Raw genomic sequence first — 115,343 nt, 5'->3', positions numbered from 1 at the left:
TTATACTCAATTGACTTTGCAATCAGGGAAGTTGGAGGAGAAAATGCTTAAGGAAAACACTGGTTCCGATAAAGGAAAATTAGTTCCTACGGATATTGGTACGATCGTTACTGATTTCCTGGTGAAGAATTTCGGGAATATTTTGGATTATAATTTTACTGCAAAAGTAGAACACGATTTTGATGAAATTGCTGAAGGTAATATCGAGTGGACTAAGATGATGCAGGAGTTCTACAACACTTTTCACCCAACGGTAAAAGATGTAGAAGCCAATGCTGACAGGGAAAGTGGGGAAAGAATATTGGGGATTGACCCTGATTCCGGAAAACCGGTTTCTGTTCGTTTAGGTAAGTTTGGACCAATGGCACAGATTGGTGATTCCGAAGATGAGGACAAAAAATTCGCAAGTCTTAGAAACGAACAAAATATTGGAAATATTACTTTGGAGGAAGCGCTGAATTTATTTTTGCTTCCAAAAAATCTTGGTATATATAAAGGAGAAGAAGTAGAAGTGAGCAATGGTCGTTATGGGCCTTATGTGCGTCACGGAAGTCTTTTTATTTCTTTGCCAAGAGGAGAGGATCCTTTGGATGTTTCGATGGTTAGAGCTCAGGAATTAATTGATGAAAAAGCTGCTGCCGATGCACCTATCGCCGTTTATAAAGGAGAAGGTGTTCAAAGAGGAGTTGGGCGTTTTGGTTCTTTTATTAAATGGAATGGAATTTTCATTAATGTAAGCAAGAAATATAATTTTGATAATTTATCACAAGCTGATATCGAAGAATTGATTGAAGATAAATTGCAGAAGAATATTGATAAAGTGCTTCATAATTGGGAAGAAGAGGGAATATTGGTTGAAAAAGCCCGTTGGGGTCGTTCGGTGATAACAAAAGGAAAAATCAAAATTGAATTGAGCAAAGATGTTGATGCCACTAAATTGACATTGGCTGAAGTTCAGGAAATGATTGCCAAGAAAGCACCTGCCAAAAAAGTTGCTGCTAAGAAAACTACAGCAACAAAGAAACCTGCCGCTAAAAAAGCGGTTGCTAAGAAGAAATAAAAAATTGAATTCAATTAATACTGTTTTTTTTCGTTAGTTAAATAGCCAATACTAGAAAGTAATAAAGTAAACAAAAGAATGGAGTTTGATTTTTTAGAACCATTAGATCAGGAATTTATTAACTATGTTTTTGGGTTGTCTGCTCAGCACTTGGGTAGTAAGATAGTTATGCATACTAATGAGGTGCTACCGGATTTAGATAAAATTGATATTGCAATAATTGGTGTTCTTGAAAATCGTGGAAATAAAAAAGCTAGTTCTGAGGTGAACTTAAGTGCAATTCGGAAAGAATTATACGGAATGTTTCCTGGTAATTGGAATCTTTCAATTGCTGATTTTGGTGATATTCTTCCTGGAAATTCAAAAGAGGATTCCTTTTTTGCACTAAAAAAAATAGCTTCAAGTCTGATAAAAAGAAGAATCATACCTATTATTATTGGAGGTTCCCAGGATTTGACTTATGCTTTGTATAGAGCTTATGATGATTTGGAGCAAATGGTGAACCTTGTTTCTATTGATAGTAAGTTCGATTTTGGTAAGGAAAATGAGGCAATAAGTGCAGATTCTTTTTTAACTAAAATTATTATTGACGAACCTAATAACTTGTTTAATTTTTGTAATATTGGCTACCAAACTTATTATAATTCGCAGGAGGAGATTGACTTGATAGATAAGTTGTTTTTTGATGCGTATCGTTTGGGTGAAGTTTCGAATAATATTTCAATTTCTGAACCTGTTTTTAGAGATGCAGATGTTGTGAGTGTGGATTTGAATTCTGTGAAATCGTCGGATTCTGGAAATTTTACTGTTTTCAACCCGAATGGTTTTAATGGAAAAGAAATATGTTCTTTGGCTCGATATGCAGGAATAAGTGATAAAGTTAGTTCATTCGGTGTCTTTAATCATAATAATTCCAGTCAGGAAGCAGTGATTATTGCACAGATAGTTTGGTACTTTGTAGAAGGTTATCATTATAGGTCTAATGAGTATCCTTTTGGGAGTCGTGATAATTATTTAAAATATATTGTTCCGCTTGAAGAAGAGGATTTAGTATTCTATAAAAGTGATAAAACTGACCGTTGGTGGATAGAAATACCATTTACATCGAGTACTTATAATAAACTGAAAAAAAATTCGTTGTTACCGTGTTCATACGACGAATATTTGGCAGCCTGTAATCAAGAAATGCCTGAAAGATGGTGGAAAGCTCAGAGAAAAAACGTTCTTTAGACTTTAAGAAAAAATTAAGTTAATGATTTTATATTAAAATTGTTAATTTTATATGAATATTAGAAATATTTACGATATACTTACAAAATTTTAAAAATGATGTTTTTTGTCGGACTTTTTTAGCACTTAGGCGATAAAATGTTTTTTTTTAAGAAATTTTAATATACATTTGAACAAATAATAAGTGGTCGTAAAGAATTGTTTTTTAGATAAAAAATAAATACGTTTGCGATACTATTAATAATAAATTGATAATCCCCCGATTTTTATGAAGAAAATTATTGCATTTTCAGCAATTTTAACAGTGTTGATTAGCTGTGGTAGATCAAGCGACAAAGGAGAGTTGGTCGGTGTGAAAGGATCTAAGTGGCATCCGGAAAAACCATATGGTATGACTTTAGTTCCTGGTGGATCGTATATCATGGGTAAATCTGATGATGATGTAGCTAATGTTGCTGATGCACCAACAAAGACAGTAACTGTTAGAGCATTTTACATGGACGAAACAGAGATTACAAATAGCGAATATCGTCAGTTTGTAGAATGGGTAAAAGATTCTACAATTCGTTTACGTTTGGCTATCTTAGCTGAAGATAGTGGGCAAAGCGCTCCTGCTAATGGTAAAGGCGGTAAAAATTCTGGTAGTATAGCTGATTATGCTTTCAGTAATAACAACTCGAATCCTGAAAAAATGACTGCCTACGATAAGTACATGTATGATAATTACTACAGCATAGGTACTGAAAAAGATCCAAACGCTTATAAGAGACTGAATAGAAAGGTTAAATTAGTAAAAGATGTAAAAAAATACCCGGATGAATATTACGCAGAAGTAATGGATTCTATGTATTTGCCTTTGGAAGCTTCTTATAATGGATTGAGAACAATCGATGTTAATAAGTTGAAATTCCGTTATACTTGGATGGATATTCAGGCTGCTGCTAAAGCAAAAGTGGGTAAAAGACAAGATTTCTTAAAAACAGAGGAAGTGAAGGTGTATCCTGATACTACAGTTTGGATAAAAGACTTCTCGTATTCATATAACGAGCCAATGCACAATGATTATTTTTGGCACAAAGCTTATGGAGAGTATCCTGTAGTTGGTGTGACATGGGTTCAAGCAAAAGCTTTTTGTGAGTGGAGAACTTTGAATAAAAACAGTTACTTGAAATCTAAGAAAAACCATGTTGATAACGTAAACTCATTTAGATTGCCTACTGAAGCAGAATGGGAATACGCGGCCAGAGGAGGTCTTGAATCAGCTACTTTTCCATGGGGAGGTCCTTATGCAAAAAGCGATAGAGGATGTTTCATGGCTAATTTTAAACCTAACAGAGGTGATTATGCTGCAGATCAGGCGTTGTATACAGTAGAGGCAAAATCTTATGAGCCAAATGGATATAATTTGTATAACATGGCTGGTAACGTATCTGAATGGACAGATTCTGCTTACGATGCTAATGCTTATGAATTTGTGTCTACAATGAACCCTGCAGTTATTGATAACTCTAACAAACGTAAAGTTGTAAGAGGAGGATCGTGGAAAGACGTTGCTTATTTCCTTCAAGTAAGTACCCGTGCATTTGAGTATGCAGATTCGTCTAGAAGTTACATCGGATTTAGAACAGTTCAAGATTATATGGGAACTAAAACAACCGGTAACAGTAAAAAATAACCTAATCTTTAAATAAATATAACCTATTAAATTAACTTTAAAAATTTTTGAAAAATGGCATTATTGAGCAAAAAAGCAATGAATTTTACCTATGGTATGGGAGCGGCAGTAGTAATTATCGGAGCCCTATTTAAAATTCAACATTATCCGGGCGCTAGTGCATTATTAATAATTGGTCTTTGTACAGAAGCTTTCATTTTTGCTCTATCGGCATTTGAGCCAGTTGAACATGAATTAGATTGGTCTTTAGTGTATCCTGAATTGGCAGGTGGGGAGAAATCTGATAAAAAACCAGCTTCTGATGAAGTTGATGGAATGTTGTCATCAAAATTGGATGCAATGTTGAAAGAAGCTAAAATTGACGGTGCATTAATGAGTAGTCTTGGAAACAGTATTAGAAATTTTGAAGATGCTTCAAAAAACATTTCTCCTACTGTAGATTCAATTGCAGCAACAAAAAAATACAGCGAAGAATTGTCTATGGCTGCTGCTCAAATGGAGTCTTTAAATAGCTTGTATAAAGTACAATTGGAAAGTGCTTCAAGAAATGCTGAGGCTAACAAAGAAATTGCTGAAAATGCAAGTAAATTAAAAGAGCAAATGCAATCAATGACAGCAAATATTGCATCTTTGAACAATGTATATGGCGGTATGCTTTCTGCTATGAGTAATAAAGGATAATTAGTTTTTTAACTATATATTATAATATTAAATAATAAACTAATTAGAAAAAATGGCAGGAGGAAAATTAACCCCTAGACAGAAGATGATTAACCTGATGTATTTGGTTTTCATTGCAATGTTAGCATTAAACATGTCCAAAGAAGTATTATCTGCCTTTGGATTAATCAACGAAAGATTCGAAACTGCAAATAATTTAGCGTTATCTACGAATGAAGCTATTTTGGCAGATTTGGATGTTAAAGCTCAAGATAAACCTGAGCAATATAAAGCTCCTAATGAAATAGGGAAAAAAGTTGACGTAGCAACTACTACTTTTTATAAATATGTTGAAACTTTAAAAACAGGTTTCACTAAAGATATTAAAAGAGAAGAAAATGGTAAATTGCCTTATGAAACTATGGATAATTCATCAAAATTAGATGAATCATGGTTTAGTGGAGATGGTTTATCTGCAAAAGGAAAAGAAGTTGTTGCAGCTGTAGAGACTTACAAAGCTGCTATTAAATCTGCAATTGGTAATGATCCTAAATTTAAAGATATTGCTACTGAATTTAATACAAAATTCAATACTGGTGATGTAGTAGATAGAGAAGGTGTGAAAAAAAATAATTTAGATTATAATTTTAAACATTTCCCTCTTATCGCTTCTGTTGCTAAATTAACTGCAATTCAAAATGATGTTAATACAATTGAAAATCAAATTTTGAGTAGATTGACTGGATCAACAGCAGTTGCTGCAGCTTCTATGAAAAACTATACTGCAATTGTAATTCCTGAAAAATCTGCTTTCTTCGCTGGAGAGGCTGTAAAAGGAAAGATTGTTTTGGGACGTTTTGATAAATCAACAGTTCCTACAAAAGTTGTAGTTAACGGAGGTAATTTGAATCTGGGTTCAGCTTTACACGATGGTCAAGTTGATTTTAGTTTTGGAGCTGGTAATGTTGGAGAACATGACATTAATGGTAACTTTACTTTTATGGAAGATGGTAAACCGGTAGCTATTCCAATTAAAGGAAATTACGTTGTAGTTCCAAAACCGAATTCTGCAACTATTTCTGCTGATAAAATGAATGTGGTTTATAGAGGGGTTATTAACCCGATGACAATTTCATTTGCTGGAATTTCTCCTGATAAAGTATCTGCATCAGCTCCAGGTTTAAGTTCAGCAGGCAAGGCAGGAGCTTATAACATGAATCCAGGTCAAGGTTCTGAAGTTGTAATTAATGTGACAGGTACTTTACCTGATGGTTCTAAAGTGTCTGACAGAAGAGCATTCAGAATTAAAGGTATTCCTGCTCCAGTCGGTGCAATTGCTGGTGATGTGGGAACTGTTAAAGGAGCTAAATCTCGTTTAGAAGTTTCTCAAGTTTCTGCTAAATTACTTGATTTTGATTTCAATGTTCAATTGAACGTAGTAGGATTTACATTTAAAGTACCCGGACAAGCTGCGGTAATTGTTTCAGGAGACAGAGTAAATGCTCAATGTAAAGCTGCAATGGCTAGAGCTACAAGAGGTGATATGGTTACGATTTCAGATATTAAAACTAAATTGGTTGGATCTGATATCATGCTTTCAAGAACAGCTCCTGTAATTTTCGAAATACAATAATGTTTAAGTTGCCTTTAGATCTACTTAAATAACTTAATAATTAATAAAGATGAAGACTAAAAATTTAGTTGCAGTTATAGCATTTGTTGTGGGAGGTTTTTCTTCATTTGCGCAGTCAAATTTGTTGAATGCAAAAACTCCTGATCAAATTGGAAAGAAAACTCAATCTCAAGTATCTCTTGATAATGATAAGCCTTTAGCCTACGGTTATGTAGATGACAGGGATATTTTGATGGGGAAGACAGTATGGGAAATTGTCGATTTGAGTGAGCGTTTTAATTTCCCTCTTTATTTCCCAATCGATTCTACGAATATTGGAAAAGACAGAAGGTCATTGTTTGATGTTTTGATTAAAGGTATTAAGACTAATAAAATAACTGAAGTGTATGCTGATGATTATTTTAATACCAAAAAAACGTTTAAAGATATGAGTAGTTCATTTACTTATATTGATACAACCAATGCCGGTAGAGAGGAAGTAAATGCAAATAGAGACTTATATTTTCCAAAAGAAAAAGTTGGCTATAAAACTGTAAAAGGTAAAAAGGTAAAAGTAATGTTGCCTGCAGGACCAGCTAAAGTTTTAGATCCTCAGTTTATTGATAAAAGAGAACTTACTGCTCAAGATATTACAGGATATAGATTAAAAGGATATTGGTATTTTGATAAACGTCAAAGTGAATTGAAATATCGTTTGCTAGGTATTTGTCCTGTAGCTCCTGAGGCTAGAGAAGTTGGTAATGATAATGCTGATTATATCGATTTGTTTTGGATATTTTATCCTTCGGTTCGTGATTATTTGCATGGTTACTTGGCATTCAATGAGAAAAATTCAGCTATGCCTGTCTCTTTTGATAGAATACTTGATTCACGTCAGTTTAGCGGAGTTATCTACAAAGAAGAAAATGTGTATGGTGACCGTTTGATTACCGAATACATTAACGAAAATGCATTGAATCAGTTATTGGAATCGGATAGAATAAAAGATAAAATCCGTGATTTTGAACACGATATGTGGAATTACTAATTTCCTAATGAATAACAATGAAAACTCTTACTTTGAAAAAGTAAGAGTTTTTCTTTTTTATAATTATTGTTTTATTTATGGTTGATTATATAATTGTTGGCTCCGGATTGGCCGGTATCTCTTTTGCAGATTTTGCCTTGATGAATAATAAGGATATTATAGTCTTTAATGATGATTCTCAAAATTCATCTAAAATTGCTGGTGGATTATACAATCCTGTAATTCTAAAGCGCTTTAGTGAAGTTTGGCAGGCTCAAGAGCAATTGCAGCTGATGGAAAATTTTTATTCAAATCTTGGTGGTAAAATTAAGTCGGAAGTTAATTTTAAAATACCTATTTTGAGGAAGTTTTTCTCTGTAGAAGAGCAGAATAATTGGTTTACAGCTTCAGATAAACCAACTTTAGCCCCTTTTTTATCGACCTCTTTAATTTTTAAAACTTTTGAAGGTATTGATTCTCCGTTCGGTTATGGTGAAGTATTAAAGACCGGATATGTTGATACTGCTTTGTTGGTTTTAGAATATCATAATTTTCTTTTGTCTAAAAAACTTTTACGAAATGAAACCTTTGATTATAATGCTTTAGTTTTTACTGAAGATGGTTTGTCGTATAAAGGTATAGATGCAAAACATATCATATTTGCCGAAGGTTTTGGAATGCATGCCAATCCTTTCTTTAATGATTTACCTTTAGATGGAACAAAGGGAGAATTGTTTATTATTAAAGCACCTGATTTGAAACTTGATGTTATTGTCAATACTAGTGTTTTTATTTTGCCTTTGGGACATGATTTGTTTAAAGTTGGTGCAACTTATAATTGGAAAGATAAAACTAATTTACCTACTGATGAAGGTAGAACAGAATTGATAGAAAGAATTCAAGAAATAATCAATTGTGATTTTGAAATTATTAGACACTATGCTGGTGTCCGGCCAACAGTTAGTGACCGAAGACCTTTAGTGGGGACGCATGCTGAACGCAAAAATGTACATATATTGAATGGATTGGGAACCCGAGGGGTAATGATTGGTCCTGCGATGGCAAAAGCTCTGTACGATAATATCGAAAATCATATCGCTTTGGATAAAGAAATTGATATTACCAGATTTGCTAAAAGAAGGGAAAGAAAGTCCTAATCTTTTTTTGTGGTTGGGTCATAGGAAACAAACATATTGATATAGATATTTCTGGACCATCTTAAGACTAATGGGTAAAGAACAATCATTGTGGCAATTATTGCTATAAAAGAAGTTTGTATGCTGGCCTTCAACATTAGATAGGAAACGATAAAAGTTCCAATTCCAATTGCTACATTGACGCCATAACTTACATACATTGCTCCATAAAAAAAGGAAGGTTCGATTTGATACTTCAGTCCGCAATGGCTACAATTTTCATGCATCTTAAGTACTGAGCCTAAATGATAAGGGTTTTTGTCTACATACATGCTCTCATTCATGCATTTTGGACAAGTTCCTGTTAAAATGCTATATAATTTGGATCCTTTTTTTAACATTTGCAAAAAATTTAATTTTTCTGTTTTTAGAAAGAACAAATTTACTAATTCATATAGGAATAAAATAATAATACATGCTTAATATACATAATTTATCGGTTTCGTTTGGTGGGACTTATTTGTTCGAAGAAGTGACTTTTCGTTTAGGTGCGGGTGACCGAGTGGGACTTGTTGGAAAGAATGGAGCGGGAAAATCGACAATGCTCAAAATACTTGCAAAGGATGTTGCTCCTGATTCTGGGGTGATTTCTCAGGAAAAGGAAATTAAATTGGGTTTTTTACGTCAGGATATTGATTTTGAAAAAGGAAGAACGGTACTTGAAGAAGCCTATGAAGCCTTTACCGAAATTAAATTTGTAGAAAAAAAGTTGGCTGAAATCAATCATCAATTGGTAACAAGAACCGATTATGAAAGTGAAGAATACAGTCAAATCATTGAAGATTTATCTGATTATACACATCGTTTTGAATTGTTGGGCGGATATAATTATGTTGGTGATACTGAGAAGATACTTTTAGGATTAGGTTTTAAACGTGAGGTTTTTGATAATCAAACTGAAACTTTTTCGGGAGGTTGGAGAATGCGTATTGAGTTGGCCAAATTGCTGTTACAGTCCAATGATGTTTTATTGCTGGATGAGCCTACGAACCACTTGGATATAGAAAGTATCATTTGGTTAGAAAACTTCTTGCGAAATTATCCTGGTGTTGTCGTTATTGTTTCGCACGATAAGATGTTTTTGGATAATGTAACCAATAGAACAATCGAAATTTCTTTGGGTAAGGCTTATGATTTCAATAAACCATATACCCAATATTTGGAATTGCGTGAAGAGCTTCGAGAAAAACAATTGGCTACACAAAAGAACCAAGCTAAGAAAATTGAAGAAACACAGAAACTGATTGAGAGATTTCGATATAGCGCTACCAAATCTTCAATGGCACAATCTTTAATCAAAAAGTTAGATAAAGTTGAGCGTATTGAAGTAGATGAGGATGATAACTCGGTGATGAATATTTCGTTCCCGGTTTCCAAAGAACCTGGTAAGGTTGTAATTGAAGCCGAAAATGTGGGTAAAAGTTATGGTGATAAAATCATTCTTAAGGACATTGATTTATTGGTGGAACGTGGTAGCAAAATTGCTTTTGTTGGTCAAAATGGACAAGGAAAATCAACTTTTATTAAAGCGATTGTCAATGAATTTGAATTTCAGGGCTCAATAAAATTAGGGCACAATGTGCAATTGGGATATTTTGCCCAAAATCAAGCAGAGTATCTTGACGGTGAACTTACTTTGTTGCAAACGATGGAAGACGCTGCGTTGGACTCGAACCGAATGAAAGTTCGTGATATGTTGGGTTCATTCCTGTTCCGTGGAGATGATGTAGAGAAAAAGGTGAAAGTGCTTTCCGGGGGCGAAAGAAACCGTTTGGCATTATGTAAATTATTGTTGCAACCTATCAATGTTTTGTTGATGGATGAGCCTACCAACCACTTGGACATTAAGTCTAAAAATGTATTGAAAGCGGCTTTGCAGAAGTTTGGTGGTACGTTACTTTTGGTTTCTCACGATAGGGATTTTCTTCAGGGAATGTCCAATATCGTTTATGAGTTTAAGGATCAAAGAATCAAAGAATATTTAGGGGATATCAATTATTTCTTGGAGCAACGCAACTTGGAAAATATGCGTGAGGTTGAGAAAAAGGATGTTGCAAAAGCTGCCGTTGCAAAAGAAAGCAATAAAGCCTCTTATGAAGACCAAAAGAAAAACAAGACTTTACAAAACCGTTTGAGTAAAATAGAAAGTCAAATTAGTCAGCTGGAAAAGGATATTCAGCACGATGATAAAATGTTGGCTTCTAATTATGATAAACATATAGAAGATGCTTCCTTTTTTATGGCATACAATAAAAAGAAAGAGGAATTGGAAAAATTGCTCGCTGAATGGGAAATTGTTCAGGAAGAAATTGATGCGTTGTAGATAGAGGTTAGAACATAGAAAAAAGAAGCGAAATCTTGTCATATTGATTTGATTTCGCTTTCTGTTTTTAATCGAATTATATTATATCTTCTATTTTCTTCCCTCTAAAATTACTCCTTAAAAGGATTTCGTTCCTTCCAAATAATTTCAGGTTCCAATTTTGGGAATATTTTAGAAACATGTTTGTTTATCCTTGAATTACTGTGTTCCATAAAACCGTACATTTCTATAGGTTTTGCCCCAACAGAACTTTTAATTTCCAAAGCGGTTCTGGCAAAAATAATTTCTTTGAATCCTTTATTAATAGAATAAGCAATCATGTCGTAAAGCATGTTTAAATACAGCATTTTTTCCCTTTGGACCGTATCGTCGTAGCCTAAAAAATAGGTGTCAATTGTGTCGCCGTTTTTAATCAATGTGTTGAAACCAATCAGATTTCCATCCAAAAAATAACCATAGAATAAGAACTTGTCTTTTAATATTTCTTTAAAAACCCTAAAATGGTTTTTGCTCAGGAAAAAAGTATTGAAAGGCGCATTTTGGGCAACATGATGATAGAGGTCGTAAATGATTTCTTCATGCCTGATAATGTCTTCCAAATGCAATTTCCTCTTTTCGATTCCTTCTGCTTTTTTTCGTGCTCTTTTGTATTGATCACGGTATTTTTTGGTTAGAGAATTGATATAGTCCTGTTCTGATTTCCATTCATCCCGAATGTCAAAAGTCATATTAGGCTGAATACAGTATTTATAATTTTTTTTAAAAACCTCCGTAGTGAATTCTTCTACATCCTTTTGGGTGTAATCTTTAAAAGTAGTAATGTGTACTTTTTTGCCCATAGATTTAAATTTAGATTTCAAATCGTTGGTTGCTTTTTTTAAGGTTTTTATGCCTTCGGCAGTTGAGATGGAATCGGAAAAAATAAATGAATTTTGTCCTGTGAGCATGTTATTGCCGATAAGTAATACATGTGAAGAAAAGTTTTTCAAAATGAATTTTCGAACAGATGATTTTACACATCGATCTCTGTCTCCAAATGATTCCAATTTGTTTAAATCCAAAAATTGTGAGATAGCTATGCCTACCAAGTTTTGATCTTTAAAAAGGCTTATATAGTGGCAAATCATATTAGTTGGAGCCGACTTTTCTAAAATTTCAAAATATTCTTTGGATAAAAAGATATTTTTAGAAGCTAGAGTATTCCAGTTTTCAGGAAGTTGAATTGTTGACTCGTATATTTGGTATGAAAGTGCTGTTTTCAAATGAGGTAAGAATTTATTCAAATTTAGCCAATAAAGTTAATTTTATCTAGAATTGTTATTAAGTTTCTTTGGCGCGATATTTTTTAAAGAAATTGCATTTGATCAATAATCCGATGGAATGAGTTGTATAGAAACTTTGAATCTCAGTATCTTTTGTCTAACTTTATAGAAAAGAAATGATTATGCAAACTTATAATGAAGAAACAGCAGGCCCATTTTTAGAAAATTTAAGCGAATGGCGTTTTAAAGAGAATGCGATAGAAAAGGATTTTAAGTTCAAGAATTTTTCGCAGGCGTTAGCGTTTATTGTTCAGGTTGGTGTTTTTGCTGAAAAAATGAATCACCATCCAGAGCTTTTTAATGTGTATAATAAGGTAAACATACGGTTGAATACTCACGATTCAGGAGGGGTAACTACAAAAGATTTCGATTTGGCCGGTCAAATAGAAAGTTTGTTCCAATAAAAAAGCCTTATTTCAATATTTTACTGAAATAAGGCTTATTCTATTTTATTGTTGATTTACAGCCAAGCGCAGATTATTGCACCAATAATAGTTAAGTTAACTATCCAAAAACCGGCATGAACCCAAATATATTTCCAAGATTTTCTTTCGAATAAAGCATTTATTGCAATTACAGGAAAAGCAAAAAATAAACCGGAAATGAATCCATGAAAAGCTCCATGTTTGAATGTTCGGAATGCAGTACCATAATCGGCCATAAAGGCTTTGAAAGAAGGAAGCGCTTCATTTACTTTTGCAAATCCCCCAACCATACTCACGGCTCCTGATTGATGTATTGTCAATGTCATTTCAACTATGACAATGAGAAGTGAGAAAAAATAAGTTAATCCAAAAATTTTCAACATATTCCCTTTTTGGAGTTCCTCACGGGTAAGGCCTGTTTCATTCATCCATACTGTACCAAATACTTTGGGATTATACCAAATAAATCCAACTACTAATGTTGCTAATGCACTGACAAAAACTGCGATCCAATTCATTTCCATAATTTTAGGTTTTAAGGTTATCAATCAAATGTAAGTATTTTTTTGGAAACTATTATTTTTGTAAAATTCAAAATTAAGTAAGAAAAATATCTTAATAAATTAAAATAAATGTAATTCATCGATTATTTTGCTATTTTATGGAATTTTGGTATTATTTTTAATATGCTAATTGTAAAAATATTGATGATGAAAAATATAGTTACATTACTTCTTATTTTTGCCTTTTCAACTTCATTATTGGCAAATATTCCAAATTCTGAAAAAAATTGTTTGATAAAATTGTACCAAGCCACAAATGGCAACAATTGGGATAACAAATGGGATTTAAAAGCTCCGATTTCTACTTGGTATGGCGTTACAATTAAAAATGATCATGTAGTGGGAATCAATCTTTCTAATAATAATTTGGTGGGAACTTTGCCTGTCGAAATTACGAATTTAAAAAATTTGGAAGAATTGAATTTATTCAAAAATCAAATATCGGGGAAAATACCCGAAAATATTGGAAACTTGAAGAATTTAAAAGAGCTAAATCTTTCGTTTAATAAATTGACAGGTGCAATTCCAAATTCAATTTGTGAATTAACACATTTAAATTCTTTGATCCTGTTCATGAATCAGCTTTCTGGTGAATTGCCAAAACAAATTGGGAATTTAAAGGAATTGGAGGTTGTCTCTTTATTTAATAATGGATTGTCTGGAGAACTTCCAACAACTTTATATGAATTGAAGAATTTAAAAGAGTTGATGTTGAGTAGTAATAACTTCTCCGGCCACATAAGTTGGAATGTGCAAAATTTGAAAGAATTGCAAAATCTAAGTTTGTTTGATAATAAAATGGATGGACAAATACCATTAGCTCTTGCTAAATTGGATAATCTGAGAAATATTAATTTATCTTATAATTCATTTTCAGGTACGGTGCCCAAAGTTTTGGCTGAGAAAGATGACTTTGATCTTACGATGAAAAGTGAATCTGGAATTGCTTACCAACTGCAAGTGACCAATAATGCAAAAGGTATTTTGGCTGCTGATGAATAAATTTAAAAATAAGTTTAGTTAGTTAGGATTTATTTGGGGGATGTTTGCGAGTGCAATGGTTTAGTTCTTAAATCATTGCACTTTCTTTATGTTTCATTGGTTTGTAGTCGATTTATTGGCTAAATAAGTAACTATCGTGACCATATTGGGCATTTGTTTTGGCTCAAATTGATGTTTGGAAATTAAATTCAGCCAATAGCCTATTTTATTTAAATTTAGAAAAAGAGTATCTGATGTTTTTTTAAAATACTCATTATCAGTTTTTTATATTTATTTTGGTTCTTCATTAAGGATTTTAATTTTATACCGATTAACAATTTTTTAGCAAATAATTGCAAATTTTTTTGGCAGTTAGTTTTTTTAACTTAAATTTGTCTATAGAAATAGTAGAGTTTAAAAAACGATAGAAACACTAAAACTAAAATTTTGAAGACAATCAAAACCACCTTTTTTTTGATCATGCAAGGATCTTTCTCATTCGACATTCTTCGTCGAATGTGTTGCTGTTAATATCTTCAATACATACCATTCACTATTTTTAATGATTAGTTTTAAAATAATTCATTCACTTCGAATAAATTATTTAGCCAGTCTGGTATGTGATTTTTTCAAAATAATATCAATTTTAAATATTAATACTAATTAAAAAGTAATAGAAATGAAAAAGCGAATGCGTTGTTGTAAATAAAAAAAAAGCCATTTCTGCGGCAACAGAAATGGCAGGCTTAAAAAAATGTTATCGTTAAACGGAAAGAGAAAATTGATTTTCATCAGTTTTCAAGCTCCTTATTTATTAAACCAAAACAAAGTAATGAAAAAAATATTATATAATCTTTTATGGCTCGGCATTTTTCTAATTTCAATTGGAATTTACGCCCAAAATACAAAACCGCTCATTCAATCGAAACTTGACGGAACAGTGGTTAATAAAATAACGAATTTGCCTGTTGCCGGCGCTACAGTAACTATTAAAGGAACTACCCACGCAGTGGTGACTGATTCAGAAGGTAAATTTTATTTTCAAACAGGTCAAAAATTTCCTTATACCTTAGTCGTAACCTATGTTGGCTATAAAAAAATCGAATATATTGCTGACGGAAGTCCGGTTATTATCAATTTAGAAGAAGACCTTCAAGAACTTAATGGGTTAGTTGTTGTAGGATATGGTTCTCAAAAAAGAAAAGATATTACCGGAGCAATAGCTTCTGTTCCCAAAGGAAATTTAAATCAAGTAACTTCATCAGCAGATAACTTATTGAGAGGGGCTGTGCCTGGTGTTGTGGTTACTCAAAGTTCAGGACGACCGGGAGCAACTTCCAGTGTTCGAATTAGAGGAGGGAATTCAATTACTGCGGGTAATGAACCACTTTATGTTGTAGATGGAGTATTAATTTACAATGACAATAATAATGGCACTGCAGGTGTTACCAACGCTGGGGCAGGAGTTAACGTACTGTCAACGATCAGTCCGGGAGATATTGAGTCGATAGAAGTGTTGAAAGACGCATCGGCAACAGCAATTTATGGATCTCGTGGAGCTAATGGAGTAGTGTTAATTACGACCAAAAAAGGGACCAAAGGCTTGGATACCATTTCATATCAAGGATATTTTGGAGTACAGTCTGTTTCTAAAAAACTTGATTTGCTTAATGCTTCACAATGGGCAAGTTTGCGTAATGACGTTCAGGCGAGTATAGGTCAGGCTCCTTCTTTTTCAGCCGCACAAATAGAAGCTTTAAAAACTTCGGGAGATTACGATTGGCAGTCAGCTGCTTTTAGAACTGCTCCGGTTCAAAATCATCAACTAACATTTTCCGGTGGTGATGATCGTTCCAGATATGCAGTTTCTGCTGGTTATTTTGATCAGGACGGAGTTGTAATTGCAACAGATTTCAAAAGAATTTCGCTTCGTGCCAATTACGAGAGAAACTATTCCCAAAAATTCAAATTTGGTGTAAATGCCAATTACAGTAATTCTATTTCAAACGGTATTGGGAATAATAGCGGAGGAAGAAACCCTAATCCATTAGTTGCTGTTGTGTATCAACCTCTGGTGGTTCCTATTTATAATACTGACGGTTCTTATAACCTAAGCAATAATCCTTATGCAACAGCGGTTAACGGAATAATTGCTAATCCAATTAATGATTTGGAAAACACCACAAATGAAACTAAAATCAATAGAATTCTGACCAGTTTGTTTGGTGAATACAAAATAAACAAAGAAATCACTGCTAAGGTTTCCGTGAGCGGGGATGTGATTAATACCAAACAAAATTACTACGCTCCATCTACTACAGGAACTGGGGCAGGAACCAAAGGTTTAGCTTCAGTTGGTGATCGATTAGTAAGTTCAGTTTTGAATGAAAATACCATAAATTACAATACCCACTTTGGAGAAAACCACAAGTTTTCGGCTTTGGCGGGATACACGCTTCAATATACACAAGGCGAAGTGGTTAATGCAGGAGCTAATTATTTTGTAAATGATGCTGTTACTTACAATGCTTTGCAGGACGGAACAGCTGTAAAACCGTATAGTGATGCATTCGAAAGTGTATTGAAATCGTGGTTGGCCAGAGTGAATTATTCTTATGATGGAAAATACAATCTTACTGTATCGGCACGTGCAGACGGTTCTTCAAGATTTGGCTCGGAGTCGCTTTGGGGTTATTTCCCTTCAGCAGGTTTTTCCTGGAATATTACCGAAGAAGATTTTGCCAAAGATCTTAAAGGAGTTGATGAAGCAAAACTTAGATTGAGTGTTGGAACAACCGGAAATCAGGAAATTGGAAATTACCTTTCTTTGGCTTCTATCGGTTCGGTAAATTATTCTTTTGGTGGTGCTATACAAACGGGATTGGCACCAACACGTTTGGCAAATCCAGATTTGAAATGGGAAAAAACAACGCAATACAATGTTGGTTTGGACTTATCGCTTTTGGACAGAAAAATCAATTTTGTTTTTGACGCTTATTACAAAAGAACAAATGATTTGCTTATAAATGTGCCTATTCTGTTGACTTCGGGATATTCCACAGTTCTTCAGAATATTGGAGGAGTTGAAAATAAGGGTATCGAAATTGGTTTAAATACCGAAAACCTAAAAACTGAAAACTTTTCATGGAATTCAAATTTTGTGTTTTCGTTAAATAGAAACAAAGTAGTCGAAATTGGAAATGGGGTTGACCAATTCTTTCCAGTAGTTCCAAATGGTTCTTTGCTACAGCAACAACCTGTAACGGTAAAAGTAGGATTGCCTTTGGGAACTTTCTGGGGATACCAAACCAATGGTATTTTCCAAACTCAGGAAGAAGTGAATACGCAACCTAAAATAAACAGTCTTACCAATACAAAAGTAGGTGACAGAAAATATGTGGATACTAATGGAGATGGAGTTATTACATCTCTTGACAAAGGTAATCTTGGAAGCTCTCAACCAAAATTTGTTGGAAGTTTTAGCAACACCCTTATTTATAAAAACTTCGATTTGCAATTTTCTTTCCAAGGGTCTTATGGAGGAAAAATATTCAATGCTTTGAATCAGCAGTTGGAAATCTCTACTCTTGGAACAAATGCCGCTACAACATTATTGGATCGTTGGACACCTACAAACCCAAGTAATGAAATCCCTAGAGCATCAAGTTCTCCGTTGGGAATTGTTTCAGAACGTTATGTGGAAGATGCTTCTTTCCTGAGACTGAAACTAATCACTTTTGGATACACATTACCTAAGAGTGTTTCCAAAAAACTGGGAACCCAAAGCGTTAAATTTTATGTATCTGCCGAAAATCTGGTGACCTGGACAAAATACACAGGTTATGATCCAGAGGTAAGTTCTTATGAACAAAATAATTTATACCCCGGAATTGATTTTGGGTCTTATCCAAATTCCAAAACATTCATCTCGGGCGTGAACGTAACTTTTTAAGTAAAAATATATTAAGCGATGAAGAAGATAATAACAATATTATTAAGTGCTACGATATTGGTGTCGTGCACTGATCTGGAGGTAACACCTACCTCCTTTATAACCGAAGAAAATTTCTTTCAGACACAAGATGATGCTGTTGCAAGTGTAACCGCAGTTTACGCCTCATTGAGCATCGATCCGGGAGAGCAAAGCCTTTTTGGAAGAAACCTATATTTTCTCACTGACATGGCTTCCGATTATGCAGCGGCTGGAGTATCGGCTACGAATCCTCAGGTAAGGGCTTTGAGTAGTTTGACTCATGATGCCACATCTGATCGTGTGCAAGTGGCTTGGCGCCAAATATACAACGGTATTAACAGAGCCAACGTGGCTATTGATAATATTCCAAGAGCAAGTGGTTCAGAAGTTATAAAAACGAGATTGATTAATGAAGCCAAATTCATCAGAGGTTTGCTATACTTTCAGGCGGTTCGCCTTTGGGGAGGAGTTCCAATCGTTTTGCATGAACCAACTTCTATTCAATTGGAGAGTTTAAAATCAAGAAGAGCAACTGTTGAAGAGGTTTACGCGCAGATTATTTCGGATTTAACAGCAGCAGAAAGTTTGCCTTCTACTTATGCTTCGTCAGATGCCGGACGTGCTACTTCGGGCGCTGCAAAAGCGATTTTGGCAAAAGTATATTTGACCAGAAAAGATTGGCCAAATACGATCCTTAAAGCCAAAGAAGTAATTAACGGAGGTTATGGATATGCACTTTTCGAAAATTTTGCCGACATATTTAATAAAGCCAAAAAGAACGGAAAAGAACATATTTTTTCTGTTCAGTTTGAACCAAATCAAGCAGGTAATGGTTCCAGCGGAAGTACTTTTCAAGCGACTTCTTTTACCGGATTTACTGCAACAGAACCTGCAGACATTATATCGGATGTGGCTTTGTTCTATGATATTTATGCTGCTGGAGATACGAGAAGGGATGTGAGTTACAAAAAACAATTATTGAATCCGGCAACCGGAACGCTTTATACTTTTCCAAAGCCAATTTTCAGTAAATATCTTGATGAAACCAATTTAGCAAATCCTTCTAATGTAGCTATTAATTTCCCATTGATTCGTTATGCGGATATCCTTTTGTCATTTGCGGAAGCGACCAATGAACAAAGCGGACCAACTGCAGAAGCTTTTGAATACGTAAATCAAGTAAGAAGAAGGGCTTTTGGAAAACCAATTACGACTCCTGATGTGACTGTAGATTTAGTAGGACTTACAACTGCACAGTTAAGAGATGCCATACGCGAAGAACGAAAAAAAGAATTTGTTCAGGAAGGGCAAAGATGGTTTGATTTGGTTCGTTGGGGAACTTTGGTAACCGAAGTGAAAAAAGTAACTGCCAAAAACTCAGTTTCAGAGCGAAACAATTTGTATCCAATTCCGCAAAGTGAACGAAACATAGACCCTGTTGGGTTACCACAAAATCCAGGTTATTAATCGATAAAATTATAAAAAAATGAAAAATTTAAAAATCAATTTAAAGTTGAAAACCCCACAAAAAGGGCTGTTGGCTATTGCCTTGCTTGTAGCACAATTTGGCTTTGCCCAAAACAAACCGGACGCAAATTACAAAGGCGTTATCGGTAAAACATTGGCTGATTCAAAAGAATATTGGCCGGAACCTGTAAAAGCGCCAGCTGGTGCTCCTAATATCGTTTGGATTTTATTGGACGATGTAGGATTTGGAGCTTCAAGTGCTTTTGGAGGTTTGATACAAACACCAACTTTTGATGCTTTGGCAAATAATGGGCTTCGATATACTAATTTTCACACCACAGCAATTTGCGCGCCAACCCGTGCGGCACTTTTAACAGGAAGAAATTCAGGGAAAGTTCATGTTAGCGGTTTCTCTCACACGGTTCTTTCGGCTGGTTTTCCGGGTTGGGATGGAAAAATTCCGTCAGATAAAGGAACAGTTGCAGAGATTTTGAGAGAGAATGGGTATAACACTTTTGCTGTTGGTAAATACGGTGTAGCTCCTGATGAGGACGCTACAGATGCTGGTCCATTTGACCGTTGGCCAACCGGTAAAGGTTTTGATCATTTCTTTGGTTTCTTAGGTTCTCAAACCGATCAATACAATCCTGATTTGGTGGAAGATCAAGCACACGTAAAACCAGACGGACGACATTTAACGGATCAAATTACAGACAAAGCCATTAGTTATATCCAAAAACAACAAAAAGCAGCTCCTGGAAAACCTTTCTTTTTATACTATGCACCGGGAGCCGTTCATGCTCCGCATCAAGTGGCACAAGAATGGAGTGATCAATACAGAGGGAAATTTGACGAAGGTTGGGATGTTTATCGTGAAAAAGTTTTGGCAAACCAAAAGAAATTGGGTGTGATTCCTGCCAATGCGGTATTGCCTGAACGTAATCCGCTCATTGCCGATTGGAAAAAATTGACTCCAGATCAAAAGAAAGTGTATGCCCGATTCATGGAAGTCTATGCCGGATATCTTACTTACACCGACCACGAAATAGGAAGAGTTGTTAATTATCTAAAAGAAAGCAATCAACTGGATAATACCTTGATTTTTTTAGCCATCGGGGATAATGGCGCAAGTAAAGAAGGGACTACTCAGGGTACAATTAGTCAAAATCTTTTTGCCAAAGGGACATCAGACGAAGAAAATCTTCAGGCTAATTTAGCGAACATTGGAGAAATTGGTACACCAAAAGGATTAAATACAAATTATCCATTAGGTTGGGCACAAGCGACCAATGCACCCTTTAAAAATTGGAAACAAGATGCTCAGTCCGAAGGAGGAACCCGTAATCCGTTGATTATTCATTATCCAAAAGGAATTAAAGAAAAAGGAGGAATCAGAAACCAATACAGCCATGTAACAGACATTCTTCCTACTACTTTGGATATTGTGGGGATCAAAGCGCCTGAAACTATCAAAGAAATTAAGCAGGATAAAATTCAAGGGTCTTCTTTGTATGCTTCGTTGAATGATCCTAAAGCCGAATCGTTACACAAAGTACAGTACTATTATATTTTTGGAAACAGAGCGATTTACAAAGATGGCTGGAAAGCGGGTGCAGCTCATCTTCCGGATTCATTTGCTTTGAAAAGTTCGATAGGTAAAGGTGAAGCTCCAAAACAAACCAATTTTGATACCGATGTTTGGGAATTGTACAACTTAAACGAAGATTTTAACGAGCGTGTTAATTTGGCTCAAAAGTATCCTGAAAAATTGGCTGAGCTTAAAAAGTTATTTGATGAGCAAGCCAAAGAGAACAATTTGTATCCACTAATTGATTGGCAAGATGTGTTGGGTAGAAAAATACATAATGCTAGTGGGGATAAAAACCAAAATCTTCAGGAGTTGATTCATAAAGGAGCACAATCCGGAAGTAGCAATTAATCAAAGAATCTGGAATTCAGGTCTTTTTTGTAAAAGTTTAAAAGACCTGATTCTTTACTAAATTTTAAAAATGATAGAGTTATGAAGTTGATAGATTTTCAAACAATAGGGAAAAAGATTGTCGTTGGGGCAATAGTTTTTTTAGTTCCGCTGGCTATTTTGGGCGGAGGGTTAACATTGGTAAGTTATATTTTAAAATAAAAAATCATGGCATTAGATCAAAATTTAAAAAGAAAACTAACAAAAGACTTGAGCATTAGTCTTTTGATATACAGTTTGCCGGTACTGGCAATCTACCTTTATTTTAAGATAAGCAATGGGGATGTGACAGAATCACATTTGGTTTTGCCATCGTTTTTGGAATTTGTGAAACCTGCATTCCAAAATATCCGAACTTGGGGATTAATCGTTTTTATGCTTGTTTTAGGAGCAATCGAATTTGCTGCTGGTTTATATGATGACCAATGGACAGGAACAGAACGCAAAATTGATATCATTTGTTTTTTGGCTCCAAAATTGCTTTTGCCTCCCGTAATTGCTTTTTTTAGCTTGACTGCATTACCTTATTTAATTCCAAGTTTGGAAAATACGCTTTCGTGGGTTCCGTTTTGGGGAGGCTTTTTCCTGATTGCCATTGCCGATGATTTAACGCAGTATTGGTACCATCGCTTGCATCATCAAGTACCTTTTCTGTGGCGTTTTCATAGAACGCATCACTCAGCTCCATATATGGGAATGGCTATGGCTTCGAGACAAAACTTTATTTATACCGTGTTTTTCTCCCAAATTTATTTGACCGCTACATTGACTTATTTAGGCTTAGGATTGCCTGCTTTGTTTGTTACTGTTATAAAGAGTTTTATCACTTTGGGCGCACATTCCAGTATCGCTTGGGACAAACCTTTTTATAAATACAAAGTATTACATCCAATTGCATGGGTTTTGGAACGTTTGATTTCGACTCCGGCCACGCATCATGCACACCATGCGGATACAAGTGGTGATGGTGTTGGATACTTTAAAGGAAACTTCGGGAATATGTTTTTTATATGGGATGTGATTTTTGGCACTGGCTTGATTACACGCAAATTCCCTAAGTCATACGGAACAAAATCATATAAAAGTGAAGAATGGTACGCACAATTTCTTTGGCCGATATTCAAATCTAAAAAAGAGGGAAGCCCTTTAGCAGATGGAGTTTTAGCATTGCCAATTTCTCCGAAGAAAGAAACTACTTCAGTAAATCAAAATATATACGAGCCAGTTCAATCTTAAAGACTTATGAGAAGAAAAATATTCAAAAACAGTATCACGGCAATAGTCATATTTTTTGGAATGGTTGGTTTTGCTCAAAATCAGAACTTATTTACATTGCAAATAGATTCCTTTTATGCAAAAATTAAAGAGCAGAAAAAGCCACAGATAATTGATGCCAGAAGTTCTGAAGAGTTTGCAAATAATCATATCAATGATGCGGTTAATTTTAATTTGGAAACAAAGAATTATGCTCAATATGTCGCAAAATTAGATAAATCACAACCTGTATTTATTTATTCGATAGGAGCTTACAGAAGCGGGCTGTTAGCAAAAGAATTATTGAAAAATGGTTTTACTGAAGTCCATGATTTAGAAGGAGGAATAGCAGCTTGGATAGGAGTGGGAAAGCCGTTTTATTCGAATTCAAAAAGTAAATTATCGTTAGGAGAATACAAAAAAGTGATTGCTGACAACAATAATGTTTTGGTTGATATTGGATCCAGATATTGTGCAGCCTGTAAGAAAGTAAAGCCTATTTTGGAAGCCATCAAGACACAATATGGTGAAACAATAAAAATTGTTGAGATCGATTTGGAAGAAAATCCTCAAGTTATTGCCGATTTGAAAACAGTTAAGGTTTTTCCAACATTGATTTTATATAGAAACGGTAAAATCGTTTTTAAAAAAGACGGTTTAAGCGATTTGAAAAAAGATGTTGATTTGGTTTTGGCTTCAAATTAGCATTTGAAAATAACTTTGATAATTGCAAAAATGACTCTGGGAAAATAAAACTCACTGAGTTTACAGGAAATTAATTTTTGTTTGAAATATAAAAGATAGTTTGGTTTTTTAGTTAGTCCATTACTTGGTTTTTTTTTTTGTTCGCGCAATAGTTTAGTCTCTAAACTATTGCGCTTTTTTTTTGTAAGATATATATTCATTAAGTTGTGTTTTTAGTTAATTTGTCGATTTTTTGTTGTTTATTAACGGAGTTTTTAATTATTTTTGGAATGATAAATTTTAAACAAAGTAAATGAGGAAAAAAATTACGCTACTTTTTTTTATTGTTACTGTCTTCTTTTCGATTTCTGCTTTTGCCGCAATATCTCAGGCCGAAAAAGATGTTTTGATAAAATTAAACCAGGTTACCAATGGCCAAAAATGGATCAATAAATGGGATATTTCCCAGCCAATGGAGAAATGGTATGGAGTCAAAATCGTAGACGACAAAGTTGTTTCCATAAACTTGAGAAACAATAATTTGACAGGGCGCATTCCTGTTGAGATTACTACTTTGCTTAATTTGCAAGAACTGAATTTAGGGACTAATTTACTGAACGGCGAAATTCCTTTAAATATTGGAAATTTGAAATCGTTGCAGGTTTTGGATCTTTCGTTCAATAAATTGACAGGATTTATTCCGGTTTCTGTTTGTTCGTTGCCAAATTTAAAAGCATTAGTATTGGACCGAAATATTTTATCGGGTGAGTTACCTCAGCAAATAGGGAAACTTTCGATGTTGGAGAATTTGTCATTGTATGAAAATTCATTTCAAGGGCAGTTGCCTGCATCTTTTTATGAGTTAAAATCTTTAAAATCAGTATCTTTGTATACAAATAGATTTACCGGTAAGTTAAATTCTGCAATAGGTAATTTGATTATGCTGGAGAATTTAAATCTTTTTGACAATGATTTCAAGGGACAAGTTCCAATAGAATTGGAGAAATTGACCCGTTTAAAAAAAATGAATATATCCTATAATTTGTTTACTGGACAAGTTTCCAACAAATTATCATTATTGGATAAACTGAATATGACTATGCGAAATGAAGTTGGAAATGTTGTTTCATTGCCCGTTATAAAAGGATGATAATTTCTTTTCAATGTCAAAATATTGAAAATTGTTTGTTTTAATACATTTAGTTAGAAAAACCCTGTAAAGTCATGCTTACAGGGTTTTTCGTTTTCTTAAAATCTTTTTTAGTCTTCCGTTTTTTATTTAAATAATTAATATTGTGGTAGTTATATAATTGTGCTAAATTAGTAGAAAAATATAATGTGTTTTTTAAACAATCTTTATCGTAAATAGTTGCTTTTTTGAGGGGTGCTGTCCATGAATTTATTTCTGATTAATGGCTAATGTTACTCCTTTTTAGAATTTGTTCTTTTCTTTTTTGATTTGGTTTAAAGGAATTTGGTCTTTCGAATTCATGTGCGTTGTTTCTTTAAATCAACCTTGTTTGTGATTAATAGTATTAGATATAACTTAATAGATAAAACAATGGCAGAATTAAAAAAACAGCAAACTGCGTTAGGAGACGTAGCCGCAAGACAGTTAGCAATTGCAACCCGTTCAGTTCCACAAATGGTTGCCATTACCCCAAGATGGCTCACACATCTTTTGCATTGGGTTCCGGTTGAAGGAGGAGTGTATCGTTTGAATAAAGTAAAGGATGCAAAACAAATAGAAGTTGATTGTTCCAGAAGAGATGAACATGAACTCCCAAATACTTTTGTCGATTATATAGATAATCCCCGAGAATATAATTTGGCTGCCGTGCAAACGATAGTCGATGTGCACACCCGTGTATCGGACTTGTATAGTAAACCGTATAATCAAATTACAGAACAATTGCGCCTTGCAATTGAGACTATAAAAGAAAGACAAGAACGGGAATTGATTATTAATAAAGATTACGGTTTGTTGAGCAATGTAGCTCCTTCGCAAGTTATCAAGACGAGAACTGGTGCGCCTACTCCAGATGATATGGACGAATTGTTGACCAAAGTATGGAAAGAACCAGGTTTTTTCTTGTTACATCCTTTGGCCATTGCTGCTTTTGGGCGTGAATGTACCCGCCGAGGAGTGCCGCCTCCCACCACTTCTTTGTTTGGTTCGCAGTTCCTTACCTGGAGAGGTATTCCGCTTATACCTTCGGATAAATTGCCAATAGAAAATGGGAAAACCAAAATCATTTTGATGCGTACCGGCGAAAGCCGTCAGGGTGTAATTGGGCTTATTTTGCCCGGATTGCAAGGGGAACAGTCTCCTGGTTTATCTGTCCGTTTTATGGGGATAAATGAGAAAGCCATTGCTTCTTATTTAGTATCGTTGTATTGTTCATTGGTAATTACTGTTGATGATGCAATTGCGGTACTAGAGGATGTACAAATAGACAAGTATCATGAATACAAATAATAGTAATCCCGGTTTACCGAATATTGAGGATTTACAGCGCATAGCCAATGAGTTGTTCAGTGCTTTGCCCAATGAATTTCCAAAAGAAATTTCCTTGAGCCCAGACCCTAATGAACATCCTCGCGCTACTAAAATTGCTGAAACACTCCTTTCTGCCGGTAATTTGGGTCAGGTTGAAACTGTTTTTCCGGTAAGTAACCATGATACTTTGGTGAATCAAGCAGATCATGGAATGTCAGGAATTCCAAATTTGCCTGAGAGTCCGTTGGGTTTTCCTAAATCGCCGCAATCTATGGGAGGTTTTGGGGTTTCTCCATCGGTTGGGTCTTATGGTAATTTGGGAGATTTCGGTAAAACGCCTCATTCATTTTCGAATAGTTCAAATTCTAATTTTTTGGAACAAAACCTTTACGGAATCGATACTTCGCAATATACCTTGGGAAGTGGTGAAGTGCCTTTTGCAGTAGGAACCGGCAATAATGTTGATATGGGTAATCCGCAAACAAGTTTTGAAGATTTGAATTTACAGCATAAAGAAGAGCCCTCTTACTTACCATTTGAACACGAAGGAGCTTCTTTTGAAGCCGAATTAAAAGCCGCTTTAAATTTGATAAATAAAGATTTTGGGATTCCATTGAAAACAAATACTGTTGGATTGGATAATAAGAACAGTTATTATTTTCTTGATGAAAATCCGTTTGCTTTTGATTCCAAAAAACCTGTAATTTCATCTGTTAATTCGATTCCTAATCAAACAGAAAAAGGATGGGTTGGATCAAATTTTGATGCCAATTTAATTAAGAAAGACTTTCCGATTTTGAGTGAAACTGTAAATGGAAAACCTTTAATTTGGTTTGATAATGCTGCGACTACCCAAAAACCAAAGACAGTGATTGACCGTGTTGCCTATTTTTACGAACATGAAAATTCAAATATTCACCGCGCAGCGCATGAATTGGCTGCGAGAGCTTCAGATGCTTACGAGGCCGCCCGTGAAAAAGTAAGAGCCTTTTTGAATGCCGGTTCTGTAAACGAAATTGTATTTGTGCGCGGAGCAACCGAGGGAGTCAATTTGGTGGCTGAAAGTTGGGGAAACCATAAATTGAATGCAGGGGATGAAATAATTGTCAGTCATTTGGAGCATCACGCAAATATTGTTCCCTGGAAACGTTTAGCCGATAAAAAAGGACTTGTTTTGCGAGTGATTCCAGTAGATGACAATGGACAGATTTTACTTGATGAATATGCTAAATTATTGAATCCAAAGACAAAATTGGTTGCAGTTACCCAAGTTTCAAATGCGTTGGGAACCATTACACCTGCTAAACAAATGGTAGATATGGCACACGCAGTTGGTGCCAAAGTATTGTTGGATGGAGCGCAGTCTGTTTCGCACATGAAAGTCGATGTGCGCTATCTTAATGCCGATTGGCTTGTTTTTTCGGGACATAAATTGTTCGGGCCAACAGGTATTGGAGTTGTATATGGAAAAGAAGATTTATTAAATGAAATGGAACCTTATCAATCTGGTGGGAATATGATTCAGGATGTGACTTTTGAGGAAATCAAATACCACAAAGCACCTAGCCGTTTCGAAGCGGGAACAGGAAACATTGCCGATGCAATTGGTCTTGGTGCAGCCATTGATTATATTTTGAAAATTGGGATAGAAGCAATCGGGCAGTATGAGCATTATTTGTTGGAATATGCTACCCATCAACTCAAACAGATACCTGGAGTCCGATTGATAGGTACAGCGGCCAATAAAGCGAGCGTACTTTCGTTTACACTGGACGGTTTTACAAATGATGAGGTAGGAAAAGCGTTGAACAAGGAAGGAATTGCTGTGCGTACCGGACACCATTGTGCGCAGCCTATTTTAAGGAGAATGGGTGTAGAAACCACAGTTCGTCCTTCATTGGCTTTTTATAATACTTGCCAGGATGTAGATGTGTTTATAGAAACGCTTTGGCGGTTGAAAAAGGATAAATAGTAAAAATAAAAACCTCAGACTTGTCCTGAGGTTTTTGCTTAGATTAATAATTCTATGCTATTAGTACCGTTTAAATAAAATTACTCTCAATCCGTCATAATTATTGTCCAAAATATCCAGTTTGTTTGCATGGGAAACCATTTTTCTTCCTTAGAATTTATGAAAATTTTAGATTCTTAAAAGTCGTTTGAAACAATTTTATTAAGTAGCTTTGTTGTAGAGCTGATAATTTAAAGGTCGTAATTATATCAAATTACTATTTTTAAAGGCATCTACTAAGAATGAACGAAAGTCAGTCTATAATTTTTTAATTCACATTTAAACCTCAAATAATATGATCGTACAGTATCAAGGGAAACAATTTGGAATCCCAACAACATTCACTTTAAGAATCATCGGCAATAATTTATCGAAAAGTAGTTCGAATTATCAAATTGATTTATTGGTTGGTGACAAACAACTACCGACTTTTACGACATTAATTCACCAGAGTTTATCAAATTGTCTAAAAGAGATTTATTTGTTCAGAAAATACAACGGTATCACGTTTGATGCTTCTTCAGAGAAAGTAGCGCCTAAATTAGTTCCTTACGATTTAGTTTTATTCAATACTCATAAACAAGGATTGTTTAGATCTTAAAAACAATTTTTTCAATCTATTATAAGGAGCCTGTTCAGAATTTGAGCAGGCTTTTTTGTTATTAATCTGGTAAGATTGATTTTATTTTTTTTCTTTTTTTAGGTTCTTTCAAGAGAATAGTACAATCTCACCTTTAATTTTTTTAATTACCTATTTTATTTGGGTAATCTGTCTATAGTTTTGAATAATGTGTCCATTATTTGAGAATCCATTATTTATAATTTTACCTTATTCAGTATTAGATATGTTTATGAATGCTGGTAACGAAATAGTAAAAGAAAATATAAGAGTGTTTTATTATAAAATATTGATTTTGGTTTATCAATTGATTTTGTTTGATTTTGTTTGGTTTTCGGGGAGATTAAAAATAGTCTCCCCTTTTTTTATTGGAGTTTTGACTAAATATGTGTAAATAATTTAATTAATATATGAACGATATGGGAAGAAAGTGTTTGGAAATTAAAAGATGCAATTCTTTGTTGGGTATTATGTCTTTTTTTATGATGCTAATTTTTTTAGCACCTAATGCATATTGTAAAAATGATGAAAAAACAAAAAGCTCATTAGCTGTAATTGAAAGGCTTATCGGTAAACGGGCCAATGAATTTGAATTGGAAATTGTTGAAAACAAAGGAGCAACCAATTCGGATTGGTTTGAAGTGGAAACAACAACCAATAAAGTAAAAATTAAGGCGACGTCAAATACCGCAATATGTTATGCAGCTTATAATTTTCTTAAAGATATAGGAGCTGTTTTAGTTAGTTGGGAAGGAAACAGAGTTGTTTTGCCTAAATCATGGCCAAAGTATTCTAAAAAGCAATCGACACCTTTTAAATATAGAGAGTATTTGAATGCCTGTACTTTTGGGTACACTACTCCTTGGTGGGACTGGAAACGCTGGGAACAAGAAATAGATTGGATGGCATTTCACGGAATTAATTTGCCAACAGCACTTGAAGGGCAAGAAGCTGCTTGGCAATTATTATGGAAAGAATATGGGTTGACGGATACTCAATTGCAAGCACATTTTGCGGGACCGGCATTTTTGCCTTGGCAAAGAATGGGGAATATAAATAGTCTGGAAGGACCGTTACCGCAAGAGTGGATAAATAAAAAAGAAGACATTCAAAAGAAAATATTACAACGGATGAGAGATTTAGGAATGCATCCTGTTGTCCCCGCTTTTAGTGGTTATGTGCCAAAAGCATTTGCTGAGAAACATCCCGAATCAAAAATCAAGGAATTGAAATCATGGTCTGGTGGAGGTTTTGAAAGCACTTATTTGTTAGATCCTAAAGACCCTTTGTTTAAAGAAATCGGAAAACGTTTTATCGCCATTTATGTCAAATTATATGGTCAGTCAGACTTTTATTTAGCCGATTCTTTTAACGAAATAACACCGCCAGTTTCAGAAGAACACAAATATGACGAACTATCGGATTATGGGAAAGCAATATATGAGGCTATTAACGAAGCTTCTCCCGGTTCTACTTGGGTGATGCAAGGTTGGCTTTTTGGAGACAATAAAGAATTTTGGACCAAAGAAGCCACGAAAGCTTTTCTTAGTAAAGTGCCAAACGACAAAACGATGATTCAGGATTATGCCAATGACCGATATAAAGTTTGGGAAAACCAAGAAGCTTTTTACGGAAAACAATGGACTTATGGTTATGTACATAATTATGGAGGATCCAATCCTGTTTATGGAGATTTGAATTTTTACAAAAATGAGCTTACAAGCTTATTGAAAAATTCTAACAAAGGAAATATTGTTGGTTATGGTGCAATGCCTGAAGGGCTAAATAACAACTCAGTTGTTTATGAATTCATTTATAATCTTCCTTGGAACCAAGGAAAGGAATCTGTAAATGATTGGTTGCATCAATATTTGACGGCCCGATATGGTAAAAAAACTCCAGCTTCAGTTTTTCAAGCCTGGCAATTATTAGTAGAATCAGTATATAATGTTAAGTATTGGGAAACGCGCTGGTGGAAAGAAAAAGCAGGAGCTTATTTGTTTTTTAAAGGGCCAACTGCAACAATAACTGACTTTAAAGGAAATCCAGGTGACAAAGAAAAACTAAAACACGCTTTGGATATTTTGAAAAAGGAAGCCAAAAACTTCGATAAAAACAGTCTGTATAATTATGACTTAATAGATTTTTCAAGACATTATAACTCGCTTTGTCTTGATGACCTTTTGATAGAATGTGTTTCTGCTTATAAATCGAAGAATATAGAAAAAGGAGATGAACTGTTTAAAAAAATAGAAAAGTTGGCTTTGGATACTGACACTATGATTTCGGGACAGCCTTATAATACGTTGAATTATTGGTTGAAATCGGCTTGGAATTACGGAAGCTCAGAAACCGAATCAAAATTGTATTTAAAAAATGCAAAAGCATTAATAACGGTGTGGGGAGGAGAAGGTCATCTGAATGATTATGCTTCTAAATCATGGAAAGGTATGTATAAAGAATTTTATTGGCCAAGATGGAAGATGTTTTTAGAGGCGCAACGAGATTCGGCAATCAACAATAAGCCATTTGATGAATTGAAAGTTAAAGAATCAATCAAAAAATGGGAGCTCAAATGGTGTGAAAGCACCGAAATGTTTTAGAGGAATTATTCAGTATGTAATTTTAGAATAAAATAAAAATCAATATCAAAATTTTTAGTTTGTTTTTATGTAAAAGTGATAATGATTTTAAGGAAAATGGTCTTAATTATTCAATATTGGAGCTTTTGTAGATGGATAATTCATCTTTTTTATTGAAAAATATTGAATAAAAAAGGCTTGTAAGTCCCGCCATTACTGGGGTAGTTAAAAAGTCCATGTTTATGAATAATCTGTCCATTCCTTTAACAAATCATTAATATTAATTTCGCTTAAAGAATTAACCAATAACTAATTTAATATAATATGGAAAAACTTAAAATTTTATTATTAGTCCTTTTTGCCGGCTTCTCATTTAATTGTTGGGCGCAAAAAGCAGAAGTGTCCGGCGTGATTTTGGACGAGAAGGGGATGCCGTTGCCTGGTGCCAATGTAGTCGAAACGGGAACAAATAATAGCGCTACTACAGACTTTGATGGAAAGTTTAAAATTAATGTTTCAAATAAAAATGCAGCGTTATTAATTTCGTTTGTGGGGTTTGTTGACCAACGAATTAAATTAGATGGTTCAAGATCTAATTATACAATTAAATTGGTTTCTACTGCTACAAGCTTAGAACAAGTGGTTGTAGTTGGGTACGGTAAAGGATCTCGTAAAAACTTGACAACAGCTGTTTCTTCTGTAAAAGCAGATCAATTGAATAATGGGGTAATTGCAGATGTTGGTCAATTGTTACAAGGTAAGGTTGCAGGTTTGAACGTTTCGGCTAGTGGGGACCCTACAAAACAGTCTTCGGTAGTTTTGCGTGGAGCTTCAACATTGAATAGTTCTCAAGGACCTTTTTATGTGGTTGATGGAATTCCTGGTGTAGATATTTCGATCATTGCTCCAGAAGACATTGTTACTGTTGACGTATTGAAGGATGCTGCAGCAACAGCTATCTACGGTAACCGTGCTGCAAATGGGGTTATCATGGTTACTACAAAAAGAGGAGCCAAAGACAAAACTACAATTAATTATAGCAATTACTTTGGTTTTGAAAAAGTTTCCAACTCACTTGACATGATGGATTCAAATCAGTTAAGATCATTCTTGGCTAAAAATAATTTGAATTTTACTCCTGAAAATGACAAAGGTGCTAATACAGATTGGCAAGATGAAATTCTAAGACCTAAATATGCCAATTCAATGAGCCATAACCTTTCGATGAGTGGAGGTGGTGACCATGGAAATTATTTTGGAAGTATTACCTATATCGATAAAGAAGGGGTTTTGCAAGGAAATAACTTTTCACGTGTAATTGCACACTTAGCAGTTGAGCAAATGGCTTTTGATGATAACCTTAAAATTGGGTTGAACGTTACAAACTCAAATAGTGTTTATAACAATGTGCCTCAACGTAACGTGGTGCTTCAACAAGCTATTAACCACCTTCCGGTTTCTCCTGTTACAAACCCTGATGGATCGTACTTTGAAAACTTTATTCAAACCGGATATTTCAACCCAGTTGCTTTGATGAATCATGCAGATGATGATACAAAAACAAATAACTTAGTTGCAAGTTTGACTACAGAACTAAAACTTCCTTGGGGATTTACTTACAACTTAAATCTTTCTTACCAACAATTGAATTCAATGCACGGTGAGTTTTATGATAGCTACTATCAAAAATACAACAGTGCTAACTTCTACAATAACCCAGATCCACCACAAGTACACTCTTTAATGAATTTTGGTGTGAACGGATCGGCTTTAAGAAATTCGTATCAAACAAATAACACGATTGCTGAAAGTTTCTTAAACTGGGATAGATCTTTTGGTGAGCACAAAATTAAGGCTGTTGTCGGTTATTCTTGGCAAGAAGATGTTTTGGGAGATGGATTCCAAGCAACAAACACTAACTTCCCTGTAGACAACGTTAGTTATAATAACCTTGCTTTAGGAAATTATGGTGCAGTTTCTGGTTACAAAGTAGATTTTGGAGATAGTAGAGCGTATCAGAAAAAGCGTTTGATTTCAGAATTTGCCCGTTTGAACTATAATTACAAAGACAAATACCTTTTGCAAGGATCTATCAGAAGAGACGGTGGATCAGTATTTGGATCAAACAATCAATGGGGATACTTCCCTTCAGTAGGTGGTGCCTGGAGAATTGACAAAGAAGGTTTTATGCAAAACCAAAAGATTTTCACAGATTTAAAACTTCGTGGAAGCTGGGGAGAAACAGGAAACTCATCGGGATTCAACGCTTATACAGCGCAATTTATCTCAGGAAGTCTTGGAACATTCTACTATAACGGACAACAAGTGGGTGCATACGGACCTGTTCAGGCTGCAAATCCTGATTTGAACTGGGAAAAAACAGCTACTGCAAATATTGGTGTTGATTTTACAATCTTAAAAGGAGCAGTATCTGGATCTGTTGATGTGTATAACAAGAAAACAACAGACATGATTTACAATTATGCTGTAAACCCTGTTCTTGTACCAGTAGGAACAATTGTTGCCAATGGTGGTGATATGACAAATAAAGGTATCGAGGTTACTTTGAACAGTACGCCGATTAAAACTAAAAACTTTAGCTGGTCAACTACTTTGAATTATTCGCATAACGAAAATGAGATTACTAAATTGAAAAACCCATATTTTATTGGAGGGGATTCAATACGTAGAGTTCAACCAGAAGGAGGCGGACAAACAGGAAGTACGTTACAAATTTTTAAAGAAGGAAAACCTCTTGGACAATTCTTTACACTTCAGTATGCTGGTAAAAATGCAGCGGGTGTTTCTCAATATGTTGCAAAAGATGGTAGCTTGACAACAACCCCAGCAATTGGTGTTGATTATCACTATGCAGGTAGTGCACAACCTAAATTCTTAATGGGATGGGATAATAATTTCACATACAAAAAATTTGATTTGAATATCTTCTTCCGTGGAGTATTTGGAAATAAAATTTTCAATGCAACACGAGCAGATTTATTCAGACCTGGTACAGCAATGTCTTCGAATATTCTCGTAGATGCAGCAAATGAATCTCCAAATGACCTTAACGCCTATAAATATTCAACGCGTTTTATAGAGGACGGTAGCTATATCCGTTTAGATAATATGACTTTTGGTTATAATTTTGGAGCAGTTGGTAAATACATCAAAAAGATTCGTCTTTATGAGACTGTAAATAATTTGTTTGTGATTACCAAATATACCGGAATTGACCCTGAAGTAGAACAAGGTGGAACTGCACCTGGTGTAGATTCGGGTAACTTTTATCCAAAAACAAGAACTTTCTTGTTTGGTTTGAACGTGATATTCTAAAAATTAAATCGAAAAATTATGAAATGAGCACTAATACAAATTTGGTATAAAAACCAACAATTGTGTGCGAATTACATATGACCGAAAAAAAACAATAAAACATGAACATATGAAAAAAATATTCAAATATATAGGACTTCCAGTACTTGCAGCCGGTTTATTATGGTCTTGCGAAAATCTTGATGTGCCAATTACGACACAACTTACCCCAGATGTATTCCCTCAGAATTCATCACAGTATATTCAGACCGCAGGTCCTGTTTATGCGGCTTTCCGTGGAGAATTTTCATTTGCTTGGTGGTGGGCGCAATCATTGAGTACAGATGAGTCAATTATGCCGGCAAGAGGTGGTAACTGGTTTGATAATAGAAATTATATTGCAATGCATTATCATGATTGGACAGCAGATAATGGTATCATAGGAAGTCTTTGGGATTGGACTTCAAAAGTTATAGGGACAAGTAATCAGGCAATTTCAATTTTGGACAAAGCAATGCCTGAAGGTTCGGAGAAAGCGACTATGATCTCTGAGTTGAAAACAATGCGTGCGATTTCTTATTATATGATGATGGATAGCTACGGAAACGTTCCGTTGGATACCGTTTATGGAGATTTTACTTCGCATCCTAAGTCTGATAGAAAAGTGGTTTTCAACTTTATTGAAAGAGAATTGAAAAAAGCGCTTCCTAACTTAAGTGCTGCATCTGGAGTGACAACTTATGGAAGACCAAATAAACAAACAGCAAATGCGTTACTTGCTAAATTGTATTTGAATGCTGAGGTTTATACTGGGACACAACGTTACAATGATTGTATTGCAGCTTGTGATGCTGTAATTAATTCCGGATTGTATGCTATCGAGCCAAGAGCTTCATACCTTCAAATGTTTTATCCTAATAATGGTCCGCAAATGAAAGAATTCATTTTTGCAGTTCCTTATGATCCAACTGCCGTTAGTGTAGGTTTCAATGGTCAAATGTACCATGCACGTTACGATGTACCACGTTCTGAAAGAGCAAAATTTGGTATTCCTTTTACACCTAGTGCGCCTAGAAGTACTCTGCCTGAATTTTATGCTTATTTCAATGATGCTAATGATATTCGTAACAAACAATGGTTAACTGGATTACAATACATGAATGATGGTGTTACTCCTGTAATGGTTACAACAACTAAAAAAGGATACGATCAGTTTTATACCGGGGCAGATGGTGGAGCGTCATATACTTACCAAGTAAACTTGACTCCAGACATAGTTCTTCGTCAGAGTGTTGCTTTGTTTGATTGTGGAAATGATGAAATTGCTTGGAATATGGGTTACAGAAATATTAAATTTTATCCAGATGCAACCTCAACAAGCCGTAATCAAAATAATGATGTACCCTTTTTACGTTACTCAGATGTTATCTTGATGAAAGCCGAAGCAATCTTACGTGGTGGTAATCCAACTTTAGGGCAAACAGCCATTTCATTGGTAAATATGGTTCGTTCAAACCGTTCAACTTCTGCAGCATGGTCAGCAGTAACTTTAGATGATCTTTATAAAGAAAGAAGCCGCGAATTTGCACAGGAGGCATGGCATAGAAATGATATGATTCGTTTTGGTAAATATGAAGGTAAATGGGGATTCAAAACAAATACTGATACCTATCGTCGTATTTTCCCAATTCCAACCAATGCTTTGGTTTTAAATACCGCTCTGACTCAAAATCCTGGATATTAGGATAAAAATTAATCTAAAAAGCAAATTGCGTATAGATATTTTAATTTGATAAAAAGGAGAGGAAGATTAAAAAATTCTTCTCCTTTTTTATTAAAAATTTTGATTTGGCTTGTTTAGAAAGTCCAATTCATCAAAAAACAAGTATGTTAGCTTGTCAATACAATTTAAACGAATGAAATTAGATAAAATTTATAAAATAGGACGCATAGGAATAAGTTTAGGCCTTATTTTTCTAGTGTCATGTAAAGCAGGAAAAACAGCTTCTCTTCCAAATAACCAATTGGTGGATAAGGTGTACCCTTTGCTAGATACTGAAAATTCGCGCTGGTTTTACTTTTCTTCCGCCAGTCGTCCGTTTGGAATGGTAAATTTAAGTCCGGACACATCAATTAAAGGAGATTGGGGTTGCGGATACAAGTATAATATTGATACAATAAAAGGTTTCAGCCATGTTCATGAATGGCAACTATCCGGGGTTTCGGTAATGCCGGTGGTAATTTCCAAAGAAAATAAGACAACTATTTTCACTGATTTTTATTCTAAATTCAGTCATGCAACAGAGAAAATTACTCCAGGCTATCATTCTGTATTACTTGACAGATACAAAATAACAGCCGAATTAACTAGCGCCAAAAGGGTAGGTTTTCATAGATATACGTTTCCGACGAATGCACAAAAAGCGGTTCTTTTCAATCTAAATACTGTTTTAGGGCCGTGTGATAACACAAATGGAATTTTAGAAAAAAATAACGATTATGAACTTTCGGGTTCATTGGTATTGAGTACTAATTTCAGACGCCCAAAACCATTGACGGTATATTTTAAAATTAATACTAATGCTCCAATTTCTTCTGTTGAGAAAGATGCTAAAACAGGTAATTATCTGATTCATTTTGGTGATTTTGATAAAAAAATATTAATGAAAGTGGGTGTTTCTTACACCTCTGTTGAAAATGCCAACATTAATATTCAAGAAGAATTACCTCATTGGGATTTTGATAAAATAGTTGCAGAATCAAGAGACGAATGGAATAATTTATTGGGAAGAATTAAAGTTGAAGGTGGAACTGAAAAAGACCAAAGAAGATTTTATACAGATCTTTGGCACGCATTGCAGGGACGAAAAATGATTAGCGATGCTAATGGTGCTTATCCTGATAATACAGGAGATAAATACAGAATTGGACAAATTCCGCTTAACGATAAAGGAAAACCAAAGTTCAACCAATATAATTCAGATTCGTTTTGGGGTGCCCAATGGACGATAAGTACACTTTGGGGACTTGCTTATCCTGAAATTATGGAAGACTTTGTGCATTCGCTAATGCAATATTACAATGATGGCGGAATGATTCCGCGTGGGCCTGCAGGCGGAAATGATACCTATGTGATGACAGGAGCTTCTACAACACCATTTATTGTTACCGCTATTCAAAATGGAATCGTAAAAGAAGATCTGGAAGATATTTATATCGCTTTGAAGAAAAACCATATGCTAAATGGAATTATGGGAAAAGCGGGTTACGAACACAATACCAATAGCGGTGGAGGTTTGAAATATTATATGGAGAAAGGCTTTGTTCCTTACCCTAATCCAGAAGGTGAATTTGGAAGCCATCAAGACGGTGCCAGCCTAACATTGGAATATGCTTATGAAGATTGGACTTTGGCACAATTGGCAAAAAAGCTGAATCATACCGAGGATTATAACTATTTTATGGCAAGGGCCAAAAATTACCAAAACGTTTTTGATGCAACAACAGGTTGGATGCGTCCTAAAAATGTTAATGGGAAATGGCTCGAAAATTTTGACCCTTATAAATATGAAAATGGTTTTATAGAATCCAATGGAGCACAGGCAACTTGGTTTGTGCCGCAAGACATTGAAGGTTTGGCAAAGCTGATGGGAGGGAATGATAAGGCTGCAGAAAAATTGAACAAGCAATTTGAATCGGCAAAAAAATTAAAGTTCACATCAGGAACATCACATGAAGCAGAATTGCATCCAGAGTACAGTCGTATTCCAATAAATTTTGGTAATCAGCCTTCGATTCAGACACCTTATGTGTTTAATTTTTTAGGAAGACCTGATTTAACTCAGTATTGGGGACGCGAAGTGATAAAAGAAACTTTCAGCGGTTTAGCCCCGGATACCGGTTACAATGGCGATGAAGATCAAGGTTTAATGGGAAGTTTGAATGTGTTGTTTAAAATTGGTTTGTTCCAAATGAATGGGGGGACTGATGAAAACCCGGAATACCAAATAGGAAGCCCTATCTTTAACAAAGTTTCGATTCAATTGAATCCAAATTATTATTCTGGCAAAGAATTTGTAATTGAAGCCGCTAATAACAGCCCTAAAAATATTTATATAAACAATGTTAAACTCAATAATAAAGCTGTAGAAAAGTTTATGATTTCCCACAGCGATATTACAAAAGGAGGGGAATTGAATTTAGAAATGTCGGATAAGTCAAAGCATTAAACTTTAAAATATCCAACTCGGAAAAAAAACATATTAAGCAAATGAGAATATACACTAAGGTCATACTTTTTTTAGGAATATCGTCATTCTTTACAATTAGCGCCCAAAATCAGGTTCACAATTATGTGGATCCAATGATTGGGTCAGAAGGTGTGGGCCGCGTTTTTATAGGGCCGTCATGTCCCTACGGAATGGTAAAACCAAGTCCTGATTGTACGGTAAATTCAAATAGTGGGTGGTTGCCTTTACCAAAAGAAGTAACTGGATTTAGTCAAATTCATGTTAGCGGAACCGGTGGCGGTCCAAAATACGGAAACATCCAGATTATGCCTTTTTCGGGAGCTTTGGATAAGTTGGATCAAACTTCTTTCAGGGCAGAAGAAAACGTAAAACTTGGTTATTACGAGACTGTTTTCAAAGAAAATCAGATTAAAACAGAAATAACAACTTCTGATCGAGCTTCTTTTTATCGAATTACCTATCCTAAAAATGCGTCCAAAGATTTAAAGATTGATCCCGGATTTTTCCTTGGCGAATCTCCTGAGCCGGAAGGTAGGGAAGCACAGCAATTTGTGGGTTCTCAAATAGAAATTGTTTCAGATCATGAAGTAAGAGGTTATAGCAGAATTAGAGGTGGTTGGAACAACGGTCGCGCTTACACGGTTTATTTCTGGGCGACTTTTGATCAGCCAATTGCAAAATATGTTACTTGGAAAGACGGTAAATTTTATGCCAATCAATCCTCTCAATTTGATTCAGGGAAAAAAACTGCCGCATTGCTTTCTTTTGGAAAAGAAGGGAAACAGGAGCTGAATGTGAAAATCGGAATCTCCTTTTTGAGTGAATTAAAAGCAAAAAATAATATTGAGGTCGAAATCCCGAATTGGGATTTTAGTACGGTTTTGTCGAATTTAGAAAATAAATGGGAACAGTTATTAAGCCGCGTTAAACTTTCGCCGGATACTTCCGATGAGTATAAAAAAATGTTTTACACCGGTTTGTATCACACCATGATAATGCCTGTGGACAGAACGGGAGAAAATCCGTTATGGACGAATGACGAACCGTATTACGATGATTTTTATTGTATTTGGGATACTTTCAGAAGTTCGAGTCCGCTTATTACTTTGTTAGATCCAAAGCGCGAAGTAGAAATTGTAAATGCAATGCTGAACATTTACAAAAGAGATGGTTATATGCCCGAAGGCCGAAGCGGAAATGACAACGGCCGCACACAAGGCGGTTCAAATGCTGAAACGGTTGTAGCCGATGCATTTGTTAAAAATCTAAAAGGAATCGATTACGAAGTGGCTTTGAAAGCAATGCTAAAAGATGCTACAGTTCCTCCCGGAGGAAATGAAGAAAAAGAAGGAAGAGGTGGTTTGATGGAATATTTGCGTTTAGGTTATGTGCCTTATAATGTTCCCCGTGCCGGAAATATGACAATCGATTTTTCATACAATGATTATAATATCGCTACAGTAGCTAAAGGATTAGGCTACACCGATTTGTACAATCAATACATGAAACAGGCGGATAGCTGGCAAAATCTTTGGCGTTCTGATTATGAAAATAATGGAGCAAAAGGATTTATTATGCCAAAAGACGCAGCAGGAAATTGGCTGGATGATATTGTTTTTGGTGAATCCAAAATTCAAAAACCAACATTCAAATATACTCCGGTCATAATTGAATCTCCTTGGTATGTTTGCCATTGGTGCGTGTTTTTCTATGAAGCAACTTCTTGGGAGTATTCGTTCAGTATTCCTCATGATGTTCCTGAACTTATTCGTAAATCCGGAGGAGATGATGCTTTCAAAAAGAGATTGGATATTTTCTTCGATTCAAAATTGTATAATGTGGCTAACGAACCATCATTTTTGACACCGTGTTTGTACCATTGGATTGGGAAACCGTATTTGAGCAGTGATAGAGTTCATGACATTATCAAAGATAATTTCAATGCGTCTCACACAGGAATACCTGGGAATGATGATTCGGGGGCAATGTCTTCATGGCTTGCTTTTCACATGATGGGATTGTACCCAAATGCCGGACAACCTTATTATTTATTGAATGCACCTTTAATTAAAGAAACGACTATCCAGCTAGAAAATGGAAAGAGCTTTAAAATTACTGCCAAAAACAGCAGCGATAAAAATAAGTATATAAAAGCCGCTTTTTTAAACGGAAAGCCATACAACAAAGCATGGATTTTGCACGATGATATTATGAATGGAGGCGAATTGATTTTCGAAATGGATTCAAAACCTTCAGCTTGGGGAACTACTATTTTACCTCCAAAAAAATAAAAATTTAACTATAGCGAATGCTTAATCAATAAAAGTAAACACAGATTGGACAAATTTTTACAGATTTATTTTGTTATGTTCATTCGTTTAAAATAAAAGATGAACCACATAGAAAAATCTATGTTTCTGTGTGGTTAAAAGTAATTTCGCGTAGCGGGTTAAGACTTAAAAATTTGTGGAAATCAGTGTAATTTGTGGTAAAAAAAATGTTAGGATGCTTTGTTACAAAAAAAAATAAAAATATTCAGAAGATGAAAAATACAATTTTAGCGATCATTTTTTGCACTTTAGGTCAAATAGCATTTTCACAAAACTACGTTCCGTCAATCAAAAACAATACAGAATTAAGTTATGTGTGTAAGTTGCATGGACAAACAAGACCTTTAACACTTACGACCAAAATGGACAAGGATACGCTTGTGTTAAATTTGGAGACAAGAGGTGTAAAAAGTAGTATCGTAATTACCCAAAAAGCATTAAAAAACGGAAATGCATTAAGTTTCAATCAAGGTGAGTATTCGAATGTTTTGGTTTTGAAACCTACCGAAACCTATTTCATGATTTCACAATCGGCTTATCAGGATTTGGTAAAAAACAAGAAGTTCGTTTATAACAATACAACTTATGTTTTGGACGAAAAAGAAGAGAAAAATAGTGTAGTTGTAGATGGAAAATCAGTTGATGCATTTCATGTGAAGGCACAAATAGATAAAACCGAAATGTGGATTATTAAGAACTCCGATTTCCCTTTAATCTGTAAAGTAACCGAAAACCCTTTGGGGATAAATTTTACGCTTGTAAAAATTGTAGATAAGTAATTTATCAGCTTAAAAATAACTAATTGACCACTAGTTTTTTAAACCAATTTATTTAACCAAAACCAAAAAGTATGATGAATCAAATGAGCCGAGGGGAATTTCTTAGACTTAGCGGTCTAACATTGGCAGGAGCTTTAGTAAGTGATTTAGCTTTTGCAAATGATTTTATTTCAAACAATAATGCTGGAAAAGAAGATATTCAGCTAATGAAGAAGCTCATTTTGAGTAATGATGGAAAAGTAAAAACGATATTGAGTAAACCGTTGACCGAACCGGGAATCAGAATCAGTAATTTTCGCCCTTTAGCGAATGCGATAACTGTGATGTCAGCCTCGATCTCCAATTCAAAATCGGAATTTTATAAGTCAAAACCTGTAGCGGATAAACTGAATGAAGCTATAGATGTTATGTTGAGAGAACAGTATAGTGACGGAACTTTGGACGCTGGCGGAAACCGACAATCACCGCCCGATACTGCTTTTGTTTTGGAATATATTTGCCCGGCCTTGGTTGTTTTAAATTTGGATAAACAAAAAGATTTAGCCGAGTTAAGAGATAAATTGAAAAAGTTTATTTTGAATGCGGGCGAAGCAATGATAACCGGAGGCGTTCATACTCCAAATCACAGATGGGTTATTAGTGCCGCTTTGGCAAATATAAATTCGCTGTTTCCAGATCCAAGATATGTTCAAAGAATTGACCAGTGGCTTGCCGAAGGAATTTATATGAACGATGACGGGCATTATTCGGAACGAAGCGGGATATATTCTGCGGTTATTGACAAGGCATTAATTACAATGTCCCAACTTTTGAACAGACCTCAATTGTTGGATATTGTAAATAAAAATTTGACGACCTATTTTTATTATACCGAACCAAATGGCGATTTGGTTACTGTTGATTCGAAAAGACAGGATCAATTCATGAACATAAAAGTGAATAAATTCTATTTGCAGTACCGTTATATGGCGATTCGTACCAAGAATCCAATGTATGCTTATATGGTTAGTCTTATTGAAGGCCTGCCGGAATTTACGACTGACATTTTACCGGATTCATTATGCTTTTTTATGGAAAATGAAGAGCTTCGAAAAGAGATTCCTGTTGAAGGAAAGGTTGCTAACGATTTTGAAAAGTTCTTTGCATTTTCAAATTTGGCGAGAATCAGACGGGGAAAAGCTTCTATAACTTTATTTGGAGGCAATGATAAACCCCTGCAAATTGTTTCGGGACGATCTTCCAATCCTAATTTTTTGATGTATCGAAAAGGAGATTCAGTATTAAAATATATGCGCCTTTCTACTTCGTTTTTTAGAATGGGATATTTCAGTAGTGACGGAATCGTGAAAGAAGGGAATAAGTACATTTTGAAAGAAACAAAAGAAGGGGATTATTACCAACCTCTTGCAGCTGAGTTTCGCAAAGCTGATGGAGATTATAAATTGTCACCTTCACCAGATGGAAGATTTTGGAATAAAATGGACTTTGAATCCCGCACAATAAGCAATGTCAAAAAACAAATTACGGTGATTGAAGTTGTGGAGAATAATGGAGCTTTGGATATCGATTTTAAAGTAGATGGCCCCCCAAATGTAGAGGTAACAATCGAAATGTGTTTCAAAGAAGGAAGCAATATTACAGGAGCGACAGCGGATGATAAAAAGAACTATTTCCTGAAATCAGGAATAGGACAGGTTTCTGCAGGAGCTGAAAGCATACAATTTGGTCCTGGAAAGTGCGAGCATTTAAACGTTGATAATTTGGATAGCGAGGAATATACTTACCATCAAGGGACTTTGCGTACCAGTGGTGAGCATGTTTATATCACTGGATTTACACCATTTAGACATAAAATGACAATTTCGTAATTATATCGCGTAATTATTCGTGTATTATGTACAGTTATTTTAATTTTACGGAATTAAGTTTAATTTATAAATAATTGAAATCATGAAATTATCATTTTTAGCTGCTTTGCTGTTTGGTTGTACTTGTTTTGGACAAAATAAAACAGACGCAAGTTTGTATATGAAAGCCGAAAAAATAAGTTATCTGACTGACATAGGCTCAGAATCAGGTGATTTGTACTCGACAATTGGACATCATGGGCCTGCAGTCGAAAATCAATGGATGGCATTGAGAATTTATTTTAGCGAAAAAGCAGCTATCGATGTTTATAATAAAGCAAAGGCTGGTTTGGAATTGAAAGAGGCGCATTGGTATCCAACTCCGGAACAACAAAAACAAGGTTGGGGTGCTGATTATTATAAAGTTGGAAATACAGTAGGTTTAGGAGGAATTCGCCTTTGGGACGGAGAAAAAGTAGTTCCGTTGAACCCAGTGACTAATCGTTTGGCTCATGTAGGGAAAACAGATACGACTTCTTTTATGGAAATGATTTCGAAAGGAGTTCCTTATAAAGGGAAAAAAGTAGATATTAAAGTTCGTGTTACTGTTTATTCAGATAGGAGAGATGCCAAAGTTGAAGCTTTTAGCTTGACAGGAGAAAAAGTACAATTTGTTACCGGAATCAATTATTTCAAAGATTTCGAAACTAAAAAAGGAGCAAATTATATCGCTGTTTGGGGAAAACATCCTGAAGACGTAGCTGCTGAAATTATACCAGTTGGTGCGGCGATTATGTATGATCCGAAAGATTATGTGAAAAACACAGATGACGGAACTCAATATTTGTTGATTTCAAAACCAAGTACTTATTTAACAACAAGAATTATTTCTTCTAGTGCCAAAGAACAAGAATTAAATACTTTGGATAAATTAGAAGCTTTTATAAAAAAATAATGTAGCTTTCGCCCAATGGGTGTAGCTATTTTGTGTTACAAATAATTATACCTAAAGGGTTAAAAAGGTTCTGAGATTCTAAGTTTCTGAGATTTGTTATCTTTAAAATCGAATGTTTTATCCATATTGAAGTAATTAGATTTTTAGAAACTTAGTTGCTTAGAGTCTTAGAATCTTTAAAAAAAGAAAGTTATATGTTAAGAATATCAGGTTTATTACTGTTATTGTTTTCTTTCAATGTTTGCAAATCACAGCAGATTGAAAAAAAGACACCTGTAAAAATTGCTTTTATTGCTGATGTCCATTTGAATGACATTTTTGGAAAATTTCAAGACAATGATTACCACGGAATCAAGAATCCGATAACGGGTGAATATGCCAATATTCGAACCATGGGGTCGCAATTGCGTTCTACCAGAATTTTTAATGAAAATTATTTTGCCTTTTTAGCAGCATTAAATGATATTGCGAAAAGAGGTATCAAACAAGTTGCACTTCCAGGTGATTTTAGCGATGACGGGCAACCTATTCATGTGAGGGGTTTGAGAAAAATACTGGACGAGTATTCCAAAAAATACGGAATGTCATTTTTCGTAACTACAGGAAATCATGACGCGGTAAAACCTTTCGCTCAAGATGCCGCAAAAACCGATTTTTTAAGCAAAGATGGTAAAGAACAAATCATAAGTAGTTCTAAAGACATCTTAAAAAAACAGGAAAATCAATTAGAACCCATTATCACTTCCGATATTAAAGACGGAGGTTACAAAGAGACTTTGGACGAAATGGCTGCTTTTGGCTTTTATCCAAAAAAAGAATATTTGTATTGGGAAACTCCTTTTTCGACTTATAAATATCAAGACTATAATTTTGACAAAGCATTAAAAGAATCCGCTTTAGAAAAAAGAATTTACGCAGTTAAAGACACTAATTTATTCCTTCCCGATGCAAGTTATTTGGTCGAACCAATCAAAGGAGTTTGGCTTTTGGCAATAGACGGCAATGCTTATGTCCCGAATCAAAAGTTGTCCGGTTTGCCTAATAATCCGAATGATTTTTCGAATGCCACGACTGGCTACAACAATGTAATTATTTATAAAAGACATTTAATAGATTGGGTAAAAAAGGTTTCGGCGGAAGCCAAAAAAAATGGAAAAATCCTGATTGCTTTCAGTCATTATCCAATGGTCGATTTTAATGATAATGCAACGCCAGAAATAAAGCAACTTTTTGGCTCTGATAAAATGCAAATGCCAAGAGTTCCCAGTGAAGAAGTAGCTCAATTATTTGCGGATGCGGGAATTCAGGTTCATTTTGGCGGACACATGCACATTAACGACACAGGCGTGTACATAAGCCCCAAAGGCAACACTTTGTTTAATATCCAGGCACCTTCTATAGCTGGATATATGCCAGGGTATAAAATACTGACTATAAAATCTAATTCTGATCTTGAGGTTGAAACGGTAGTGGTTCGTTCGGTTCCAAAGTTCAATAGTTTATTCCCTTTTTACAATGAAGAATATGCTCATTTGCAGGAAATAAAAAGTCCGACGATTTGGAATAAAGACATTCTGAAAGCCAAAGATTATGAAGATTTTACGCGATGGCATTTGAAAGAATTAGTCCGACTTCGTTTTTTGCCCGAAGATTTCCCGGCAGATTTTTTAGCATCAATAGTAAAACTTTCAGGCAAGGATTTATTAGAAATCAATAAAAACACCGCGGGAATTGAAAAACAATTGAAAATAAACAACCTTACACTTAACGATTTCGAATCATGGACAGGTTCGGATATGATTTTCGATTTTTACAGGCTAAAAAATGCTGATGAATTGGCCATTCCTGAAATAGGTAATAACCGATTAAAACAGTATCAATTGGTCTGCGAACAGCTAGCAAAATCAAGCGATGAGAAGATGGTTTTATGGTCAAAAATAGTATCGAAAACCATGAACGGAAATCCGTCCAATCATTTTAAAATCAATTTGAATACGAATAAAATTTCTAAGATTCTAAGCCACTAAGTCGCTAAGCTTTTAAAAATCTAAAATTCTCAGTAACTTAGTAACTCAGAAACTTTTTATGCGAAATAAATACTTCATATTATTCCTTTGTTTAATCAGCTTTTATTATTCTCATTCGCAGAATATAAAATTTGATCATTATAACGACAATAATGGTTTGTCTCATAATTCGGTGCGCCATATTGTTCAGGATAAAAAAGGTTTTTTGTGGTTTGGTACATTCTCCGGACTGAATCGTTTTGATGGCTATCAATTCAAAAAATACATGAGTTCTTCTCCAAGTGAGAACCGATTGCATAATGATGATATAACGGCTCTAGAACTTGATAAAACATCCAATGATTTATGGATTGGTACAAGAAAGGGCTTGACGCTATATAAATTAGATACCAACGAATTCACTACTTTTTTACCTCAGGCAAACGATCCAAAAAGTTTACCGGACGAAGAAATTAGAGCAGTACATGTAGATAAATTCAAAAGGATTTGGGTAGGAACCAAAACCAAAGGGGTTTTTATGTTTTTTCAAAATGAAAACCGATTTGAAAAGGTTTCTATTCCCGGTTTTGAATATGTAAATGAAATTTTTGAAGATAAAAATGGCGGAATTTGGGTTGGTAGTTATGAAAAAGGATCGGTTGCAAAAATCACTTTGGACAATAAAGGCGAGATTGTTCGTATCAATAATTATGGCTTGACTGTTCCTAATTCAAACAGTAAAAACCCTTACATTAATTTTATTTACGAAGACGCGAAACTGGATATTTTTATTGGAACCCGTGAAGGACTTTACAAATTAGATAAAACAGCCAATAAATTTGTAAATCTCTATATCGAAGACAAGGAAATCAGAAACAATTTGGGGCCTTATTTCTTGTCCGTTGCACAGGCACCAGACGGGAAATACTGGGTGGGTACACTTGGAGGCTTATTGGTTTGCAATCAATTGGAAGACATACAAAAAGGCAATTACAAATGGTATTATTCGGTATTATCTGACGATACTTCTATAGTTGACAATTTAGTTTCGGCATTGTATTTTGATGCTTCGGGCGTATTGTGGATTGGAACCGAGGACGGATTAGACAAATACGATCCTTACGAAAACCAGTTTGTTCTCAATAAAGACATATCACATTTTATTGGAAACCAAGCGCCCCGCATTCGTGGTTTTTCTAAAACGTATGACAATAAATTAATCGTCGAGACAAGACACAATGGGCTTTTTATTTCCAATGCTAAAGGTTTTGCTCCCTTATATAATCCGAAGAAAGACATGGCAAGTATTTATTCTGAGGACGGAAAAATATTTTACTGTGGTCTTTGGAATGGAAATGTGCTGATTTATAATTATGCGACCAATAGTTCAAAAGAAGTTACTTTAGGATTTGGTATAACTCCTGTATTCGCGTTCAGCAAAATTAGCGATCAGGCTCTTATGATAGGTTCTTTTGGTGAAGGGGCGATTATTTTAAATACCAATACGTTGCAAGTACAATCAACGACGGGTAAATTGCTTCCCGGCTATCAAATCAATGCAATAGAAAAGGATAACGCCAATAATGTTTGGTTTGCAACAGAAACCGGTGTGGCAAAATACAATACTAAATCTGGCCAAGTCAAAATATATAAATCACTTTATGCACAGGAGAAAGGGATACCACACGATGATAATATTAGTGATATTTTGGTTGATTCCAAAGAAAGGATTTGGGCTTCGACACGTTTAGGTTTATGTCTATATGATCACTCAAAAGATAATTTTAAACCAGTTACAAATCCAAAGGAACTTTCCGGAAACTGGATTACAGATATGCTTTCGGACAAGAAGGGGAATTTGTGGCTAAACATTAATAACAACACGGTAGCAAGACTTAATGCTAATCTGAAAGATGTAAATGTCTATCATGTAAAAAGTGGAAATAGACTGGACGTTTTTAGCTCCAGTAGTTTTTTTAACCTGAATAGTTCAAACATTTATTTGGGGAGTAAAAATGGTATTATTTATTTTTCTTTGGATAAAATCATAAATAACAAATGGTCTCCAATGCCTGTTATAACGGAATTTAAAATTCAAAATGAAGAGGTTGTTCCAGGGACTGAAATTAACGGACAAGTGCCTTTTCTGTCTGATTTGAATTACAGTAAAAAGGTTGAGCTTAGTTATAAAAACAGGGATTTTTCGCTTCAGTTTTCGACTCCGTCTTTTACAAACGAAAAGCTGAACAAATTTGAATACATGCTCGAAGGTTTTGATAAAGAATGGATTACGACCAATAGTAATTCAAGAACGGTTCAATATACCAACCTTTATCCGGGGAAATATGTTTTTAAAATAAGATCCAGTAATAGTGATGGACGTTGGAGCAAGGTGGTTTCTTATGAAATAGAAATTTTGCCGCCTTTTTGGCTTACTCCTTTTGCATTGTTTTTATTCCTTATTTTGCTTGGTGTTATTTTTTATTTTGTTCGAAAAGAGATTAAAAACCGCATTCTATTAAAACAGGAATTATTAACTGAAAAAATTAAACGCGAGCAAGACATTAAACTGAATAATGAAAAGCTTCGTTTTTTTACCAATATCTCACATGAGTTAAGAACTCCGTTGACCCTGATTCTTGGTCCTGCCAAACAATTAATGGAGGAAGGAAATGCAAGCGAATACCAAAAAAGCAGGTATAATTTGATTCATCAAAACGCGAGCAGAATGCTGAATCTGGTAAATCAGGTTTTGGATTTTAGAAAAGCACAGGCTGGAGAATTAAAACTTAAAGTTTCAAAAACTGATATTATTGCCTATTCTAAAAATATTTTTGAATCGTTTAAAGAATTGGCTTTCAATAAAAACATCACTTTAAATTTTATTACCGAAAACGAAAATATAGTTGGCTGGATAGATAACGATAAATACGATAAGATCCTATACAATCTGTTGTCCAATGCCTTAAAATTTACAAATAATCACGGGAATGTAGATTTGTTTATTAGGCTGAAAGATGGCGATGAGGGATTGTTAGTTTTTGAAGTAAGTGACAATGGGGTTGGGATTCCTGTAAAAAGCCAGGAGAAAATTTTCAAACGTTTTTATCAGGTAAGCACCAATAAAACACATCAAAATACGGGATCCGGGATTGGCTTGTCATTGGTAAAATCATTGGTAAGTCTCCATAAAGGAACAATTAAATTACAAAGTACCGTGGGTGAAGGAAGTGTATTTACAGTTGAATTACCGATAGCCCGCGAATTTTATAACGAGAAAGAAGTATTTGAGTATGTTTTGAAAAATGACAATCAAAGTATGCCCGTTCCTGAAAAAACGGTGAAGAAAATAATTCAAAATACCGAGGTAAAACAGAAGATATTAGTTGTTGAAGATAATGTTGAACTCAGAAAATATTTAGTTGATTATCTATCCGATTATTACAAAGTTTATGATGCCGAAAATGGAGAGGAGGGACTAAAGATTTGCAGACAAATTAAGCCAATCCTTTGTGTTGCCGATGTTATGATGCCAGTCATGGACGGGCTCGAATTTTGTGAACAACTAAAAAAGGATGAGTTTATTAGTCATATTCCGGTCATTTTATTGACCGCACTTTCTGAAAATGATGATAAGGTAAGAGGTTACGGTATTGGTGCTGATAGTTATATCGTAAAACCATTTGAGCCTTCGTTGCTAAAAACCGTTATTGAAAATATTATTAAATCAAGATTAGAGCTAAAAGCAAAATTCTCAGGCGAAGTTGAAAGTAAAGTTGGTTTGCTTACACATTCTCCAATTGATGAAGAGTTTATGACAAAAGTTACCGGTTTGATAAATGACAATATAAGTGAATTGGAGTTGTCCACAGAATTTTTGTGTGACAAATTAGGAGTAAGCTCTTCAAAATTATATCGAAAAATTAAGGAGCTTACCGATTTGGCTCCTAACGAATTTATCAGGACCATCCGTTTGAAAAAAGCGGCCGAACTTCTCAAATCCAAAAGATATAATGTTTCTGAAGTAACCGAATTAGTCGGTTTTAATGATCCATTATATTTTAGCAGATGTTTTAAAAAGCAGTTTGGTTTTCCACCAAGTAAGTTAATTGGAGGGTGATTTTTTATAAAGATTAGTTATTATTTATAAGTTACAAATTGAAATCATAGCGCAAATTAATTTGTGAAAATTTGTGCAATTTGTGGTAAAAAATAGAAGCTTTAATTTCATTTGATTCGATAGAATTACATAATGTTTCGAAGGAATTTTAAAAAATGCGTAAATGTCTTTTGACTTTACGCATTTTCATTTTAGTCGGAACAATAGATATTTATGATACTTTTTATGGATAAAACATCTAAATTTTTAAAACTTTGAAAATCATTTATCTAAATTAAAATCTATCCATGTTTTTGATGAATTAGTCCATTCCGTTTTTTAATTCAAGGGCTATTTTTGTCTTGTAACTTTTTAATTATTTAACATGAAAAAGATAATAGATACGGATAAGCCTTTAAAGAATTTAGACGAGTGGGAAGATGATTTGTTGACACGTTATCCAGACCCGGCAGAGACCAAAAAAGAGAAAGAAGAGTTTAGAAATTATGTTGACTCAGAAAGGGTAGAAACAGTTAAAGAGTTTTACAGAATGAATCATACCTATCAAACGTATGATTTTGTATGTAGCAAAGAAGAGGAGTTTTTACAATTCAATAAAAAAAGTATGTCGATTTGGGAAGCAGTAGAGTTCTTGAATACCCTTGTTGACGATAGCGACCCGGATATCGATTTAGATCAAACCCAACACCTTTTACAAACTTCTGAAGCAATTAGGGCTGATGGACACGAAGACTGGTTTGTTCTTACTGGATTTTTACATGACCTGGGAAAAGTTCTATGTTTGTTTGGAGAGCCGCAATGGGCTGTAGTTGGAGATACTTTTCCTGTAGGTTGTGCGTATTCGGATAAAATTGTTTACCCTGAATTTTTTAAGGAAAATCCGGATTATACAGATGAGAGATTTAATACCAAATTTGGTGTTTATTCTGAAAACTGTGGTCTTGATAAAGTAAAAATGAGTTGGGGACATGATGAGTATTTGTACCAAATCATGAAAGACTACTTGCCAGATCCTGCACTTTACATGATCAGATATCATTCATTTTATTCGCAACACAGGGAAAATGCCTATGCACATTTAATGAATGAAAGAGATGTAGAGATGTTCGAATGGGTTAAAAAGTTCAATCCTTACGATTTATACACAAAGGCGCCTGTTAAACCAGATGTAAAAGCCTTGCTTCCTTACTACAAAGAATTAGTAGCTAAGTATTTGCCTGAGAAGCTTAATTTTTAGGAACAAATCACATTATTTCGATTAAGAAGTTCTTCCTGCAAGGTTTTTAAAACCTTGTAGGTCTAACTCTTTATGGATTATGAAAAAGAATATTAAATGAAGAAAATTAGAACTGGAATACTATTATTTTGCCTGGCTGCAATCTCTGCGACGACTGTTTTAGGACAAGAGAAAGCAGGAAGAAATGATTGGGAAAATCCGGAAGTGTTTCAGATTAACCGAGAGCCTGCCCGCGCAACATTTCTTCCTTATGCAGATGAAACATCGGCACTAAAAGATAATTATACTAGTTCGCCTTGGTATTTTTCATTGAATGGTAAATGGAAATTTTCATGGTCACCAACACCGGACCAGCGCCCGAAAGATTTTTATAAAACAGATTTCAGCACTGTAAATTGGAAAGAAATTTCAGTGCCTGCCAATTGGGAATTGAACGGTTACGGTATTCCGATTTATACCAATATCACCTATCCTTTTGAAAGAAATCCACCTTTTATCAATCATTCGGATAATCCCGTTGGTTCGTATAAAAGAGATTTTGTTTTGCCTGATAATTGGAACAACAGACACGTATTTCTTCATTTTGAAGCAGGAACGTCGGCGATGTATATTTGGGTGAATGGGGAAAAAGTAGGTTATACAGAGAATACAAAAAGTCCCGCTGAATTTGACATTTCCAAATACGTGAAATCGGGAAAAAACAGTTTGGCAGTTGAGGTGTATAGATGGAGTGATGGTTCTTACCTTGAAGATCAGGATTTTTGGAGACTTTCAGGAATTGACAGAAATGTGTATTTGTATAGTACTAATGACATTCGTATTTCAGATTTTTTTGCAAAACCTGATTTAGATTCAAATTACAAAAACGGTAGTTTGAGCGTAGATGTGAATTTGAAAAATTTGTCTTCGACTTCGATAAACAATCAAAAATTGGAGGCCAAATTAGTTGATACTTCAGGAAAGAATGTTTTTGTAAAAGAGCTAAAAGTAAATTTTGATGCGAATAAAATCAATACAATCAATTTCTCTCAAAATGTAGCCAGTCCAAAATTATGGAGCTCCGAAGCGCCAAATTTATACACTTTGTTACTTACGCTAAAGAATGAGAAAGGAACTATAATTGAATCGGTTTCTACTGAAATTGGTTTCAGAAAAGTGGAGTTGAAAGGTGGGCAAGTATTAGTGAACGGAGTTAGAATTATGTTTCATGGTGTAAATATCCATGAGCATAACCCTGTTACCGGGCATTATCAGGATGAAGCTACGATGATGAAGGATATTAAATTGATGAAACAGCTTAATATCAATGCGGTGCGCCTCAGCCATTATCCTAACAACGTTGTTTGGATGAAACTTTGCAATAAATACGGATTGTATTTGGTTGATGAAGCTAATATCGAAAGTCACGGAATGGGAGTAGAGGGACAGCCTTTAATTTGGATGAATCCAAAAACTAATCCTGGTCATCTTCCGGAGTGGCATGCAGCTCACATGGACAGAATTTACAGTTTGGTTGAAAGGGATAAAAATCAGCCTGCGGTACTATTTTGGTCATTAGGAAATGAAAGTGCGAACGGACCTGTATTTCATGATGCTTATAAATGGATAAAAAACAGAGACAAAACCCGATTGGTTCAGTTTGAGCAAGCTAAAGAAAATGAGAATACTGATATTGTTTGCCCAATGTATCCAAAAATTGAATACATGAAAGAATATGCGGAGCGCAAAGAAGTGAAACGTCCTTTCATCATGTGTGAGTATTCGCATTCGATGGGGAACAGCAACGGAAACTTTCAGGAATATTGGGATATTATTCGCGGAAGCAAAAATATGCAGGGCGGATTTATCTGGGATTGGGTAGATCAGGGTTTTGAAGTAAAAGATGAAGCAGGGCGTAAATACTGGGCTTACGGCGGTGATTTGGGAAGTCAAAATTATACCAATGACGAAAATTTTTGTCATAACGGATTGGTTTGGCCAGACAGAGTTCCGCATCCGGGAGCGTTTGAAGTAAAAAAAGTATATCAGGATATTTTGTTTACAGCTGTTGATGTTAAAAATGGAGTAATTGAAATAATAAATGATTTCGGATTTACAAATTTGAATAAATACCACTTTAAATATCAAATTTTAGAAAACGGAAAAAGTATCAAAGAGGGTACTATTGAAGTTGTTCTGAATCCGAAATCTAAAAAACAGTTTAAAATTGATTTGCCAAAGTTAGAATCAAAAGCAGGTACAGAATATTTATTGAATGTTTTTGTCTATACCAAAACAGGTTCTGAAATAGTACCGCAAAATTTTGAAATCGCCAGAGAACAATTTGTTATCGATAATGGAAATTATTTTGCAAAAACGGCTGAGACAAAATCTTGTAAAATAAAGGAGGATCAAAATGAATTTGTACTGAGCGCAGCCGATGTAGTTGTTAAAATTAAGAAAGCTACCGGATTGATTTCCTATTACAGTTTGAAAGGGCAAGAGTATTTTAAACAATATCCGGAACCTAATTTTTGGAGAGCTCCGACTGATAATGATTTTGGAAACAAAATGCCGATAAAAGCGAATGTTTGGCGAACAGCAGGTGAAAACAGCACTTTGGAAACCATTCAAATTGTTGAGGAAAATGGAAAAGAATATGTTGTTGCCAAACTAAAGCTTAACGATGTCGTATCCGATTATACAATCAAATATGCATTGAGTAATGATGGAGCTTTGGAAGTACAATCGGCATTTAAAAGGGGGAATAACCCATTGCCGGATATGCCGCGTTTTGGGATGATTTTTTCTCTTAAAAAGGATTTTGAAAACCTCGATTATTACGGAAGAGGACCATGGGAAAATTATTCGGACAGAAATGAATCTTCTCTCAAAGGGATTTATCAAAGTAAAGTAGCCGACCAATATGTGCCTTATACGCGTCCTCAGGAGAATGGTTATAAAACAGATGTTCGTTGGTTTAAACTTTCAGACAATAAAGGAAAAGGATTTGAAATACAAGGATTGCAACCTTTGGGGATGAGTACTTTGAATAATTATCCAAGTGATTTTGACCCGGGATTGACGAAGAAAAATCAGCACATAAGTGATATCACTCCTAGAAATGAGGTTGTGGTTTGTGTCGATTTGACCCAAAGAGGATTGGGAGGAGACACCAGTTGGGGAATGTTGCCACATGAGCAATATTTGTTGAAAGGAAATGAATACAGTTATGGTTTTGTGATAAAACCAATTGAGTAAAAAGGGTGAGTGAGGAAAGACCTAACAGGTTTTTAAAATATAAGCATTTGGAAGAGTAGAGAAAGTAAGGGGCGTCCGATTTTACACAATATTGTCATTCCGACGAAGGAGGAATCACACTAGTTGATTACGTTATGTGATTTCTCCCGCTGGTCGAAATGACAAATCTTTACGGATACTATGCTTGCTGAAGTCTTAAGCTCCAAAAGCAATAATTAAAACCCGAGTCAAAAAAAATATTAAAAATGTATTGATGCTTTTAAAGCAATCAATACTTTAACCTACTTATAAAACAGTACTATATGAGCGATACTACTACAAATGGGAGATTAATTTCTCTGGATGCTTTGCGAGGGTTTGTGATGTTTTGGATTATGAGCGGAGAACACATCATTCATGCTTTGGCAAAGGCTGCTCCGATTCCGGTTTTTATATGGATGTCGTCACAATTACACCATACAGAGTGGGATGGGATTACGTTTTATGACATGATTTTCCCTGTATTTCTTTTTGTTGCAGGAGTTTCCATGCCTTTTTCTTTTGATAAAAAGATGAAAATAGCAGGCGTGAATACTCCTAGCGAATTACCATCTAAGGAAAAGCGAAAAATATATTTATCGATGTTAAAAAGAACCTGCATTCTATTGGTGTTGGGATTTGTGGTAAACGGATTGTTGAAATTTGATGGCTATGAGCAGACGCGTTTTGCCAGCGTATTGGGACGTATCGGTCTTGCTTGGTTTTTTGCGGGGATTATCTATTTGAATTTTGATATAAAAGGACAAGTGCTTTGGTTTGTGGGCATTTTGGTTGGTTATTATGTAGTTATGAAGTGGATACCGGTTCCTGATTTTGGAGCTGGTATTTTAACCAAAGAAGGCTCTCTGGAAGGATATATTGACCGAATGCTTTTGCCAGGAAGACTACACAGCAAAGTATATGACCCCGAAGGATTATTGTCAACAATACCTGCCATTGCAACAGCTTTGTTGGGAATGTTTTTAGGGACATTTTTAAAAGTGAAAAGTAGTTTTTCAGCAAATAAAAAACTATTAATAATGTTCATTTCAGCACTTACTTTGATGTTGATAGGGCTCATTTGGGATTATGATTTCCCTATTAATAAGCATTTGTGGACAAGCTCTTTTGTGTTTTTTGTGGGCGGATTTAGTGTTTTATTTTTCACTTTTTTTTACCTGACGATTGATGTATGGGGCTTTCATAAATGGGCTTTCCCTTTGATACTAATAGGTTCCAATTCTATTCTGATTTACATGGCGTCTGAAGGGATGGTCAATTTTGGTCATACTGCCAATTATGTGTTTGGAGGAGCAATTAAGATGGCTCCGCTTATTTGGCAGCCCGTGTTTACTACCTTATCGGTAACGCTTGTGCAACTCGCGTTACTTTATTTTCTGTACAAAAGAAAATGGTTCCTAAGAATTTAAAGAGAATATTATAGAATTCAACGGAGCTGAATAATTACGAAAAAAGTAACCAATTTTAAGTTTTATTCGGCTTCAAAAAATATAGACAAAAAGACAAAAAGACAAAAAGACAAAAAATACACTATTAACATTTTAACCACAGACAACTACCAATTATGAATAATTCATTACAAATTGCAGATTATATAGTCTTCCTCATTTATTTTATTCTAGTCACGTCCTATGGACTGTACATTTATAGAAGTAAAAAAAATGTATCGACTAGTTCCAACGAATATTTCTTAGCAGAAGGATCACTTACCTGGTGGGCAATTGGGGCGTCATTAATAGCTTCCAATATTTCAGCGGAGCATTTTATAGGGATGAGCGGTTCGGGTTTTGCGCTTGGATTGGCCATTGCTTCCTACGAATGGATGGCGGCTGCTACATTGATTGTTGTAGCCATATTTATTTTGCCGGTATATCTAAAGAACAAAATATTTACAATGCCACAATTTTTGGCAAAAAGATATAACGAAACGGTTAGTGCCATTATGGCGATCATTTGGTTATTGATTTATGTATTCGTAAACCTTACTTCAATTATCTATTTGGGGGCTTTGGCAATTTCGTCTATAGCACCGGTGAGCTTTGAATTTTGTATTATTGGATTGAGTTTGTTCTCAGTTATAGTTACTTTGGGCGGAATGAAAGTAATCGGTTATACTGATATTTTTCAGGTAGTTGTATTGATTTTGGGAGGATTGGTTACGACTTATTTGTCTCTGACTTTACTTTCGGAGCATTTTGGATTTGGAAAAGATATTCTTAAAGGACTTTCGGTTTTGGCAGAAAAAGCACCGGATCATTTGCATATGATATTCGATAAATCAAACCCGCATTATGCTGAATTGCCGGGAATGTCTGTGCTGATAGGTGGTATGCTTATCAATAATCTGGCGTATTGGGGTTGTAACCAGTACATTGTTCAAAGAGCTTTGGGTGCCGATTTGAAAACTGCCCGAAAAGGGATTTTGTTTGCAGCCTTTTTGAAATTATTAGTTCCTGTAATTGCAGTTCTACCAGGTATTGCGATGTATGTGATGCACCAAAACGGAATGTTTCAGCACGAAATGCTTGATGCCACAGGAGTTTTGAAACCAGATCGCGCTTATCCGACTTTGATGAATTTATTGCCTGCCGGATTAAAAGGAATCGCTTTGGCTGCTTTAACTGCTGCAATTGTCGCTTCTTTGGCTGGAAAAGCGAATAGTATTTCTACGATTTTTTCATTGGATATTTATAAAAAGCATTTCAATAAAAATGCAAGCGAAAGAAAATTGGTACTTATAGGAAGATGGTGTGTCGTGGTTGCTATGATTATCGCTGCTATTGTTGCTCCATCATTAAAATCACTCGACCAAGCTTATCAGTTCATACAAGAATATGTAGGTTTCTTTTCACCGGGAGTTCTTGCCATTTTCTTATTGGGAATGTTTTGGAAAAAAACAACTGCCAAAGCTGGTCTTGCCGGGGCTTTGCTTACAGTGCCAATCGCTACAGTATTGAAGTTCCTGCCTATGTGGACGAATGGAGCTTTCCCAGATTATCCATTTTTGGACAGAATGGAAATTACTTTTGTTGCGATAGTGCTTATCATGGTAGCAATTAGTCTTTTAAATCCAGAACCAAAACAACTTCACGCGGCTCACAAGATTGAAGTTGATAAGTCAATGTTTAAAGTATCTTCAGAATTTATCATCGGATCATTCATTATTAGCGGAATCCTGATAGCATTATATACTGTTTTTTGGTAGCATATTTTTTAAATTAAAAATGTAATGAGTTATAAAAGAATTTTAAACTGTTTTGTCATTTTGTTTTTTCTTTTTCAAATAAGTTTCGGTGCAGAAATTTATGCGAATAAAGGAAAAGATTATTTGGTTACGGCTTTTGGAGCTGTGGCTGATGGCAAAACTGTAAACACCAAAGCAATACAAAAAGCAATTGATGCCGCTAATAAAAACAAGGGAGGAAGAGTTGTTTTTTCAAAAGGGAAATTTCTTTCGGGAAGTATTGTTTTGAAAAGCGGGGTAGAATTGTTTTTTGAGGGAGGAGCAGTTCTCTTGGGAAGTACTGATGTTAATGATTACCCGAAATATGAAGGAAGAAGAGCTTTGGTTGTTGCAACGGCTTCAAAAAATATTTCGATAAGCGGAAAAGGAATTATTGACGGACAAGGAAGAGAATTGGCACTAGCTATAGATAGCTTGCATCATACCGGAGTACGAATTGACCCCGAATATAATTATCGAAGATTGCGCCCAGGTGATGGAAGAGGAAAATTGGTTTCTTTTGTCAAATGTGATTCTATAAAAGTGACTGGCATTACAGTGAAAAACAGCTCTGGTTGGGTGACGTGTTTTGAGCAAAGTTCCAATATTGTTGTTGATTATGTGACGGTTGAAAGCAGAGCCTATTGGAACAATGACGGAATCGACATCAATGGATGCGAAAATGTGAGGGTAACCAATTGCAACGTAAACTCGGCTGACGATGGTATTTGTTTAAAATCGGATTCTGCGGGATTGCAGAATAACAATATTTATATAGCAAATTGTTCCATCAGATCAAGCGCAAGCGCGGTTAAGTTTGGTACCGGTTCGTATGGGAGTTTCAAAAATGTAACTATAGAAAACATTAAGGTGTATGATACTTTCAGATCAGCTATTGCGATTGAATCGGTTGATGGTGCCGAAATAGAAAATATTAAGGTTTCGAACATAGTGGCAGTCAATACAGGAAATGCCATTTTGATTCGGTTAGGTCATAGAAATGGGGTGAAGCCCGGTTATATCAAAAATGTTTCTATCAAAAATGTAAAAGTACAGGTTCCTTTTGGACGCCCTGATATAGATTATGATTTGCGTGGACCGGAGGTAGATTATTTTCATAACCCTTTCCCGGCTTCGATTGCGGGAATTCCGGGGCATGCTATAGAAAATGTTACTTTAGAAAATATTGAAATCATTTATCCGGGAAGAGCTTCCAAAGGAATGGCGTATTTGCCTTTGAGCCGATTAAAAGATGTTCTTGAAAATGAAAAAGGCTATCCTGAATTTACGATGTTTGGCGAGTTGCCTTCTTGGGGATTTTATGTTCGTCATGTCGATGGAATAGAAATGAAGAATATAAAATTGGTCTTGAAAAAAGAAGATTTCCGTCCTGCCTTTGTTTTTGATGATGTAAAAGGACTTCAGATGGAAAAAATCGACGTTCCTTCAGATAAGGTAAACCAAATTATTTTTAAAGATGTTCCTTCAAGTAACCTTGATGCAGAAGCTTTAAAAAGAAAGAGAGAACCGGTACAAAACACTTTTGTTTTGCCGACCAAATAATTTAGATTCAACAATTTTAAATAAGATTTGAAAATAATCTTTTATGACTATCCGTTAATAATACCAACCCAAAATTTTGTTGGCTTATTAAAAAACAAAAGTTTTTTTCTCTTAAAACCATTAAGTAATTAAGCTTCATTAAGCCTAAAAACTTAATTTTCTTAATATCTTAATGGTTAAAAATATTTTTTTTTTGGTCATCTTAGCGGACAGTCATATAATCTTTTAATATATAAACAAATGACAAAGAAACTTGTATTAACTGTAATCGTCTTTTGTATTTCATTGACTGCTATAAGCCAAAAGATCTATGATGTCAAGAAATACGGTGCCAAAGGAGATGGTAAAACCAATGATGCTGTTGCGATTCAAAAGGCAATAGACGCTTGTAGTATAACGGGAGGACGAGTATTAATTCCTGCTCCGTTTACGTTTTTGACAGGGCCTTTCAATGTGAAATCGAATGTGGATTTATATATTGAGGGAGGCGCAAAGATTTTGGCAAGTCCTGACGAAAAATTATATACAGAAAGTGCTTTTCGTGATAATAAAGGCGAAGGTACTATTTGGATTGGCGGAAAAAATATCGAAAACTTTAGCATTAGCGGAAGCGGTAAAATTGACGGAAATGGAATCTCGTTTATGGGAGCTGAAGAAGACGATGCTTATGTGTTAAAGCCTTTCAACGTATTGGATCCGAGACCTCATGTTCTGACGATTATTGGCGGAAAAAATATCAGGATAAAAGATGTTCATATTGGGAATTCGGCTTATTGGACGGTACATCTTATCGGTTGCAACGATGTGGTTGTTAGCGGAATTACGTTGTTAAACAGTTTGAAAGTCCGCAACAGTGACGGAATTGACGTTGATCATTCAAAAAATGTTCGTATTAGTGATTGTTATATAGAAAGCGGGGACGATTGCATTTGCTTAAAAAACAGAAGGGAATTTGAAGAATTTGGAGCTTGTGAAAATATTACGGTTACCAATTGTACGATGACCAGCAGCAGTTGCGCTATCAAAATCGGCTCTGAAAATATGGATGCCATCAGACAGGTGGTGTTCAATAATTGCATTATTAAAAAGAGTAATCGCGGGGTAGGAATTCAAAACAGAGATGAAGGAACGGTGAGCGACGTTATTTTTTCAAATATGATTATCGAAGGCCGCTTGACTACAGATACCTGGTGGGGAAAAGCAGAACCTATTTATATCACGGCTTATCGTCGTGCAAAAGGCAATCATAAAGATGCCAACTGGCGTTTTCCAAAAGGTGCTACAGAAGGGAAAGTGGGAGAAATTCGAAACATTTATTTCACCAATATTCAATGTACGGGTGAAAACGGAGCTTATGTAAGTGCCGAATCCAAAGACAAAATTAAAAATATTGTTTTTGACAATGTGAGTGTTTTTATTGATAAAACAACCACTAACCCAGGTGGGCTTTACGATCGTCGCCCTTGTGAAGCTGATGGTTTTATAAAAGGCAGTACTTCCGGTTTTTATTTTGATGCAGCCGAAAGTGTAAAATTGCAAAACTGCTCTGTGCAATGGGGGAAAAACAAACCCGACTATTTTAAATACGCAGTTGAAAGTAAAAATGTAGATTCTTTGGTAATTAATAATTTAGAAGGACAATCAGCTTTTCCTGAGAAACTGGAAACTGTGAAAAAGCAATAAACAGGGAAGGAAAGGATAGTCTGAATAACTGAAGTTTTTAAATTAGCAGATATAAAATGTAAAGATGCACTGTAGAGATGCACTGCAGTGCATCTTTCTACGTGACGTGTTTAAAAGTAATATAGTATTTCAAAGTAAAAAACAAACAATGAAAAACAATATAATCGCAAAAATAGTCCTGGGAGGTTTATTAGTCAGTGGAATTCATGGCTTTGCGCAAAAGACAACTTTAGAAGTAAACATTGATAAAACCGTTACAAAAATTAAACCGACAATGTTCGGTTTGTTTTTTGAGGATATCAATTTTGCCGCCGATGGAGGATTGTATGCCGAGATGGTTAAAAACCGATCTTTCGAGTTTGATAAACCGTTGATGGGATGGGATCAGCCTAATACCAAAAGAAGTTCTTTGAATAAGCAGTCGGGTGTTGCGACGCCGATCAAAGAATTGAAAAATAAAACCAATACTAATTTTTGCAGAATTCTTATAAATGATCCTCAAGGGTATGCGATCATTAATGAAGGATTTAGAGGAATGGGCGTTAAAAAAGATGCGAAGTACAATCTTTCTTTGAAAGCAGCCAATCATGATGGAGCAATCAAAAAAATAATTATTCAGTTTATTGATAAAGACAAAAATGTAATTGGAGAGACCAATATTGTACCAACATCAGACGAATGGAAAAACTATTCTGCACAATTTGTAGCAACACAAACTGAAGCCAAGGCAAAATTGAAAATCACTTTTGAAGGAACTGGGACTATTGATTTGGACATGATTTCGGTATTTCCGGAAGACACTTGGAAGAACCGAAAAAACGGATTGAGAAAAGACATCGTACAGCTTTTGTACGATATGAAACCTGGATTTTTGCGTTTCCCTGGCGGTTGCATTGTTGAGGGAAGAACGTTGGCAGACCGCTATCAATGGAAAAATTCGGTTGGAAATGTTGAGGACAGAAAAACGATGATGAACCGTTGGAACGTGGAGTTCCCCAGTAAACAGACTCCAGATTATTTTCAAAGTTTCGGACTTGGATTTTACGAATATTTTCAGCTTTCAGAAGATATTGGCGCAACGCCATTGCCTATTTTAAGTTGCGGAATGGCTTGCCAGTATAATACAGGGGAATTGGCGCCAATTGCAGAACTGGATCCTTATGTTCAAGATGCGTTGGACTTAATCGAATTTGCCAACGGCGGAGTTGATACACCTTGGGGCAAAGTGCGTTCGGATATGGGGCACCCAAAACCGTTTAATTTAAAACTAATAGGTGTTGGTAACGAGCAATGGGGGCCGGATTATATTGAAAGATATAAAGTTTTTGAAAAAGCGATTAAATCAAAATATCCAAACATAACTATCGTGTCGGGTAGTGGTCCCTCGCCAGATGGGGAGTTTTTTGACTATGGTATGCAGGAACTCAAAAAACTGAATGCCGAACTCGTAGATGAACATTATTATAAAAGTCCGCAATGGTTCAGGGAAAATGCGACCCGTTATGATAACTACGACCGCAAAGGACCGAAAATATTTGCAGGGGAATATGCTGCCCAAAGCGGTTCCTCCGGACCAAATCCAAGAAACAAAAATAATTGGGAATGCGCGTTCTCTGAAGCGGCTTTCATGACCGGATTGGAGCGCAATGCCGAAGTGGTTAATTTGTGTTCCTATGCGCCACTGATGGCTCATGAAGAAGCTTGGCAATGGGCACCGGACATGCTTTGGTTCAATAATTTGCAGGTAATAGGGACAGCCAATTATTATGTGCAAAAGTTGTTTTCAGCCAATAAGGGAACCGATTTATTAACGATCACCAAAGACGGAAAAGCGTTAACAGGGCAAAACAATCTCTATGCTTCTGCCGTGAAAGATATGAATACCAAAGAAGTGATTGTAAAATTAGTCAATACAGCAACAACAGCTCAAGAAGTTACGATTGATTTAAAAGGAAGTAAATTGGCCTCAAAGGGAACTTTAATTACACTAACCAGCCCGGATTTACAAGATGAAAATACTTTTACCGAACCCACAAAAATAAGCCCGATAGAAAGCGAGTATAAATTGAAAGGGGAGAAAGCACAATTGAGTTTGCCTGCATATTCAGTAAATATTTTGAAATTGAAAATGGAGTAATAGAAGTCTGAATCAAGAAGAGTAAAGGAAAATACTTTTATAAGAAACAGCGCAATCTGGAAGACATTCGGATTGCGCTGTTTCTTATTTGTCTTAATAGAATATTTTGAAGCTATTTTATTGATCTTTTAAAGGGAAATAATGATTTACAAATGATTTTGAATTAATTTAAATTTAAATCTATTTTGTAAAAATTTAATCACTTAAATTAATTATTTTTATAAGAAAATAGTTATATATTAGTCTGTGTAAAAAAATGCAACTTAAAGTAATTCAGAATATATTTAAAATTGACTCATAATGATCTTGAATAACAATAAAATTAATTTTATAAAATCGCATTTTGCCATAACTTGTTTTTTAATCTTTTTTGGATGTAAAGCAATTGGGCAGGATATTAGTAAACATAATTATTTCGTTAAGCAAAGAAATTATGGTGATTTGTGTTACAATGATTTAGCAAATGTTTCTGTTGATATTTTAGGGAATGTAACTTATTATAATGATGTTTCTGAAATTGAAAAAAATAAATTGAAAAAAGTACTAAATGCTAATAAAGATGTTTCCATAAACGATTTGATTTTAAGTTATAAAACAGATCAAAATTTTGAAGTGTTTTATTTTTTTAAAAATTTAAGGAATACTACAGATACAATTACGCATGAGAAATTAATGAGGAATGATAGCATCAATGGGATTGTTGTGTCTGAAAAACAAAAAGGTTCCAATAAAATTGTCTGCATTACGCATAAATTGAAAGAAGGAGTAACTAATTTAAAAATGATTTCGGATAATATAAAAAGAGTTTATTTGGATGATAGGAACTTGAATAAACTGTCTTACATAAAAATCTTTAATTATTATACGTTTGAACCAAATAAAAATTATTTGAAGGGGAGGAATAAATTAAAGTCGGTTCCAATAAAAGATCCGAAAGAGCTTCAATTCAAAGAATCCTTATACTATACTTTAAATTCTTTTATGAGTAACAACAAAGAGAATGATTCGCTAATAAGAGATTATGAAAATAAACAAGATCGATTTGATAAAACTGTTGCAAATGCTTTATCTGAAGATATAGTTAAAAAGGATGAAAATGTTTTTGCTGAAATTTCTCGACTTGCAAAGAATAATAAGATAATTATTCTTAATGAAGGTCATTATTATCCTAAGCATCGATTGTTTGCCATGCAGCTATTGGATGTTTTAAAACAAAATGATTTTAAATATGTTTCACTCGAAACATTCAATGGAAATGAGGGTGATAATATCGGCGTATTCCCAAATGCTAAAAATGGATTTTATATCAAAGATCCCTATTTTGGCCATTTTGTTAGAAAAGCATATACAATGGGATTTACTATTTTAGGTCATGAAAATACTGATCGAAATATAGATAGAGAAGCAGGTCAGGCAAAGAATATCATGAAAATAATAGAGAAAGATCCGAACGCAAAAATCTTTATTTATGTGGGGCATGGTCATTTGGAAGAAGAAGGGGAAAGGCGTGCTATGGCTAGTTATTTAAAAGAATATTCTAAGATTGATCCAATTACAATTAATCAGGAGTCACTTATAACCAAAACGAACGAAAAATTGGTGTTGCTTCCTAGGTCTGTATTTGCAAAGGATACTTTAATGAAATCAAGTGCTGATTATTTTTTAATAAATAATCTTGAAGCAAATCTAAAATCGATTTATCCGAATGAGGTTTTTAAAAAAGTATTTTTGAAAAACAAAAAATTTAGATTTTTTAAAAATGAAGAATTATTGGTTGAAGTTTTTTCGTTGGAAGAATATAATAAAACTAGAAAAGCAGATTTATTAATCCCTATTGAATCGATTCTTGCCGTTCCAAAAAGAGACGAGATTGCTCTTGATTTACCTCTAGGGAATTATTATATATCTGTAAAATCAAGCAATGGACAAGTGTTTAACTTTGAAAATTTGAGAAGTAAATAATCATAGAATAATCTTTTATTCGCTCTACAAAGTCTTCTTTTGAAAAGCTGTGCGAATGTCTCCCGACTTCGCACCCGCTATCTAAATTAGATAGTCTATAAACAAAAAAAAGCTCTAGATTTTTCTGAAGCTTTTCTTAGTAGTTCGCCGCGTCGAAGACTCGAACTTGTGTCCGCCGCGGCGGATATGAATCCGACGAGCTACAAATTATGAATAAGATTTTTAATAAATTCTCTTCCTGTACCTGTTTTTAAATATTTTTCTCTTCGCATTGCTTCTGATTTAGAATTGAAAAATTCAACATGAATAACTTTCCATGGTCTAAATTTTAAGGTGTGTCCTTTGGTGCCAAGATGATTGTGAGATTTGAACCGTTCAATTAAATTGGAGGTGAAGCCAGTGTAATTCTTATCAAATTTTTCAGAATATAATATGTAAACAACAAATTCATTCATAAAAAAGTCTTGTAAATGAAAAAAGCTCCACAATGTGAAGCTTTTCTAGTAGCGGGAACAGGACTCGAACCTGTGTCCGCCGCGGCGGATATGAGTCTGACGAGTTACAAATTATGAATAAGATTTGTGATAAATCCCTAACTTTTTTGAGATGTAGTACTACAACCCCTAATTTTAGGGCATAAAAAAAGAGAACTTAAATTAGTTCTCTTTCTTAGTAGCGGGAACAGGACTCGAACCTGTGACCTTCGGGTTATGAGCCCGACGAGCTGCCTACTGCTCTATCCCGCGATGTGCGTTTATGTTATATTGAGATTCTTATTAGTAGCACAGGACTTGAGTCTGTGTCCGCCGTGGCGGATATGAGCCCGACGAGCTGCCTACTGCTCTATCCCGCGATGTGCGTTTTGTAATCTCAATAAGGCTACCTTAGTAGCGGGAACAGGACTCGAACCTGTGACCTTCGGGTTATGAGCCCGACGAGCTGCCTACTGCTCTATCCCGCGATGTTTCGGGTGCAAATATACGACGAAAAACAACACTTTCGACAAAAATTAAAAAAAAAGTTTTGTTTTATCTATTGGCTTGATATAACTACCTTTGCGCAATAAATTTTTAGAAAGAATGTCACATAAAGCAGGTTTTGTAAACATCATAGGGAATCCAAACGTTGGGAAATCAACACTAATGAACGCTTTTGTTGGTGAAAGATTGTCGATTATCACGTCAAAAGCACAAACAACACGTCACAGGATTCTTGGAATCGTGAATGGGGAGGATTTTCAAATGGTACTGTCGGATACTCCCGGAATTATCAAACCGGCTTATGAAATGCAGGAGGCAATGATGGATTTTGTGAAATCCGCTTTTGAGGATGCCGATGTTTTGATTTACATGGTCGAAATTGGTGAACAAGATTTGAAAGACGAGGCTTTTTTCAATAAAATCATCCATTCGAAAATCCCTGTTTTGCTGTTGCTGAATAAAATTGATAATTCCAATCAAGAGCAGTTGGAAGCTCAAGTGGCTTTTTGGACGGAGAAAGTGCCAAATGCAGAGATTTATCCGATATCGGCGTTGCAGAATTTTAACGTGCCGGAAGTGTTTCAAAGAATCATTTCGTTATTGCCGGAATCACCAGCCTATTATCCAAAAGACCAATTGACGGACAAACCGGAACGTTTTTTTGTGAACGAAACCATCCGTGAAAAAATATTATTGAACTACAGTAAAGAGATTCCTTACGCAGTAGAAATCGTAACCGAAGAATTCTTCGAAGATGAAAATATCATCCGAATCCGTTCGATAATTATGGTGGAGCGTGATACCCAAAAAGGAATCATCATAGGTCACAAAGGTGCCGCCCTGAAAAAAGTAGGAATGGATGCTCGCGTGGATTTGGAGAAATTCTTTGGCAAACAAATCCATATTGAATTGTATGTGAAAGTGAACAAAAACTGGAGAAGCAACGCGAATATGCTGAAACGTTTTGGGTATAATTCGTAGGGACAGGTCGCGACCTGTCCGTACTTTGATGTTAATTCGTGTTATGGTTTGCGACCTGTCCGTACTTTGATGTTAATTCGTGTTATGGTTTGTGACCTGTCCGTACTTTGATGTTAATTCGTGTTATGGTTTGCGACCTGTCCGTACTTTGATGTTAATTCGTGTTATGGTTTGCGACCTGTCCGTACTTTGATGTTAATTCGTGTTACGGTTCGCGACCTGTCCGTACAGGTACAGGATGAAAATAATAATTTAAAAATCAGTGTTGGAATTTATTCTAATGCTGATTTTTTTTAGCCCAGATCGAAATGGAAACCCCGCAGTGAAAAAAGGTTGTTGTTCCTGTGGTTGCTGAGCGACCGGAGGAAGCTCCTGCAAGTGCATTGGAACAACTCTTTTTTGAACGAGGAGTTGCAATGTAGAGCTGGATTGGCTCCTTATCATTGGGATTGTTTGATTTAGCTTTTGTCAAAAGTCTATTCACTAAGTACTAATGACTAATTACTCTGAAGAAATAATTTCCAAAAACACTTTTTCGATATCGTTCATTTGTTTTTCACCGTTGTGTCTGATTTGTTTAGCTATGACGTAGAGCAGAAACCAAGCGAAAACCATGAGGGACATCACCACAAAATCACCCGCCGTGGATCTTTTGAGGACATAATCGGAGTAAGCGATACCACAAAAAATGATGAATGTTCCCGCGATCATGAAATGCAGAAACATGAAAAAAGTCCATAAACCGGGGTCGGGGCCAAATAAACCGCGAATGTGGGTTTGGTTTTCGCCTTTGGACTGCATTTCGATATGAAGGTGCGGTGACCAATAGGCTTTTTTGATGCCTTTTATGTTGATCCAAATGTGGTATTCTTTTATTTTCAGAATAAAATCCGGAGAATTCGTGGTGGTGAAATGAATGAATTTTTGACGCAGTGAATCAATGTCCTGGTTGACTTCTTTGTAGAATCGCAAGCGCAAACGGATCTCGTTATTGGCATCCATAAAATTATAAATGAAGTGGTTAAGGGAGTCTAATCTGGCGAATATACCAAAAAAATTGATATTCATGCTTTTATACACTACCTTTGCAGGCCGAAACTGGAAAGCAGTGTTCGGAAAAATTAATATCTAATTTAGATTATGAACAATATTGTTGCGATAGTAGGAAGACCTAATGTAGGGAAATCAACCCTTTTTAATAGGCTGATACAAAGAAGAGAAGCTATTGTAGATTCAGTGTCTGGGGTGACCCGCGATAGAAACTATGGTAAAAGCGAGTGGAACGGAAAAGAGTTTTCTGTGATTGATACGGGTGGATATGTGCGCGGATCGGATGATGTTTTTGAAGGAGAGATCCGTAAACAGGTAGAATTGGCCATCGATGAGGCTGATGTTATCATTTTTGTTGTAGATGTTGAAGAGGGGATTACCCCAATGGACGAAACGGTTGCCAAATTATTACGCAAAGTGACCAAACCGGTTTTACTAGCCGTGAATAAGGTGGACAATGCGATGCGTGAGAAAGATGCCGTGGAGTTTTATAACCTGGGATTGGGCGAGTATTTTACTTTTGCGAGTATTTCAGGAAGTGGAACGGGAGATTTGTTGGACGCTTTGATCGATGCTTTTCCTGTTAAACCAGAGCCTGTAAAGGAAGAAGTAGTTTTGCCTCGTTTTGCGGTGGTAGGACGACCAAACGCCGGAAAATCGAGTTTTATAAACGCGCTTATCGGTAAAGATCGTTTTATGGTTACCGATATTGCTGGGACAACCCGTGATGCGATCGATACTAAATTTGACCGTTTTGGTTTCGAATTCAACTTGGTCGATACAGCGGGAATCCGACGTAAAGCCAAAGTAAAAGAAGATTTGGAATTTTACTCGGTGATGCGTTCGGTGCGTGCGATTGAACATGCCGATATCTGTATCTTGGTGATTGATGCAACCCGCGGATTTGAAGGTCAGGACCAAAGTATTTTTTGGTTGGCCGAAAAAAACCGCAAAGGTCTTGTGATTTTGGTGAACAAATGGGATTTGGTCGAAAAAGATACTATGTCAACCCGTGATTATGCGGATAGAATCAAAAAGGAACTAATGCCATTTACCGATGTGCCTATTCTTTTTGTTTCGGCATTGACCAAACAACGTTTGTTGAAAGCTTTGGAAACAAGTGTTCAAGTGTTTGAAAACAGACAGAGACGTATTCCTACTTCAAAGTTCAACGAATTCATGTTGAAAGTGATTGAATCTTATCCGCCACCGGCAATGAAAGGGAAGTATGTAAAAATCAAATATTGTATGCAGTTGCCAACGCCAACACCTCAGTTTGTGTTTTTTGCCAATTTGCCTCAATATGTAAAAGAGCCTTACAAGCGTTATCTTGAAAATAAGATTAGGGAAAATTGGGACTTCGCAGGAGTGCCGATAGATATCTATATCAGAGAAAAATAAATTGAATCCCGGGTAACCGGGATTTTTTTATTGCTTTTATCGTTTTTATGCTATTTTTGTTTTTAAGTTAAATGTTATACTGTTTTATTGGTATAAATGGTATTATTATGTGTTCTTTATGAGAAAATAATAGATTTAATATTAAATACATTAGGATTATGAAATTTGAAAAATGTTTTGTCGCCTTTTTTGCTGTATTGGCTTTGGTTTCCTGTAAAAAAAATCAGGAGAAAAATGATTCGGTTTTAGAAAAACCCAACGTTCTTTTGATCGTTGCAGATGATTTAGGATTTAGTGACATAGGTTGTTATGGAGGCAATATTAATACGCCAGTTATAGATAACCTTTCGAAGGGAAGTCAGCTTTTTTCAAATTTTTATGTGCAACCTACATGTTCGCCTACACGATCTTCGCTTTTAACGGGTTGTGATAATCATGTCGCGGGTCTCGGTATTATGCACGAAATGGATTATCCGGAATTACATAAATTAAATCTTCCGGAATATGCCGGGAGTTTGAATAAGTCGATTATTACATTGCCTGAAATTCTGCGTGAAAATGGATACCATACTTATATGGTTGGAAAATGGCATTTGGGTGAAGATGCTGGTCAGAATCCGTTTGAACGAGGATTTGAAGAAACCTTTATTCTTGGCACCGGAGGAGGAAGTCACGCAAACGATCAAAGACCGTTGTCTCCATTACAATCCATGACATACACCCGAAATGGGAAAGTGGTTGAATTGCCTGAAGATTTTTACTCAACTCGAAATTATACCGATTCGATTATAAAGTTTATTGACCGTAATAAGAACGATCAGAAACCTTTCTTTGCATACCAATCTTTTACCGCAGTGCACGATCCCTTGCAGGCTCCTAAAGAATATATCGACAAATACAAAGGTAAATTCGATTCCGGGTGGGATGTATTGAACTTAATGCGCTTCAATAATTTAAAGAAATTAGGGATAATCCCTAAAGATTTAAAAGAGGCTTATGTTAATCCGAGTATTCCCAAGTGGGATAAATTACCAAAAGAAAAGAAAGAAGAATTTGCCAGAGATATGGAGGTGTATGCCGCCATGCTTGATTATATGGACATGAGTATCGGACGAATTTTTGACTATTTGAAAAAAGAAGGCAAATATGACAATACGATGATTGTTTTTATGTCGGACAATGGTGCCAATGGTGCCGTGGCAGCTACATATCCAGGTAATGCAGATGGCAAATATTTAAGCACATTTGATAATTCGATGAAAAACAAAGGCTTGAAAGGATCTTTTGTTGAAATGGGACCCGCTTGGGCTAAAGCATCTTCTTCTCCTTTTAGATTTTTCAAAGGATTTACGTCCGAAGGAGGAATTAAAGCGCCTTTGATTGTCAAAATGCCTGCTCAATCAGTAAATAACAACGGTAAATGGAATGCTGCTTTCGCACACGTTACCGATATTTTGCCAACCATTTTGGATTTGACGGGAGCAAAACTTCCTAAACAATACAAAGGAAAGAAAATAGCCAACAAATTCATTGGTAAATCAATGTTGCCTCTTTTGAACGGTACTTCGACCGTTTTGCATGAAGAAGGCATGGGTTGGGAACTTTTTGAAATGAAAGCATATAGAAAAGGAAAATACAAAATTTTGAGGCTTCCTGTTCCTTTCGGTACCGGAGAATGGGAATTGTATGATCTAGATAAAGACCCTATAGAATCTAACGATTTGTCCAAAATCTATCCTGATATTAAAGCAAATTTGATAAAGTCCTGGGAAGAGTATGCCAAAAATAATGGAGTGCACGATCATAAAGGTTTTTATGATAATTTTTACAAAACCAATTTAGGTCCAGGAAATGGTAAAGAGCGCGATTAATTTTTTATACTGATGAAAATCCCGGGTAACCGGGATTTTTTTTATGGTATAAATGGCTGTTATTGAAGTGTTTTTTTATTTTTTTTATTTTTTAATGTTAAAAAACAGGTGCGCTGTTAAACCATTCTTTTGTTTGTGTGTCTTACAGGCTGATCGTAACAAAGTTTTTCATGACCAGATTTTTTTCTTTTTTATTTCTACTTCAGTTTTTTTCTGTTGTTAATGCACAAAATGCCATTATTGTAAAAGGAGGAGTGTATGATGCTGAGACCAAAGCTCCATTGTCTGGTGCTACGGTTTATTTTTCAACTGTAAAAGACTCGGCCGTTATAGAGTACACGACTACCGATAAAAATGGTCTTTTTAAATTCAACATTAAAAAATACGATAAGCCTGTTAATTTGAAAGTCAATTTCATGGGGTACAAAAACTTTGTGGCTAAACAAACCGGAATTTTGGCAAGTAAAGATTTTGGAAAAGTATATCTGACTCAAAATCCAAATGAATTAGAAACTGTTGTGATAAAAAGCGATGCTCCGCCAATCCGTGTAAAAAAAGATACGCTGGAGTATAATGCCGCTTCTTATAAAGTGCGCCCGGATGCCAATGTCGAAACTTTGTTGAAGCAATTACCAGGAGTAGAGGTTGATAATGATGGAAATGTTACAGTAAATGGGCGAAATGTAAGCCAGTTTTTGGTAAACGGAAAAACATTTTTTGACAAGAATGGAGCGATAATCCTTAAAAATTTACCGGCCGAAGTAATCAGTAAAGTTCAGGTATCGGATTATAAAACCAAAAAGCAGGAATTATCAAAAGAAGCATCAACTTCTGACGATTCAAGTATCAATTTTACTATTGATGAAAAGAAAAATAAAGGATACTTTGGGAAATTCCTTGGAGGATATGGATCAGATGACCGTTATGAATCCAGCTTTTTATTGAATTATTTTAATAACAAACGAAAAATAAGTTTGTTGGCTTCTTCTAATAATATCAATTCAACGGGTTTTACAATGGACGATGTATTTGATAATATGGGAGGAGGAAGAAATAACAGAGGGAATAATCGAGGAAGCAGTGGTGTGACTAACGGAAAAGGGATAACGACATCAAACTTGGTAGGATTGAATTATAATGATGAATGGGCTAAGAACTTTCAAGCGATGGGAAGTTACAATTTTGCAAATACGGTAACTAAAAACGAAACCAAAGCTAATTATGCCGAATTAAAATCGGATGGTAATAATTATACGGAATCTGACGCAAAATCCAGAAATGAAAATACAGGAAACAAAGCCAACTTTGAGTTTGAATACAAAGTAAACCCGGATACCCGAATTGTATTTCAACCAAAAATTGAGCAAAACCGTTCAAACAGTAATTCGGAATCTTTCAGTAATACTGTAGATGACAATCAGGTAGCTTTAAATGAAAGTAAATCCAAATCCTATAAAGAGAGTACCTCTACAAGTTTTGGAAATACGATAAACTTTAATAAGGCATTCAAAAAGAAATCGCAAAACCTGAGTTTTGTTTTCTCTAATAGTAATTCAAAAAGTGATTCAGACGGTATAAATACGTCCGAAACTGTTTTTCATCAAGGTAATCGCCCTGATGATTTGAGAAATCAAAACGGAAAAACTGAGAGCAGTTCAGATTCGTATTCGGCTGAATTGGAATATACACAGCCAATAACCGATTCGTTGAGAATCCGTTTAGGTTCTGATTTTGGTTGGTCAAACAATGTGAATGATGTTAAAACGTATGATTATGATGTGGCGACAGGTACTTATTCGTCATTGAACAATGCATTTACTAATTATACTACTTCGACGCAAAACTCTATTGCTCCAAAAGCGGGACTTACTTTTGAGAAAAACAAATTCACTTTTAACCTGAACTCAAGCACATCGATAGTTGATTTTGATAATCATTCCTTATATCTAAATAAAAACACCGATTTGGATCAGAAATATATTTTACCGTATGGTAGTGCCCAAATCAGATATTCAGTTGATAGAACAAAAGGGGTGACGATAAGATATGAGTATTCCAATAGTCTTCCTTCATCCGGACAATTATTGCCGGTGGCGAACTTGACAAATCCGTTGAATACCGTGATAGGAAATCCTGATTTGAATCCAACGGAGAAAAACAGTCTGAATATTTTTTATAGAAATTTTGACATGCGTACTCGTTCTGGATACGGTTTGTTTGCAAGGGCAGATTTCTTTGACAATGATATTGTTAGTTTCTCAAACTTTGATTCCAGTGGTAAAAAGAATACAACTTACAAAAATGTTTCAGGGACCTACACTACTTCTGTGGGAGGAAACTGGGGACAAACTATTAAAAGTGAGGCAAGCACTTTCAGATATGGTCTAGGCTTGAACGGTTCTTATTCTTTGGATAAAGGATACACAAATGGTATTTTGTACGATGCAAAATCATTAGGGATTTCGCCAAGAGTTTACTTTAGTTATGATTATGGAGAATTGCTTACGATTGCGCCTTCATACAATTTGTCTTATAACGAATCCAGATATGTGAATTCTTCATTGAGTGCAACTTCGGCTGTTGTACACCGAATCAATTTACAGACAACCAGTTATTGGCCTACAAATTGGATTTGGGGTAATGATTTCGGTTATACTTACAACTCTAATTTGTCTGGAGATTTCAATAAAGATTTCTATTTATGGAACACGAGTTTGTCATACGCCTTTTTGAAAAAAACAATGGCTTTGAAAGTAAAAGTTTATGATATTTTGAATCAAAATCAAAGTGCTACAAGAACTATATCAGCTACGACCATTCGTGATGAAGAAAATACAGTTTTGAAAAGATACGTGATGTTTTCCCTGTCATACAAATTGGGTAGTTTTGGAGGAAGAAGTATGGATCGCCCAAGAGAAGGAGGAGGACGAATGATGATGGGGGATGGGCCACCGAGACCTTTTTAGGTCTAAGAGAAAGTAAATATTAGATTTTTGTTTTGAGTCCCAAACACGCTATTTTGTGTTTGGGACTTTTTTTGTGTTTCTAAAGATTTCTATCTAGGATGGTCGCCATACCAATCTTTAAATCTCTTATTTGTTTTGTATCCCTCATCGTGCAAAACAGTATAAACTAAATACAAATATAGACACACACCAATAAGGTACAGACCCATTACAACCGGAAAAAGTAGTTTTGTTTGGCACAGTGCCGCAAAAACTACAACATAAATGGTGGTCAACCATGTCAGTTTAATTGCGAAATTTTTCATGGCCTCAACTTTTCTATTAAAGTTACGACTAGTTTTAACAAATTTTAGTTAATTCAGAACTAATCAATTCTTAAAAAAGAGGGGAAAACTAGCCTAATTTAGGACTACTTTTTTTACTTGATCATTCTTTTTTGGAGCAGAACATTTGGTGTTTTAATCAACATTGTTCCCGCTATCCATTTCAATCTTGTATGCCGAACCCCGGCATACAAGGATTTTCATTTCTATCGGGGCTAAAGAGAAACATTCTGCTTTTTTACAATCAGAAAAAAGAATCTGCATAAGTCTGCGTGAAAAAATTAGCACGCAGATTTACGCAGCCTAACGGTTTAATATTTTGTTTTAAATATTATTATAACATCTTCAATAGAATACCCAAAAGCGCTGCAATCCCAATAATATGAGGTTCCTGCAGCTTTTTCACATAAATCAAAACCAAAACCGTTCCTATCGCTATCAGCGCTGTCGGAATATCCACAATCGAACGGGTAGCAATCACAATTACGGCACCGACCAAAGCACCAATTACACCGGCTGTTATTCCGTCAACAAAAGCTTTTATACTTTTGTTTTGGGATATCTTTTTGAAATAAGGAGCCGGAATAACGGTAAACAAATAACAGGGTAGAAAGACTCCAAGTGCCGCAATACTCGCCCCCGTAAATCCAGAAACCAAATAACCTATGAATCCTACCGTAATTACCACAGGGCCCGGAGTAATCATGGCTACCGCTACAGAATCAAGAAATTGATTTTCGGTAAGCCAATGATGTTCTACCACAACACCGGAGTGCAGAAATGGAACAATGGCAAGTCCGCTCCCAAAGACAAAGGCTCCGGCTTTGATAAAAAACCAGGCAAGGTCTCCTAATTTTCCTAAATCAATAGTTGAAAATCCAACCGTTGAGAGTAAAAAGAAAGATGCTGCCTTTGGTCGTTTTATCCATTGCGGAGGCGCTTTTGCAATCATGTAGATAAAACCAAAAGCAACAAACAATAGCAGTTCTTCATTTTGGGTAACAGCAGTAATTATGATAGCTGTAATATAAAATAACCAAAGAAACCAATTGCTTTTTATGGCAGGGATTTCAAATTTGCTGATGGATTTAATGGTCAGTTTGTAGGAACTCAAAACAATGATGCCAATTACTGCTGCGCTTATGCCGTAAAAAATTGCTTGCATCCACGGCAAACCACCATAGACTTGGTAGGCAATTCCCAATAAAACCACCATTAAGAAAGAGGAAGGACAAAAGCCAATCCGGAAAGGGTTGCTCCCAAAATACCAAAGTGCACAAAACCCATATAAATTCCCAATTGGGCGGCCAAAGGACCGGGGGCTAATTGTGACAACGCCAATCCTTCCTTAAAATCGGATTCGTTAATCCATTTTTTATTCTCAACCAAGTCACGATGCATATAGCCAACCAATGCTACCGGACCGCCAAAACCTGTCGTGCCTAACTTGAGAAAATATTTTATGAGATCAATTAAGGTATAATTCGGTTTTTCCGTACTCATTTGGTTTGGTTTTTCGATGCAGTTTTTGTCATTAAACAAACCAAAAAGCTTAGACCTTAATTGGTTTGTGTTTTTTGTCTTTCTTTCAATTTTATTTTATGGAAAAGGGTAAATCGGATAATATCACGATCAAAATAATCAACACCGCTCGCACGCTGTTGGAAACTATTCAAATAACCTAATTCCACTGCAAAATTTTTGTTGATTCCGTATTGCAAAGCGGCGTAAATTCGGTTTTGATCAAAAGTGTTTTTTACAATGCTTTCTCCTGCATTAATCATCAATTCGTCATAAACAATCCCTTTTAGGTATTGACTATCCTTTTTCCAACAAGAATATTCTCCCTGAAGACGGTATCTGAATCTCCATGAAAAAGTTGTTCCTGGAAGCAATTCTACTTTATTGGCATTGTGAATGAATCGTTCTTCTACTTGTAAGCGTTGATTCAATGTGAAATTGCCAAATTCCTGCTTCAAAGTGACGTCTTGCTGTCCTCTGTGTTCCGGTATTCTAAAATCATAAGTGACTTCGGGGTCTTGTGTAGCTACCGAGAAATAGGCATAACCTGCCCCGAAATCTACATTATTGTTGATTTTGTATCGTCCATGTATGCGAAAAACGTATAGATTTTCTTCTACAGGATTTATAAAAATTCGATTATCAAATTCAGTATGAATGGCCCATTTATTATTTATTGTCAATTGGTTGTAATAACGTGTCCAGAGTAAACTTTGATGGTCTATGTTCTTTTCGGTCTGTGCTTTGGATGCGAAACATATCAGCAAAAGGCAAAATAATCTAATGGTCTTCATGAAGGTTTTTTAAATTTTTGGCAAATATATATAAACTCTATCATATAAATAGAATTTATTTTTTCGCTTAAACCAAAAAGCCTTTTACGTAATCTTTGGTCAGTTTTTCTTTTGGATTCAAAAGCACTTCTTCAGTTGGGCCAAATTCAATGATTTCCCCCATATAAACAAAACCAATATAATCTGAAACTCTTCGTGCCTGACGCAAAATGTGAGTCACCAAAACAATCGTGTATTTGTCTTTCAACTGCATAAATAATTCTTCAATCGCTTGGGTTGAAATAGGGTCTAAAGCCGATGTTGGCTCGTCTCCCAAGATAATTTCCGGTTCAATCGCCAATCCTCTAGCCAAGCACAATCTTTGTTGTTGTCCAATCGAAAGTCGGGTGGCAGGCGATTTCAATCGGTCTTTTACTTCGTCCCAAAGATTTACTCCACGGAGGTATTTTTCTACGATTTCGTCAAGCTCTTTTTTATTGTGATTACCGTGAATACGTTGCCCGTAAGCGATATTGTCATAAATATTCATTGGCAGAGGAAAAGGCCTTTGCGAAAGCAATCCCATTTTTTTTCTGATGTGGGTAACTTCAGCTTTTGGGTCGTAAATGTTTTCGCCATCTACTAAAACTTTACCTTCTACACGAACATCATTTTGCCGATCGAGTAATCGGTTCATGGTTTTTAGCAAAGTAGTTTTTCCGCAACCGGACGGACCGATTAAGGAAGTTACTTTTTTGTCCGGAATATCAAGATTGATATTTTTTAGAATGTGGTTTTCACCAATATGGACATTTAAATCTTGAATACTTATGTGAGGTTGAATGATCATATTTTATTTTTTGAAAGGTTTTTGCTAGCTATTTTAGCCACAATATTGATAATTAAAACGATAATGGTAAGAATTACTGCCGCCGCATACGCTCGGTTTTGAACTTCTTGAATAGGGCTGCTTAACTGAAAAAATATAGACAGCGGTAATGTTGCTGCGGGTTGGTCTAAGGAAGTCGGGATACTGTCGGTAAATCCTGCCGTAAAAAGCACACAGGCAGCGTCTCCAATGGCTCTTCCGAAAGACAATAAAATAGCGGTTACAATTCCAGGAATAGATTGACGCAATATGATTTTAGCCGACTCATAACGCGTTCCTCCCAAGGAAAAAACCGCATTGCTCATATCTTCCGGAACGACTCTTACAACTTCGTCTATGGCTCTTACGAGGATAGGGATTATCATTAATGTTACGGTGATAATACCTGCCAACAATGAAGTTTTTAGTCCCATATAAACCATGATGGCAAATCCAAAAGCTCCGTAAACGATAGAGGGAATTCCAAAAAGAATGTCATAACTCAATCGGGTGATTGAAGCTAAAGTTGCATTTCTTTTGGCATACACATTGATGTAAATAACAATCGGAAGACTGATTAAGAGTCCTAATAAAGTCGAACCAATAGTGATGTAAATCGAACCGACTATGGCATTTAAAATTCCGCCTCCCTTACCGATGTAGAAACCGCCTTCGGGAATTTTTGAAACCATGTCCCAAGTCAATGAGCCAATACCCCTTGCGAAAAGAGTGTACACTATCATGAATAATGTACTGCTGATGATAATAGTACTCAGTATCATCAGGACTTTGAATATATTTTCTTCTATTTTTCTCATGTGGATGGGGTTTAGTTATTTCTTTTTTCGATTCGATATAAAATGATTCTCGAAAGCGCATTGAATATAAAGATGATGACAAATAGGAGCAGCGCAGCAAACATTAATGCCGAATCATACATCGGGATTGACATCATTTCTCCGTAATTATTGGCAATAAGTGCCGGAAGAGGATAAGCTGAATCGAATAAATTTTGCGGAATTTGTGCCATATTTCCGCAGACCATCAAAACGGCGATGGTTTCTCCAAAAGCTCTTGAAATAGCTAGAACTACTGCGGCCACAATTCCGTCAAATGATTTTCTCAGCACCACTTTTTTTACGGTTTGCCATTGTGTGGCGCCCAATGATAACGAGGCATTCCGCAAGTCTTGTGGCACGTTGTCAAAAACTTCAATCACTATGCTGATGATTAGCGGGAAAATCATGATTGCCAAAACGATTCCTCCCGCCAATACCGAATAACCTGTTGTGAATTCTACAAAATGTGGCGCAATATGTTCTTGTATCAAAGGAACAATGACCAAAACTCCCCAAACACCGTAAAGCACAGGCGGAATCCCTGATAACAATTCAATTAACGGTAAAACCAATTTGCGTATGCGAATGTGTGCATATTCGGAAAGGTAAATAGCTGTCAGCATTGATAAAGGCAAAGCAATGATAATGGCGATTGCTGTTACCCAAAGTGTACCGACTATAAAAGGATAAAATCCGAAGGCTTCTTTGAAAGGTTTCCATTCGGATGAGAATAATAAATTATAAAGCGAAGTGCTGTTTAGTATTGGCACCGATTTGTAGAATAATCCTAGAGCAATGAATACTACCGTTGAAATCGATAAAAGGGTAAGCGCTAGAAAAGTTTTACTGACGATGCGATCCTTGAGTAATCTTATATTTTTCATTTAATTGCAGTAAACCACCCCGGCAAAATTCTTTTAAAAACCTTCATAGTTTTTGTTTTTTGCGCAGGGTGGATGTTTTTTATTCAGAAGAAAATTATTTTACCTTCCCTAATTCTTTTTTCAATTTTTCCTGTGAAAGTTTGATATATCCCGCCTCCGAAACAAATTTTTGTCCATCGGTAAGAATGTATTTTATGAATGCTTTTACAGCGGCGTTTTTTGGTTTACCTGTTGTAACAAAATACAAATCTCTAGCGGGTGGTGAAGGATATTTCCCTGCAGCAATAGCGGCAATCAGTTTGTCAACATCGCCATAAAAATTCTCATTTGGATCTAGTTTGCCATTGTTGTTAAGGTCAATCGGTGCAGGAACAATTCCGTTTGTTGGTTTGTTGGTTTTTGCATCATAGATGTAAACGATGTTGTTAAAACCAATTCCCGAAGGATCTCTTTGCACAGCCTGCGCCAATCCCGGATCTCCAAAAACGGCAACTCCCTGTAAGTCTTCTTGTTTTTTACCGAAATAACTTGCCCAAGTTTCTGCGGCTCCTGCGGCATCCGAACGTGTGTACACATGGATTGGAGCGGTACTTTTGATCCCAAGAACATTCCATGTTTTATATTTTCCGGTGATGAAAATATTGTTGAAGGCTTCTTTTTTTATCCCTTTTTGGTATAAAACTGCTTTGAAAGGACTCGAAGCGCTGATGGTTGGAATTACGGCATCTTTGGTAACGGCAATAGGATAAGCTCCTTTTTTGAATTCGGCGGCATTTATCTCACGGGAAACCAATCCGATGTCGGTTACTTTAGACAGTACATCTGTTATCCCTTTTCCGGCACCTCCGGCTTGAATGTCAATTTTAACTTTTGGGTGCGCTTTTTTGAATTCTTCGGCCCATTTTACAGTGATTGGATATAAAGCAAAAGCTCCTGAAATACTGATGTTTCCTGATAGTTCTTGCGCCGAAACTTTGTTGGGCGTGATGTTTGTAATAATTAGCACCACTAGCGTCAATAATAATTTTTTGTTTGTTTTCATTTTGTCCTACTTGTCTTGGTTTTTGTCTTGTCTTTTTTTGAAATAATATAAATCACAAAGTCAACTGATGTGTCAAGTCAAATTAACTTTGTGATTTTTTTTTGAATGGTTACAATGAATATTTCAACGTAATACCATAAGTGATTTGGTCTCCCAACACTGCTGCATATTGACCGGCATTTCCTCCGGCAGGTAACAATTGCTCATAATAATTTTTGTTCAAAAGGTTGCGTCCCCAAATGTGAACCGATAAACCTTCGGCTGCACGGAAACCTAAACGACCATTGAAGATTGCGTAACCCGGAACCACTAAATATTTCGAAGCTGATGGGCTTGACGAGAATTCGGAACGGGCATAACCGTCAATAGCTATGAAGAATTTCCCCGCGTTTGAAAAGAATTTTGCGTCTTTTGTATATTCACTGCTCAAGCTTCCCGCCCATTTTGAAACTCCTGGTAAATTAGTTCCGGAAACATCTTTGTAGGATACCGCTGCTCCTGTTTCTTCAAGTGGAAGAGGTGCATTTGTAAATTTCACATACTTGCCATCACTATAAGTTCCGGCTCCGTAGAAGTTGAAATGTTTGTTAATGACAAAACTGAAATCCAATTCCACACCTTGTACACGTACTTCATCTGCATTGGCAAGATATCCTCGGTTTACTCCTAATTCAGCTGCCTGAACGTTAGTTTGGAAATCTTTAATGTCGGTATTAAAGTAAGTCAAGTTCAATATTGAGTTTGCTATTGGAGAAGTTTTAACTCCAAATTCATAGTGCGTAACATCTTCCGGTTTCACAGTTGCAAGATCTCCTAAAGTTTGTCCCGCAGGAGGAGTTGGAAGTCCGGCTACGTTTACCCCGATAGGTTTGTAGCTTTTTGCGAAAGTACCATAAGCATTGATTTTGTCATTTACTTTGTATGCTACTGTTATGTTTCCTGAGAAGTCCGTATCGTCATTATCAGACGAGAAATTTTGATCTGTATATACTTTCTTTTTCAAAGCAATTAATGCGGGATCAGAGGTTTGAAGTCCTCCGTATGTTTTACGGTCATAATCTGCATTTTTTTCGTCGTAGTTGTATCTTAAACCTGGTAATACGTGCAGTTTGTCTGTAACAGCCCAGTCTAATTGTCCAAATACTGCCGCACTTGTAGAATGTATTTGGGCATCTGTATGTATCCCATATCCTTCAAAAAGACCTGGTGTTTTCCATAATGCAGTATTTGCCGGTGTAAATGAGTCTTGAGCAAATCTCCATTGTGCATTTCCTGATTCTTCGGTACCTTTTGTTTTTGATGTTTGATCGATGAAAAATACACCGGCAACTCCACTAATTTTTGATGTAATCTGACCCGCATAACGAATCTCTTGAGTAAATTGAGTTTGTCTGGAAGGGTTTTGTGATTTGGCAAGCTGTTGCAGACCTGTAAAATCTCTGTCATTTGATGGATCCCAGGTCCAGAATCTCCATGCAGTAGTCGAAGTAAGAGTTCCGTTTCCAATTTTTGTGTCAACATTCAACGAAGCACCACCTAAATCTTGGTTCGAACGCCATGGAGTATCATGGTCAATTTTACGATCGAAAGCATTTAAGCTTGGAAGTTGGTAGTTTAAATCAGCAATAATTGCGTTAAATTGACGCTGAGGAACTCTTTGTGTTGGTGCTACTCCTGCAACAACCTGAGCATATCCGTCATTATGCTGAGTTGTGATATCTCCTGCTAATGTAATATTTGTATTTTCTGTTGGCTTATAAAGTAATTGTCCTCTAATGCCTTGATTGTTTAATGTATTTGTTGGTCTTCCTGTTTTAACATTATCAACAATACCATCACGTGAAGTACCAGAAAAAGATAACCTTCCTGCAATTTTACTAGTTAATCCACCAGTAACAGAAGCCTTAGCTTGTAAATAGTTATAATTTCCGTAGCTTACTTCAAAGTCTGCTCCAGAAGTGAAACTTGGTTTGCGTGAAGTGATATTAAAAGCTCCTGAAGTAGTGTTTTTACCAAACAAAGTTCCTTGTGGTCCACGCAATACCTCGATTTGATCTACATCGATAAAATCTAAAGTAGTTGCCGCAGGGCGGGCGTAATAAACACCGTCAACATAGAAACCTACACCCGGATCGATACCGTCATTGGTAAGTCCGAATGGTGAACCCAGACCACGAATGTTGATCCCTGTATTTCTTGGGTTAGAAGAATATAATTGTACAGAAGGAACCAATTCCTTGATACGGTTCACATTAAAAGCACCTGTTTGTTCCGCTTGTTTACCTGTTACTACCGATACAGCGATAGGCACATCCTGAGCTTTTTCAATTCTACGTCTCGAGGAAACCACAACTTCAACCAGCACATTTTCGCCTTCAGGAGTTAAGGTAATTTGAAGTGGGGCAGTAGATAATTTAGTTATTTCTACTTCGGCATTGGTATATCCTACGTATTGCACCAATAAAGTGGCCGGAAGTTTTTCTCTGATATCAATGTCAAATTTTCCATCGGCATCAGAAGTTGTATTGTATTTTGTTCCTTTCAGAACGATGTTTACCCCCGGAAGAGGATTTTGTTGATTGTCTGTTATAACACCTGTAATGGTTTGTGCCGGCGCAGTTGATATGATAAATAAAAATATAAAGCTTGCGATTGATTTTATGTATAAAGTTCTCATTATTATGTAAATTATATGTAATTAGTAGAGTTTTAATTTAACTTTTTTTAATTCTAGCACATACACATACACATCAGTTGGCTGATGTTTTTTTCTACATTTGAAATATTTATTAATTTGTTTTGGGGTCTGACTTCAATTTTTTTTCTGCTAATTGTTTGCATAAGGGAAAATTTACTTGGTTATCGATTTTTAATTCGATGCAAATATATAATTAATTCTATAAAATTAGTAGAAGTTAAAAAATATTTTTTTATTTTTTTACCAATGAGGCGATAGTGATGCCTTGCATCGCTTTCAAAGTCTCGTCTCGGATAACCACCAACCCGTGTCGTAGATGGCATTCGTCCTCGCTAACGCAATCCGCACAACGCTCGTAAAAATTTAATGAAGCACAGGGAAGTAATGCGATTGCACCGTCAAATAATCGGTGAATATCAGCCAAAGTGATGGTTTCTTTATCTTTCAAAAGGTAATAACCACCGTATTTTCCTTGTTTGCTCCCCACAAAATGACCTCTCTTTAAATCCAAAAGTATCTGCTCCAAAAACTTTTTAGGGATATTGGCTCCTTCCGCAATTTCAATAGTTCTCGAAATATGGTTTTCGTCTTGTTGGGCTAAATAAAGAAGCGCTTTAAGGGCATATTTGGTTTTGTGTGAAAGCATTCAGGCTGATTTTTTTTATAATGAATATAAAATCAAATGGATTCTTTTTTCGAGAATAGATTTATAAGTGTCAAATATAGCTTTTTTTTTAATTTTTGCAAATAACGATGGCTATTCGCGTTTCTTTTTTGGGGCATTAGTGCAATTATTTTCTTGGAGCTTAATCCAGCTGTCCACTATATCTGTTGTCCTTCCCGATAGCTATCGGGACCAGGACAACAGGATGCCGTTTCCATCAGGGCTAGGGGACTGGTTTTCATAAGGGAGATTGATTTTCCTGGAATTCGATTGTAGAAGTTTATGTCTTATCTTTTACGTGATATTTTATTACAGCTTATAAAAACCAAAACCACTTCGCAATGAAGTGGCTTTGTCGATGCTCTTTGCGGGCACAGAAAACATTTCTGCGTTATCGTTGTGTTGATATATCCAAGTGGTCTGTGTTATTCTAATAATAAAAGAGCTGTCATCAACTTAAAAAACAGCTCTTTATGTTTTGTGTTTTTTATCTTATTCTTTAATTCTCTTTTCTAATTCAGCTTTTAATTCTTCATTATCCAGATGTCCTAATTTTGGATTAATAACTTCTCCATTTTTTCCTGCCAATACATAATGAGGAATACCTGAAATATTAAATTTAGCCGATAAATAATTCCATTGATCAGCAGATAAACGATAATGTTCCCCTTTAATTTCTGGAATCATTGCGGAGTAGGTGTTCTCCGGTGAAGTTTGATTGGTCAGATAGACAAAGGCAACATTTTCCTCAGCCATTTCTTCCTTTAAAGGTTTTATTTGCTCAATTCCAGAACGACAAGGACCACACCAAGTTGCCCAAAAATCGACATAGACCACTTTGCCTTTGTACTTTTTCATAATACTGGCAAACAATTCATCACCTTCCGTTTTTGGTGTTTCATTGAGTACAAAGCCAGTTTGTTTTTTATTGGCTTCTATTTTTGCAATGGTCTGATTGTTGCATTTTGCTATATAATCAGCAATGAATGGCGTTTTTAATTGTTTTTGTGCAAGAACTAAATCCTCTTCTGATAATGGTGTCAGTTGAGAAACAATTTTATTACAAACATCTTGAGAGGCCATAATATCGGTTGCAAAACCAACTTTTACATTCAGCAATTCAGCTAGTTTTTTATTTCTAAAATTGGTTCTTTTTTCTAAATATAAATAGCTTGAAATAGCTTCATGCTTCTTATAAAATGTACTTTGATTTTTACCTACAGAAGTATATTGTTTTAATTTTTGAGAAGAAGCAGACTTCGCTAATGTTTTTTCAGCCACTAAAAATTCTTTTTCTTCGTTAGAAATAGGGATGTTGTTTTTGACTAAATACTGCTCTAATTTCAATGTAGAAAAATCACCTTCTTTCGCTATTTCTGCAACTATTTTTTGATGTTTAGTATAAAATGCTGAACTAATTTCCCCATATTTTTTTTGAAACTCTTTATGATCTGGACTCTTTAGTAAGGTTTCTATTTCCTTCGTATCGACTAATAATTGTTGCTCTTGTTCTGTGAAAGAATAATTCCTTTTTTGAAGTTCTGCTGCAATTTCGAGGATACTTGTGCTTACAGATTTTAAATTTATTAAATCTAAATATTGCAATTGATTAAGGTAGTATCGATAACTATTTGTGATCACTGCTAATTGGTTATTTGCAAGCTCATCTGTTATAAAATCATAATAATCTGCGGTAAGCGAATCCATTTTGAAGTTTATCTCTCTTTGTTCTCTAGGAATTTTATTTTTGTTTCGATAAGCAGACATAAAGTTAGAGCTGTAATCCAGCATATGTTCATAATTGTCATATTGAATGTTTAATTTTTTAACTTGATAAGCTTTGTTTCCAATGGCATTAGTTTTTTTTAGCGTTTCCAATTTATCCATTTCTTTATTTGCCAAATTCTGACAATAAGCTTTGTAGTCTGCTGGTTTCATATCTAGTATTTTACTAGACACTTCATCATAATTGAACCATCTTGGATTAAATTGAATTAAATCAGAATTTATCTTTGCTGATTCTCCCATATAAAGAGAATTTTTATCTCCTAATAATTGAAACAGCGTTTTGCCTGGTTCTAAAAAAACAGAACCATTAAAAACAGGAGAACGCACCCAAACCTCGTGTGGATAATACAAAGGTATTTTTATCGAAAAAAAGCCGTTTTCATCAACTTTGGCAACTTGTGTATTTTGTTCTCCCGTAATAATATCATCAATATGGATTGCAATAGTTTTAATATTGGTTTGTTTACTATAATTTTTAATATAACCATTATAAACAGCCGAGTCATTCTTGAGAATTGGCAGCTCGTAAGGTTTGTCATCGTTAGTTGTTTTAACAGCTAAATTTTGAATAGTATTTGCAAAAGCTATTAATGATTTTGGGTTTTCACCAATAAAATAATTTCCTGTTTTTCCTTTTTTTACAAATAATGTGACTTTTTGGTCTTTATTTTTCAAAGTAATAGAACTATTTCCTTTTTTTAAGACTACAGCATCATATTGCCAAACCTGGCTTTTGTAAATAGCATTTGTATCATAAAAACTTACTTCCCAATTGGCATTTTCGGTATTGTACCAATTTCCTTCTAATTCAGTCTTAATGCCAGATGGATTAGGTAAATGTTGTAGCGCAATGTCATAAATACGCCAATTGCCACCATCATTTGCTTCTCCGTATTCTATTTTTTTAACGGATTTGTCTAGTTTTCCAAAAATCAATTTATAATTTATAACACCAGATTCTGGTATTACATTCATATCATTTATGGGAACACCTTCGGCACTTTTAATTAGTAATTTCTCGTTTGAAGCAGCATCTTTAATATAGGTTTCTTTCGGTATGCTAAATCGAAATCCTGCATATTGAGAAATTTCAAAAGAAAGAATGGTTGAAGTATTCGTAATTTCAATTTTTTTGATAATCAAATAGGGAGCAGTAGTATAACCTGTTTTAGGATTTTCGATTATTTTTTGTGAATAGATTTGATGCGAAAAAAATAAAAGAAGTAATAAAGTTAGCGTTTTTTTCATGGTTGGTTAATTGGTTAATAGCTTATTAAAAACATTTTTCATTAAGTGTTTTTTTTACACTTTCAAACTTAATCATTAGTTCAGAAAAAAATTACAATTTATTGTTAAATGTTTTATTTTCAAGGTATTTATGAGAAATGACTGTGTTAATTTAAAGTTCATGCTTAATCGTGATTTATATAAAAATGAAGTAACGGCTAAATTTATTTATATTCACAAATGGTATTATTAATCGAGTTTAGGTTTTAAATCAAAATGTGAGTGCTACAAGAACGATAACTCCAACAAGAGTCAGGGATGAAGAACAGACAGTGTTAAAACGTTATCTTATGTCCTCATTGACCTATAAATTGAAAGTTTGCTGGTTGGTTTTCCTGAGGGAGATTGATTTCCCGGAATTCGATTTTAGAAGTTTGTGTCTTATCAATTACGTGATATTTTATAGAAGCTTATAAAAACCAAAACCACTTCGCAATGAAGTGGCTTTTTGATTTTATTTGCGGGCATTGAAAATATTTCTGCGCTATCGTTGCATTGATATATCTGCGCCATCGGGTGCTCTCGAAATTTAGAATGTTCAGATCAATGTTTACAATACTTATCAATTAATTCAATTGCAGGGTCGAAGTGAAGTTCTTTAGCTTTTTTTAAATCGGAGCAATAATCCCCTTTGATTTTAAAATTGATAAAATAGATGGCTCGATTGTAATAGGCTTCCGGATCTTCGGGGCTTAAACTTACAACTTTGTCAAAATCACTTTTGGCGTTTATACTAAGAATCGCTTTTGAAAAGGCCCTGTTTTGATAGGCTTCGGTGAATTCAGGGTTGATTTCGATTACTTTGTCAAAATCCTGGATGGCTTCTCTGTGTAGGTTTAACTGTCTTTTTAGCATTCCTCTGTTTTCATAGGCCTGCACGTATTTTGGGTTAACTGAAATACTTTTGGAATAGTCATCGATTGCTCCTTTAGCATCGTTAACCATTGACTTGGAATACGCTCTGTTGAAGTAGGCTTTTGCAATCGTACTGTTTAACGAAATGCATTTTGTATAGCAATCCATCGCTTGTTTGAAATTTTTTATTTTAATGCTTGTGTTGCCTTTACTATAATAAAATTTATAGTTATTCGGGTTCAACGATATGGCCTTGTCATAATCGGCAATGGCTTTTGGATAATTTTTGATTTGGTAATAATAATAGCCTCTTAGATAATAGTTGTCGGCTGTTGGCTCCTTAAGAATTAAAGAATTGATATCTTCTATTTCCTTGGGAATTTCTTTTAAGTCAATATCATTGAAGTCTTGTGAATAAATTGAAAGGCAAGAACAAAAGAGTAATAAGAGGAGGAAGGGTTTCATCAGTGATAATTGGTGTTGATTTATAGGTTCCAAATGTTGTTACATCAATTTAATAATCGGATATTTCAAAATTGCGGTGCATGAAATAAGAGCTAATCCAAAATCCGTTGACTTTTACGGCGTTTCGGATTATTTTTTCCATAAGGCGCGTATCGCCATAAGCATGGTCATTGGTTCTTGAATTTGTCACAATTCCGTTGTCGTCAATATAAGTATAGTCGTTTACCGATTTTAATGATCCTTTATTGTAAAATCTACCGTCATTCCATCGGTCTAATTTAAACTCGGATAGTTTCTTAAAATATTGTTTGGCGATTAAATCTTGTGTTGGCGTATATTTTAGCGATTTTTTGTCAAATACATTTGTGGTCAAATAATAAAGTATGTGTTTTGAAGGCGCAATTTTAGTACAAAAAGTCATTAATTTGTCGTCTTTTGGATTTTCCAAGGCTTCAATCAGCGCAAATTTTAATTCATCAAAAGTTTTATAGCCGTCATGAATAGTCATTTCTTTTTTCACACCGGTGTAAGCACCTTTGTCATTTATGACTTTCATTGTGTTTTTATCGAAAGTTAATGTTTCGTTCCCTTCAAAATTAGCTACGTCATCGAATGAGTCAGCGCATAAGGCTTTACCGTTTCCGTTAATGATTTTGTACTTGTTTTTAATTTTTGCCTTAAAAATATTTCTTTGGTCGTCAATTTTTGCAATGTGCTGATAGCCAAAATCAACCAAAGTTTTATTCTTTAACGAAATCAATCCCCATTTTCCGTTCTTTTTGGCAGGCAGAATAATTTCTTTGCCTGTATATGGATTTGCTAAGTCAAAACTCAGGTCATCGTATAAAAATGGAACTATCGTAGTGTTTTTGTCATCAACAATTCCAAATTTATTGTTTTTTGAAACGACGAAATAGGTGTTTTTTTCGACAGGCAGTTTTTGCTTGATGCTGTTATAAATCTGCGGAAGACATTGTTTTTGATTGACTTCGTCATAGACGCCGTATTTATTTTTGGTGTCTTGAAGGAGTAAAAATGAATTTTCTGTGTCAAAAAAAGGACAGACCAAATTGTACTCATTTAGAATATATCCATACTTTTTGATGGAATTGTCATAAATGGTTTTGCCTTCCTTATTGATGATGGAGTAAGAAGATTCTTTTAGGGCAAACAGCAATTTACTGCTTCCATTTTCAGATTCGAAAATAAATTTATACTCCGGCTTTAAAATTACTGAACCGTCTTTTTTGTACAATCCAAATTTTCCGTCCATGGTTTTACCGCAGATAAAAGCGTTTCTTTCAAATATGAACTCAAAATTTAAAGGAAGTATTATTTTGTTTGATTGATCAATTACGCCGGTTAAGTCATTGTTTTTTACCTTAAACAAACCTTTGAAACTTTCGCCGTCTGAAAGGAACATGTTGAAATCATCTATGTCGTCATACATTGTAGGGATTAAAATTTCCCCTTTTGCGGAAGCCCAACCCTGTTTTTTGTTTTTTATAATTTTAAAAGCACTCTCCATTCCCATGACCTGAATGTCATCATATTCTGAAGGCAATATTTGGTTGAGTTTGTAATCAACCATGCCTGAAAGATTGTTCTTTTTTAATTCAATGAAACGGGTACCGTCACAATTAATCGAACTGTAGTCCATGTCTATTTTTTGTTTTGTGTGGGGTAAATAGGCTCCCTGTTTTTTGTCTTTTTCGACAATTATGATGCCCCGCAAATAATCATTGTTTATTTTGTCCATCTCGTCAGCATAGATTCGGACGCCATTTTCGATTAGTCCTTGTTTTTGGCCTAGTTGTGTTATGAAAATATTTTGCTGGGTATTGTCAATGAAATATTTGTTTTTGTCTAATGTCTTTTTTATGTAATCTTTATCGGTTAAAACTTTTCCGTCTCTCGATATGTTGTCATAAATGGGTTCCAAAATTAATTTTCCTTCGGCAATCAATCCTTTTTTGGAATTTTTAGAAATGATGGCCGAATTTTTATAGATGAGAATGTTATCAAAGGAATAGTTGGATACGACATTGTCAAGAACCAATTTTAATTCTTTGTTCTCATCCCTTATTAAAGCTGTTTTTGATATGTTATTTGAATAAAGTATTTTAGAATATTTAACGGGTAATAATGGAATTCCTTTGTCAGTAACGGTGCCATATTTATTGTTCAGTTTTACGATGTAGGATTGTGTCGCATTGCCAATTGAATCATATTTGGTTTCCAAAACGGTTTCCCCTTTTTTATTTATAATGCCAAATTTGTTGTTGGTTTTTACTTTAAAATCCTCTTCGGAAAAGTCAATATAATCATAAACAGGTTTTACAATTACCGTACTGTTTTGCTTGATACCATATTTTTTATTTTCAACAAAAATTGAGGGATTTGGATTTTTGTCATCTAAATTAGATCCTTCCACCGTTAGATAGAAGCTGTCTGGATCTCCTTTGATGGATTGGGTGGGAACTTGGGAGTGTGCAAAAAGAAAATTTAAAAGAAAAATTGTTAAGGTAAAAAAGGATTTCATAGGCACTATTTTTGAAAAAAGTAGTAGTTCTTATTTTCTCAAACTTATGGGAAAATGATTGATAATTCCCATAAATTTAATTTTTATTTTATAAAAAAAGGAAATGAAACAAAGTCATTTTATAATTGTAGTGTCTTTTTTTGATTCACTTAGTGGGTACAGAAAACATTTCGCTATCGTTGCCGATATATCTGAGTGGTCGAGTCACAAATTAGCAATCTCAATTATTTCATCTAATAATTTCTCTTCGTTAAAATTAAAGTTTGCGTGTTGGGTGATTACAAAAGATGTTTTTAATTTGTTTAATGCTTTTTGTTTGTTAGTTTCTAATTCTGCTTTAATGTTTTCAAAAAATTGATAAGTAGGTTTGTTGCTTTCTTTTAGTAGCTTAATTAATTTTTCTATTTTCTCCTCTAATAAAGTTTTGTTTTTTAAAAGTGACTCTATTTCAGATATGGGATTTAAAGAATTATTTTTTATCAAGTTATTAAGATATTTTAAAAAGGTCAATCCTTCTTTTTTTACAATTGTATTGATCAATTGTCTATTTAATTCTTCATTTTCAGAAATGTACAGATTAATTTTTTCCTGATTATAATTAATAATACTAAATTCTAAATTTGCAATTCTATCTGCTAATTTGATAATAATTCCATTCTGATTTAGACTTAGTTTTTGATACATTGTTTGTTTCCTTTCTTTTCTATTTCCATGTTCGCCATCTGTCAAAGACCAGACTATTTCATAAATATTAGTTCCAAATTTAGAGATTAACTCTTGTTTTGTTGTAGTTGTATCCTCTAAAACATCATGTAACCATGCACAAATCCATAAATCAATATTCTCTTCCGTATTAGGAAAAATATTATTACTTAATAAAACATTTACTACATTTATCAAGTGGACTTCATAAGGGAATATGCCATATTTTTGATTTCCATGTTTTTCAACTGCAAAACGTTTTGCTTCAATTATTTTATGATATAGTAATCCAATAGCTGTTTCATAATCCATTGCATCATTGTCATCTAACCAACCCGTCACATATTTATTCATAAAAGGGTTTATTAATTTAGATTCTTTACTCCAATTTCCGTCATAATAAGCCTCTAAAGTTGAAACGTTACCATGTAGTTTGCCTATAATTCTATATAATGTATCTATTCCATTATAATTATAGATATAATAGCTGTATCCCATTTTAATATGATTTAATCGAATTTATATTTTGAGGTAATTTTACAGCATTTGAATTTTTAATCATTTGCTGTGCTAATTTTATAGCTTGAGCAGAAGATTTATCTAATAATCGATATTCTTCATATAAAGAATGGTTAATATTTTGCTTAATATTAAAGCTCTCAGATGTATTTGGGATGTACTAATTTAAAAGGTATAAAAAAGAGAGCCCTTACCGAACTCTCTTTCCTGATATATATTTCTACCAGCTTCCGCTAGAACCTCCACCGGAGAATCCGCCACCGCCAAAACCGCCGCCGAAGCCACCGCCACCGCCTCCAAATCCACCTCCGGATGATCCTCCGAAACCGCCACCGCCACCTCCAAGGCCCCTTCCGAGATTGCTCAGAATGATAACGTCGAGTAGGCTAGGGCCTCCGCCTCCGCCACGGTTACCGGAATTGCCGCCAGAATTTCTATTTTTGGAAAATAAAATCAAAATAATGACAACTATGATAATGAACGGGATGATTGGGAAATCTTTCTCTTTGTGGCTTTGCTTGCGTTCACCTTTGAATTTGCCTTTGAAAACATCGATAATTGCATCGGTTCCTTTGTCAAGACCGTTATAATAACTTCCTGCTTTGAATTCAGGGATGATAATATTTCGGATTATTGTTCCGCCAATTCCTGCCGTCAAACGGTCTTCAAGTCCGTAACCAGGGTTAATGGCGATTTTATGTTCATTTTTTGCCAATAAAATAATGACACCATTGTCTTCTTTCGCTTGTCCAATTCCCCATTTCTGTGCCCAGTTTGTAGCGAGTTGGTTTACATTTTCATTCTTGAGGCTTTCAATGGTGATCACAACAATTTGAGTTGTTGTTGAATCGGAGTATTTGATTAGTTTTTCTTCGAGCTGACTTTTTTCCTGAGGACTCAAAAGATTGGCGTAATCATAAACCGAAGTTTGAAAATCAGGTTTTTCCGGGATTGTAAATTGTGCAAATAGAAAACTGCTGTTTACGAAAACTAAAAAATAAAGAAATAGGTTTAATCCTTTTTTTGCTTTTTGACTTTTGCTTTTTGGCTTTTGACTTATTTCCATTATCCTTTTGATATTTCGTTAGACAATTCATTGGTGTCACCTTCCTGCCAAGGGAAATATTTTTTCAGTTCATCTCCGGCTTTCAAAATACCATTGATTAATCCCTGTTTGAAATATCCTTGTTTGAATTGGGAAGCCATAGCATCACGGGTACTGTCCCAAAAAGTATTAGTGACAATATCGTTAATCCCTTTGTCTCCACAAATCACAAACGTCTTGTCCTCCACAGCCAGATAGATTAAAACACCGTTTTGCAATTGGGTTTCATCCATTCTTAATTCGTTAAAAACCTCCATGGCACGGTCATAATGATCCAGGGATGTTGTTGCTTCGATATGAACCCTAATTTCGCCAGAAGTGTTTTTCTCAGCTACTCGAATAGCTTCAACAATTTCTTGTTCATCTTCTTTGCTTAAAAAATCTTCTACTTTTGACATTATTTGATTTTTTTAGTATGCATTAAAAAGCCCCGCCGTAGCGGGGTTGTGAGGATTTAGAATTTTACTTCAACGGGTTTTTCTGCTCCGGTTACGGCTTGGAAATACGCTTTTTCTTTGAAGCCAAACATTCCTGCAAACAAAGAGTTAGGGAAAGTTTGAATATGTGTGTTATAAGGTTTAACAGCTTCATTGAAACGTGTTCTTGCAGTCAAGATTTGGTTTTCAGTACTAGCCAATTCGTCTTGTAATTTGAGGAAATTTTCATTTGCTTTCAAAGTAGGATATTGCTCGACACTCACCAATAATCTTGATAAAGAAGACGAAACTCCTGATTGAGCAGAATTGAAAGCTTCTAATTGTTCCTTTGTGATATTTTTTGGATCAATTGTTACTGAAGTAGCTTTGGCACGAGCTTCAATTACGGCTGTCAAAGTACTTTTTTCAAAATCGGCAGCACCTTTAACTGTGTTTACCAAGTTTCCGATAAGGTCATTTCTTCTTTGGTAAGCTGTTTGTACATCTCCCCATGTTTGTTCAACATTTTGGCTTAATTCAACAGCGGTATTGTTAATTCCTTTAACCCAGCTGTAAATTGCAAAAAGTACTACTGCTACTATAATCCAAGGCAAAAATCTTTTCATGTTTGTTTAGTTTTAAGTGTTTAAAGTTTATTGTTTAATTGTGTATTTGTTTAAAGTTTGTTTTTTTTATTGACATTGACATTGAAAATGCCATTGTCACAGCTCGTTTTTAATATTGGTTAACTGTAATTTTATGGCTTCCAGCTTGCTGATGATTTCATATTTATCCATAGTTTTCTTTTGGCCTTCTTTCAAATGAATTTTAGCTCCTTCTAAAGTGAATCCTCTTTCCTTGACCAAATGATAGATAAGCTGTAAGTTTTTCACATCTTCAGGTGTAAACATTCTGTTTCCTTTGGCGTTTTTCTTTGGTTTCAGAATATCAAATTCACCGTCCCAAAAACGAATCAGGGAAGCGTTTACGTCAAATGCTTTGGCTACTTCGCCAATGCTGTAATATCTTTTATCTTTTGGTAGTTCAATATGCATGTATTTTTTATATTAATAAGTTATGTGATTTTTCGAAATCTAAAATCAGCAACCTAAAATCGTTAATCCAATGACTGGTTTTCTTGGTTCGCTATTTTTGAAATGGCAACGTATTCTACTGCCGAAATATTGCCGTAATAAAAATTAAGAGGGTTGACCACTTTTCCGTTTTTGTGCACTTCGTAATGTAAATGTGGTGCTTCTGAACGTCCCGTGCTGCCTACATATCCAATAATATCTCCTCTTTTTACCGATTTCCCCGGCCTGCAGTTGTATTTGCTCAAATGCCCATAAAGTGTTTCGTAACCATAACCATGTCTGATTACAATATGGTTTCCGAATCCGGAAGCGGTATTGTCAGCTCTTGCCACGACACCATCTCCGGTGGCATAGATTGGTGTTCCTGTTTTGGCTGTAAAATCCATTCCTTCGTGCATTTTTCGTGCTTTTGTAAAAGGGTCGGTTCTGTATCCAAAACCCGAAGCCATTCGTTTTAGGTTTTCATTTTTTACGGGTTGTATCGCCGGAATTGCCGAAAGCAGTTTGCCTTTTGCTTTTGCCAATTTTACAATTTCATCCAATGATTTTGACTGAATGGCCAATTCTTTGCTCAAAGCGTCCACTCTTTCGGTTGTGCTGATTACCAATTTCGAATTGTCATATCCTTTAAGGGCAGTATAACGGTCTATTTTGGAATATCCAGCTTTTCGTTCTTCTTCCGGAATGGCGGCGGTGTTGAAATAAACCCGGTACAAATTGTTGTCCCTGTCCTCAATATCTTCTATTACATCATCTACTTCGTCCATTTTTTTGTCCAAAATAGCATAATTCAGTTTTAAATTTTCGATTTCACGTGCTTGCAAACGTTCTTTTGGAGTGTCAAAATAAGGAGTGTTCAAAAGTATGATGAAAGTCAAAAAACCAAACAATGCCGAGGCTAATAAAAACAGAACGGCATAACCCAATTTTTTTCTCTTTCTGATTTTTATTTTGCGATAAGCCAGATTTACAGAATCGTAATAATATTTTACTTTCGCCATATTTTAAAATACCCTATTTTTGCAAACTATTAAAAGGTAAGTCGAACAAATTTAATAAATGTTTCAGATGTTCTACTCTTTTTTTTAAAGATTCTAAGTTTCATAGATGCTAAGATACTTAGACTATCAGAAACTTAGCATCTTAGAAATGTAATAAAAAATAATTCACGAAATACTGTATATTGACAAAAAATGAAATCACAAGACATACGTAAACAATTTTTAGATTTTTTTGAAAGTAAAGGGCATTTAATTGTTCCATCAGCTCCGATTGTTCTTAAGGATGATCCAACCTTAATGTTTAACAACTCGGGAATGGCGCAGTTCAAAGAATATTTTCTAGGCCTTGGAACTCCAAAAAGCAACAGAATTGCCGATACGCAAAAATGTCTTCGTGTTTCCGGAAAACATAATGACCTTGAGGAAGTGGGGATCGATACTTATCACCACACTATGTTTGAGATGTTAGGGAACTGGTCTTTTGGTGATTATTTCAAAAAAGAAGCGATTCATTGGGCTTGGGAATTATTGACTGAGGTGTATAAAATCCCGAAGGATATTCTTTATGTTTCTGTTTTTGAAGGAAATAAAGATGAGAATGTGCCTTTTGACCAGGAAGCTTATGATATTTGGAAAACGTTGATTGACGAAGACCGAATTATTCTTGGTAATAAAAAAGACAATTTTTGGGAAATGGGTGACCAAGGACCTTGCGGACCTTGTTCTGAAATTCATGTGGATATTCGTTCTGCAGAAGAAAAAGCATTGGTTTCAGGTAAATCCTTAGTGAATGCTGATCATCCTCATGTAGTTGAGATTTGGAACAATGTATTTATGGAATTCAACCGTAAAGCAGACGGTTCCCTTGAGAAATTGCCTGCGCAACACGTGGATACCGGAATGGGATTTGAGCGTCTTTGTATGGTTTTGCAAGGAGTTCAGTCGAATTATGATACGGATGTTTTTACTCCGCTTATCAGAGAAATCGAAACGATTACCGGAACAAAATATACCGTTAAGGCTAAAGACGAAGCCGAAGAAAAAATAAATATTGCGATTCGCGTAATTGCCGATCACGTTCGTGCAGTTGCTTTTGCAATTGCAGATGGTCAGTTGCCATCAAATACTGGTGCTGGTTATGTAATCCGCAGAATCTTGCGTCGTGCCATCCGTTACGGCTTTACTTTCTTAAACACAAAAGAACCTTTTATTTACCGATTGGTTGACACCTTGAGCGCACAAATGAGTGGTTCATTCCCAGAGATTCGTTCACAAAAAGCTTTGTGTTCCAATGTAATTCGTGAGGAAGAAAGTTCGTTCTTGAGAACTTTGGATCAGGGATTGGTGTTATTGGATGCTGTTATTAGCAGTAATTCAGGGAAAATTATCGATGGTAAAAAAGCATTTGAATTGTATGATACTTACGGTTTTCCAATCGATTTAACAGCTTTAATTTTATCTGAAAAAGGATTGGAATTGGATGAAAAAGGATTTCAGGAACAATTGCAATTACAAAAAGAACGTTCTCGTGCTGCTTCTAAAGTAACGGCAGGAGACTGGAATGTTTTGGTTGAAGATGACGTACAGGAATTTGTGGGTTATGACCGTTTGAAACACAATGTGAAAATAACAAAATACCGTAGAGTGGACAGTGTGAAAGACGGTGAAATTTATCAGTTGGTTTTCAATGCTACGCCATTTTATGGAGAAAGCGGAGGACAAACAGGTGATAAAGGATATCTTGAAGCTTCAAACGGAGATATCATCTATATTATTGATACTAAAAAAGAAAACAATCAAACCATACATCTTACACAATCGCTTCCGGACAATTTAACCGATAGTTTTGTGGCTGTTGTAGATGAAATCCAAAGAGCTAAAACATCTGCAAATCACTCGGCAACTCACTTGTTGCACCAAGGTTTGAGAAAAATATTGGGAACTCATATTGAGCAAAAAGGATCGATGGTGCGAAATGCTTCTTTGCGTTTTGACTTTTCTCACTTTTCTAAAGTAACCGATGATGAATTGAAGGAAGTAGAGGATTTCGTGAATGCGAGAATCCGCGAGAGTTTGCCTTTGGTAGAAAAAAGAGGAATTCCAAAAGAACAAGCGTTGCAGGAAGGTGCGATTGCTTTGTTTGGTGAGAAATATGGAGATGTGGTTCGTATGATTAAATTTGGTGATTCAGTTGAATTGTGCGGAGGGACCCACGTTCCTAATACAAGTGATATTTGGCATTTCAAAATTGTGTCAGAAGGTGCAGTTGCGGCAGGAATCAGACGTATTGAGGCTATTACAAGCGAAGCGGCCAAAGACTTTTTTGAATCGCAACTAATTACTTTTGCAGAAATAAAAGAAGTTTTGAAAAATGCTGTAGATCCTGTAAAAGCGATTCAGGCAATGCAGGATGAGAATACTTCGCTTAAAAAACAATTGGAAGTTTTATTGAAAGATAAAGCTAAAAATATGAAAGGAGAGCTGGCAAAAGAGTTGCAGGAAATTAACGGAATCCGATTCCTAGCTAAACAAGTAGATTTGAACCCAGAAGGAGCAAAAGATTTAGCTTATGAATTAGGAACATTAGGAACAAATTTATTCTTAGTATTGGCAACTGCCGATGGTGGAAAACCAATGTTGTCTTGCTATATTTCTAAAGAGTTGGTTGCTGATAAAAAACTAAACGCAGGACAAGTGGTTCGTGAATTAGGTAAATACATCCAAGGTGGTGGTGGAGGACAACCGTTCTTTGCTACTGCTGGTGGTAAAAATGTTGATGGAATTGCAGAGGCTTTGAATAAAGCGGTTGAGTTTGTGAAGTAGTTAAGTTTTCGCAAAGTTTTAATATTGTCTCGCAAAGTCGCTAAGACGCAAAGTTTACAATCGTTTTCTTTGGATCTGTGTGGCTTTGCGAGATTTTTTTTTGGTCAAACATTTTTTTGGAGAAATAATCTGATTGATTTTTTTTGAAAGATTTTTAGTATGTTTGTAAGAAAAGATGAGTGAGAATGAAATCTCTAGAATTGTTGTTGATGTTTCATATAAAATACATACCAAGCTTGGGCCAGGATTGTTAGAATCGGTTTATGAAGCTATTCTTTACCACGAACTGACTAAACAGAATTTAAATGTTGAAAGGCAAAAACCACTCCCTGTAGTTTGGGATGGAGTCTTTTTAGATATTGGTTTTAGAACTGATTTGATAGTGGAGGGGAAAGTGATTATTGAGATTAAATCGGTTGAAGAAATTGCGAATGTTCATCCGAAACAGCTTTTAACGTATTTAAAAATTACAGGTATGAAATTGGGGTTGTTGATTAATTTTAATGAATCGCTTATTAAAAATGGAATTACAAGAATTGCAAACAATCTTTAATTTTTCTCAGCCTATTTGCAGCTATACCTCGCAAAGATTTTGCTAAATTTGTTTCGCAAAAATATAAAGGTGTAGATTTTTAAAGTGTATTTTTTTGCGTCTTTGCGTCTTTGCGAGAAAAAGATTTTGCTTGAAATTTCCGCTTTAGAAATAAATAAATAAATATGAATTTTACAACCGAAATACCTATACTTAAAAATCCCAATCCAATAGACTACAACTCCAAAATTGTATCATTAGGTTCTTGCTTTGCCGAGAATATGGGTGATAAATTCCAATATTTTAAATTTCAAAGTGCAATTAATCCGTTTGGGATTATTTTCAATCCGGTTTCTATTGAGAGAATTATAGATAGGGTAGTGAATGGGGCTTTGTTCACTGAAGAAGATATTTTTTTTCATAATGAACGTTGGCATTGTTTTGAGGTACATTCGGATTTAAGTCATTCAGATAAAGCGGAATTGTTGACAAACCTGAATCAAACTTTGGTAGAAACCAAGAAACAATTGCAAGAAGCCAGCCATATTATTATTACTTACGGAACTTCTTGGGTATATCGTAGCATCGAAAAAGACTTTATCGTTGCCAATTGCCATAAAGTGCCTCAAAAGCAGTTTTCCAAAGAATTGCTTAGTGTTGAAACTATTGAGACGAGTATGAGGAATACGATTGATTTAATTCAATCAATAAATTCAAATTGCAGTTTCATTTTTACCGTTTCGCCCGTGCGTCACCTGAAAGATGGTTTTGTTGAAAACCAAATCAGTAAAGCGCATTTGATTACTGCAATTTATCATGTTTTGAACGAGTCGATTGGAGTTCCCCCTTCGGGGGCTAGGGGGATTTTCCCTTCCTACGAAATTATGATGGACGAACTTAGGGATTATCGTTTTTATGCCGAGGATATGTTGCATCCGAGCCAGGTGGCAATCGATTATATTTGGGAAAGATTTAGGGAATCTGCTATTTCCGAAACGGCTTATTCTACAATGGATGTTATCGAAAGTATTCAAAAGGGATTACAACACCGTCCTTTTAATCCGAATTCTGAAAGTCATAAAAAATTCGAGGCCAATCTTCAGTCGAAAATCGCTACATTAGTGGCTCAATATTCATTTATGCAATTTTAATTATGTTAATAAAACGAATTTTAGTCGGAGCAGTGCTTTTAGTACTAATTGCTTTGGCATTCAAATTTTGTGAATTCAAAAAAGGTGATGAATCGTCTTTGGATTATAATACTAATTTGATTCAGCAACAAATCGTGAATGTGGGTAAATTAGTAGTTACAGAAGGGCATTTCTCAGAAGTAGTGACTTATAAAAACCAACAGAAATATATGATGGATATGCTTTCGTTTGAGAAAAAAGCATTGGTAATTGTCAATGCCGATGTAACGGTCTCCTATGATTTGCACCAAATGAAATACGATATTGACGAAGCCAACAAAACCATCACGATTGTAAGCATCCCAAAAGAAGAAATAAAGATAAGTCCGGATATTCAATTTTATGACGTGGAGCAAAGCCAGATGAATCCTTTTACAGGGGACGATTACAACAAAATCAATAAATCGGTAAAGGCCAATTTAGCTAAGAAAATAGAAAAGTCATCCTTGAAATCCAATGCGCAAAACCGTTTGATAAGCGAACTTTCCAAGATTTTGATTCTGACCAATACTATGGGATGGAAATTGCAATATGAAGGTAAAGTCATTGCAAACGAGAAAGAATTACAGCAAGATTTGAAACTATAAAAATATAAATTAAACAGTAAGATGTTTTTTTACCATTAAGATATTAAGAATCATTTAGCTTAATGAATCTTAATATCTTAATGGTTTAAGAAAAAACTTTTTTGGTAAAAAAAGTAATTCTAATGCGTCGTTTCTTCATTCTCGAAAATCAATTCCAATCCGTTTGAAATTAATTTTTTGAGTTCGGGACGTTGTTTTTTAAGATTATCCAAATGCAAAAGAACCTGTTGTATTAAGTTCGTTTCGTTTCGGGCGTTTAGAAGTTCAATCAGTTCTACAGAAAGCAACCAGTCGTTTGGATGGTCTTTTAGAAGTTTTTCAAAAATAGGTTCCAATGAAGTCTTCGTGTCATTCGATTCACGAATACTTCTCACTGTTTGGTACAGTACTTCCAAATCATCTCTTTCCGCCGTTTGTTTGGCTTTAATGGTTTTTGTTGAAGGAACATGCGATATCAGGTCAAAACTATTTACGTCGGCTGGGCCTGAAAAAGCGGAAACTAGTTTTTTACCTACGGCCATATCATAATTGCCCCATTCAGGTTGGAACAAAATAGTGTCTCCGTGTGTTACTGTACAGTTTTTGAAACAAATTAGGATAATTTCTCCATGCAGATTTCTTTTTCCGGTAATAATTTCACCAACTACTTTTATGTCTCCTTCAAATTCCAAGGTTGCAGTTTGTCCTTCATAAACGCCATAAGCTTTTAGGTCACGCGGACTCATATCCTCAATGGCAAGATTGATACCTTTTAGTTTTCCTAACGGACTTCCAAATCCTTCCGGATGAGTGGCGGTTCCGTGGCCAACTAATTCTTTTTCTCTATATGACAAAGCGGTTTTGCCTGCTGTTTGAAAGTAAATAGGTTTTCCTTCATGCTCAATAACATTGCTAAAGATGCCCGAAATTTGCAAACCGGTACTCAATTCGGCTGTTCCTAATGCTTTGGAATGGATTAGTTTTTTTATTCCTGATAATCCGCCTGTTCGCAAAGCCATTGTATTGGCAAACTCCTCCAAAATCAAACTCAAGTAAGCAAAATCTGGAGTTACGTACAATTGTGGTTGTAATTTTGTAATATCAAAACTTTGATGAACTGCCGAAAAATCATAAGGGATTTTTTTCACATTATCAGTCATGCACCAAGCACTCTCGCCAATGGACGATAATAAACCGGCACCGTATATTTTTGGGTTTTCCAATGTGCCTATTAAGCCATATTCCACTGTCCACCAATGCAGGTTTCTGATTTGAGCCATTTCGGATAATTCGCCCATGTTGTTTTGCAAATCTTCTACTGCTTTTTCAGCAGCTTCAATTTCAGATTGTGGCGTGTCTTCGGCTTCTTTTAAAATAGAAAGCAAACGAATGGCTTCGTACATTTCGTAATCTTTATACGAAGAAATGGCCTTACAACCTATTTCACCAAAACGACGAAGGTATTCCGCATATTCAGGATTGGCAATAATAGGAGCGTGGCCGGCACCTTCGTGAATGATGTCGGGGGCAGGAGTATATTCAATATGTTCGAGTTGACGAATGTCTGATGCAATTACTAAAACATTGTACGCCTGAAATTCCATAAAAGCATTGGGCGGGATAAAACCATCAACAGCTACGGCAGCCCAGCCAATTTCGCTAAGGATACGGTTCATGCCATACATGCTCGGAATTCGGTCTATCTCAATTCCTGTTTTTTTCAATCCTTCCAGATACGAACTGTGGGCTACTTTTGAAAGATAATCCACGTTTTTGCGCATCACATATCGCCATACCGCCTGATTTATAGGAGTGTATTCGCTATAATCCTGTGGTTTGATAAACTGTTTCAAATGCTTTGGCAAACGGTCTAATAGTGGATTGCTTTTTATTTTTGTGTTCATTACGAAATCGATATAGTTATTTACACAAAAGTACGATATTCAAATTCGAAAAGGAATTTTTGGGTATAAAATTTACAATTTCACAAAAAGTTAATGTTTTTTTGAAGCAGAAATATTTGGCATTTTTTGAAAACATGGGACCCGTTTTTCGCTACAATCTTGTAGGTCTCGTCTTTTAGGGACGAGACCCACAAGGATTTTCGCTTCACCCGGGGCTAAACGGAAGTAATAGGCTTTTTTGTAATCACTTTTTAAAACCAATCAATTCTCGCAAAGACACACAGAGACGCAAAGATTTAATCTGCTCCTTTGCGTCTCTGCGTGCCATTTAAATCAGATTCAGAGTGCTATTGTAAATAAAAAACCGCAACTAACTTTATCTGTCAGTTGCGGTAGTTTCTTAATATTCTATTTTACAAAAGCGGATGTTTCGCTTCATGTCTGAAATACTCAATTTTATGGTTGAAGATTTCTGCCATACTTCGTCCTCTTAGTTTAGCTTCTTCAGCCAGTGGGCCTTCAAAAAGATTGTCCACTGTTTCGGTGAAAATTTCCATCCAACGGGCAAAGTGTTTTTTCTCCACCGGAAGTTGTTTGTGAGGTGGAAAAGGACTTCCGGAATATGTGTGTTCTTCCAGCAGAATCGTTTGCCAAAATCGGTACATTTTTTCCAAGTGTTCCGTCCAACGATCACCTATTTTTTCGTTAAAAATAGAACCAATCAGTTCGTCTTTTCTTACATTCGAGTAGAATGTATTTACCATTAATTGAATATCTTCTAGGTTTGTTATGTCTTTGTTAGCCATTTTTTTATGTATAAAAAACTTTTACAAAGGTAGCCTATAATTAGAAAATTGGCTGAAAAAGATCTGTTAATTTATCCTATTAGCATGGTAAACAGGTCATGCTTTTCGTTGAGATATCGGTATTCGAATCCTTTTGCTTCCATGTTGGTTTTGATGGCATGAATATCATTTGGATTTTTCAATTCCAATCCAACAACGACAGATCCTACTTCGCGGCTATTTTTTTTGGCAAACTGAAAATAAGTAATGTCATCATCAGGACCCAGGATGTCGTTTACAAATTCTTTCAATGCCCCGGGACGTTGCGGAAACTGAATCATGAAATAATGCATTAACCCTTCATAGAGTAAAGAACGCTCCTTGATTTCGGCAGTCCTTTCAATATCGTTGTTGCTTCCGCTGACAATGCAAACCACCGTTTTGCCTTTTATTTGTTCTTTGTAAAAATCCAATGCAGCTATAGTCAAGGCACCTGCAGGTTCAACTACCATTGCTTCTTCATTGTACAGACGTAATATTGTCGTACAGACTTTGCCTTCCGGGACTAATATAATGTCATCTAGATTTTTTTGACAAATGTCAAAAGTCAAGTCGCCTACTTGCTTTACTGCCGCTCCATCTACAAACTTGTCAATAGTATCTAATGCTGTGTTTTTGTGATTGGCAATTGAGGTTTTCATCGAAGGAGCACCAAGAGGTTCTACGCCAATAATTTTGGTTGTAGGACTGAGCTTTTTAAATACGGTTGAAAGCCCGGAGGCTAGTCCGCCGCCGCCAATGGGGACAAAAACATAATCAATAGGTTCTTTATAAGTATCCAGAATTTCTAATCCAACGGTTCCTTGACCGGCTATGACTTTTAAATCATCAAAAGGATGGATAAATGTTTTGTTGTTTTCTGTGGCATCGGTTACGGCTTTTGCATAAGCATCGTCAAAAGTATCACCTGTCAATACAATTTCTACATATTTTTTTCCAAACAACTGAACCTGTTTTACTTTTTGCTTGGGCGTTGTTTTTGGCATATAAATTTTACCCATTATTTTTAGAAGATGGCAAGAAAAAGCGACACCTTGTGCGTGATTTCCAGCACTGGCACAGACAATTCCATTTTCTTTTTCGGCAGCTGTCAAGGAACTTATTTTGTTATAAGCTCCTCTTATTTTGTAGGATCGAACGACTTGGAGGTCTTCGCGTTTTAATAAAATGGTTGCGCCAAACTCTTCAGATAAATTTAGGTTTTCAATCAGAGGGGTAGTGGGGACTACATTTTGAAGTTGTTTTTGGGCTTGCTGTATTGCTGTAAATAAAGTCATTTTTGTAGTATTTGGAATTTAAAATTTTTGAATTAAAAAGAATTCATTGGTTCTAATTCAGTTATTATTGTGGCTAATTGCGGGATTGTTTCTATATGTATTTTACTGGTATAAACGCAATAATCTGCTTCCTTGAAAATAGGGGAGGTATTAATAATTGATCTGACTTGTTTTTCTTTTTCATCAGAATTCGGAACTTTTAATAGTAGAATTTGGTGAGTAGAAAGCTCGGCTTCGGTCTGTAAATAACATTTAAAGACTTCAATGATTTTTTCTATTTGATGCACTAAATTTTGAACTGCTGACTCTGTTTCAATAAGCGTAATGGTAAAACGGTATAAATTTACTGTTTTGCAAAAAATTACAGAGAAGCTGTTTATGTTTATTTTTCTTCGGGTTAAAATAAGGACTACTTTATTGATTAGTGTCTCATTTTTTTCACTAAAAAGTGTAATTGTAAATTCTTGGTTCATAACTGAATAATTTGTTTTTGTTTAAAAAAAATAAAGCCTTTCACTATTTTGACAGAGAAAGGCTTTATTAGCAAATAGAATCCTGACTCGTCATGTGAAACGAATAATGATAATTACTATAATAATTGTTGCTAAATTTTGCATGTTGGTTAAAATAAAAAAACCTCCCGATTTGGGAGGTTTCATAAATTGTATACTGTTTACTTATTTATATAACACCTCGCCATAATTATCAAATGATAATTATAATAATGATTACGACGATGTTAATTAAGTTTTTCATTTTTCTCGTTCAGGCTGTAAATGTATTGATTTTTTAGAAATCAAAGGATAAGAGCCTGTTTAAATTTCATCTAATTATTTTTTCTTTTCCTTATTTTCTTTGACTTCAGGTTTTGTCGGAGGATATTGTTGTAAAATTTTGGTAACAAAATCATTGACTATAGCATCTTTTTCAGCCATATCTTTAGAAAGGGTTCCGCTACCTTCTCCTTGCCAGACAAGTTCTTTCTTTTTAGCATCGATTAGGTCTATGTATAATGTTCCTTCAGTAGAGGAGCTTACATAAGTATGGCCTCCATACATGTAAGGGTTCCATCCCCATCCCCATCCGTAGCCATAAGCTGCGTTGAATTGGTTTACGCTGATTTCTTCTCTTGATTTAGTGAAAATGTTGACCAATAAATCAGGATTTTCGCTTTTAGTAAAACCTTTAGACTGTAATTGTTGATCGATTGCATTCAGGATTCTTTTTTTATCCAAATCGGAAATTTCGACTTTATCGATTCCGGATTTCATAAAAGCAAAAGTTTTGTATTGCGTAAAATCTACTGATTTGTCATAATCAGAATATACTTTTACCGTGTCACACGAGGCAACTACGAAAAGCAATAACAGGGATAAGAGTTTGAATGTTTTCATCTTTTATATGATTTATGTTGCTTTAAATTTACTGCAAAAATCGTACCAATTTATTTGTTCTAAATTAGTTAAAATAAATAACTTTTGCAATCATTTTTCTTAAATGTGCTTGTCTTTAATTGGTGGTTAGCCCTGATAGTAGTGAAAAGCATTTTTTGAAAAACGAGTATTTTTTTCTTGAACAAAAAAAGCGACCAGCGGAAGCTCTTTTTTGTTCTTAGAAAAAAACGAGTTTATAAAAAATCTTGCAGCGGATAGCAGGATTAGCTCCAAAATATTCTTTTGTATTTCAAAAGCTAATCGTTGCTTATTTCAGCAATTCATCATTGACTAAATTGGGGAGGGTCACTTTCAACAAAGGCTCGACTTCCATAGCACGTTTTATGGCAAAAACAGCGCCTTCGTTTCTGGCCCAGCTGCGTCTCGATATTCCGTTATTGACATCCCAAAAAAGCATTGAAGTCAGTCGTCGTGAAGCTTCGGGGGTACCGTCAAGCACCATTCCGAAACCGCCGTTAATTACTTCGCCCCAGCCAACGCCGCCTCCATTGTGGATCGATACCCAGGTGGCACCGCGGAAACTGTCGCCAATTACGTTTTGTATGGCCATATCGGCAGTGAATCTTGAACCGTCATAAATATTGGAAGTTTCGCGGTAAGGCGAATCAGTTCCGGAAACGTCATGATGATCGCGACCCAGAACAACCGCTCCAATTTCGCCTTTGACAATAGCTTGATTGAAAGCTTCGGCAATTTTCATACGACCTTCGGCATCGGCATATAGGATTCTGGCCTGTGAACCAACGACCAATTTATTCTCCTGAGCACCTTTTATCCATTGAATATTATCCTGCATTTGTTGCTGGATTTCAATAGGAGCTGTTTTGGCCATTTCTTCTAAAACCTGACTTGCAATAGCATCAGTTTTTGCTAAATCTTCCCGTTTTCCAGAGGTACAAACCCAACGGAAAGGACCGAATCCGTAGTCAAAACACATTGGTCCCATGATGTCCTGTACATAACTTGGGTACTTGAAATCAATCCCCACCCCAGCCCTCCCCGAAGGAGAGGGAAAAGCAATGCTTTCTTCTTTTAGTACATCAGCACCGGCTCGTGAGGCTTCCAGTAAAAAGGCATTGCCATAGTCAAAGAAATACGTTCCTTTGGCTGTGTGTTTGTTGATAGCGGCTGCATGACGACGCAAGGTTTCCTGAACTTTTTCTTTGAATAAATCAGGATTGTTTGCCATCATAGCATTGGCTTCTTCAAATGAAACTCCGACCGGATAATATCCTCCTGCCCAAGGATTGTGTAGCGAAGTTTGGTCGGAACCCAAATCGATATAAAGGTTTTCTTCGTTAAATCGTTCCCAAAGATCCACAACATTCCCGAGGTAAGCGATAGACACGGTTTCGTTATTGGCTTTTGCCAAATTTACTCTTTGAACCAATTCGTCAAGATTCTCAATTATTTCGTTAATCCAACCCTGACTGTGACGAATGTGGGTTATTTTTGGATTCACTTCAGCGCAAACCGTTATGCAGCCGGCAATATTTCCAGCTTTTGGCTGTGCGCCGCTCATTCCTCCTAAACCGGAAGTCACAAATAAACCTCCTTTTGGACTTCTTTTTATTTTTCGAAAACCATTCAAAACCGTAATTGTCGTTCCGTGCACAATCCCCTGAGGGCCTATGTACATATAGCTTCCGGCGGTCATTTGTCCGTATTGCGAAACGCCTAATGCATTCATTCTTTCCCAATCATTGGGTTGGGAATAATTTGGGATTACCATTCCGTTGGTGACAACAACTCTAGGAGCGTCTTTGTGGGAAGGAAATAACCCCATCGGATGTCCGGAATACATCGTCAATGTTTGCTCATCGGTCATCTCCGACAAGTATTTCATCGTTAATAAATATTGTGCCCAGTTTTGGAAAACCGCACCATTTCCTCCGTAGGTAATCAGTTCGTGCGGATGTTGTGCGACTGCGTAATCCAGATTGTTCTGAATCATTAGCATAATGGCTTTGGCTTGTTCGCTTTTTCCTGGATATTCGGAGATTGGACGGGCATACATTTTATAATCAGGACGAAAGCGGTACATATAAATTCGTCCGTAGGTTTCGAGTTCGTTGCGAAACTCAGGAAGCAGTTCCTCGTGATGTTTTGGCTCAAAATAGCGCAAGGCATTTCGAAGCGCCAGTTTTTTTTCTTCCTCGGTTAAGATTTCTTTTCTTTTCGGTGCGTGGTTAATGTTTGCGTCAAACGGTTTTGGCTGGGGTAATATAAATGGGATTCCCTGTTGAATTTGTTCTTGGAAAGTCATTAGTTTTTTATTTAAAGGTTGAAAAATTTAAAGGTTTAAAAAATCGATTCGGATTTTCTAATTTCAAATTGGTACATAAAAAACTATGGATAGCGAATATCCGACCTGTGATAGGACTTGTAAATTTTAATTCTATATTTTAAAGAAAGGATGTCCACAATTATATTGAATGGTTAATACTTTAAAGAATTCTGCAGTCTAAGATCTATTTTCTAATCTCCCCCGTTTTCTTATCAAACCCATAAGGACAATGGCGACAACCGCTTTTGCAACAATAGCCTCTTTTTAAATGGTATTTTTCGGTGAAGCATTTGTAACCTTCAGGAGTGAAATAAAAATCTTCCGCTTCTGTTAATTTATTTTCATTATCTTGTTCTATCATTTCTTTGTATGCTTGAAAATCTATTTAGGATTCTCATTAGTTTATTTAGATTTGCAATTTAGGGATTGTGTTTTTCTTTGATTTAGCCTAAATTATCTGTACAAATCTATAAATTTTATAATCAATGTTTGTTATTGTTGCCAAATATTTAATTCCAAAAGGGTATCGGGGACTTACGGTTTTTCCATTTGTGTTTATAAAATATCGATTTGATTCTGAAAACAAAGTATTAGTCAATCACGAAAAAATACATCTTCGCCAACAATTAGAATTACTCGTTTTGCCTTTTTTTCTTTGGTATTTTGTCGAATATGCGGTACGTTTGCTTCAGTACAAAAACACCAATCTGGCTTATAGAAATATCAGTTTTGAAAGAGAGGCTTACGCCAATGAACAGGATTTGAATTATCTTGAAAAAAGGAGATTTTTTAGGTTTTGGAAGTATACGAGAGTTTAAATGTTTAGAAGTTTAGAAAATTGAATTCAAAAATCTGCGAAACCTGCGTGCAATCTTTTTTAGTACAAATAAAAAAATATTCATAAAGCTTGAATCAAAAAATAACATACAATCTTCCCAACGGAATTTCCCTCGAAATCAAGAGGGAAGATTTGTTGCATCCTTTTATTTCAGGAAATAAATTCAGGAAGATGAAGTATAATTTGCTTCAGGCAAAAATCGAAAAGCAGGAAACGTTCCTCACTTTTGGTGGTGCCTATTCCAATCATATTGCGGCTGCAGCTTATGCAGGAAAAGAACAGGGTTTTAAAACTATTGGAGTGATTCGCGGGGATGAATTGGGGGATAAAATTGACAAAAATCCAACTTTGCGGTTTGCTCGGGAATGCGGAATGCAATTTGAGTTTGTGAATCGAGAAGCTTATCGACAGAAAACTGATCCCGATTTTATAGCTAATTTAAGGAAAAAATTCGGTTCGTTTTATCTTGTGCCGGAAGGCGGAACCAATCAATATGCGATAAAAGGCTGCGAAGAAATACTGACTGATGAAGATAGTGTTTTTGATTTTATTTGTTGCGCGGTAGGAACGGGCGGAACCATTTCGGGCTTAATCAATAGTGCATTGCCTCATCAAAAAGTTTTAGGATTTCCGGCATTAAAAGTCGATTTTTTAAAAGATGAAACGCCCATGAATAAATTTTCTTCAAATTTAATTGAAAAAAGCGTTCCTGACGACCTTAGGCAAATGACTACTTTACCGGAAGAAATTCGTAAATTTGCGACCAATGAGAATTGGGAATTAATAACCGATTATCATTTTGGGGGCTATGGAAAAGTGAATGAAGAATTGATTCAGTTTATAAATCAGTTTTACAAGAAAACACAAGTTCCGTTAGACCCCATTTATACGGGAAAGATGGTTTTTGGCGTTATGGATTTAATACAGAAAAACTATTTTCCAAAAAATGCTAAAATTTTATTGATTCATACCGGAGGATTGCAGGGAATTCAGGGAATGAATGCGCTTTTGAAAAGCAAAAACAAAACATTGATAGAAACATAACACCCAAATATACCATATATGTTAAAAAAAACAGCTTTATTTCTTTTGATTGGGACTATTATCGGATGCGGTTCTTCGAAACCTGCTATAGTGACTAAAAAACAACCGGTGGGGTGGAAATATTCCAAACCAATTCAAGTAGGAAGCAGTGGAAATAATACATCGCCGACTACTTCAAAACCAATGACTACAAATGAATTGACCAAAGCCTATATTGCACAATATAACTCGGTTGCAATGAATAATATGAAAATGTATGGAATTCCCGCTAGTATTATTTTGGCACAAGGAATTTTGGAATCGGGTGCAGGTAAAGGAGATCTGGCAATGACAGCGAATAATCATTTCGGGATTAAATGCCATAACGACTGGACGGGTGATAAAATTTACAAAGACGATGATTCTCCCAATGAATGTTTTAGGAAATATGATAAAGCTTCCGAATCGTATCAGGACCATGCTTTGTTGTTAACTGGAAAAAAAAGATATGCTAATTTGTTTGCATTGCCCAAAGGAGATTACAAAGCTTGGGCAAAAGGCTTGAGAGAAGCAGGCTATGCAACTGATCCAAGATACCCAGAAAAATTGATAAGCTATATTGAGACGTACAATTTGAGCCAATATGATAGTAAAGTTTTAGGAAAAGCAATAACCAAGGATGAAGCCAAAGTATTGCTCGAAGATAATTTTGGGATTGATGAGGTTAATTTGTATGAAATCCAGAAAGGGGATACTTTGTATTCGGTTTCCAAAAAATTCAATTTAACAGTTGAAGAATTAAAACAGAAAAATAATTTAATGGATACTGCGCTTTACGTTGGACAAAAACTGATAGTGAAATAACTTAATAGTATTCGTCCAATCTAAAGTCAAAAATCTAAAATCAAGAATCATAATGATATACCAAAGAAGCAGTCAGCTTTTTGCTGAAGCAGAAAAAGTAATTCCGGGAGGAGTAAATTCGCCGGTAAGGGCTTTCAAAGCCGTGGGAGGAACACCAATATTTGTAAAAAGTGCCAAAGGAGCCTATTTACTTGACGAAGACGGAAACCGATTAATCGATTATATCAATTCTTGGGGGCCAATGATTTTAGGTCACGCATACGAACCTGTAGTAAAAGCTGTTGTTGAAAAGGCAAAACTGGGAACTTCTTTCGGAATGCCAACCGAATTAGAAACTCAAATTGCAGCTTTAGCAGTTTCTATGGTGCCAAATATTGATAAAATCCGTTTTGTGAATTCGGGTACCGAAGCCTGTATGAGTGCAGTGCGTTTGGCTCGCGGATTTACAAAAAGAGATAAAATCATAAAATTTGCTGGTTGCTACCATGGACATTCTGATTCGTTTTTAATACAAGCGGGAAGTGGTGCAGTTACTTTTGGAACTCCAAATAGTCCGGGAGTTACGGCAGGAACGGCCAAAGATACTTTGCTTGCCAAATACAATGATTTGGATAATGTAAAGACTTTGATCGAAGCCAATAAAAATGAAATTGCCGCAATAATCATCGAGCCTGTTGCCGGAAATATGGGATGCATTCCACCTGCAAAAGGATTTTTGGAAGGATTGCGCGAGTTGTGTACAGTAAACGGAATTCTGCTAATTTTTGATGAGGTAATGACTGGTTTTAGATTGGCAAGAGGTGGAGCTCAGGAATTATTAAATATTAATGCCGATATCGTTTGTTTCGGAAAAGTAATCGGTGGAGGATTGCCAGTTGGTGCTTTTGCGGCAAGAGAAGAAATTATGAATTACCTGGCACCATTGGGGCCTGTTTATCAAGCAGGAACTTTGTCGGGGAATCCGTTGGCGATGGCTGCTGGATTAGCTATGTTGCAGGCATTGGATACTGATCGTGAAATTTTCAAAAGACTAGAAGAAAAAACAGCTTATTTAGCAGCGGGAATCGAAAGAGTTTTGAAAGCCAATAATGTTGTTTTTACTATCAATAGAGTGGGTTCAATGATTTCGGTTCATTTTGATGCTAATCCGGTAACCGATTTTCAAACAGCAGCAAATGGGGATAATGAAACCTTTAAGAAATTCTTCCACGGATTGGTTGCCGAGGGAGTTTATATCGCTCCATCAGCTTATGAAACCTGGTTCATCACTGATGCACTGACTTATGAGGACTTGGATTTTACCATCCGGGCGATTGATAAAGTTTCAAAAACGTTCTAGAAACGTTAAGTCATAAAACACAAATTCCACTCGTTTATCCAACCTTAATTGGTATAAATGAGTGGAATTTTTCTTTTTGATTATTGTTCAAATAAGCGGGATGCTATTAATTGTTTCCTCCGTCTCCGCCGAAACCACCGCCGCCATTATTTCCTCCAAAACCACCGTCATCTCTTCTTTCACGCATTCTTTCTCTCATTCGGTCTTCGTTTTGAGCTCTTTGTTCAGAATATTTTTTGAATTGATCAGCATTCAAAATAGCTTTCAATTTTGTGTCAGTATCTTGTCTTTCGGCTTGCATTGCAGTTCTCATTTCTTTTCTTTCATCATCAGTCATTTGTCCACCACCTGATCTTTTAGCTCTGGCGTCTTGCATTTTTTTGCTTTTCTCTGTCAAAAGTTGACTTACAGCTTCTTGTTGTTTTGCGTCCAAGCTTAAATCCTTGGTCATTTTTTCAACTTGTTTTTGAACACGTTGTTCAGGAGTCATGTTTTGCATTTGACCTCTGTCTCCTCTGTTTGGTTTTGCTGGTGTTTCTTGAGCCATGCAAGTCATTCCTATGCCTAATACTAAGGCAATAATTAATTTTTTCATAGTTTGTGAGTTTTTAGATTATCGTTATAAGACTGATTTAAAGTTCAAAGGTTTAACTAAATTACTAATATTTATTTTTTATTTCAATAGATAAGTTTCGGTTTAATCATTTTCGAATTGTATTTTTGAACTTGAGTTCGATTATTATTTTTTGGAGCAGAACATTTGTTGTTTTTTACAAGTATCCTCCCGCTTTTCGCTACAATCTCTTGTACTGAACACCAGTACAAGAGGATTTTCGTTACTATCGGGGCTAAAGATCAACATTCTGCTTTTTTACAATTATCTCAAAAATAAGAATTTAAGATCAAACTCAGATTTTGAAATTATTAAAAATAAACGCATGATATCCGTTCAAGAAGCTTTTTCAATATTAGAACATAATTTGCCTGCTTTACACAAAGTAGAATATCCTCTTTTTCAAGCTAGAAAACATATTTTGGCCGAATCTCTTTCATCACCAATCAATATGCCTCCTTTTCGCCAATCGGCGATGGACGGTTATGCTTTATGCCTGCACAATGATTTGGTTTATGAAATTGTTGGCGAAGTAAAAGCAGGTGATTCGCATTTGGTCCAATTGCTTCCGGGGCAAGCCGTAAAGATTTTTACCGGAGCAGCCGTACCGGATTCGGCTCAGGCTGTAATTCAGATTGAGAAGGTCTCTGCAAATGGAACTCAATTATTGCTGGACGAATTGGTACAACCCGAAACAAATGTGCGACCTATCGGCGAACAGATTTCGAAAGGGGATTTGGCACTTGAAAAAGGAACTTTGCTAAACGCCGCTGCAATTGGATTTTTGGCTGGACTTGGTTTTACACATGTAAAGGTTTTTCAAATGCCCAAGATTGGTATTGTGGTGACAGGTAATGAGCTTACCAAACCGGGCTTGCCGCTCGAACACGGAAAAGTGTATGAAAGCAACGGAATTATGCTGCAATCAGCTTTGTTGGACGCCTATTATGATGCGGTGACTTTGTATGAAGTCAATGATGATTTTGAAAATACCAAAAACAAACTAAATGACGCTTTAACATGCAACGAATTGGTTTTGGTTTCTGGCGGAATATCGGTCGGGGATTATGATTTTGTGGCTCGTGCTTTAAAAGAATTGCAAGTGCAGACTCTTTTTTACAAAGTCAATCAAAAACCGGGGAAGCCTTTGTTTGCGGGTAAATTGCACAATAAGATGGTTTTTGCCTTGCCCGGAAATCCTGCTGCCTGCCTGACTTGTTTTTATGTTTATGTTTTACCAACGCTGGCTATCATGTCTGGAGCTGAAGCGAATTACCAACAGGCCGTTATGGTTTCATTAGCTCACGATTATGAAGTAAAAAACA

The 115,343-nt window shown here is 35.4% G+C and carries 82 protein-coding genes and 2 tRNA genes (2 of these 84 only partly in view); 50 read left to right on the top strand and 34 right to left on the bottom strand.

All coding sequences use genetic code 11. The annotated features are described in order from the left end of the window. From topA to OZP12_RS19120, 7 genes are all read left to right on the top strand, one after another. On the top strand, nucleotides 1-1,060 hold the end of the coding sequence (gene topA / locus OZP12_RS19150) for a type I DNA topoisomerase (RefSeq protein WP_281226684.1). Its footprint begins 1,460 nt before the window's first position; the window shows 1,060 of its 2,520 coding nt (coding positions 1,461-2,520); the start codon falls outside the window, past its left edge; its stop codon occupies nucleotides 1,058-1,060. 78 nt (nucleotides 1,061-1,138) lie between these two features. Continuing rightward, nucleotides 1,139-2,290 (top strand): formimidoylglutamase, encoded by a 1,152-nt coding sequence (locus tag OZP12_RS19145; RefSeq protein ID WP_281226682.1) that lies wholly within the window; start codon nucleotides 1,139-1,141, stop codon nucleotides 2,288-2,290. Between the two features lie 268 nt (nucleotides 2,291-2,558). Continuing rightward, entirely contained in the window at nucleotides 2,559-3,965 is a 1,407-nt protein-coding gene (porK, locus tag OZP12_RS19140) for a T9SS ring complex lipoprotein PorK/GldK (protein ID WP_281226681.1), read from the top strand. A 54-nt stretch (nucleotides 3,966-4,019) separates the two neighbouring features. Next, a complete protein-coding gene (gene porL, locus OZP12_RS19135) occupies nucleotides 4,020-4,646 on the top strand; it encodes a type IX secretion system motor protein PorL/GldL (RefSeq protein ID WP_281226680.1) in 627 nt (208 codons plus the stop codon). A 52-nt stretch (nucleotides 4,647-4,698) separates the two neighbouring features. Further along, a complete protein-coding gene (gene porM, locus OZP12_RS19130) occupies nucleotides 4,699-6,258 on the top strand; it encodes a type IX secretion system motor protein PorM/GldM (protein WP_281226679.1) in 1,560 nt (519 codons plus the stop codon). 49 nt (nucleotides 6,259-6,307) lie between these two features. Next, entirely contained in the window at nucleotides 6,308-7,285 is a 978-nt protein-coding gene (gene porN, locus OZP12_RS19125) for a type IX secretion system ring subunit PorN/GldN (protein ID WP_281226677.1), read from the top strand. A gap of 77 nt (nucleotides 7,286-7,362) precedes the next feature. Further along, on the top strand, nucleotides 7,363-8,421 hold the full coding sequence (locus tag OZP12_RS19120) for an NAD(P)/FAD-dependent oxidoreductase (RefSeq protein ID WP_281226676.1): 1,059 nt from the start codon (nucleotides 7,363-7,365) through the stop codon (nucleotides 8,419-8,421). Here the strand turns inward: OZP12_RS19120 and OZP12_RS19115 are convergent. Continuing rightward, entirely contained in the window at nucleotides 8,418-8,801 is a 384-nt protein-coding gene (locus OZP12_RS19115) for a DUF983 domain-containing protein (protein WP_281226675.1), read from the bottom strand. The genes OZP12_RS19120 and OZP12_RS19115 overlap by 4 nt on opposite strands. A gap of 74 nt (nucleotides 8,802-8,875) precedes the next feature. Here OZP12_RS19115 and OZP12_RS19110 point away from each other — a divergent pair, with 74 nt between their 5' ends. Further along, on the top strand, nucleotides 8,876-10,783 hold the full coding sequence (locus tag OZP12_RS19110; RefSeq protein ID WP_281226674.1) for an ABC-F family ATP-binding cassette domain-containing protein: 1,908 nt from the start codon (nucleotides 8,876-8,878) through the stop codon (nucleotides 10,781-10,783). 110 nt (nucleotides 10,784-10,893) lie between these two features. On the opposite strand, the gene OZP12_RS19105 is transcribed toward OZP12_RS19110, so the two are convergent. Next, the gene (locus OZP12_RS19105) at nucleotides 10,894-12,045 is read right to left on the bottom strand and encodes a peptidogalycan biosysnthesis protein (RefSeq protein WP_281229094.1); all 1,152 of its coding nucleotides are present in this window, start codon (nucleotides 12,043-12,045) and stop codon (nucleotides 10,894-10,896) included. Between the two features lie 182 nt (nucleotides 12,046-12,227). Here OZP12_RS19105 and OZP12_RS19100 point away from each other — a divergent pair, with 182 nt between their 5' ends. After that, nucleotides 12,228-12,509, top strand: a complete 282-nt coding sequence (locus tag OZP12_RS19100; RefSeq protein ID WP_281226673.1) for a 4a-hydroxytetrahydrobiopterin dehydratase — start codon at nucleotides 12,228-12,230, stop codon at nucleotides 12,507-12,509. Between the two features lie 56 nt (nucleotides 12,510-12,565). On the opposite strand, the gene OZP12_RS19095 is transcribed toward OZP12_RS19100, so the two are convergent. Further along, entirely contained in the window at nucleotides 12,566-13,048 is a 483-nt protein-coding gene (locus tag OZP12_RS19095; protein WP_349293560.1) for a DUF1761 domain-containing protein, read from the bottom strand. A 192-nt stretch (nucleotides 13,049-13,240) separates the two neighbouring features. Here OZP12_RS19095 and OZP12_RS19090 point away from each other — a divergent pair, with 192 nt between their 5' ends. The 28 genes from OZP12_RS19090 (at nucleotide 13,241) to OZP12_RS18955 (ending at nucleotide 65,828) form a co-directional block, all read left to right on the top strand. After that, nucleotides 13,241-14,095, top strand: a complete 855-nt coding sequence (locus OZP12_RS19090; RefSeq protein WP_281226671.1) for a leucine-rich repeat domain-containing protein — start codon at nucleotides 13,241-13,243, stop codon at nucleotides 14,093-14,095. Between the two features lie 811 nt (nucleotides 14,096-14,906). Beyond that, nucleotides 14,907-18,026 (top strand): SusC/RagA family TonB-linked outer membrane protein, encoded by a 3,120-nt coding sequence (locus tag OZP12_RS19085; protein WP_281226670.1) that lies wholly within the window; start codon nucleotides 14,907-14,909, stop codon nucleotides 18,024-18,026. Nucleotides 18,027-18,044: 18 nt separating this feature from the next. Further along, on the top strand, nucleotides 18,045-19,514 hold the full coding sequence (locus OZP12_RS19080) for a RagB/SusD family nutrient uptake outer membrane protein (protein WP_281226669.1): 1,470 nt from the start codon (nucleotides 18,045-18,047) through the stop codon (nucleotides 19,512-19,514). Nucleotides 19,515-19,533: 19 nt separating this feature from the next. Then, entirely contained in the window at nucleotides 19,534-21,453 is a 1,920-nt protein-coding gene (locus OZP12_RS19075) for an arylsulfatase (protein WP_281226668.1), read from the top strand. A 207-nt stretch (nucleotides 21,454-21,660) separates the two neighbouring features. Then, nucleotides 21,661-22,728 (top strand): sterol desaturase family protein, encoded by a 1,068-nt coding sequence (locus OZP12_RS19070; protein ID WP_281226667.1) that lies wholly within the window; start codon nucleotides 21,661-21,663, stop codon nucleotides 22,726-22,728. A 6-nt stretch (nucleotides 22,729-22,734) separates the two neighbouring features. Further along, complete coding sequence (locus tag OZP12_RS19065) at nucleotides 22,735-23,451, top strand: thioredoxin domain-containing protein (protein WP_281226666.1); 717 nt, start codon at nucleotides 22,735-22,737, stop codon at nucleotides 23,449-23,451. A 292-nt stretch (nucleotides 23,452-23,743) separates the two neighbouring features. Next, the gene (locus OZP12_RS19060; protein ID WP_281226665.1) at nucleotides 23,744-24,580 is read left to right on the top strand and encodes a leucine-rich repeat domain-containing protein; all 837 of its coding nucleotides are present in this window, start codon (nucleotides 23,744-23,746) and stop codon (nucleotides 24,578-24,580) included. 411 nt (nucleotides 24,581-24,991) lie between these two features. Then, nucleotides 24,992-25,909, top strand: a complete 918-nt coding sequence (locus OZP12_RS19055; RefSeq protein WP_281226664.1) for a family 2A encapsulin nanocompartment shell protein — start codon at nucleotides 24,992-24,994, stop codon at nucleotides 25,907-25,909. Then, entirely contained in the window at nucleotides 25,896-27,902 is a 2,007-nt protein-coding gene (locus OZP12_RS19050; RefSeq protein WP_281226662.1) for a family 2A encapsulin nanocompartment cargo protein cysteine desulfurase, read from the top strand. The genes OZP12_RS19055 and OZP12_RS19050 overlap by 14 nt, the downstream gene beginning before the upstream one ends. Before the next feature lie 334 nt (nucleotides 27,903-28,236). Further along, complete coding sequence (locus tag OZP12_RS19045; protein ID WP_281226661.1) at nucleotides 28,237-28,542, top strand: hypothetical protein; 306 nt, start codon at nucleotides 28,237-28,239, stop codon at nucleotides 28,540-28,542. A gap of 500 nt (nucleotides 28,543-29,042) precedes the next feature. Then, on the top strand, nucleotides 29,043-31,163 hold the full coding sequence (locus OZP12_RS19040) for an alpha-N-acetylglucosaminidase (RefSeq protein WP_281226660.1): 2,121 nt from the start codon (nucleotides 29,043-29,045) through the stop codon (nucleotides 31,161-31,163). A 303-nt stretch (nucleotides 31,164-31,466) separates the two neighbouring features. After that, complete coding sequence (locus tag OZP12_RS19035) at nucleotides 31,467-34,478, top strand: SusC/RagA family TonB-linked outer membrane protein (RefSeq protein ID WP_281226658.1); 3,012 nt, start codon at nucleotides 31,467-31,469, stop codon at nucleotides 34,476-34,478. Nucleotides 34,479-34,587: 109 nt separating this feature from the next. Beyond that, nucleotides 34,588-36,201, top strand: a complete 1,614-nt coding sequence (locus OZP12_RS19030) for a RagB/SusD family nutrient uptake outer membrane protein (protein WP_281226657.1) — start codon at nucleotides 34,588-34,590, stop codon at nucleotides 36,199-36,201. 172 nt (nucleotides 36,202-36,373) lie between these two features. Beyond that, nucleotides 36,374-38,686 carry a GH92 family glycosyl hydrolase gene (locus tag OZP12_RS19025; RefSeq protein WP_281226656.1) on the top strand — a complete coding sequence of 771 codons (2,313 nt, stop codon included), beginning with the start codon at nucleotides 36,374-36,376 and terminating at the stop codon, nucleotides 38,684-38,686. Between the two features lie 41 nt (nucleotides 38,687-38,727). Continuing rightward, a complete protein-coding gene (locus OZP12_RS19020; RefSeq protein WP_281226655.1) occupies nucleotides 38,728-40,998 on the top strand; it encodes a GH92 family glycosyl hydrolase in 2,271 nt (756 codons plus the stop codon). Nucleotides 40,999-41,249: 251 nt separating this feature from the next. Beyond that, nucleotides 41,250-41,816 (top strand): hypothetical protein, encoded by a 567-nt coding sequence (locus OZP12_RS19015; protein ID WP_281226654.1) that lies wholly within the window; start codon nucleotides 41,250-41,252, stop codon nucleotides 41,814-41,816. Between the two features lie 71 nt (nucleotides 41,817-41,887). Then, the gene (locus tag OZP12_RS19010) at nucleotides 41,888-43,684 is read left to right on the top strand and encodes a hypothetical protein (RefSeq protein WP_281226653.1); all 1,797 of its coding nucleotides are present in this window, start codon (nucleotides 41,888-41,890) and stop codon (nucleotides 43,682-43,684) included. 82 nt (nucleotides 43,685-43,766) lie between these two features. Continuing rightward, entirely contained in the window at nucleotides 43,767-44,618 is an 852-nt protein-coding gene (locus tag OZP12_RS19005; RefSeq protein WP_281226652.1) for a DUF4861 family protein, read from the top strand. 194 nt (nucleotides 44,619-44,812) lie between these two features. Then, nucleotides 44,813-46,645, top strand: coding sequence for a metallophosphoesterase family protein (locus tag OZP12_RS19000; protein WP_281226651.1), 1,833 nt, complete (start codon nucleotides 44,813-44,815; stop codon nucleotides 46,643-46,645). A 58-nt stretch (nucleotides 46,646-46,703) separates the two neighbouring features. Next, nucleotides 46,704-50,744: a two-component regulator propeller domain-containing protein gene (locus OZP12_RS18995; protein WP_281226650.1), complete on the top strand. Its 4,041-nt coding sequence runs from the start codon at nucleotides 46,704-46,706 to the stop codon at nucleotides 50,742-50,744. 364 nt (nucleotides 50,745-51,108) lie between these two features. Then, a complete protein-coding gene (locus OZP12_RS18990) occupies nucleotides 51,109-51,981 on the top strand; it encodes an inositol oxygenase family protein (RefSeq protein ID WP_281226649.1) in 873 nt (290 codons plus the stop codon). Between the two features lie 96 nt (nucleotides 51,982-52,077). Beyond that, the gene (gene lacZ / locus OZP12_RS18985; protein WP_281226648.1) at nucleotides 52,078-55,221 is read left to right on the top strand and encodes a beta-galactosidase, LacZ type; all 3,144 of its coding nucleotides are present in this window, start codon (nucleotides 52,078-52,080) and stop codon (nucleotides 55,219-55,221) included. Between the two features lie 302 nt (nucleotides 55,222-55,523). Next, nucleotides 55,524-56,669 (top strand): acyltransferase family protein, encoded by a 1,146-nt coding sequence (locus OZP12_RS18980; RefSeq protein WP_281226646.1) that lies wholly within the window; start codon nucleotides 55,524-55,526, stop codon nucleotides 56,667-56,669. A gap of 155 nt (nucleotides 56,670-56,824) precedes the next feature. Next, the gene (locus tag OZP12_RS18975; protein ID WP_281226645.1) at nucleotides 56,825-58,465 is read left to right on the top strand and encodes a sodium:solute symporter family transporter; all 1,641 of its coding nucleotides are present in this window, start codon (nucleotides 56,825-56,827) and stop codon (nucleotides 58,463-58,465) included. Nucleotides 58,466-58,489: 24 nt separating this feature from the next. Beyond that, nucleotides 58,490-60,046, top strand: coding sequence for a glycoside hydrolase family 28 protein (locus OZP12_RS18970; RefSeq protein WP_281226644.1), 1,557 nt, complete (start codon nucleotides 58,490-58,492; stop codon nucleotides 60,044-60,046). Nucleotides 60,047-60,286: 240 nt separating this feature from the next. After that, on the top strand, nucleotides 60,287-61,729 hold the full coding sequence (locus tag OZP12_RS18965; protein WP_281226642.1) for a glycoside hydrolase family 28 protein: 1,443 nt from the start codon (nucleotides 60,287-60,289) through the stop codon (nucleotides 61,727-61,729). A gap of 148 nt (nucleotides 61,730-61,877) precedes the next feature. Next, a complete protein-coding gene (locus OZP12_RS18960; protein ID WP_281226641.1) occupies nucleotides 61,878-63,866 on the top strand; it encodes an alpha-L-arabinofuranosidase C-terminal domain-containing protein in 1,989 nt (662 codons plus the stop codon). A gap of 531 nt (nucleotides 63,867-64,397) precedes the next feature. Next, the gene (locus OZP12_RS18955) at nucleotides 64,398-65,828 is read left to right on the top strand and encodes a hypothetical protein (RefSeq protein WP_281226640.1); all 1,431 of its coding nucleotides are present in this window, start codon (nucleotides 64,398-64,400) and stop codon (nucleotides 65,826-65,828) included. Nucleotides 65,829-66,028: 200 nt separating this feature from the next. On the opposite strand, the gene OZP12_RS18950 is transcribed toward OZP12_RS18955, so the two are convergent. From OZP12_RS18950 to OZP12_RS18940, 3 genes are all read right to left on the bottom strand, one after another. Beyond that, entirely contained in the window at nucleotides 66,029-66,283 is a 255-nt protein-coding gene (locus OZP12_RS18950; RefSeq protein WP_281226639.1) for a GIY-YIG nuclease family protein, read from the bottom strand. A 218-nt stretch (nucleotides 66,284-66,501) separates the two neighbouring features. After that, nucleotides 66,502-66,574, bottom strand: a tRNA-Met gene (locus OZP12_RS18945). 142 nt (nucleotides 66,575-66,716) lie between these two features. After that, nucleotides 66,717-66,789, bottom strand: a tRNA-Met gene (locus tag OZP12_RS18940). A gap of 118 nt (nucleotides 66,790-66,907) precedes the next feature. On the opposite strand from OZP12_RS18940, the gene era reads away from it, so the two are divergent. After that, complete coding sequence (gene era, locus OZP12_RS18935; RefSeq protein WP_281226638.1) at nucleotides 66,908-67,789, top strand: GTPase Era; 882 nt, start codon at nucleotides 66,908-66,910, stop codon at nucleotides 67,787-67,789. A gap of 501 nt (nucleotides 67,790-68,290) precedes the next feature. On the opposite strand, the gene OZP12_RS18930 is transcribed toward era, so the two are convergent. Further along, nucleotides 68,291-68,857 (bottom strand): hypothetical protein, encoded by a 567-nt coding sequence (locus tag OZP12_RS18930; RefSeq protein WP_281226637.1) that lies wholly within the window; start codon nucleotides 68,855-68,857, stop codon nucleotides 68,291-68,293. A 72-nt stretch (nucleotides 68,858-68,929) separates the two neighbouring features. On the opposite strand from OZP12_RS18930, the gene der reads away from it, so the two are divergent. From der to OZP12_RS18915, 3 genes are all read left to right on the top strand, one after another. Further along, nucleotides 68,930-70,240, top strand: a complete 1,311-nt coding sequence (gene der / locus OZP12_RS18925; protein ID WP_281226636.1) for a ribosome biogenesis GTPase Der — start codon at nucleotides 68,930-68,932, stop codon at nucleotides 70,238-70,240. Nucleotides 70,241-70,398: 158 nt separating this feature from the next. After that, nucleotides 70,399-72,111, top strand: a complete 1,713-nt coding sequence (locus OZP12_RS18920) for an arylsulfatase (RefSeq protein WP_281226635.1) — start codon at nucleotides 70,399-70,401, stop codon at nucleotides 72,109-72,111. Between the two features lie 170 nt (nucleotides 72,112-72,281). Next, the gene (locus OZP12_RS18915; protein ID WP_281226634.1) at nucleotides 72,282-75,077 is read left to right on the top strand and encodes an outer membrane beta-barrel protein; all 2,796 of its coding nucleotides are present in this window, start codon (nucleotides 72,282-72,284) and stop codon (nucleotides 75,075-75,077) included. Between the two features lie 89 nt (nucleotides 75,078-75,166). Here OZP12_RS18915 and OZP12_RS18910 read toward each other — a convergent pair whose 3' ends face one another. From OZP12_RS18910 to OZP12_RS18820, 19 genes are all read right to left on the bottom strand, one after another. Continuing rightward, nucleotides 75,167-75,382, bottom strand: coding sequence for a hypothetical protein (locus tag OZP12_RS18910; protein ID WP_281226633.1), 216 nt, complete (start codon nucleotides 75,380-75,382; stop codon nucleotides 75,167-75,169). Nucleotides 75,383-75,734: 352 nt separating this feature from the next. Further along, entirely contained in the window at nucleotides 75,735-76,700 is a 966-nt protein-coding gene (gene chrA / locus OZP12_RS18905; RefSeq protein WP_281229092.1) for a chromate efflux transporter, read from the bottom strand. Next, entirely contained in the window at nucleotides 76,616-76,903 is a 288-nt protein-coding gene (locus OZP12_RS18900) for a chromate transporter (RefSeq protein ID WP_281226632.1), read from the bottom strand. The genes chrA and OZP12_RS18900 overlap by 85 nt, the downstream gene beginning before the upstream one ends. 56 nt (nucleotides 76,904-76,959) lie before the next feature. Further along, on the bottom strand, nucleotides 76,960-77,715 hold the full coding sequence (locus tag OZP12_RS18895) for a DUF2490 domain-containing protein (RefSeq protein WP_281226631.1): 756 nt from the start codon (nucleotides 77,713-77,715) through the stop codon (nucleotides 76,960-76,962). 67 nt (nucleotides 77,716-77,782) lie between these two features. Next, nucleotides 77,783-78,544, bottom strand: coding sequence for a phosphate ABC transporter ATP-binding protein PstB (gene pstB, locus OZP12_RS18890; protein ID WP_281226630.1), 762 nt, complete (start codon nucleotides 78,542-78,544; stop codon nucleotides 77,783-77,785). After that, nucleotides 78,541-79,380 carry a phosphate ABC transporter permease PstA gene (gene pstA, locus OZP12_RS18885; protein WP_281226629.1) on the bottom strand — a complete coding sequence of 280 codons (840 nt, stop codon included), beginning with the start codon at nucleotides 79,378-79,380 and terminating at the stop codon, nucleotides 78,541-78,543. The genes pstB and pstA overlap by 4 nt, the downstream gene beginning before the upstream one ends. Nucleotides 79,381-79,391: 11 nt before the next feature. Further along, nucleotides 79,392-80,285 (bottom strand): phosphate ABC transporter permease subunit PstC, encoded by an 894-nt coding sequence (gene pstC, locus OZP12_RS18880; RefSeq protein ID WP_281226628.1) that lies wholly within the window; start codon nucleotides 80,283-80,285, stop codon nucleotides 79,392-79,394. Nucleotides 80,286-80,379: 94 nt separating this feature from the next. Continuing rightward, a complete protein-coding gene (locus tag OZP12_RS18875) occupies nucleotides 80,380-81,327 on the bottom strand; it encodes a PstS family phosphate ABC transporter substrate-binding protein (RefSeq protein WP_281226627.1) in 948 nt (315 codons plus the stop codon). 109 nt (nucleotides 81,328-81,436) lie between these two features. Beyond that, complete coding sequence (locus tag OZP12_RS18870) at nucleotides 81,437-84,004, bottom strand: TonB-dependent receptor (RefSeq protein ID WP_281226626.1); 2,568 nt, start codon at nucleotides 84,002-84,004, stop codon at nucleotides 81,437-81,439. Between the two features lie 253 nt (nucleotides 84,005-84,257). Continuing rightward, complete coding sequence (locus tag OZP12_RS18865) at nucleotides 84,258-84,671, bottom strand: RrF2 family transcriptional regulator (protein ID WP_281226625.1); 414 nt, start codon at nucleotides 84,669-84,671, stop codon at nucleotides 84,258-84,260. Nucleotides 84,672-85,181: 510 nt separating this feature from the next. Continuing rightward, nucleotides 85,182-87,413, bottom strand: coding sequence for a thioredoxin-like domain-containing protein (locus OZP12_RS18860; protein ID WP_281226624.1), 2,232 nt, complete (start codon nucleotides 87,411-87,413; stop codon nucleotides 85,182-85,184). 894 nt (nucleotides 87,414-88,307) lie between these two features. After that, on the bottom strand, nucleotides 88,308-89,084 hold the full coding sequence (locus tag OZP12_RS18855) for a tetratricopeptide repeat protein (protein ID WP_281226623.1): 777 nt from the start codon (nucleotides 89,082-89,084) through the stop codon (nucleotides 88,308-88,310). A gap of 49 nt (nucleotides 89,085-89,133) precedes the next feature. Continuing rightward, the gene (locus tag OZP12_RS18850; RefSeq protein WP_281226622.1) at nucleotides 89,134-91,626 is read right to left on the bottom strand and encodes a WG repeat-containing protein; all 2,493 of its coding nucleotides are present in this window, start codon (nucleotides 91,624-91,626) and stop codon (nucleotides 89,134-89,136) included. Nucleotides 91,627-91,830: 204 nt separating this feature from the next. Then, nucleotides 91,831-92,826 (bottom strand): hypothetical protein, encoded by a 996-nt coding sequence (locus tag OZP12_RS18845; protein WP_281226621.1) that lies wholly within the window; start codon nucleotides 92,824-92,826, stop codon nucleotides 91,831-91,833. A 241-nt stretch (nucleotides 92,827-93,067) separates the two neighbouring features. Continuing rightward, a complete protein-coding gene (locus OZP12_RS18840; RefSeq protein ID WP_281226620.1) occupies nucleotides 93,068-93,913 on the bottom strand; it encodes a TPM domain-containing protein in 846 nt (281 codons plus the stop codon). Continuing rightward, nucleotides 93,913-94,350 carry a TPM domain-containing protein gene (locus OZP12_RS18835; protein WP_281226619.1) on the bottom strand — a complete coding sequence of 146 codons (438 nt, stop codon included), beginning with the start codon at nucleotides 94,348-94,350 and terminating at the stop codon, nucleotides 93,913-93,915. The genes OZP12_RS18840 and OZP12_RS18835 overlap by 1 nt, the downstream gene beginning before the upstream one ends. A gap of 56 nt (nucleotides 94,351-94,406) precedes the next feature. After that, nucleotides 94,407-94,994, bottom strand: a complete 588-nt coding sequence (locus tag OZP12_RS18830; RefSeq protein WP_281226618.1) for a LemA family protein — start codon at nucleotides 94,992-94,994, stop codon at nucleotides 94,407-94,409. Nucleotides 94,995-95,090: 96 nt separating this feature from the next. Next, the gene (locus OZP12_RS18825; RefSeq protein ID WP_281226617.1) at nucleotides 95,091-95,423 is read right to left on the bottom strand and encodes a MerR family transcriptional regulator; all 333 of its coding nucleotides are present in this window, start codon (nucleotides 95,421-95,423) and stop codon (nucleotides 95,091-95,093) included. 62 nt (nucleotides 95,424-95,485) lie between these two features. Beyond that, on the bottom strand, nucleotides 95,486-96,463 hold the full coding sequence (locus OZP12_RS18820) for a M23 family metallopeptidase (protein ID WP_281226616.1): 978 nt from the start codon (nucleotides 96,461-96,463) through the stop codon (nucleotides 95,486-95,488). Between the two features lie 192 nt (nucleotides 96,464-96,655). Here OZP12_RS18820 and alaS point away from each other — a divergent pair, with 192 nt between their 5' ends. The 4 genes from alaS to OZP12_RS18800 all read left to right on the top strand — a co-directional run bounded on the left by alaS (nucleotide 96,656) and on the right by OZP12_RS18800 (nucleotide 101,595). Next, nucleotides 96,656-99,286: an alanine--tRNA ligase gene (alaS, locus tag OZP12_RS18815; protein ID WP_281226615.1), complete on the top strand. Its 2,631-nt coding sequence runs from the start codon at nucleotides 96,656-96,658 to the stop codon at nucleotides 99,284-99,286. A gap of 175 nt (nucleotides 99,287-99,461) precedes the next feature. Next, nucleotides 99,462-99,839 (top strand): GxxExxY protein, encoded by a 378-nt coding sequence (locus OZP12_RS18810; RefSeq protein WP_281226614.1) that lies wholly within the window; start codon nucleotides 99,462-99,464, stop codon nucleotides 99,837-99,839. Between the two features lie 164 nt (nucleotides 99,840-100,003). Further along, the gene (locus OZP12_RS18805) at nucleotides 100,004-100,969 is read left to right on the top strand and encodes a GSCFA domain-containing protein (RefSeq protein WP_281226613.1); all 966 of its coding nucleotides are present in this window, start codon (nucleotides 100,004-100,006) and stop codon (nucleotides 100,967-100,969) included. Nucleotides 100,970-100,971: 2 nt separating this feature from the next. Next, nucleotides 100,972-101,595 carry a DUF4230 domain-containing protein gene (locus tag OZP12_RS18800; RefSeq protein ID WP_281226612.1) on the top strand — a complete coding sequence of 208 codons (624 nt, stop codon included), beginning with the start codon at nucleotides 100,972-100,974 and terminating at the stop codon, nucleotides 101,593-101,595. A 119-nt stretch (nucleotides 101,596-101,714) separates the two neighbouring features. On the opposite strand, the gene OZP12_RS18795 is transcribed toward OZP12_RS18800, so the two are convergent. From OZP12_RS18795 to OZP12_RS18765, 7 genes are all read right to left on the bottom strand, one after another. Then, on the bottom strand, nucleotides 101,715-103,478 hold the full coding sequence (locus tag OZP12_RS18795) for an aromatic amino acid hydroxylase (protein ID WP_281226611.1): 1,764 nt from the start codon (nucleotides 103,476-103,478) through the stop codon (nucleotides 101,715-101,717). Nucleotides 103,479-103,891: 413 nt separating this feature from the next. Further along, nucleotides 103,892-104,284 (bottom strand): group III truncated hemoglobin, encoded by a 393-nt coding sequence (locus OZP12_RS18790; RefSeq protein WP_281226610.1) that lies wholly within the window; start codon nucleotides 104,282-104,284, stop codon nucleotides 103,892-103,894. 71 nt (nucleotides 104,285-104,355) lie between these two features. Then, the gene (gene ilvA / locus OZP12_RS18785) at nucleotides 104,356-105,600 is read right to left on the bottom strand and encodes a threonine ammonia-lyase IlvA (protein ID WP_281226609.1); all 1,245 of its coding nucleotides are present in this window, start codon (nucleotides 105,598-105,600) and stop codon (nucleotides 104,356-104,358) included. A gap of 32 nt (nucleotides 105,601-105,632) precedes the next feature. Next, the gene (locus OZP12_RS18780) at nucleotides 105,633-106,073 is read right to left on the bottom strand and encodes an ACT domain-containing protein (protein ID WP_281226608.1); all 441 of its coding nucleotides are present in this window, start codon (nucleotides 106,071-106,073) and stop codon (nucleotides 105,633-105,635) included. A gap of 357 nt (nucleotides 106,074-106,430) precedes the next feature. Beyond that, the gene (locus OZP12_RS18775; protein WP_281226607.1) at nucleotides 106,431-106,994 is read right to left on the bottom strand and encodes a DUF4136 domain-containing protein; all 564 of its coding nucleotides are present in this window, start codon (nucleotides 106,992-106,994) and stop codon (nucleotides 106,431-106,433) included. A gap of 307 nt (nucleotides 106,995-107,301) precedes the next feature. Then, a complete protein-coding gene (gene hutU / locus OZP12_RS18770) occupies nucleotides 107,302-109,320 on the bottom strand; it encodes a urocanate hydratase (protein ID WP_281226606.1) in 2,019 nt (672 codons plus the stop codon). Between the two features lie 205 nt (nucleotides 109,321-109,525). Then, on the bottom strand, nucleotides 109,526-109,702 hold the full coding sequence (locus OZP12_RS18765; protein ID WP_281226605.1) for a C1orf53 family protein: 177 nt from the start codon (nucleotides 109,700-109,702) through the stop codon (nucleotides 109,526-109,528). Between the two features lie 124 nt (nucleotides 109,703-109,826). Here OZP12_RS18765 and OZP12_RS18760 point away from each other — a divergent pair, with 124 nt between their 5' ends. From OZP12_RS18760 to hemL, 4 genes are all read left to right on the top strand, one after another. Then, entirely contained in the window at nucleotides 109,827-110,159 is a 333-nt protein-coding gene (locus OZP12_RS18760; protein ID WP_281226604.1) for a hypothetical protein, read from the top strand. Between the two features lie 89 nt (nucleotides 110,160-110,248). Continuing rightward, entirely contained in the window at nucleotides 110,249-111,223 is a 975-nt protein-coding gene (locus OZP12_RS18755; protein ID WP_281226603.1) for a 1-aminocyclopropane-1-carboxylate deaminase/D-cysteine desulfhydrase, read from the top strand. Nucleotides 111,224-111,241: 18 nt separating this feature from the next. Then, nucleotides 111,242-112,066, top strand: a complete 825-nt coding sequence (locus OZP12_RS18750) for a glucosaminidase domain-containing protein (protein ID WP_281226602.1) — start codon at nucleotides 111,242-111,244, stop codon at nucleotides 112,064-112,066. A 52-nt stretch (nucleotides 112,067-112,118) separates the two neighbouring features. Continuing rightward, nucleotides 112,119-113,405: a glutamate-1-semialdehyde 2,1-aminomutase gene (hemL, locus tag OZP12_RS18745; RefSeq protein WP_281226601.1), complete on the top strand. Its 1,287-nt coding sequence runs from the start codon at nucleotides 112,119-112,121 to the stop codon at nucleotides 113,403-113,405. Nucleotides 113,406-113,511: 106 nt separating this feature from the next. On the opposite strand, the gene OZP12_RS18740 is transcribed toward hemL, so the two are convergent. Continuing rightward, nucleotides 113,512-114,000, bottom strand: coding sequence for a DUF4890 domain-containing protein (locus OZP12_RS18740; RefSeq protein ID WP_281226600.1), 489 nt, complete (start codon nucleotides 113,998-114,000; stop codon nucleotides 113,512-113,514). A gap of 343 nt (nucleotides 114,001-114,343) precedes the next feature. Here OZP12_RS18740 and OZP12_RS18735 point away from each other — a divergent pair, with 343 nt between their 5' ends. Continuing rightward, nucleotides 114,344-115,343: the 5' portion of a molybdopterin molybdotransferase MoeA gene (locus tag OZP12_RS18735; protein WP_281226599.1), read on the top strand. Its footprint extends 170 nt past the window's final position; the window shows 1,000 of its 1,170 coding nt (coding positions 1-1,000); the start codon lies at nucleotides 114,344-114,346; its stop codon lies beyond the right edge, outside the window.

This window comes from Flavobacterium aquiphilum (assembly GCF_027111335.1).
Lineage (GTDB): Bacteria > Bacteroidota > Bacteroidia > Flavobacteriales > Flavobacteriaceae > Flavobacterium > Flavobacterium aquiphilum.
This window is presented reverse-complemented; position numbering and strand designations above follow the sequence as displayed.

Coding starts and splice junctions, on each gene's coding strand:
- OZP12_RS18765 (WP_281226605.1), bottom strand. CDS start 109,702: ATGATAGAACAAGATAATGAAAATAAATTAACAGAAGCGGAAGATTTT.
- OZP12_RS18900 (WP_281226632.1), bottom strand. CDS start 76,903: ATGAGTACGGAAAAACCGAATTATACCTTAATTGATCTCATAAAATAT.
- OZP12_RS18995 (WP_281226650.1), top strand. CDS start 46,704: ATGCGAAATAAATACTTCATATTATTCCTTTGTTTAATCAGCTTTTAT.
- OZP12_RS18805 (WP_281226613.1), top strand. CDS start 100,004: ATGAATTTTACAACCGAAATACCTATACTTAAAAATCCCAATCCAATA.
- OZP12_RS18795 (WP_281226611.1), bottom strand. CDS start 103,478: ATGAACACAAAAATAAAAAGCAATCCACTATTAGACCGTTTGCCAAAG.
- OZP12_RS18915 (WP_281226634.1), top strand. CDS start 72,282: ATGACCAGATTTTTTTCTTTTTTATTTCTACTTCAGTTTTTTTCTGTT.
- hutU (WP_281226606.1), bottom strand. CDS start 109,320: ATGACTTTCCAAGAACAAATTCAACAGGGAATCCCATTTATATTACCC.
- OZP12_RS18825 (WP_281226617.1), bottom strand. CDS start 95,423: ATGCATATTGAACTACCAAAAGATAAAAGATATTACAGCATTGGCGAA.
- OZP12_RS18750 (WP_281226602.1), top strand. CDS start 111,242: ATGTTAAAAAAAACAGCTTTATTTCTTTTGATTGGGACTATTATCGGA.
- OZP12_RS18975 (WP_281226645.1), top strand. CDS start 56,825: ATGAATAATTCATTACAAATTGCAGATTATATAGTCTTCCTCATTTAT.
- OZP12_RS18950 (WP_281226639.1), bottom strand. CDS start 66,283: ATGAATGAATTTGTTGTTTACATATTATATTCTGAAAAATTTGATAAG.
- der (WP_281226636.1), top strand. CDS start 68,930: ATGAACAATATTGTTGCGATAGTAGGAAGACCTAATGTAGGGAAATCA.
- lacZ (WP_281226648.1), top strand. CDS start 52,078: ATGAAGAAAATTAGAACTGGAATACTATTATTTTGCCTGGCTGCAATC.
- OZP12_RS18775 (WP_281226607.1), bottom strand. CDS start 106,994: ATGAAAACATTCAAACTCTTATCCCTGTTATTGCTTTTCGTAGTTGCC.
- OZP12_RS18875 (WP_281226627.1), bottom strand. CDS start 81,327: ATGAAAACAAACAAAAAATTATTATTGACGCTAGTGGTGCTAATTATT.
- OZP12_RS19030 (WP_281226657.1), top strand. CDS start 34,588: ATGAAAAAAATATTCAAATATATAGGACTTCCAGTACTTGCAGCCGGT.
- OZP12_RS19060 (WP_281226665.1), top strand. CDS start 23,744: ATGAGGAAAAAAATTACGCTACTTTTTTTTATTGTTACTGTCTTCTTT.
- OZP12_RS19085 (WP_281226670.1), top strand. CDS start 14,907: ATGAAAAAAATATTATATAATCTTTTATGGCTCGGCATTTTTCTAATT.
- OZP12_RS18835 (WP_281226619.1), bottom strand. CDS start 94,350: ATGTCAAAAGTAGAAGATTTTTTAAGCAAAGAAGATGAACAAGAAATT.
- OZP12_RS18850 (WP_281226622.1), bottom strand. CDS start 91,626: ATGAAATCCTTTTTTACCTTAACAATTTTTCTTTTAAATTTTCTTTTT.
- pstA (WP_281226629.1), bottom strand. CDS start 79,380: ATGAGAAAAATAGAAGAAAATATATTCAAAGTCCTGATGATACTGAGT.
- OZP12_RS19110 (WP_281226674.1), top strand. CDS start 8,876: ATGCTTAATATACATAATTTATCGGTTTCGTTTGGTGGGACTTATTTG.
- OZP12_RS19065 (WP_281226666.1), top strand. CDS start 22,735: ATGAGAAGAAAAATATTCAAAAACAGTATCACGGCAATAGTCATATTT.
- OZP12_RS19090 (WP_281226671.1), top strand. CDS start 13,241: ATGAAAAATATAGTTACATTACTTCTTATTTTTGCCTTTTCAACTTCA.
- porK (WP_281226681.1), top strand. CDS start 2,559: ATGAAGAAAATTATTGCATTTTCAGCAATTTTAACAGTGTTGATTAGC.
- pstB (WP_281226630.1), bottom strand. CDS start 78,544: ATGATCATTCAACCTCACATAAGTATTCAAGATTTAAATGTCCATATT.
- OZP12_RS18780 (WP_281226608.1), bottom strand. CDS start 106,073: ATGAACCAAGAATTTACAATTACACTTTTTAGTGAAAAAAATGAGACA.
- OZP12_RS19040 (WP_281226660.1), top strand. CDS start 29,043: ATGATGCTAATTTTTTTAGCACCTAATGCATATTGTAAAAATGATGAA.
- OZP12_RS18840 (WP_281226620.1), bottom strand. CDS start 93,913: ATGGAAATAAGTCAAAAGCCAAAAAGCAAAAGTCAAAAAGCAAAAAAA.
- OZP12_RS18800 (WP_281226612.1), top strand. CDS start 100,972: ATGTTAATAAAACGAATTTTAGTCGGAGCAGTGCTTTTAGTACTAATT.
- OZP12_RS18820 (WP_281226616.1), bottom strand. CDS start 96,463: ATGGCGAAAGTAAAATATTATTACGATTCTGTAAATCTGGCTTATCGC.
- OZP12_RS18930 (WP_281226637.1), bottom strand. CDS start 68,857: ATGAATATCAATTTTTTTGGTATATTCGCCAGATTAGACTCCCTTAAC.
- OZP12_RS18830 (WP_281226618.1), bottom strand. CDS start 94,994: ATGAAAAGATTTTTGCCTTGGATTATAGTAGCAGTAGTACTTTTTGCA.
- era (WP_281226638.1), top strand. CDS start 66,908: ATGTCACATAAAGCAGGTTTTGTAAACATCATAGGGAATCCAAACGTT.
- OZP12_RS19100 (WP_281226673.1), top strand. CDS start 12,228: ATGCAAACTTATAATGAAGAAACAGCAGGCCCATTTTTAGAAAATTTA.
- OZP12_RS18920 (WP_281226635.1), top strand. CDS start 70,399: ATGAAATTTGAAAAATGTTTTGTCGCCTTTTTTGCTGTATTGGCTTTG.
- OZP12_RS19035 (WP_281226658.1), top strand. CDS start 31,467: ATGGAAAAACTTAAAATTTTATTATTAGTCCTTTTTGCCGGCTTCTCA.
- OZP12_RS19120 (WP_281226676.1), top strand. CDS start 7,363: ATGGTTGATTATATAATTGTTGGCTCCGGATTGGCCGGTATCTCTTTT.
- OZP12_RS18970 (WP_281226644.1), top strand. CDS start 58,490: ATGAGTTATAAAAGAATTTTAAACTGTTTTGTCATTTTGTTTTTTCTT.
- OZP12_RS18910 (WP_281226633.1), bottom strand. CDS start 75,382: ATGAAAAATTTCGCAATTAAACTGACATGGTTGACCACCATTTATGTT.
- OZP12_RS19070 (WP_281226667.1), top strand. CDS start 21,661: ATGGCATTAGATCAAAATTTAAAAAGAAAACTAACAAAAGACTTGAGC.
- OZP12_RS19080 (WP_281226669.1), top strand. CDS start 18,045: ATGAAGAAGATAATAACAATATTATTAAGTGCTACGATATTGGTGTCG.
- OZP12_RS19115 (WP_281226675.1), bottom strand. CDS start 8,801: ATGTTAAAAAAAGGATCCAAATTATATAGCATTTTAACAGGAACTTGT.
- OZP12_RS18980 (WP_281226646.1), top strand. CDS start 55,524: ATGAGCGATACTACTACAAATGGGAGATTAATTTCTCTGGATGCTTTG.
- alaS (WP_281226615.1), top strand. CDS start 96,656: ATGAAATCACAAGACATACGTAAACAATTTTTAGATTTTTTTGAAAGT.
- OZP12_RS19020 (WP_281226655.1), top strand. CDS start 38,728: ATGAGAATATACACTAAGGTCATACTTTTTTTAGGAATATCGTCATTC.
- OZP12_RS18810 (WP_281226614.1), top strand. CDS start 99,462: ATGAGTGAGAATGAAATCTCTAGAATTGTTGTTGATGTTTCATATAAA.
- porL (WP_281226680.1), top strand. CDS start 4,020: ATGGCATTATTGAGCAAAAAAGCAATGAATTTTACCTATGGTATGGGA.
- OZP12_RS19045 (WP_281226661.1), top strand. CDS start 28,237: ATGATCGTACAGTATCAAGGGAAACAATTTGGAATCCCAACAACATTC.
- OZP12_RS18865 (WP_281226625.1), bottom strand. CDS start 84,671: ATGCTTTCACACAAAACCAAATATGCCCTTAAAGCGCTTCTTTATTTA.
- ilvA (WP_281226609.1), bottom strand. CDS start 105,600: ATGACTTTATTTACAGCAATACAGCAAGCCCAAAAACAACTTCAAAAT.
- hemL (WP_281226601.1), top strand. CDS start 112,119: ATGATATACCAAAGAAGCAGTCAGCTTTTTGCTGAAGCAGAAAAAGTA.
- OZP12_RS19025 (WP_281226656.1), top strand. CDS start 36,374: ATGAAATTAGATAAAATTTATAAAATAGGACGCATAGGAATAAGTTTA.
- OZP12_RS18845 (WP_281226621.1), bottom strand. CDS start 92,826: ATGGGATACAGCTATTATATCTATAATTATAATGGAATAGATACATTA.
- OZP12_RS19015 (WP_281226654.1), top strand. CDS start 41,250: ATGAAAAATACAATTTTAGCGATCATTTTTTGCACTTTAGGTCAAATA.
- OZP12_RS18960 (WP_281226641.1), top strand. CDS start 61,878: ATGAAAAACAATATAATCGCAAAAATAGTCCTGGGAGGTTTATTAGTC.
- OZP12_RS19000 (WP_281226651.1), top strand. CDS start 44,813: ATGTTAAGAATATCAGGTTTATTACTGTTATTGTTTTCTTTCAATGTT.
- porM (WP_281226679.1), top strand. CDS start 4,699: ATGGCAGGAGGAAAATTAACCCCTAGACAGAAGATGATTAACCTGATG.
- OZP12_RS18895 (WP_281226631.1), bottom strand. CDS start 77,715: ATGAAGACCATTAGATTATTTTGCCTTTTGCTGATATGTTTCGCATCC.
- OZP12_RS18790 (WP_281226610.1), bottom strand. CDS start 104,284: ATGGCTAACAAAGACATAACAAACCTAGAAGATATTCAATTAATGGTA.
- OZP12_RS18760 (WP_281226604.1), top strand. CDS start 109,827: ATGTTTGTTATTGTTGCCAAATATTTAATTCCAAAAGGGTATCGGGGA.
- OZP12_RS18740 (WP_281226600.1), bottom strand. CDS start 114,000: ATGAAAAAATTAATTATTGCCTTAGTATTAGGCATAGGAATGACTTGC.
- OZP12_RS19075 (WP_281226668.1), top strand. CDS start 19,534: ATGAAAAATTTAAAAATCAATTTAAAGTTGAAAACCCCACAAAAAGGG.
- OZP12_RS18870 (WP_281226626.1), bottom strand. CDS start 84,004: ATGAGAACTTTATACATAAAATCAATCGCAAGCTTTATATTTTTATTT.
- OZP12_RS18990 (WP_281226649.1), top strand. CDS start 51,109: ATGAAAAAGATAATAGATACGGATAAGCCTTTAAAGAATTTAGACGAG.
- porN (WP_281226677.1), top strand. CDS start 6,308: ATGAAGACTAAAAATTTAGTTGCAGTTATAGCATTTGTTGTGGGAGGT.
- OZP12_RS19050 (WP_281226662.1), top strand. CDS start 25,896: ATGAATACAAATAATAGTAATCCCGGTTTACCGAATATTGAGGATTTA.
- OZP12_RS19145 (WP_281226682.1), top strand. CDS start 1,139: ATGGAGTTTGATTTTTTAGAACCATTAGATCAGGAATTTATTAACTAT.
- OZP12_RS18965 (WP_281226642.1), top strand. CDS start 60,287: ATGACAAAGAAACTTGTATTAACTGTAATCGTCTTTTGTATTTCATTG.
- pstC (WP_281226628.1), bottom strand. CDS start 80,285: ATGAAAAATATAAGATTACTCAAGGATCGCATCGTCAGTAAAACTTTT.
- OZP12_RS19010 (WP_281226653.1), top strand. CDS start 41,888: ATGATGAATCAAATGAGCCGAGGGGAATTTCTTAGACTTAGCGGTCTA.
- OZP12_RS19005 (WP_281226652.1), top strand. CDS start 43,767: ATGAAATTATCATTTTTAGCTGCTTTGCTGTTTGGTTGTACTTGTTTT.
- OZP12_RS19055 (WP_281226664.1), top strand. CDS start 24,992: ATGGCAGAATTAAAAAAACAGCAAACTGCGTTAGGAGACGTAGCCGCA.
- OZP12_RS18855 (WP_281226623.1), bottom strand. CDS start 89,084: ATGAAACCCTTCCTCCTCTTATTACTCTTTTGTTCTTGCCTTTCAATT.
- OZP12_RS19095 (WP_349293560.1), bottom strand. CDS start 13,048: ATGAATTGGATCGCAGTTTTTGTCAGTGCATTAGCAACATTAGTAGTT.